The organism is Gilliamella sp. X-60 (assembly GCF_057063585.1).
Window position 1 is genome coordinate 1 of sequence record NZ_JBXSQJ010000010.1, and the last position, 87,014, is coordinate 87,014.

At 35.8% G+C, this 87,014-nt stretch carries 87 protein-coding genes, 2 tRNA genes and 4 pseudogenes; 66 read left to right on the top strand and 27 right to left on the bottom strand.

All coding sequences use genetic code 11. The annotated features are described in order from the left end of the window. The 18 genes and pseudogenes from ACYIAM_RS06430 to ACYIAM_RS06515 all read left to right on the top strand — a co-directional run. Positions 1-197 (top strand): LexA family protein (locus tag ACYIAM_RS06430; protein ID WP_483747617.1); only part of this gene is annotated, 197 nt, incomplete at its 5' end. Between the two features lie 92 nt (positions 198-289). After that, a pseudogene (locus tag ACYIAM_RS06435) lies at positions 290-1,434 on the top strand (type I restriction endonuclease). A 720-nt stretch (positions 1,435-2,154) separates the two neighbouring features. Beyond that, positions 2,155-2,439, top strand: coding sequence for a hypothetical protein (locus ACYIAM_RS06440; RefSeq protein ID WP_483747672.1), 285 nt, complete (start codon positions 2,155-2,157; stop codon positions 2,437-2,439). 840 nt (positions 2,440-3,279) lie between these two features. Next, positions 3,280-3,585 (top strand): phage holin, lambda family, encoded by a 306-nt coding sequence (locus ACYIAM_RS06445; protein WP_483747673.1) that lies wholly within the window; start codon positions 3,280-3,282, stop codon positions 3,583-3,585. Beyond that, positions 3,578-4,021 (top strand): D-Ala-D-Ala carboxypeptidase family metallohydrolase, encoded by a 444-nt coding sequence (locus tag ACYIAM_RS06450; RefSeq protein ID WP_483747674.1) that lies wholly within the window; start codon positions 3,578-3,580, stop codon positions 4,019-4,021. The genes ACYIAM_RS06445 and ACYIAM_RS06450 overlap by 8 nt, the downstream gene beginning before the upstream one ends. Before the next feature lie 121 nt (positions 4,022-4,142). Further along, the gene (locus ACYIAM_RS06455; RefSeq protein ID WP_483747729.1) at positions 4,143-4,364 is read left to right on the top strand and encodes a hypothetical protein; all 222 of its coding nucleotides are present in this window, start codon (positions 4,143-4,145) and stop codon (positions 4,362-4,364) included. Next, positions 4,273-4,488, top strand: a complete 216-nt coding sequence (lysC, locus tag ACYIAM_RS06460) for an Rz1-like lysis system protein LysC (RefSeq protein WP_446718873.1) — start codon at positions 4,273-4,275, stop codon at positions 4,486-4,488. The genes ACYIAM_RS06455 and lysC overlap by 92 nt, the downstream gene beginning before the upstream one ends. A gap of 356 nt (positions 4,489-4,844) precedes the next feature. Then, entirely contained in the window at positions 4,845-4,970 is a 126-nt protein-coding gene (locus ACYIAM_RS06465) for a KilA-N domain-containing protein (protein WP_174796384.1), read from the top strand. 169 nt (positions 4,971-5,139) lie between these two features. Beyond that, the gene (locus tag ACYIAM_RS06470; RefSeq protein WP_174796229.1) at positions 5,140-6,675 is read left to right on the top strand and encodes a phage tail tube protein; all 1,536 of its coding nucleotides are present in this window, start codon (positions 5,140-5,142) and stop codon (positions 6,673-6,675) included. 47 nt (positions 6,676-6,722) lie between these two features. Then, complete coding sequence (locus ACYIAM_RS06475) at positions 6,723-7,142, top strand: hypothetical protein (protein WP_065638150.1); 420 nt, start codon at positions 6,723-6,725, stop codon at positions 7,140-7,142. A 26-nt stretch (positions 7,143-7,168) separates the two neighbouring features. Further along, a complete protein-coding gene (locus tag ACYIAM_RS06480) occupies positions 7,169-7,474 on the top strand; it encodes a phage tail assembly chaperone (RefSeq protein WP_174796230.1) in 306 nt (101 codons plus the stop codon). A gap of 390 nt (positions 7,475-7,864) precedes the next feature. Further along, positions 7,865-11,062, top strand: coding sequence for a tape measure protein (locus ACYIAM_RS06485; RefSeq protein WP_483747675.1), 3,198 nt, complete (start codon positions 7,865-7,867; stop codon positions 11,060-11,062). Between the two features lie 143 nt (positions 11,063-11,205). After that, on the top strand, positions 11,206-12,411 hold the full coding sequence (locus ACYIAM_RS06490; protein ID WP_483747676.1) for a hypothetical protein: 1,206 nt from the start codon (positions 11,206-11,208) through the stop codon (positions 12,409-12,411). After that, positions 12,395-13,180, top strand: a complete 786-nt coding sequence (locus ACYIAM_RS06495; RefSeq protein ID WP_483747677.1) for a phage BR0599 family protein — start codon at positions 12,395-12,397, stop codon at positions 13,178-13,180. Before ACYIAM_RS06490 ends, ACYIAM_RS06495 begins: the two co-directional genes overlap by 17 nt. A 12-nt stretch (positions 13,181-13,192) precedes the next feature. Then, positions 13,193-13,432, top strand: a complete 240-nt coding sequence (locus ACYIAM_RS06500; RefSeq protein WP_065638155.1) for a hypothetical protein — start codon at positions 13,193-13,195, stop codon at positions 13,430-13,432. Then, the gene (locus tag ACYIAM_RS06505; protein WP_174796234.1) at positions 13,432-13,650 is read left to right on the top strand and encodes a hypothetical protein; all 219 of its coding nucleotides are present in this window, start codon (positions 13,432-13,434) and stop codon (positions 13,648-13,650) included. The genes ACYIAM_RS06500 and ACYIAM_RS06505 overlap by 1 nt, the downstream gene beginning before the upstream one ends. Beyond that, positions 13,620-16,427, top strand: coding sequence for a phage tail protein (locus ACYIAM_RS06510; protein ID WP_483747678.1), 2,808 nt, complete (start codon positions 13,620-13,622; stop codon positions 16,425-16,427). Before ACYIAM_RS06505 ends, ACYIAM_RS06510 begins: the two co-directional genes overlap by 31 nt. Before the next feature lie 2 nt (positions 16,428-16,429). Further along, positions 16,430-17,296 carry an Ig-like domain-containing protein gene (locus ACYIAM_RS06515; RefSeq protein WP_483747679.1) on the top strand — a complete coding sequence of 289 codons (867 nt, stop codon included), beginning with the start codon at positions 16,430-16,432 and terminating at the stop codon, positions 17,294-17,296. Positions 17,297-17,925: 629 nt separating this feature from the next. Here ACYIAM_RS06515 and ACYIAM_RS06520 read toward each other — a convergent pair. Beyond that, on the bottom strand, positions 17,926-18,156 hold the full coding sequence (locus tag ACYIAM_RS06520) for an HP1242/YdcH family protein (protein ID WP_174796237.1): 231 nt from the start codon (positions 18,154-18,156) through the stop codon (positions 17,926-17,928). Between the two features lie 161 nt (positions 18,157-18,317). Here ACYIAM_RS06520 and ACYIAM_RS06525 point away from each other — a divergent pair, with 161 nt between their 5' ends. Together ACYIAM_RS06525 and ACYIAM_RS06530 are read left to right on the top strand one after the other, a co-directional pair. Further along, the gene (locus ACYIAM_RS06525) at positions 18,318-19,820 is read left to right on the top strand and encodes a helicase HerA-like C-terminal domain-containing protein (protein WP_483747680.1); all 1,503 of its coding nucleotides are present in this window, start codon (positions 18,318-18,320) and stop codon (positions 19,818-19,820) included. 48 nt (positions 19,821-19,868) lie between these two features. Further along, a complete protein-coding gene (locus ACYIAM_RS06530; protein ID WP_483747681.1) occupies positions 19,869-20,951 on the top strand; it encodes an AI-2E family transporter in 1,083 nt (360 codons plus the stop codon). Between the two features lie 23 nt (positions 20,952-20,974). On the opposite strand, the gene bcp is transcribed toward ACYIAM_RS06530, so the two are convergent. Both bcp and hemL read right to left on the bottom strand, forming a co-directional pair. Then, on the bottom strand, positions 20,975-21,451 hold the full coding sequence (bcp, locus tag ACYIAM_RS06535; protein WP_483747682.1) for a thioredoxin-dependent thiol peroxidase: 477 nt from the start codon (positions 21,449-21,451) through the stop codon (positions 20,975-20,977). A gap of 68 nt (positions 21,452-21,519) precedes the next feature. Beyond that, positions 21,520-22,812 carry a glutamate-1-semialdehyde 2,1-aminomutase gene (gene hemL, locus ACYIAM_RS06540; RefSeq protein WP_483747683.1) on the bottom strand — a complete coding sequence of 431 codons (1,293 nt, stop codon included), beginning with the start codon at positions 22,810-22,812 and terminating at the stop codon, positions 21,520-21,522. 159 nt (positions 22,813-22,971) lie between these two features. Here hemL and erpA point away from each other — a divergent pair, with 159 nt between their 5' ends. The 3 genes from erpA (at position 22,972) to ACYIAM_RS06555 (ending at position 23,710) form a co-directional block, all read left to right on the top strand. Then, positions 22,972-23,310 carry an iron-sulfur cluster insertion protein ErpA gene (gene erpA / locus ACYIAM_RS06545; protein ID WP_034914816.1) on the top strand — a complete coding sequence of 113 codons (339 nt, stop codon included), beginning with the start codon at positions 22,972-22,974 and terminating at the stop codon, positions 23,308-23,310. Between the two features lie 217 nt (positions 23,311-23,527). Continuing rightward, positions 23,528-23,615: transfer RNA gene (locus ACYIAM_RS06550), tRNA-Leu, on the top strand. Positions 23,616-23,634: 19 nt separating this feature from the next. Further along, positions 23,635-23,710 (top strand) — tRNA-Gly (locus ACYIAM_RS06555). A gap of 762 nt (positions 23,711-24,472) precedes the next feature. On the opposite strand, the pseudogene ACYIAM_RS06560 reads toward ACYIAM_RS06555, so the two are convergent. Next, positions 24,473-24,610: pseudogene (locus ACYIAM_RS06560) on the bottom strand (TetR/AcrR family transcriptional regulator); the annotation flags it as partial. A 156-nt stretch (positions 24,611-24,766) separates the two neighbouring features. Here ACYIAM_RS06560 and ACYIAM_RS06565 point away from each other — a divergent pair. Both ACYIAM_RS06565 and ACYIAM_RS06570 read left to right on the top strand, forming a co-directional pair. Further along, positions 24,767-25,258, top strand: a pseudogene (locus ACYIAM_RS06565) (HPP family protein). Positions 25,259-25,834: 576 nt separating this feature from the next. Beyond that, positions 25,835-26,485 carry a DUF421 domain-containing protein gene (locus ACYIAM_RS06570; RefSeq protein WP_160432189.1) on the top strand — a complete coding sequence of 217 codons (651 nt, stop codon included), beginning with the start codon at positions 25,835-25,837 and terminating at the stop codon, positions 26,483-26,485. Positions 26,486-26,552: 67 nt separating this feature from the next. Here ACYIAM_RS06570 and ACYIAM_RS06575 read toward each other — a convergent pair whose 3' ends face one another. Next, entirely contained in the window at positions 26,553-26,825 is a 273-nt protein-coding gene (locus ACYIAM_RS06575; protein WP_483747684.1) for a DksA/TraR family C4-type zinc finger protein, read from the bottom strand. 168 nt (positions 26,826-26,993) lie between these two features. On the opposite strand from ACYIAM_RS06575, the gene msrA reads away from it, so the two are divergent. Genes msrA through msrB form a run of 3 tightly spaced genes read left to right on the top strand, consistent with a single transcriptional unit; the run spans position 26,994 to position 28,557 of the window. After that, positions 26,994-27,533 (top strand): peptide-methionine (S)-S-oxide reductase MsrA, encoded by a 540-nt coding sequence (msrA, locus tag ACYIAM_RS06580; protein WP_483747685.1) that lies wholly within the window; start codon positions 26,994-26,996, stop codon positions 27,531-27,533. Between the two features lie 4 nt (positions 27,534-27,537). Then, the gene (locus ACYIAM_RS06585; protein ID WP_483747686.1) at positions 27,538-28,068 is read left to right on the top strand and encodes a cytochrome b; all 531 of its coding nucleotides are present in this window, start codon (positions 27,538-27,540) and stop codon (positions 28,066-28,068) included. Positions 28,069-28,125: 57 nt separating this feature from the next. Next, positions 28,126-28,557, top strand: coding sequence for a peptide-methionine (R)-S-oxide reductase MsrB (gene msrB, locus ACYIAM_RS06590; RefSeq protein WP_160432199.1), 432 nt, complete (start codon positions 28,126-28,128; stop codon positions 28,555-28,557). 81 nt (positions 28,558-28,638) lie between these two features. On the opposite strand, the gene lptG is transcribed toward msrB, so the two are convergent. Together lptG and lptF are read right to left on the bottom strand one after the other, a co-directional pair. Beyond that, on the bottom strand, positions 28,639-29,703 hold the full coding sequence (lptG, locus tag ACYIAM_RS06595; protein WP_483747687.1) for an LPS export ABC transporter permease LptG: 1,065 nt from the start codon (positions 29,701-29,703) through the stop codon (positions 28,639-28,641). Between the two features lie 10 nt (positions 29,704-29,713). Continuing rightward, the gene (gene lptF / locus ACYIAM_RS06600) at positions 29,714-30,817 is read right to left on the bottom strand and encodes an LPS export ABC transporter permease LptF (protein ID WP_483747688.1); all 1,104 of its coding nucleotides are present in this window, start codon (positions 30,815-30,817) and stop codon (positions 29,714-29,716) included. Positions 30,818-30,954: 137 nt separating this feature from the next. Here lptF and ACYIAM_RS06605 point away from each other — a divergent pair, with 137 nt between their 5' ends. From ACYIAM_RS06605 to ACYIAM_RS06620, 4 genes are all read left to right on the top strand, one after another. Next, complete coding sequence (locus tag ACYIAM_RS06605) at positions 30,955-32,436, top strand: leucyl aminopeptidase (RefSeq protein ID WP_483747689.1); 1,482 nt, start codon at positions 30,955-30,957, stop codon at positions 32,434-32,436. Positions 32,437-32,452: 16 nt separating this feature from the next. After that, positions 32,453-32,908 (top strand): DNA polymerase III subunit chi, encoded by a 456-nt coding sequence (locus tag ACYIAM_RS06610; RefSeq protein ID WP_483747690.1) that lies wholly within the window; start codon positions 32,453-32,455, stop codon positions 32,906-32,908. A gap of 736 nt (positions 32,909-33,644) precedes the next feature. Further along, complete coding sequence (locus ACYIAM_RS06615) at positions 33,645-34,544, top strand: hypothetical protein (protein WP_483747691.1); 900 nt, start codon at positions 33,645-33,647, stop codon at positions 34,542-34,544. Positions 34,545-34,884: 340 nt separating this feature from the next. Continuing rightward, positions 34,885-35,211: a Grx4 family monothiol glutaredoxin gene (locus tag ACYIAM_RS06620; RefSeq protein WP_065638199.1), complete on the top strand. Its 327-nt coding sequence runs from the start codon at positions 34,885-34,887 to the stop codon at positions 35,209-35,211. Positions 35,212-35,315: 104 nt separating this feature from the next. On the opposite strand, the gene rnt is transcribed toward ACYIAM_RS06620, so the two are convergent. After that, on the bottom strand, positions 35,316-35,990 hold the full coding sequence (gene rnt / locus ACYIAM_RS06625; protein WP_483747725.1) for a ribonuclease T: 675 nt from the start codon (positions 35,988-35,990) through the stop codon (positions 35,316-35,318). A 227-nt stretch (positions 35,991-36,217) separates the two neighbouring features. Here rnt and ACYIAM_RS06630 point away from each other — a divergent pair, with 227 nt between their 5' ends. From ACYIAM_RS06630 to cysZ, 7 genes are all read left to right on the top strand, one after another. Further along, on the top strand, positions 36,218-36,976 hold the full coding sequence (locus ACYIAM_RS06630; RefSeq protein ID WP_483747692.1) for a Nif3-like dinuclear metal center hexameric protein: 759 nt from the start codon (positions 36,218-36,220) through the stop codon (positions 36,974-36,976). A 96-nt stretch (positions 36,977-37,072) separates the two neighbouring features. Beyond that, positions 37,073-37,951, top strand: coding sequence for a 4-hydroxy-tetrahydrodipicolinate synthase (dapA, locus tag ACYIAM_RS06635; protein WP_160431397.1), 879 nt, complete (start codon positions 37,073-37,075; stop codon positions 37,949-37,951). 37 nt (positions 37,952-37,988) lie between these two features. Further along, entirely contained in the window at positions 37,989-38,753 is a 765-nt protein-coding gene (gene bamC, locus ACYIAM_RS06640) for an outer membrane protein assembly factor BamC (RefSeq protein WP_160431396.1), read from the top strand. A 66-nt stretch (positions 38,754-38,819) separates the two neighbouring features. Then, the gene (gene purC / locus ACYIAM_RS06645) at positions 38,820-39,530 is read left to right on the top strand and encodes a phosphoribosylaminoimidazolesuccinocarboxamide synthase (protein ID WP_483747693.1); all 711 of its coding nucleotides are present in this window, start codon (positions 38,820-38,822) and stop codon (positions 39,528-39,530) included. Further along, positions 39,530-39,985 (top strand): DUF441 domain-containing protein, encoded by a 456-nt coding sequence (locus tag ACYIAM_RS06650; RefSeq protein ID WP_483747694.1) that lies wholly within the window; start codon positions 39,530-39,532, stop codon positions 39,983-39,985. The genes purC and ACYIAM_RS06650 overlap by 1 nt, the downstream gene beginning before the upstream one ends. Positions 39,986-39,988: 3 nt before the next feature. After that, on the top strand, positions 39,989-42,013 hold the full coding sequence (locus ACYIAM_RS06655; RefSeq protein WP_483747695.1) for a tRNA(Met) cytidine acetyltransferase TmcA: 2,025 nt from the start codon (positions 39,989-39,991) through the stop codon (positions 42,011-42,013). Between the two features lie 102 nt (positions 42,014-42,115). Next, positions 42,116-42,961 (top strand): sulfate transporter CysZ, encoded by an 846-nt coding sequence (gene cysZ, locus ACYIAM_RS06660; protein ID WP_483747696.1) that lies wholly within the window; start codon positions 42,116-42,118, stop codon positions 42,959-42,961. 8 nt (positions 42,962-42,969) lie between these two features. Here the strand turns inward: cysZ and ACYIAM_RS06665 are convergent, their stop codons facing one another. From ACYIAM_RS06665 to pdxS, 5 genes are all read right to left on the bottom strand, one after another. Continuing rightward, the gene (locus tag ACYIAM_RS06665) at positions 42,970-43,161 is read right to left on the bottom strand and encodes a YpfN family protein (RefSeq protein WP_160431392.1); all 192 of its coding nucleotides are present in this window, start codon (positions 43,159-43,161) and stop codon (positions 42,970-42,972) included. Between the two features lie 77 nt (positions 43,162-43,238). Then, a complete protein-coding gene (dapE, locus tag ACYIAM_RS06670; RefSeq protein WP_483747697.1) occupies positions 43,239-44,378 on the bottom strand; it encodes a succinyl-diaminopimelate desuccinylase in 1,140 nt (379 codons plus the stop codon). Between the two features lie 13 nt (positions 44,379-44,391). Next, positions 44,392-44,751 carry an ArsC family reductase gene (locus ACYIAM_RS06675; RefSeq protein ID WP_483747726.1) on the bottom strand — a complete coding sequence of 120 codons (360 nt, stop codon included), beginning with the start codon at positions 44,749-44,751 and terminating at the stop codon, positions 44,392-44,394. A 335-nt stretch (positions 44,752-45,086) separates the two neighbouring features. Beyond that, positions 45,087-45,680, bottom strand: a complete 594-nt coding sequence (pdxT, locus tag ACYIAM_RS06680; RefSeq protein ID WP_483747698.1) for a pyridoxal 5'-phosphate synthase glutaminase subunit PdxT — start codon at positions 45,678-45,680, stop codon at positions 45,087-45,089. Further along, complete coding sequence (gene pdxS / locus ACYIAM_RS06685) at positions 45,680-46,567, bottom strand: pyridoxal 5'-phosphate synthase lyase subunit PdxS (protein WP_483747699.1); 888 nt, start codon at positions 46,565-46,567, stop codon at positions 45,680-45,682. Before pdxS ends, pdxT begins: the two co-directional genes overlap by 1 nt. A gap of 173 nt (positions 46,568-46,740) precedes the next feature. Between pdxS and ACYIAM_RS06690 the strand changes: the two genes are divergently transcribed. Then, positions 46,741-48,144, top strand: coding sequence for an aminotransferase-like domain-containing protein (locus ACYIAM_RS06690; RefSeq protein ID WP_483747700.1), 1,404 nt, complete (start codon positions 46,741-46,743; stop codon positions 48,142-48,144). A gap of 27 nt (positions 48,145-48,171) precedes the next feature. Here ACYIAM_RS06690 and ACYIAM_RS06695 read toward each other — a convergent pair whose 3' ends face one another. Then, entirely contained in the window at positions 48,172-48,930 is a 759-nt protein-coding gene (locus ACYIAM_RS06695) for an IclR family transcriptional regulator (RefSeq protein ID WP_065638187.1), read from the bottom strand. 218 nt (positions 48,931-49,148) lie between these two features. Between ACYIAM_RS06695 and ACYIAM_RS06700 the strand changes: the two genes are divergently transcribed. The 6 genes from ACYIAM_RS06700 to ACYIAM_RS06725 all read left to right on the top strand — a co-directional run bounded on the left by ACYIAM_RS06700 (position 49,149) and on the right by ACYIAM_RS06725 (position 53,937). After that, positions 49,149-49,838, top strand: coding sequence for a dihydrodipicolinate synthase family protein (locus tag ACYIAM_RS06700; RefSeq protein ID WP_483747701.1), 690 nt, complete (start codon positions 49,149-49,151; stop codon positions 49,836-49,838). Between the two features lie 45 nt (positions 49,839-49,883). Next, the gene (locus ACYIAM_RS06705; protein WP_483747702.1) at positions 49,884-50,042 is read left to right on the top strand and encodes a hypothetical protein; all 159 of its coding nucleotides are present in this window, start codon (positions 49,884-49,886) and stop codon (positions 50,040-50,042) included. Positions 50,043-50,054: 12 nt separating this feature from the next. Beyond that, complete coding sequence (gene kdgT, locus ACYIAM_RS06710) at positions 50,055-51,023, top strand: 2-keto-3-deoxygluconate transporter (protein ID WP_483747703.1); 969 nt, start codon at positions 50,055-50,057, stop codon at positions 51,021-51,023. A 4-nt stretch (positions 51,024-51,027) separates the two neighbouring features. Continuing rightward, a complete protein-coding gene (gene fucO / locus ACYIAM_RS06715; RefSeq protein ID WP_483747704.1) occupies positions 51,028-52,179 on the top strand; it encodes a lactaldehyde reductase in 1,152 nt (383 codons plus the stop codon). 734 nt (positions 52,180-52,913) lie between these two features. Continuing rightward, the gene (locus ACYIAM_RS06720) at positions 52,914-53,177 is read left to right on the top strand and encodes a SemiSWEET family transporter (RefSeq protein WP_081303094.1); all 264 of its coding nucleotides are present in this window, start codon (positions 52,914-52,916) and stop codon (positions 53,175-53,177) included. A gap of 370 nt (positions 53,178-53,547) precedes the next feature. Continuing rightward, entirely contained in the window at positions 53,548-53,937 is a 390-nt protein-coding gene (locus ACYIAM_RS06725) for a DUF1161 domain-containing protein (RefSeq protein ID WP_483747705.1), read from the top strand. A 73-nt stretch (positions 53,938-54,010) separates the two neighbouring features. Here the strand turns inward: ACYIAM_RS06725 and asnA are convergent, their stop codons facing one another. Beyond that, on the bottom strand, positions 54,011-55,003 hold the full coding sequence (gene asnA, locus ACYIAM_RS06730; RefSeq protein WP_483747706.1) for an aspartate--ammonia ligase: 993 nt from the start codon (positions 55,001-55,003) through the stop codon (positions 54,011-54,013). Between the two features lie 976 nt (positions 55,004-55,979). Here asnA and gapA point away from each other — a divergent pair. Continuing rightward, positions 55,980-56,975, top strand: coding sequence for a glyceraldehyde-3-phosphate dehydrogenase (gapA, locus tag ACYIAM_RS06735; RefSeq protein ID WP_174796268.1), 996 nt, complete (start codon positions 55,980-55,982; stop codon positions 56,973-56,975). Positions 56,976-57,132: 157 nt separating this feature from the next. On the opposite strand, the gene cspE is transcribed toward gapA, so the two are convergent. From cspE to yjgA, 3 genes are all read right to left on the bottom strand, one after another. Beyond that, a complete protein-coding gene (gene cspE, locus ACYIAM_RS06740; RefSeq protein ID WP_025315032.1) occupies positions 57,133-57,342 on the bottom strand; it encodes a transcription antiterminator/RNA stability regulator CspE in 210 nt (69 codons plus the stop codon). A 390-nt stretch (positions 57,343-57,732) separates the two neighbouring features. After that, positions 57,733-58,263, bottom strand: coding sequence for an inorganic diphosphatase (ppa, locus tag ACYIAM_RS06745; protein ID WP_483747707.1), 531 nt, complete (start codon positions 58,261-58,263; stop codon positions 57,733-57,735). A 64-nt stretch (positions 58,264-58,327) separates the two neighbouring features. Beyond that, on the bottom strand, positions 58,328-58,864 hold the full coding sequence (yjgA, locus tag ACYIAM_RS06750; protein ID WP_483747708.1) for a ribosome biogenesis factor YjgA: 537 nt from the start codon (positions 58,862-58,864) through the stop codon (positions 58,328-58,330). Positions 58,865-58,941: 77 nt separating this feature from the next. Between yjgA and pmbA the strand changes: the two genes are divergently transcribed. From pmbA to recG, 5 genes are all read left to right on the top strand, one after another. After that, positions 58,942-60,294: a metalloprotease PmbA gene (gene pmbA, locus ACYIAM_RS06755; protein ID WP_483747709.1), complete on the top strand. Its 1,353-nt coding sequence runs from the start codon at positions 58,942-58,944 to the stop codon at positions 60,292-60,294. Between the two features lie 9 nt (positions 60,295-60,303). Beyond that, positions 60,304-62,046, top strand: a complete 1,743-nt coding sequence (locus ACYIAM_RS06760) for a SulP family inorganic anion transporter (RefSeq protein ID WP_483747710.1) — start codon at positions 60,304-60,306, stop codon at positions 62,044-62,046. A 154-nt stretch (positions 62,047-62,200) separates the two neighbouring features. Continuing rightward, positions 62,201-62,491, top strand: a complete 291-nt coding sequence (rpoZ, locus tag ACYIAM_RS06765) for a DNA-directed RNA polymerase subunit omega (RefSeq protein WP_160431732.1) — start codon at positions 62,201-62,203, stop codon at positions 62,489-62,491. An 18-nt stretch (positions 62,492-62,509) separates the two neighbouring features. Then, on the top strand, positions 62,510-64,615 hold the full coding sequence (gene spoT, locus ACYIAM_RS06770; protein WP_483747711.1) for a bifunctional GTP diphosphokinase/guanosine-3',5'-bis pyrophosphate 3'-pyrophosphohydrolase: 2,106 nt from the start codon (positions 62,510-62,512) through the stop codon (positions 64,613-64,615). A 5-nt stretch (positions 64,616-64,620) separates the two neighbouring features. Next, complete coding sequence (gene recG, locus ACYIAM_RS06775) at positions 64,621-66,714, top strand: ATP-dependent DNA helicase RecG (protein ID WP_483747712.1); 2,094 nt, start codon at positions 64,621-64,623, stop codon at positions 66,712-66,714. 138 nt (positions 66,715-66,852) lie between these two features. Here the strand turns inward: recG and ulaG are convergent, their stop codons facing one another. Both ulaG and ulaR read right to left on the bottom strand, forming a co-directional pair. Then, positions 66,853-67,920 (bottom strand): L-ascorbate 6-phosphate lactonase, encoded by a 1,068-nt coding sequence (gene ulaG, locus ACYIAM_RS06780; protein ID WP_483747713.1) that lies wholly within the window; start codon positions 67,918-67,920, stop codon positions 66,853-66,855. Between the two features lie 25 nt (positions 67,921-67,945). Continuing rightward, complete coding sequence (gene ulaR / locus ACYIAM_RS06785) at positions 67,946-68,707, bottom strand: HTH-type transcriptional regulator UlaR (RefSeq protein ID WP_174796274.1); 762 nt, start codon at positions 68,705-68,707, stop codon at positions 67,946-67,948. 394 nt (positions 68,708-69,101) lie between these two features. Here ulaR and ACYIAM_RS06790 point away from each other — a divergent pair, with 394 nt between their 5' ends. The 12 genes from ACYIAM_RS06790 to uvrD all read left to right on the top strand — a co-directional run bounded on the left by ACYIAM_RS06790 (position 69,102) and on the right by uvrD (position 81,272). Beyond that, positions 69,102-70,823 carry a PTS ascorbate-specific subunit IIBC gene (locus tag ACYIAM_RS06790; protein ID WP_483747727.1) on the top strand — a complete coding sequence of 574 codons (1,722 nt, stop codon included), beginning with the start codon at positions 69,102-69,104 and terminating at the stop codon, positions 70,821-70,823. A gap of 27 nt (positions 70,824-70,850) precedes the next feature. After that, positions 70,851-71,342, top strand: a complete 492-nt coding sequence (locus ACYIAM_RS06795) for a PTS sugar transporter subunit IIA (protein WP_483747714.1) — start codon at positions 70,851-70,853, stop codon at positions 71,340-71,342. Further along, complete coding sequence (locus ACYIAM_RS06800; RefSeq protein ID WP_483747715.1) at positions 71,327-72,019, top strand: L-ribulose-5-phosphate 4-epimerase; 693 nt, start codon at positions 71,327-71,329, stop codon at positions 72,017-72,019. The genes ACYIAM_RS06795 and ACYIAM_RS06800 overlap by 16 nt, the downstream gene beginning before the upstream one ends. 19 nt (positions 72,020-72,038) lie before the next feature. After that, the gene (locus ACYIAM_RS06805; RefSeq protein WP_483747716.1) at positions 72,039-72,683 is read left to right on the top strand and encodes a 3-keto-L-gulonate-6-phosphate decarboxylase UlaD; all 645 of its coding nucleotides are present in this window, start codon (positions 72,039-72,041) and stop codon (positions 72,681-72,683) included. A 96-nt stretch (positions 72,684-72,779) separates the two neighbouring features. Beyond that, entirely contained in the window at positions 72,780-73,655 is an 876-nt protein-coding gene (locus ACYIAM_RS06810) for an L-ribulose-5-phosphate 3-epimerase (protein WP_483747728.1), read from the top strand. Positions 73,656-73,962: 307 nt separating this feature from the next. Then, on the top strand, positions 73,963-74,130 hold the full coding sequence (lptM, locus tag ACYIAM_RS06815) for an LPS translocon maturation chaperone LptM (RefSeq protein WP_174796279.1): 168 nt from the start codon (positions 73,963-73,965) through the stop codon (positions 74,128-74,130). Between the two features lie 12 nt (positions 74,131-74,142). Beyond that, on the top strand, positions 74,143-75,396 hold the full coding sequence (lysA, locus tag ACYIAM_RS06820; protein ID WP_483747717.1) for a diaminopimelate decarboxylase: 1,254 nt from the start codon (positions 74,143-74,145) through the stop codon (positions 75,394-75,396). 121 nt (positions 75,397-75,517) lie between these two features. Next, positions 75,518-76,342 (top strand): diaminopimelate epimerase, encoded by an 825-nt coding sequence (dapF, locus tag ACYIAM_RS06825; protein ID WP_174796281.1) that lies wholly within the window; start codon positions 75,518-75,520, stop codon positions 76,340-76,342. Between the two features lie 163 nt (positions 76,343-76,505). Next, positions 76,506-77,240: a DUF484 family protein gene (locus ACYIAM_RS06830; RefSeq protein ID WP_174796282.1), complete on the top strand. Its 735-nt coding sequence runs from the start codon at positions 76,506-76,508 to the stop codon at positions 77,238-77,240. A 9-nt stretch (positions 77,241-77,249) separates the two neighbouring features. Next, positions 77,250-78,170, top strand: a complete 921-nt coding sequence (gene xerC / locus ACYIAM_RS06835) for a tyrosine recombinase XerC (RefSeq protein ID WP_174796283.1) — start codon at positions 77,250-77,252, stop codon at positions 78,168-78,170. Between the two features lie 2 nt (positions 78,171-78,172). Next, positions 78,173-78,886 (top strand): 5-amino-6-(5-phospho-D-ribitylamino)uracil phosphatase YigB, encoded by a 714-nt coding sequence (gene yigB, locus ACYIAM_RS06840; RefSeq protein ID WP_174796284.1) that lies wholly within the window; start codon positions 78,173-78,175, stop codon positions 78,884-78,886. Positions 78,887-79,088: 202 nt separating this feature from the next. After that, positions 79,089-81,272 (top strand): DNA helicase II, encoded by a 2,184-nt coding sequence (uvrD, locus tag ACYIAM_RS06845; protein WP_483747718.1) that lies wholly within the window; start codon positions 79,089-79,091, stop codon positions 81,270-81,272. A gap of 80 nt (positions 81,273-81,352) precedes the next feature. Here the strand turns inward: uvrD and cyaY are convergent, their stop codons facing one another. From cyaY to ACYIAM_RS06875, 6 genes are all read right to left on the bottom strand, one after another. After that, complete coding sequence (gene cyaY, locus ACYIAM_RS06850) at positions 81,353-81,664, bottom strand: iron donor protein CyaY (protein WP_483747719.1); 312 nt, start codon at positions 81,662-81,664, stop codon at positions 81,353-81,355. A gap of 99 nt (positions 81,665-81,763) precedes the next feature. Next, the gene (locus ACYIAM_RS06855; RefSeq protein WP_483747720.1) at positions 81,764-82,279 is read right to left on the bottom strand and encodes a surface-adhesin E family protein; all 516 of its coding nucleotides are present in this window, start codon (positions 82,277-82,279) and stop codon (positions 81,764-81,766) included. After that, positions 82,279-83,064, bottom strand: a complete 786-nt coding sequence (locus tag ACYIAM_RS06860; protein WP_483747721.1) for a hypothetical protein — start codon at positions 83,062-83,064, stop codon at positions 82,279-82,281. Before ACYIAM_RS06860 ends, ACYIAM_RS06855 begins: the two co-directional genes overlap by 1 nt. Positions 83,065-83,148: 84 nt before the next feature. Further along, entirely contained in the window at positions 83,149-83,772 is a 624-nt protein-coding gene (locus ACYIAM_RS06865; RefSeq protein WP_483747722.1) for a thiamine diphosphokinase, read from the bottom strand. Between the two features lie 34 nt (positions 83,773-83,806). Next, on the bottom strand, positions 83,807-84,268 hold the full coding sequence (gene rimI, locus ACYIAM_RS06870; RefSeq protein ID WP_174796290.1) for a ribosomal protein S18-alanine N-acetyltransferase: 462 nt from the start codon (positions 84,266-84,268) through the stop codon (positions 83,807-83,809). Beyond that, the gene (locus ACYIAM_RS06875) at positions 84,237-84,644 is read right to left on the bottom strand and encodes a DNA polymerase III subunit psi (RefSeq protein WP_174796291.1); all 408 of its coding nucleotides are present in this window, start codon (positions 84,642-84,644) and stop codon (positions 84,237-84,239) included. The genes rimI and ACYIAM_RS06875 overlap by 32 nt, the downstream gene beginning before the upstream one ends. A gap of 88 nt (positions 84,645-84,732) precedes the next feature. On the opposite strand from ACYIAM_RS06875, the gene rsmC reads away from it, so the two are divergent. After that, complete coding sequence (gene rsmC / locus ACYIAM_RS06880) at positions 84,733-85,776, top strand: 16S rRNA (guanine(1207)-N(2))-methyltransferase RsmC (RefSeq protein WP_483747723.1); 1,044 nt, start codon at positions 84,733-84,735, stop codon at positions 85,774-85,776. Positions 85,777-85,867: 91 nt separating this feature from the next. On the opposite strand, the gene ACYIAM_RS06885 is transcribed toward rsmC, so the two are convergent. Next, on the bottom strand, positions 85,868-86,713 hold the full coding sequence (locus tag ACYIAM_RS06885; protein ID WP_483747724.1) for a hypothetical protein: 846 nt from the start codon (positions 86,711-86,713) through the stop codon (positions 85,868-85,870). Between the two features lie 188 nt (positions 86,714-86,901). On the opposite strand from ACYIAM_RS06885, the pseudogene ACYIAM_RS06890 reads away from it, so the two are divergent. Then, positions 86,902-87,014, top strand: a pseudogene (locus ACYIAM_RS06890) (IS5/IS1182 family transposase); the annotation flags it as partial.

The following is an 87,014-nucleotide window of genomic DNA, read 5'->3' on the forward strand; positions in this document are numbered from 1 at the left end:
AATTTGTGGTCGCTATGAACGGTGAATCAGAAGCCACTTTTAAAAAATACCGAGAGTTGGGATATGATGAGCATGAAAGAATGCAATTTGAGCTTATCCCTCTTAATCCCGATTACACAACAATGAGTACCTTAAATCAACAAATCAGAATTGTTGGCACAATGGTCGAGCATAGGATATTTAGACGAAAGAGATAATAATTACAATTTATTAGCATTATAAGATTAGTTAAGGTTTTAGTATTTTATTAATATAAAACAGATGATTGAAATAATATAATATTATAAATATGAATAATTTCAAAAACAAGCTAGATAATCACTCGGAGCACGTGAAAAAGGTTGGGAGTCACTGTGCCACAGAAGAAACAACCAAACAAGCTTTAATATTACTACTGCTTGATATATTAGGTTTTATACCTTATGAACCGACCAAAGTTAAAGCTGAATTTAAAGCAGACTTTCCTGGAGAAAAAGCTAATGAACGCGTTGATTATGCCCTTTTCTGCCAAGATTTACCAGTAATGTTTATAGAAGCAAAATCGTGGAGTGAAGAATTAACAAATCACTGCCCTCAACTTTCAAGATATTTTAATGCAACACCAGAAGTGGCTGTAGCAGCGATAACAAACGGTAGAGAATGGAGATTTTTCACCGATTTAGAACAAAAAAATATCATGGATTCAACTCCTTTCTTAAAAATAAATATTGAAGAATTACAAAATAATGATTATGAACAACTATATTAATTTAGATATGATCAATTCAAACCCGAAGCGTTAAGAACCTCAGCAGAAGAAAGTATTTACTTTTTATTATTTACTAAAACGATAACTTCAACGTTGAGAGAGGCACCGATTGATTTTGTTAAATATGTAGCAAACAAATCAAACATATCAAGACAACTAAATCAAAAATTTCTTGATAGCATTACTCCCATTGTGAAAAATGCAATTGAAAGAGCTGTAAGTAATATGGTTGTTGTAGGCTTAACAGGGAAAAAAGAAATATCAGATGACTTATCAAACGATAATGAAGAAAAAACAATAATTGATGAAAAAGCCGATATTATAGATCCTGAAAATGATAAAATTATTACCACTTATTCTGAAAGAGTTTTATTTGAATATGTAAATTCAATTATAGATGATAACGAATTAACATATAAGAACACTGAATCATATTTTAGTGTTCTTTATCAAAATAAATCAAATAGGTGGGTGGTTTTATACGACGATAATAAACAACGCCCATCAATTCAACTGCCAATTGAGCTAACCGACAAGATAAAAAATGAGGTTAAGAGAGCCGGATTAGAAATAGGTGCTAGAGATCAAATTATTATTGATAAACCAGAAAATATGTTAAGAATATGGAACTAATTGTTGATGCATATGAATACACAAAAAATGATGAAAATTTCAAAAGAAAATAAATATTTCGTTTAGTTTATATTTTAAAGCCCATATGGGGCTTTTTTATACCCCAATTCAAAATTTTAAATCCACGATTTATGATTGAAAAACACCCAATCAAATTAATTGCAGTTAAAAATACAGTTTTCACTGTTTACTTTTAACAGTTTTGGCTGTATTATCTTCACATCAAAACAAATCAACTTAACAAAACAATTAAGCAATACCACGAGTTACTTAATTAGTTAAGCGAGATTCAAGTAGCTAGCTGGGGCATATGAAAGTACAGCGGTTTTGATAGCAATCACAGCAGTACGCATCGGGTGAGCGACTTAATCACTCCTAGCCTCGACAGAGATCGACTAGCCATCAAGTTCTTTAATAAAGAGATTGCTATTTTAAGTTCAAACCAAAGCGCATTCATAGAGTGCGCTTGAGTTTGAAATTAACAATCAGCGAGGACTTCAAATGAATCGCCAAATAGAGTTAAAAGATTAGATAAAAAAGAATTCACTGATATTCCACTAGTCGATTGTAATGTTAAGGTTGACGATCGGGTGATTTTTACAAATGGTTCCGAATTTAAATTTGAGTACACTGTAATCGGTTTTTTAAAATGTGAGCTTTTTTAATTTGGTAAATTTATTTATACCGCCGAGTGAGATAATTCAGTTGATTCCTATTGGATGACAAAATACTCTGATAGCTTAAAAAATATTTAGTTACTGGTGAGGTTAGTTATGCAGTTACATAGTGTAGTAGCAAATGCTCATGAAAGAGCATATTGCAAAATGATGAGCAATATCGAAATGAGAGATGACAAAGAAGCGACAATTGACGCGCTGTCAACTAAACTTTATGACGAGCTCAGCGATGATGATTATCTAGAAATTGAAGAAATAATAAGGATGGCATTGGGCTGGGAAAACATCAATCCTGATTCAGTCCAAACCGCTTTAAGAGCTATATGCTATGTAGAAGCGGAATATCGTTTTAACGAAAAAAATAAACTATTATTTTATTAAGTTAACGATTTCTGACAGTTCGAAAAGATGATCGCATAGTATACCCATTTGCTCTCTTCTGAGGGCTGTTTTTGAGACGATTATGACTAATAAAGATTTTGTGAATATGAAAGCTACAGACAGATTTAATAATGAATATAAACTAACAGATAGTGAAATCAAGTTTGCATTATTATGTACTTTTCTTTTGTCATCCGGTTGTCTATTTGGAGTGTTTTATTGGATGTTTGAAATCGGTACAAAGTGAATTATGTAGGTTGAATAGATTGTTTGAAAATAATTATAATTTCAAATATTACAAAATGATGAATAATATAACAATGCAAAAAGCTAAAGATGATTGGATTGAAAGTCGGGCTGATAATCTAATGAAGAATCTCAGTCATGGAAAATGACTAGCAGATAATAGAAAAATTGTAGTAACTGAAATTTAATATGACAGATACTAATTATACATCGGATTTCATTTTAGCAAAATATGTGCCCGATGAATAAAATAAGTTCTCTAATTAATTTTTGTCGAATTACTTAAATGCTTGACTATTTAAACATATAATATGTATAAGATGGGATTTCTAAGAATAAAATTAAGCTTTAGATAAAGTTTCTATCTAACAACAGAAATGTGAATACAATAAGCTGATAGGAAAATTAAGGGTAATGATAACAAGATCATTATATTCATAATGTAATTAATTCTAGCCGACGAAAGTCGGTTTTTTTATACCAAAATTTTGAGTAATTCACTCAACATCGAATCGACAGCAATGCTAGACACACACATATCTACACAATAGCTAGTACGCTGTCACATCATTAACTCATATGAAGAATAATAACATGTATAAATCATCAATCATGGAATGGTTGCAATCGAATGCGCCATTAATTTATGGTGTCATTCTATCTATCATCATAGCCTACGGTCGTTTAACATATGATGGGGTAGGTGGACGTCGTAAATGGATCGAAGCATTATTGTGTGGTGCGTTATCATTAGCCGCTAGCAGTGGGCTGGATTATTTTGGCTTGCCCGTTAGCATGAATCCTTTTATTGGTGGTGCAATTGGATTTTTAGGGGTTGATAAATTACGTCAAATATCAAATTCAATGTTAAGAAAAAAGGGGGATAACAACGATGACTAAGCTAACTGAACATTTTACGCTAGAAGAGTTTACTCGCTCGACAACAGCCAACAAATTAAAAATCGATAACTCTGTGCCTGCTGATTTAATGCCCAACGTGCAATTAACTGCTATCAAGTTGGAGCTAGTAAGAAAAGCTTTGGGTAAGCCGATTATTATCACGTCTGGATATCGTTGTTCGGCATTGAATTCAAGAGTTGGAGGGGTATCTACTAGTGCTCACACAAAAGGATTAGCGGTAGATTTTAAATCATCATTTGGAACACCCAAAGAGATTTGTCAACGATTAACCGATTCTGGTGTGCAGTTCGATAAATTAATTCAAGAGCATAATCAATGGGTGCACATTGGGTTTAGTCCAACACATAATCGCCAAATAGTGTTAACAGCAGTCAAGCAGGACGGTAAAACGCTTTATTTGAGTGGTTTAAAATGAATAAAACATACACGACAATAGCGATTATTTTTGCATTTATGATTTATGTTATTGTTAATTTGTGTAAAGACAAAGAAGCAATTCAAAAAACAAACAATGAACTGTTCGGAAAATCGAACAGTTGAACCAGAACATCGCTAAAAACAATCAAGTCATAGCAGATAATGAGCAAAGCAAACGCGAGCTAGAAAACCAATCACTAGAACGTCAGGAGCGAATCAATGAGCAACTTAAAAATAATCATTGTGCTAATGAACGTATTCCCAGTTCTGTTGTTGACCGCCTGTACAACAGAGCGAAAAGTTTACGTCAATCGACCGATACCAGCAAATTTACTCAGTGACTGTCTGCCAAATTTACCAGCAAAATCAATGACATTTAGTGATAGTCTCAAATACAATGAGTATTTGTTAAATGTTATCGAGAAGTGTAATAGCGATAAACAAGCAATAAAGAAGATAAAATAAAGAAATCTGTGACAGCCCCACAAGGAATGAACAAAGAGGGGCGTGATAATAACAAAAATAAATATAATTAAACAGATAGCGAAATAGTATTGCAAGCTATATTCCATCAAGTTAAATAATTCTAAAACAATGTAACAATCCGCTTGGTTGCGGTTTTTTTGTACTTATTTTCTGTGAGGTTCCACAAACTAAATTCATTTCTAATGGAGAAAACCATGAATTTAATAAATTTGATTTCAACGATCATCAAGTTTGTTCGATAGTGACGATTGGATGTCAGGTGGAAATCTAACGAAATGCAAGAATGTATTGCCATGTTCATGGAATATTTAAATACTTCCAGACGGTAGGAATTAATAAAAACTAGTCGAGGTAAATTTGGTGAAATATGGTTTCACCCGAAATTAGCAGTTAACTTTGTTATATGGATATCAGCTAATTTTGTAGTTTGGTGTAATTTACAAATCGATAAATTAATTTGATCGCAAAAAGTTACATACACAGATGAGCAGGTATTAGCAATTCTAACCCATAATTAATCTTAAACTTGGAAAAAGTGATTCCAGCAACCTAATGGCGCAGGTTTTGTGCCAAAACCATATCGAACCAACACAATAGTAGATATTTCTTATGATAGGAGAGTTTAAAAATATGACATGTAAAAATAAAACAATTGATAGTAATGTAGCGGGGCTGTATATCGCAAATGAAGATTGTCTCAAGATTTTGCCGGATAATCCAGTTTGGCATGGTATAGAAGTTAATAGCTATAGTGATTTGGGAGGATCTACAACTTTATTACAACGAGAAACTATTAATCCATCGCGGCAGAATCAAAAGGGTAAAATTGTTGATCTTGATGCTAACGCAGGTTTTTCGTTAGATTTCACAAAAAATATTCTAACTTGGTTAATGCAAGGTTTTATGTTTGCCGATGCTAGAGAAAAGTTTACCACTAAACCACTAGATGGTATCCAAAATAAGATAATGAGCATTGACAGTGATGGTTATAATTTGGAAACACCTTGTGTTAATCCACCAATTAAAGGTATGTTGATTTCTGCTTCTGGCTTCGATAAACATAAAAACAATGGAATCAAAGTTATTAAAAGTGCAACAGCTAGTAAAATCATTGTTAATGGCGGTTTGGCTGAAAATACTTTAGTTAATGACAATGCAAAACTAACCGCGGTTGGTTTTAAATTCCAAGCAGGGGAATGTTCAATAGTAGCCAATGGTGGTGGATTCCCGTCATTAGTCACAACAAAAACAAAAGTGACAAGCTTAAATTTAACACTGGGTGAGTGGATTTTTTTAGGTGGTGATACCAGTAATTCATCATTTAAAAAGAATAAGGGATGGGCTCGTATAACAGCTATTTCTGATTATTCGTTAACTTTTGATGATACTGATTTTACCCCAATCGATGAAAACAATAATAATCTTGAATTGGAACTGTATTTTGGAACAGTTATTAAAAATGAGAGTCGTCAAGATTTAATCAAAAAACGATCTTACTGTATTGAACGTACGCTTGGTGATGATGGCAATGGTTTGCAAGCACAATATGTTACAGGTGCAGTAGCGAATGAAATTAAGTTTAATTTATCGACAGCTCAGTATATTACCTGTGATTTGAGTTATGTTGCTTGTGGTTCATTAACCAAAAAAGGCGGGGAACGATTGGATGGTGTACGGTTAGTGGCTGATAAAAGTGAAGCGTACAACACAACATCTAATATTTATCGCCAAAAATTGAGCGTTATCGATAAAACATCATCAATTCCGCAGACTTTATTTGCATACGTAACAGATTCAAATTTATCTATTAGTAATGGTGTTACGGGGATTAAAGCGCTAGGTATTTTAGGTAGCTTTGATGTTTCGGTTGGTAACTTTAATGTAACAGGATCACTAACGGCTTTCTTCTCATCAGTTGCCGCTATAGAGGCAATTAAAAATAATGCTGATGTTGGTTTTTCAACTATTTTAGCATCAAATAATGCCGGTGCTATTTTTGATATTCCATTGCTTGCACTTAGTGGTGGAATGCCTAACGTTGAAAAAGATCAGAAAATAACTATTCCACTTGAAAAAACAGGGGCAGAAAATAAACATGGTTATACAATGATGTATCAGTCTTTTGAATATTTACCAGATATAGCAATGCCTGTTGCTAATGATTAATAATTTAACCTAGCCTCATAATTGAGGCTTTTTTATAGGAGAAAAAAATGAGTTTATTTGAACAATTTGAAACTGATAAAACTAAAGAAAAAGATGGTGTACCTATTGAGTATGCAGCAAACGCAAACGGAACGATTCCAACATTTTATATTGCAAGGATTGGTGGTGCGAACTCTAAATATTCATTACTGATTAAAAAAATGACGAAACAATATAAACGACAGATCCAAATGGATACACTTCCAGAAGAAAAACTAATTGAGATTTCAATTAAGGCGTTTTCTGAAGGGGCATTACGTGGATGGGATAATATTCAAGATCGAAAAGGAAAAAATATTCCTTTTTCTATTGAAAATGCCTGTAATTTGTTTAAACAGCTTCCCGATTTATTTACTGACTTGATATCACAAGCGAATGATATTGAACTATATAAATCAGTGCAAATAGAGGAAGATATAAAAAACTAATCGCAGTCCTTGAATATCAGCTAGACATGAGTGGTAAGGATAGCGATTTAATCAGAATGGCAAAGCAAATGGGGCATCCCATTCCTGATAAAATAAAAAATAAACCAGTGCTTAATGATGATTTGATTTTTTATTATCAATCTTTTCTTGATTTAGATACAACGCGTACTCACAATATGGCACCTACAGCAATATCATGGTTATCAATTATTGAGTATGCGCGTTTTTATCAGCTTGATGATGAAGATACACACGATCTAATTCAAATTATTCGAGCAATGGATCAAGTTAACCTAAAACATGTCGAGAAAGCCTTCAAGGACAAAAAATGATACGGACTGAAATTTTATAATCTGTCAATAGATAGATCAAAGTTCGCACTCACAACAAAGTAATAAAAGCATCATTGGCTGTAGTTGAAGATCTACCAGATATTACGCAAATTAAGTAACCGCATGTGATAACTGGTTGGTCAGCGTCTATAAATAGCCAGATTATTGAATTAAATAATGCTTTTTATCAGATGACAAGCGGATAATTAAAAAACCATTCGCAAAATGGTGATTGTTAACTCAGCATTAATCGTACTTAAAGTGCGGAAATCTGGCGGCACAAATTCTATAGAATATAGAAGGGCAGGACGACGGTAACTCTCAGCAGTTTTCTGATGGTTTTATTTCAAAAGCACTTATTATTTTTCAGAAGTGAATTAAGGAGTTAATATGCCACGTGAAGCAACTGTTATCACGGTATCTGATAACATAGCAAATTCAATAGCAAAAAAATTAGATAGCATTGCTTCTTCATCAGAAAGGGCTCAAAAAAATCTTGAGTTGATGAAGAAAATGCTAAAAAGCTTTAATAATGATCCATTTAAAAAATATTTTAATTCGATCCATACGTTTACTGAATCCATAAAATTAGCAGTAAGCGAAACAACAACATTCAAAAACGCATTTAATGAAATAAATAATACACTTGAACGAGCTTTAACGATTAATATTGCTTATGCTAACCAATTGAAAGATGCTATAAACAATTATCAAAACTTTACAGTGCAACTTGAAACAGCGACAGTTGTTGCACAAAATTTTGGTTTTATACTGAAAACATTATCCAGTTTTATAAGTATGGAGACAATTGCAGTTGCCATTTCATTATTAAGTGATTTTAAAACGTGTTTAGATGATACGATAGATTCCGCTAAAGAAACTTATTCAAGTTTCGAAATAACGACAGAAGGCTTTTTAATTAATGCAACTGCGCTGAAGGAACTTGGTTGTAACATAACTCAACAGTTAACATACACTGAAGCATTAAATAATGCTTTAGTTACATTAGCAATAACTGGAGCTTTTGCAGCATCTGAGATAAATACTTTTCAAAGCGCCTTAATGTTAGCAATGTTGTCAGGACAGGAGTTAAACTCTGTTATAAATAATAGTAATCAAGAAACAGGCGATTTAGCCGAACAACTCAATGTTACAACAGATAAGCTTGTAGATGCTGGTGAAAAAGGGAAAATTACAACTGATGTGATTTTTCAGTCCTTATCGAATTGCTTTGATATGTTCACGCAGAAAGCTGATGATATACCTAACCGGCTACTAGGTGCTTTTACAAACCTAACAGCAGGTATTCAGCAATACATTTTTGAAACGGATAACGCAATTGGTGCTAACAATAAAATAGCTCAAGCAATTCAATGGTTTTCTGATAATGTAAAAAATACCTCAGCGGCGCTGGCTGTTCTTGATGCTGGATATATTGCTGCAACTGTATATCACGCCTTATTTGTAAAATCTGTTGAAATGGGAGGGAAAAGTGTATCAAAAGCTACTGCAACAATAATGCGATTAAATCTTGCATTAATTGCCAATCCTATTGGTGCAATAATTTTGGCGATCACAGCCGTTATTGCTGCCTTAACATTATTTTCGGATGAAATTAAGCTTACAGAAGATGGCACAATATCGTTAAAGGACGTCGCTATAACGGTGTGGGGTAATATTAAAGAGGCGGCTTCAGCAGCGATCGAATGGATCGGCGGTATGTGGGATGGGTTCGTAAACTCGGTGAATAATGCTTTCAAAGGCATACAGGTCACGGTTAACGACGTATTTAAAGCAATTATTGACGTATCGAAAATGTACTTTAATACGATTGTTAGATTGATAATGTCGGTAGCAACAATAGGATCATTTGCTTTTAATAATCTTGGTGATGCATGGGAGATTGTCTGGAAAGGCATCGCAAATTTTACTGGGGATATTATTGCTGGCATTCTCAATTTATGGCAACCTCTCTTTCGTGAATTTGCATCAGTACTGTCGTATTTTGATAAAGATGCAGGAAAGGCACTCCTCGAAAAGATTGATTCAATGACGATAAAATTTAACAAATTTGAATTAGATCCATCGGCTGAAAGAGGGTTAAACAAGCTTAAAGATGAGCTCGAAAAAGTGTCTAAAACAGATTATTTATTTAGAATTGGTGGTTTTTTAAAAGAAGGATACAACAGCATCATCGAACAAACAAAAAAAAGAAAATCTGCTGAAGAAACCACAATGAATCCGTTGCCACCAGAGAATGATACCTCAAAGATTGCAAAAGGAGTGACCCCGTTAACACAAGAGCACAATAAACTGCTTAACTCATTAAAACCAATACAAGGTGCACTGCAAGAGTACAGCAAGAGCTTAAGTGCATTAACCGCTATGTATAAGGAGGGAGCAATTACAGCTAGCCAATATAATGAATACACCACTTTGCTTACCAATAAATATGAAGAATCAATAGATCCGCTTGGCCATTATAACAAAGAGTTAGATAAGCAGTGGAATTTAATGAAACTTTCATCAGAGCAGCGAGGCATAGAAAACGAACTCTATCGCGTTAGTCAAGATATGATGAGCAAAGGCTTGGTGCTTTCTGAAGCACAAAATGATGAGTTAAGAAAGAAAATAGCTCTTAATGAAAATTATGTAAGAATTCTTTCTATTAAAGATTCTCTTGAAAGTAATTCTCAGTTCAGAAAAGATCAAAATTTTTCTGATTTAGTTAGAGCACTGATTGAGTTAAAAGATAGTGAAAATTATGGATATAATGATTTAATTAATGCGCTCAATTCTGAGAGTGCAAGCCCATTTGCTGGTATGTTCGAAGGCTCATGGGTTCTAATGAGTGAGCAAATCTCACAATTCCAAAAGATGTATGAGCAAATAAATGAGTTAACAGAGAAGTTTAACTTGGATCAATCAATGGCGGCATCGTTAAGAGCGCAAGTTTGGGCTAAACAAAATGAATTTATTTTGAATCAGGCTAATAAATTTTTCGAACAACTGGCGCAGATGCAAAACTCCAACAATGTGGCAATGGCAAGAATAGGTAAAGCTGCAGCGATTGCACAAGCAGTTATTAACACGTATCAAGCAGCTAACGCTGCATATGCTGCTATGGCAGGAATTCCGTATGTCGGACCAGCGTTAGGTGCGGCGGCGGCGGCAATGGCAATTGCTACAGGGATGGCTAATGTTTCAGCGATGCGTTCTCAGTCAACCGGGTTTATGACAGGTGGATACACCGGCAATATAGCACGAAATCAGATTGCAGGCGTCGTTCATGGTCAAGAGTTTGTGATGAATGCAGCAGCAACTCAGCGGATTGGTGTCGATAATCTGGAGGCATTGCAACGAGGCGATATGAATGGTTTACAGCGTCCACAAGTAGTTAATAATTATTCACAATCACCAACACAAGAAAACGCACCTCAGACGGTGTCACCAACCATTAATATTGCACTTGTGAGTGATTACGAGTCAGCGGAGCAATGGTTAGCAACACAAGAGGGTGTTAAGCGAGTTATGCAAATAAATAGAGATAATGGGGAGGAGTTAGCGATGATTGTTAATGCATCCTAAATAACTAAGATATCTAACTAGTTCTTGATGTGTGTAATATTACAAAAATATGTTGATTGTTGTTAACTGAGTATAAAAAATCTAATGTAGATATACATACAATAGAAAATTGATTCTAAGGCTCGCAATTGCGGGCTTTTTTTATGTCTAAAATTGAGGTGGAAATGCCAAATATTATTGCTGAACAGCCAATCGAAGGAATAACAGAGAGTTTTGAATGGCTCACTGATATTATCGAGTCAAGAGACGGTCGAGAACATAGAATAATGTTGCGTTCTTTACCTAGAGTAATGTTAGATTATTCATTTATAGCGCACCCGCACAATAGAAATCGTTATCTTAATTTGCTACGTAATAATTTAACCGAGACTTGGTTGATTCCAGAATGGTTAAGGGCTGTTTACATTGGTCGAATTAATCAGGGAACAACCTTAATCAGAAATTATTTTGACAATCATGTTGATGATAACTTACTGATTTATCAGGATAGCCAAAAAAATGAAGTTGTTACATGGTTAAAATCATCAGAAATTAAATCATTAGAGTTTGTGTTCCATGCAGAGCGTCAATTAAAACCTGATTTTGTTTTTGAAAAACCGCCGAATGAGAAAAAGGAAGCGATCAGCCCTGTAATCAATAATTATAAAGCTGCCTATTTATTGCCATTAAGAGAATGTTACTTAAATAGCTCTAAGTATAAAACATCGGGTTTTGATGCTCAGTTTGATGTAGCTATCGAGTTGATTGAACAACCAAACTATCATAGCAAAATAATTAAAAAACAGACTTATCTTGGCATCGAGGTACTTCATAATAATTATGGCACTAACGAATCAATATTAAATAAAGATATTGATATTGTTGATTATGATGTTGGTAAAATCACTAGAATTGAACGATGGGAGCGCACAAAATTATCAAGAACTATTAAATTTTATCTTGATGGGTTTGATGAGATAAAAAAATTTAAGGAGTTTATTTATCGAAGGGAGGGTAGAGTTAAACCATTTTGGTTATGTGATGGCGATGTAAATATATATGGTGGAAAGGTTCGTGGCAATCAGATTGTTATTCGTAACGGTCATTACAATGATTTACCATCATTTAAATATTTATCATTATTTCACGATAACGCTGTCTCTTATGCAAAAATAATTAGCATAAGCAATGACTTACGTGATAAAACAATAATCGTTATCGACAAAATTATCGAACAGCCAGTCAATAAAATTAGTTGCCTAACGCTTTGTAGGTTTGATACAGACCGAGTGCAAATTGAATACGGTACAAATCAACAAGCACAATCAGATATTCAAGTAATAGAGGTTTTTGATGATCAATATTTTTAAACAATCGGAATTGTATGTTTTTAATGATGGTTTAAACACTTATCGTTATACGAGTGGTATGCGTGAGTTAAATATCGACAACAATATTTATATTAAAGAATCAATTAATCGAAGTGCAATAAAGCGTGATGCATCGTTATCTAAAAACAAAATCACTATAACCATGCCAATTACTAATGAGATTGTGCAGCAATGGATAACACCAGACATAACAAAATACCTACTAGTTGATATTTATACATTAGATAAAAAAAATTTGGTCACGATGGCTTGGAGTGGTCGGTTAACTCAAACCTCCACATCAGATAAAGAAATGACAATGACGTTCGAGTTGCTAATTACAAGGGCTGGACAAACGGGAGTAAATGATAAGGTTCAACGAAACTGTCGGTATTCCCTATATGGTGAACGATGTGGGTTAAATCGTGATGATTTTAAAATAACAGGTAATGTCACGTCTTATAAAAATGATGTGATAACTGTTGTATTTGAAAAAGAGGTTCCGAATGGATATTTCACTGGCGGAATAGTACAAACACCACAAGGAGAACAAACATTTATTAAAGAACATGGTGAAACTTCAATCACTTTATTTAGAAAAAATCAACAGCTTATAGATAATCTAAGTAAAGGTATTGCATCAGTCATTCTCTATAAGGGATGTTTAAGAACCCTTGATTCTTGCAATACGTTTAATAACACACTTAATTACGGTGGATTTCCATACCTTCCTTTGGAGCCGCTAAATAGTGGCAATTCCATTGTTTAAAAAGGAGGTTTTATGTTTGCATTAGTTGCAGCATTGGTTGCTGTTGTTGTTGGTTTAATTGTTGGTGTGGTTGGATCGCACGGTAAAAAAAACCAACAAAAAATAGAAGCGGATGAGTTTAAAACTGGCACTTCAACCGAAGGGACAGAAATACCAATTGTTTTTGGCACAGTTAAAATAACAAATCCAATTTACACTTGGGTAGGTGATAAATCGCTTAAAGCTATTAGAAAGAAAGGCGGTAAAAAATAATGAAGTTAATTGTTAAGCGTGAAGATCTAATTGCAGCACGACAATGTAGTTCAGGTGGAAGAGCTTTTTTTAAACGTCATGGATTAGATTGGTCCGATTTTTTGAAAAATGGTATTGATGCTGAAATTTTAATAAAAATTAATGATGTAATGGCAAATCAAGTAATAGAACAAGCTAGGCGGAGAATATGGGTGGAAGCAAAAAGAAACAAACAGTAGGTTACAAATATTACGCTGGTACTAGTATGATCTTTTGCCAAGGTACGATTGATAAATTGATTAATATCAGCGTAGCAGACAGAATTGCATGGAAAGGATCGCTGCAAGATGGGACGTTATTTATTGATAAACCATCTCTTTTCGGTGGAGAATCTAGAGAGGGTGGCTTATCTGGAAGCGTTGATGTTTATTCAGGTCACGATAAACATAGCCGGAATAGCTATCTAGCTAGCAAGATTTCGCAAATTGTACCGGCGTATCGTTATGTTGCTGGCGCAGTTTTCAAGCATTTTTACTGGGGAAATAATCCATATTTAAAAGATATAGCGGTTGTTGTACAACGCATACATTATCAAGATGCAAAAAAAACACCTCAATGGTATAACGAAAAAGCTGAAATTAGATCTGAAGGCGGACTAGGTAACACCGCGATACATTTTATTTTAGACACATCTAATAGTATGAGTGGGTCACGCATCACTGCACTAAAAACAGCAATGAAACGAGCAATTAATAATCTTGAAACTTCTATGGATCTAGCTTCGTCAAGATTAGATATACTGATCACAACATATCAAGGTGGTTCACCGCAAACTAAATTAATTAGAAAGGTATCAGAAAATGATATTTCACCTCTTTTATCATTTATTGATGACTTGAAGATTGTGGGGGGAGAGAATCTTGAGTCTGTTTTGAGTGCATCTGTCTCTTTTTTTAAAGAAGTGGTTAATTTTGATATGAACCGTTGTTGTATCTTCGTGAGTGACGGCGAACTAGAGAATGTCGATTCTATTAAAAATAATGATATTCATGATCTAATTAATAAATCGGGCAGATTTAATATAGCTAACGGTCGAGATGTTGATATTTATTGCATTAATGTTGGCAATCATAATGTATCTTTAAGTGCAAAGATCGACAACACACCCGAGGATGGTATCCCCGTTATTGTTGGTTCTGATTCTAGCCTAATTTATGACACAATGATGTATGCTATTCATGGTTCAAATTCAGATATGAATCCAGCACATATACTGAGAGAATTGGTATTAAGCCAGTATACAGGATTTAATTCGCAGTCAGTGCAGAATATTATTAATGAGGAATCATTCAAGCAAGCTGCAGATATATTTTATCAAGAAAAACTTGGGTTATCTTATCTTTGGAACAATCAGAGTAAATTTGAAGATTTAAAGAAGAATATTGAAAAAACGGTTGATTGTGTGCTTGATCAAAATGCGCAAACAAATCAGTTTGAAATAAAATTGATCAGAAATAATTACAATGTTGATGAACTACCAATATTTGATAAAACAAATATTGTTAAAATTTCGGATATTAAAAAAAATATTGTCACTGAGATGATTAATTCTGTTACAGTCAATTTTATTGATAGAACAAATGATTATAAACAAGGTTCGGTCACAGTTCGTGACGATGCACTAATCACAATGGCTGGTCGAGAAAATAATACAACAGTCACGTACGATACTGTATACAGTCGTTCTTTGGCTTCTCGATTGGCTATGAGGGACTTAGCGTATTTATCTTCAGATCTTGCTTCTGTTACACTAACGCTTAATTTAGACGGTAGAATGTTGAGTCGAGGAGATGTGTTTCTATTAAATATGCCACAATTGGGATTGGGCAATGTGGTAATGCGAATAATATCTGTTGACTATGGCACACAAAAAAGTAATCAGGTAACGATTGAATGTTCCCGAGATGTGTTTTCATTGCCTACTTCATCTGTTGTTAGTACTCAACCACCTATTTCTTTACCTGCTGATAATGGTGTAGCAAAACCTGTCAAAAACTTTATTATCGTTGAATCGCCTTATTATGAACTAGTTTATAACTACGGACAAAAAGCAGTAGATCGGTTATTAGAGGGTGACAATGATTTGGCAGGACAAATTGCTTCTGCTGTTATTGATTTACCTAATGATGTGATTTTGGCGGAATTGGTCACATCGCTGTCTAATAACTTTGATAATGCAGAAAGCCTCACTGAATGTGAAATGCGAACATTAGTACAGCAAATTAACAAAATGGAATCTGTTATTACGCTGGATAATGCGCCGAGAAACAGTGAATATACGTGGATTTTAATTGATGATGAGATTCTATTTGTTGAATCATGTAATGGTAATCAATTAACTGTAAAACGAGGTTGTCTTGACACAATACCTGAAATACACAATCAAAATAGTCGAGTCTATTTTTGCGGAGGACAGTTAACGATAAAAACAGAAGACTATTACGAGGGTGACAAGGTTGATTGTCGTATCATTACAAGCACCTCAACTGGTTCACTCGATCCCAAAGATGCAACGGGGCGCGTTATTGATATTAATGGACGGGCAATACGGCCTTATCCTCCTGCTAACGTTACTATCAATGGTTGCTATTATCCTTCATCAATACTCGATAAAACAATAGACATTAACTGGGCATCAAGAAATAGGTTGCAGCAGACATCTGGCATCATGATCGGGTGGTATGAAGGGAATGTAACTGTTGAACCTGATGTAAAATATCGCATTGTATTACGACATTTCACAAATACGCTTATTGATACAATAACCGAAGAACCAAGTTTTTCGTTTGATATTAGCCATCTAAAAAAAGGCGATTTATCTATTGAATTATCTAGCATCAAAAATGATTTAGAATCAAGTCAGAAATTTAGACATAGTATTATTGTGGGTAAAGATATTGAGTTTATTTTCAATAAAGAAAGACAAAACGAATTAGAATTTAAATTTGAGGATTAAAAATGGCAAAAATAGTTATTTGCAGTGATAAAGAAGATTATGTTAAAGCGATGATTACTGCGCTTAGTGAAGATCATCAGGTGTTTTTTTGTGATACGACATCACGCGATTACACTGAAAGTTATTTATCAACATTTGATCTAATTATGGATTATAAAAATACATGTGAACAACGAGCAGGAAATCCAATCAAAAAATGCTTCGAGAAAGGTATCCTTGTGATAGCTGGTGGTACCAGCGGGATTGGTGGATCTATAACGTCGATAGGCATTTCAAAACGATTAGATTATTCGTCCACTCAGCACCACACAAAAGTTATAAATAACCAAGATGTTATTCCAATAGATTATCGTAAAAAAGATATTGTAGTCTATCCAAGTTCTAACAAATCCTCTTGGTTTTATTATATCTATGATGATAACAAAACAACACCAAAAGATATGACTCCATTGACAATTTATCGCTTTCAAAGTAATGTGTACTTGCCATCTGTTACTTGTGCTGTATTTCGTAAAGGTGATTTAGATTTAAACGGTAACCCTTTTGCGGCAGATTGTGCTTTTATTGGCTACCCTTTTAATGTTGAATTAACTAATGACGCGATGAATATTGTCAACGATGTTATTCATTGGTTATTAAATAAAACATACATCACCGCTAAAGTTAAAGATCAGGATGGAACTCCGCTACCAAACCAAGATGTTTATTTACATTCCAGATTAAATGGCGACTTAATAGCAAAACACCAAAGTGATGAAAATGGAGATGTTGTCTTTAGAATCAGACATAAATTTGATTATTACGCTATTGCGTTTGACAAAAAAGGAGGCGTAAAAAACGCAGTCGCTATTGATAATATCATTGCATAATTCATATTCACATAGATCATATCACACTATCAATTTTCAACTTACAATAATCAATTGCATCATATAATATCACAAAATCAGTAATATCATGTTGTGCTTTTGTGTTTGATGTATGTAAATTGATAGTGTATTATTTATCATGATCAGCGAACATAAATTTTTTCAGAAAATTTTAGTTAATCCCATACAAAGGAAGCAACGGTAGGCTAGGTTAATCTGAATTTGCTGAACAAGTTGTTGCTTACAGTAGATATCTAAAAGATGAATAACCATTTGATTTTAAATTATTTTACAACATATATCATGGGAAATTATCTTCTCTACAATAACTGAAGCGACAGATTCTCGAAGCAATATCAATCGCTTTCGCTATTTTTTGGATAAGGTGATTGGCAGGGATCAGCATTTCAAGTAAGATTTGCACTATTTTTTTCTTGTATTGCTGTTATTGGTTTTCTAGGCATAGGAGAAAACCTCTGTTGATTAAATATTCTTCTAATCTATTAGTTCAAAGTACTCGCTAAAGAGCGAGTACTTTGACAGCAATTTAAAAAAATGATTGTTTTTTTGTTTAATCTTTTTGATATATTAAGATTTTCTTAATTAAAATATTTATAAGCTGTACTTATTTATAAATTTAAATGAGTATCAGACGCTTTTCTTAAAATTTCGTAAATTTCGTCTTTAATTTTAAGTTTTTGTTTTTTTAATGCCTCTATTGTGTCGGTCGTATTGACAATAATGCCTGATTCAATGTTTTTAATCTTTTGATCAAGCTCATTATGTTGATCAAACAATTTTTGAAAACGTAAATCAGTATTCTTTAATTTAGAAATTATTTCTCGATATTCTGGAAACATAGCGCCTCCTTATATTAGGCTAAATAGAATAATAACAATAGCACCTATTACCAATTCAGAATACAATATTATTTGTCGCATTAATAGAAAAATTGTTTTAATAGCGAAATTATTTTTATAACAAAACTGTTTTAATCACAAATTTACTAAGGGGTTAATCCATGAGTGAATCGATTGTAATTGCCAAAAGCCATAACAAAGATTTATCTATTATAGCTTCATTAGCTAATCGTCATGGTTTAATTACTGGGGCAACGGGTACCGGCAAGACAGTTACATTACAAAAAATGGCTGAAGGTTTTTCAAAAATAGGTGTACCTGTTTTTCTTGCTGATGTTAAAGGTGATCTAACAGGAATTGGTGAAAAGGGCATATTATCTGAAAAACTACAAGCTCGCTTAGCTAGCATTGGAGTCGATAACTGGCAACCAGATTCGTCACCCATTGAATTATGGGATGTCTTTGCTGAAAAAGGGATACCTGTTCGCAGTACCATGTCAGATATAGGACCGATTTTACTTGGTCGATTACTTGATTTAAATGACGTTCAAGCTGGTGTGTTACAGTTAGCATTTAAAATTGCGGATGATAACGGCTTATTATTAATTGATTTCAAAGATCTTCGAGCATTAATTCAATTTGTGGGTGATAATGCTAAAAAATTCACCACACAATACGGGAATATTTCGTTATCGTCAATTGGTGCAATCCAACGCGGATTGCTAACGCTCGAGCAACAAGGTGCCGAATTTTTTCTGGGCGAACCGATGCTCGATATTCAAGATTTAATGCAAGTTAATCCTGAAGGTCATGGTATAGTTAACATATTGTTGGCCGACAAATTATATAACTCGCCTAAATTATATTCAGTCTTTTTATTATGGCTATTATCAGAACTTTTTGAGCATTTGCCAGAAGTTGGTGATCTTGATAAACCTAAACTTGTCTTCTTTTTTGACGAGGCTCACTTACTTTTTAATGACATTTCGCCTGCATTATTAGAAAAAATAGAGCAAGTTGTGCGCTTAATTCGCTCTAAGGGAATTGGAATTTATTTTGCCTCGCAAAACCCAAGTGATATTCCTGATACAGTTTTAGGGCAATTAGGTAATCGTGTGCAGCATGCTTTACGCGCATTTACCCCTAAAGACCAAAAAGCGGTAAAAACAGCCGCCCAAACCATGCGCGCAAATCCAAGTTTTGACACTGAAAAAGCAATCATGGAACTTGGTGTTGGTGAAGCACTCATTTCATTCTTAGATGAAAAGGGTCGTCCAAACATGGTTGAGCGTGGTTATATTATTGCGCCAGGTTCAAAAATGGGATCAATGTCGCCAGACAATCAATCATCTATTATTCATCAATCCCATTTTTACAATAAATATGTGCAAACCTTAGATCGACAATCGGCTTATGAAATATTAAAAAATGGATTTCCATTAGATAACTTGTCTAACAAAAATATGAATAACGATGTAAGCAATAAGCAAAATAATGGTGGATTGCTTAATTTTTTAAGCACTGTCCTTTTTGGTAAAAAAGGACCAAAAGGAGGTCAACATGATGGTATTACTCAACAAATAGCCAAAAGTGCAACAAGGCAAGTTGTTAATCAAATTGGTAAACAAATCACCCGTGGCATATTAGGTGGTTTTAAAAAATAATAAAACTGAGCTTATTACCCCAAAAGTTAGCAAAATAGGAGTATTTTAATGTTAAAAATGTTTATGGAATGGTATAAAAAGCGTTTTAGTGACCCGCATGTTGTATCGCTAATGGCTGTTATTGTTGGCTTATTTATTATCATCTATTTTTTTAATAAAATTTTACTGCCTGTTTTAATTGCTATTGTGCTTGCTTATTTACTGGATAGACCAGTTAACTTTTTACATAAAAAAAATATTCCAAGAACTCTCGCTGTTGTGATGGTATTACTACTTTTTTTAATGGTGGTATTCGTTGGATTTATGATTTTATTACCATTAATTTGGCAACAAAGTGTTAGCTTAATTACCAATATCCCAAACATGCTCAATTTTGCTAATAATTTCCTCACCAACTTGCCTGAACACTATCCAGAATTAATCGATGTTGGTTTATTCGATTCGGTCATCCAAGGTATTACCAACAAAGTCGTGCAAACTGGTAATTCGTTGTTACAATTTTCAATTGTTTCTTTGTTAGGGATGGTATCTATTGCGATTAATGCGGTATTAGTGCCAATAATGATGTTCTTTTTACTAAAAGATAAAGCAAAGATATGGGGATACTGCTCCAAAATCTTACCCAAAAACCGCACAATTTTAAACAAAGTTGCCGCTGAAATGGATATGCAAATATCCAATTATATTGTTGGCAATGTACTACATATTATTATTTTAACGGTTTGTGTTTATATTCCTTTTTGGTATTTTGGGTTAGATTATGGACTTTTATTAGCTGTGCTTGTCGGATTATCTGTTTTAGTGCCCTATGTTGGTATTATTATTTCAACGATTCCCGTTGTATTAATTGCACTATTTCAATGGGGTTTAACCGCGCAATTTGGTTATTTATTATTTTTCTATATTCTGATTCAAACATTAGACGGCAACTTACTCGTACCTTGCTTATTCTCTGAAAAGCTCAACTTACATCCACTTGTTATTATTTTAGCGGTAATTGTTTTTGGTGGTCTATGGGGATTTTGGGGGATATTTTTTGCAATACCTTTGGCTACATTGGTCAAAGCAATTATAAATGCTTGGCCAAAAACAGATGAGTTAAATAATAATAGTGAAGTAAAAGCAGATTAATGGTTAATCTGCTTTTGTATAAATTATTTACAGTGGTTTTTTAGATAATCTAAAATTACTTCGTGGTGATTGGATGTTTTAAAATCATTAAACACTTTTTCGATTGTACCGTCTTTGCTGATTAAAAAGCTAATACGGTGAATCCCATCATAGGTTTTACCCATAAACTCTTTTTCACCCCAAGTACCAAATGCTTGGGCGACTTCATGATTCTCATCAGAAAGCAACGTGAAATTTAATAACTCTTTTTCAACAAATCGAGATAACTTTTCTGGCTTATCGGTACTAATTCCAAGGATTGCCACATTGCATTTTTTAAACTCATCAGAACAATCGCGCAAATTACATGCTTGCACAGTGCAACCTGGCGTCATTGCTTTTGGGTAAAAATAAATTAAAACACGTTGACCTTTAAAGTCATTCAAGCCTACAAGCTCTCCATCTTGGTCTGGCAACGAAAACAGTGGTGCTTTTTCACCTTCTTTAAGTGGATTAACCATATAATTATTACCTATTTTAATAGTTTAAATTTGATCTGTTTAGGTATATTAAAAGTATTGTCATACTTTTAAATTAAGTTACTAAAAAAACGATTTGCTGCATCAATGGTGTGATTGATCTCTTTGTCTGTGTGTTTAAGTGACATGAAACCAGCTTCAAAAGCTGACGGTGCAAAATAAACACCTTCAGTTAGCATATGATGATAGAATTTTTTGAATAATTCAATATCACACTGCATAACATCTTGATAACTGGTTACTTCAGAAGCAGTTGTAAAAAACAACCCAAACATAGCGCCTACATAATTCACCACTAATGGCACATTATGTTTTTTAGCGACCGATAATAATCCATCAGCAAGCGATGCAGTTTTATCTGCTAACTCTTGATAGATCCCAACTTCCATTAGCTTGGTTAAAGTTGTATAACCTGCTGACATTGCAACGGGATTACCTGAAAGAGTTCCAGCTTGGTATATTGGACCAGTTGGTGCTAATTGCATCATAATATTCGCACGACCACCAAAAGCTCCAACAGGCATACCACCACCAATAATCTTGCCTAAACAAGTTAAATCGGGCACCACATCATAATAATCTTGAGCACCACCAAGCGCCACTCTAAAACCCGTCATTACTTCGTCAATAATCAATAACGCACCGTATTGATCACAAAGTTCACGCAGTCCTTGTAAAAACTCTTTTTTGGCTGGTACACAATTCATATTGCCAGCAACAGGCTCAATAATAATGGCAGCTATTTCATTAGGGTATTGCTGAAATTGCTTTTTGACTGACTCTAAATTATTATAATCACAAACTAATGTATGCTTAACGAAATCATTAGGTACACCGGGAGATGTCGGATGTCCAAAAGTAAGCGCACCAGAACCGGCTTTAACTAACAAATAGTCGGCATGTCCGTGATAGCAACCCTCAAACTTAATAATCTTATCGCGTCCTGTAAAACCACGTGCAACACGAATGGCGCTCATGGTTGCCTCAGTTCCCGAATTCACCATTCGCACCATTTCAATAGAAGGCATTAATTGCGTCACTAAATTGGCAACTTTGGTTTCAATTTCGGTTGGTGCTCCATAACTTAAACCATTATGCACCGCATTAATTACCGCATTGGCTACATCAGGATCATTATGCCCAAGGATCATTGGTCCCCAAGAACCGACATAATCGATATAGGCCTTGTCGTCTACATCATAAATATATGCACCATTTGCGCGTTCAATAAATAAAGGCGTGCCACCTACGCCATTAAATGCGCGAACCGGTGAATTAACACCGCCAGGCATAACGGATAAGGCCTGATGATAAAGCTTTTCTGATTTAAATGTATTTCGCATAATTGAGATGCTCTCTCTATAAAATTTTGTGGTATTTATTCATAAAATCAAAATAAATTCAAGCTGGCTATTAGAAATTTATTTAATAGAAGTTTTCTATTTTGTATTTTCATTTAGCAAGGGTATATAATGCTAAGATAAATATATTAGGAGAAGAATATGAGCGATGCTTTACCAATCAACTTTACTGATGCAGCAGCAAATAAAGTAAAATCATTAGTGACAGAAGAGGAAAACCCAAACCTTAAACTAAGAGTTTACATTACTGGTGGTGGCTGTAGTGGATTTCAGTACGGGTTTACTTTCGATGAAAAAGTCAATGAAGATGATCTAGCCATCGAAAAAAATGGCGTATCACTAGTTATCGATCCCATGAGCTTACAATATCTTGTTGGTGGCACAATCGATTATGTAGAAGGCTTACAAGGTTCTCGCTTTGTGGTTGACAATCCTAATGCAACAACGACTTGTGGTTGTGGTTCATCTTTTAGTGTTTAAGTCGTATTTAAGCTTTTTTTAAATACTAATAACGCATATTGCTAAACAATAAATCCGAATTTTTTATTTTTTAAGCGGGATAGATGAATAAACCCACAAAATGTGACAAACATTGAGCAGTTAGATAATAATTTGAATTTTTTTGTTGACGGAAAATTTAAGATGGGTAAAATGCACAGCATTCAAAACGCAATTACCTTTCGGTAATAAGTTTTGAGCCCGGGTGGTGAAATCGGTAGACACAAGGGATTTAAAATCCCTCGGCCTTTTTGGCCGTGCGAGTTCAAGTCTCGCCCCGGGCACCATTAAACAAACACCTCTTACGCGGGAATAGCTCAGTTGGTAGAGCACGACCTTGCCAAGGTCGGGGTCGCGAGTTCGAACCTCGTTTCCCGCTCCAATAAAATTTTATAACATTAGTGTAGAAAAATTTATCAATATTATTGAGTTTTTATCAATATTCATAATGGTAGAACTTGTCATTATAAACAGTAGACTAATCATCTGGACAAAAATACGATCAAGACTTGATCAATCTGAAATGGGTACGGTTAATTATGATTATCCCATTGCTTTACTGAATCAGTATTATAGACTCGAATTGCATGCTCTATAATATACATTTGTTTTACATAGGGATAGTTTATCTTATTGAGGCTTATTTCTTTAAAAACATCAATATTATGTCGACAAAATTGAATACGACAATCCCCATCTACTTAGCGACGCATACAATGATAGATATGAACCATCTTTTAAAATCATCAAAAAGCGTTATATCCAAGTTATTTAAAAAAATCTAATACTTGCTTTTAATTAATCTTCCTTATTTACCGATTTATTATTTAGCAAATCTAGCATAAGATTAAGAGCATCTTGTTAAATTTGTTTATGCAGACGTTGATTATTTTTGTATATCATACTAATATTAAGCAGTCTTTCAAGTAGTACCAGTACCATTAGCTTATTGGTTAAAGATGCTTTATCAGGATGATCTTCAAGCTTTGAAGAAATAAGATTTCGAATGAATTCTTTCTGTTCGGTAATGATATCCTATATGCAGGGCTAATCTTCATACATTTTTTCCGTTGCTCGCATAAATAAACAGCCGTTAAAATTCTCTTCGCAAGGCCATTTTTAATTCCATCCATTGCACTGAGGCTTAGGACAGCTTCATTAAGCTTTTCTTTGAATCTCTATATTTAAATACTTCAATTATCAGTTTGTCTTTACTACCAAAGTTATTATATAAGGTGGTTTTAGAGCATCCAGATTTATCTTTTATTTCATCGACGCCAACTTTAGCAAAACCACTTTAATAAAAGAGTTTTTCAGCTGTTTTGATGATTCGTTTGTACATTTTTTCAAAATTAAGTTGCCTAAATAAATTGCAAGATGAACAGAAATGTACGATTTTATTGAATTATCCATTATAACGAAACAGGACAAATAACTAATGAAACTCTTCTTTTTGGTTAGCGAAAAATTACCTAGTAGACCCAAATTACTTTATTTAGTACAAGGATTGTTAGGTGGTTTTTTGGCAATTTTTAACGTTAGAGTATTTGACAACATACTCTGCTAGCTATTTTATCATGGCTCTGTTTGGAACTTCGTGTGTTATTTTATTTGCAGTTTCTCAGTCTCCTTTGGCGCAGCCTAGAATATAATCTTTGGGTATTTAATATCAGCGCTTATCGGCTTATTATTTTTAAAGTTACTCGGTGACTCAGCATTAGTTATCGCCTTGGCTGTGGGATGTGCCATTGCAGCAATGCAGTTCTTTCGATATGTGCATCCGCCTGCAGCCGCTAATCCGTTAGTGATATTGTTAACACCAAGTCAAATTCATTATGATTTTAGCTTCTTACTGTTTCCGGTGTTATCGGGCTCTATCGCTTTAGCCATCATTGCGTACATTGTTAATAATCATACTGGAAAAAACTAGTGGCCACTCTATTGGTTAATAGTAAAAGCACATAAATAAGAATAAACGAATAACATCATATTTTAATTGAAATAAATAGTTAACTTTATCGAACCAGATCGCAATTCGATGTAAACAAAGGCCATCATAAATGGTGCAGGTAATTCAACAATTAGTATCCTAAGGAGTGGAAGACAATGCATTATAGCCGCTGTTGCTTTGAATAATTTGCAAATAATAGCCCGTATAATGCGAGCGAGTTTTTAAGTAATAATTAATCGTATTTTATCCATTACAATCGCTTAATATTTCATTATGCCAAAATCACATTACATAATAGAAATTAGTTATTGCAATCAAAGCAATAATCTTATAATTTATTCAAATTTTAGAGTACAATACAATTAATAACATGTCATAATAATCATGCAGTGTTTTAGGTTTTCTTATAAAAAATAGACATGGATTGATTGTCAATTAAACAAAAGTTACACCGATTTTTACATAAATTATTACCCGTTTCGATACAGAAGTTTCTATTTAATTCTGCATTTGGAATTGTAGTTCAACATATAATGTTTAGCTTGGAGAAAGGAAATGTATTTATTAGAAATGGCACCAAAATTTTTGTTAGCTTTAATTATTTTACTTGTTTATGTGAAGTTGTCAGGAAAAAGCCAAATTGCGCCAATGTCGCAGCTCGATCAGGTGGGTAGTATGGTCATTGGTGCGCTAGTTGGGGGGGCATTACTTAGCCCGACAGTATCGCCTTGGGAAGCTGCTGGGTTAGTGGCTATTTGGGCGGGTCTACTTGTTTTAATTCGTTTTATCAAATCTAAAAACTCACGCCTACGCGATGCCATAGATGGCGAACCAATCCAATTAGTTAAAAATGGAAATTTAATAACGGATAATTTTATTAAAGCCAACTTACCGGTAAGAGATTTTGAAACTTTAGTGAACATACAAGGTATAGCTTCATTTGATGAATTAAAAGAAGTTTGGTATGAACTCAATGGTTCTTTAACCATTATCAAAAAAGGCGATAAAGACATCGCTGTACTTATCATTGAAAATGGTGGCATTAGCCATGATAATCTTGAGCAGCTTAAAAAAGATGAAGAGTGGGTTAAACACGAGCTATCAAAGCAAGGTTATGAAAAAATAGAAGATGTTTTTTGTGCTGAATGGTTTGATAATAAGTTGATTATTTACCCTTATGATGCAGTGCGTGAAGGTAAAAAATAGTTAGTTTTTAGGGTGGCTTTCAAATCCACCCTTCTTTCAGCTTGGTTAAGCTATAACTATCTTCTAACTAGCGCAATTGGCTGTCTTTACTGCCTCGGCGATTATATAGGCTTGATACTTTAGCCAATTGTTTATCGATTTCTTGTTGGCAAGGCAGACAATATTGCACTCCGGATAATGCTGCTTTTCTTGCTTCTGCAATAGGTTCCCCACATGCAATACAAAAATCAGCGCTAGTAGTACCGTGATTAAGTTGCCTTCTTGCGTTTTCGATAGCATCGGCAATTGTTCCTTCGATTTGTTGATTAACGGCATCGTCAGATGCCCATCCACTCGCCATAAAAGGAAGCTCCTATAACTGAAATAGTATGTTGATGACATAGTGTTTTTTTTAATTATTTCAAGTAATATAGCTAATAAATAATCAAAAAATGACGTTATTGATTATATTGTTACAGGGTAAGCATTCGTGTATTTAATTTAACATTATCAAAATACGGAGGTTTTTATGCAGCAATATGAACAAGCAACATTTGCCGGCGGTTGTTTTTGGTGTATGGTAAAACCCTTTGATCAGTATGAGGGGGTGATCAATGTTATTTCAGGGTATACTGGTGGACATGTTGCAAACCCAACCTACCAACAAGTCTGTTCGGGCACAACAGGACATACCGAAGCGGTTCAAATCACGTTTGATCCCAAACTAATTAGTTATAAAAAGCTTTTAGATATCTTTTGGCAACAAATTGATCCAACCGATTCTCAAGGTCAATTTGCTGATCGGGGCAGTTCTTATCGTCCAGCGATTTTTTACCATAACGAATTTCAGCATAAACAAGCATTAGTGTCTAAACAAACCTTGCAAGAAAGTGGACGATTTAATAAGCCAATTGGTGTTGCGATAGAGCCTGCGGTGGCTTTTTATCCAGCTGAGGGTTATCACCAAAGTTATTACACCAAACAGCCTCAACACTATAATCAATATTACCAATTATCAGGGCGATCTGACTTTTTGGCTAGACATTGGCAAAAATCAAATAAAGGATGAACGAATGATGCAAAACTACCCACAATACAGTATCAAACAAAAATGGATCCATTGGCTAACAATGATACTTATTGTATTAGCATTTTTATTGGTGACATTTAACGTGACATTATCACACTATGTGGGGGGCATGTTTACCCTTTATATATTGCACAAATCTTTTGGCTTAGTGATTTTTGTAATCACATTATGGCGCTTTGCTGTGATTAAAAAAGAAGGTGTACCTGATGTCTTACCAAAAGAGCAAAAGTTACAACGCGCATTATCAAAATCGGTACAAGGATTTATTTATATTTTATTACTGGTAGTACCGACCTCTGGATATTTAATGAGTAGTCATTCTCTAAATGTATTTGGCATCTTATCTATTCCTGCGCTTGATATGCCGAACATGTATTATCATTTTTTTCATACTGTCCATAAAGTTAGCTCATATTTATTAGCTATGTTACTTATTTTACATATAGTTGGTGCCTTATATCATTATTTTTGGATTAAAGATAAAGTATTGCAATCTATGTTAAGCCGTGATTAATCACCATTAATTAAAACAAACAACATTAAATAACGAAGGTGACTTATGAATAAAACAATGAAAGAAAAAGCACTGTCCATATTAACACCTATGCAATATCATGTTACCCAAAAAAATGGGACAGAACCTCCATTTGAAAACGAATTTTATGCCAATCAGCAAGAAGGGCTATATGTTGATATCGTATCTGGCGAACCACTATTTACTTCGTTAGATAAATTTGATTCGGGCTGTGGCTGGCCTAGCTTTTCCAAACCAATAGAAAAGGGCAATATTATTGAAAAAAAGGATACCAGTTTTGGTATGCGACGTACCGAGGTGCGATCTGCAAATGCTGACTCTCATCTTGGCCATGTTTTTAATGATGGACCAAAAGCCTTAGGGGGATTGCGTTATTGCATCAACTCAGCATCTTTACGGTTTATACCAAAAGATGAACTTGAAGATGCCGGTTATGGTCAGTATTTAAAACTATTTGATAAAGAATAAATACGGACAGAATAAAAGTAACAAAATAAAAAAACCTATCATCTATATGGATGATAGGATCTATATACTAACCCGCTTATCTCAGTTCTTTCGTTTAAACAAGATATAACTAATCAACAAAAACACAAAACTGGTGATAAGTGATCCAATAATAGGGTAAATACCCATGACAATACTTACTTGAGCAAATAAATTATCGGCAATATAAAACAAAAAGCCAAAGCTGATGCCTATCACCACGCGAATCCCCATTGACACGCTACGTAACGGACCAAAGATAAATGACAAAGCTAACAACATCATCACCGCCACCGAAACTGGCTTGATAATCTTTTTCCAAAATAGTAAATCGTAATACTTGGTATCTTGCCCTGAGCTTTTAAGGTATTGTGAATATTGATAAAGCCCAGAGGCCGATAATGAATCCGGGTCAAATGCTACAATACTTAATTTATCGGGGGTAATATTCGTTTTCCAAGGGATGGAGACCATATTGACTCCCACAACTTTGTTTTGTACCGTTAGCTCATTTTTTTCGACTTGCGACAAAGTCCAACTATCGTTTTCATAAACACCATAGGCGGCGTGGGTAATGGATAGTAGCTTATTGTCATCGACCGAATAGATAGAAATATTTGAAATCGAATTATCGTTATTTACATGTCCAATAAATACATAATCATTACCATCTTTAGCCCAAAGGCTACCTTGTTCGGCCATTAACGAATTACCATAAAGTTTTTCAGAACGCATATTGCGTGCAGTTTGTTCGCTAACTGGCGCAACCCATTCACCAATCGCCATGGTAATTAACACCAGCGGTAAGGCTGTTTTCATCACTGCAAATGCAATTTTAAAACGGCTAAAGCCGGAAGTTTCCATTATAATGAGCTCACTGCGTGATGCCAGCAAACCCAAACCAATTAACGCACCTAACAATGCGGCCATAGGAAAGAACACTTCCAAATCTTTTGGCACCATTAACAGGGTATAAATACCCACAGAAAACGCATCATAATCAACTTTAATTTTTCGCAGTTGATCAATAAAACGGATAATACCTGACAAACTAATAAGTAAAAAAAGGCTAATACCGATGGTACTTAATATAGTTTTTCCAATATAACGATCTAAAATCGAAAACACGCTTTTCTCCTTAAGATGCCGCATATTTTAAGCGAAGTTTACGCATAAATAAGTTATCCCAACAATTCAAAATTAGCGCTAACACAAAATACCCTAAATTCAAAATATAAAACCATAATTCGGGATCTAAGCGGCTTTTACCTGCATTGGCTTTAATCGAACTGGCCGACAAAAAGTAAACCAAATACAGCAGTAAAGCCGGTAAAACTTGTGCAAGTCGTCCTTGGCGTGGGTTAGATACGCTCAGTGGAATCACTAAAAATGCCATTAATGGCACTGAAATAATCAAGGTTATTCGCCAATAAAATTCAGCATTGGCTTTAGGTGTATTGGTGCTTGCCAGCTCAAATAATCCTAATTGTTGAACATCAGTTTTATCTGTATCCTCATCGGTCGACAACACTTTGGGTTTTATTATGCCTAAATAATTATTAAAGTGTGAAATTCGAAAATCCTTTAATTGTGCTGTGCCTTCATAACGATTGGCCTTTTCAAGGGTGATGATTTGATTACCTTCATCATCATGTCCAGTCTTTCCCTTATTAGCAATAATAATGGAAGGGCGTTGATTGGTTTTTGGATTGATTTGAGCAATAAACACATTTTCTAAATTATTATTATCCACATTACCAATATAAATCACCGAATTACCATCAGGTGTTTGTTGAAATTGCCCAGCTAACAATCCCGCTAAACTAGGGTTTATTTTCGCATTGGCAAGTAGCTGATCTTGCTTAACGCTAGTCCAAGGACCAAACCAAAGCGAATTGAGTGCCGTTAGTATGCAAGTTAAAATACAAAGAAAAAGCACCACTTGATACGTCAAATTCTTCTTAACCCCGCAAGCATGCATTGCCACCATTTCGCTGTCAGAATAAAGGCGCCCAAAGGTAACTAATATACCAAGAAAAAGGCTCAGCGGTAAAATGAGATCAGCCATATTCGACACACCCAAAACTAACAACGGCATAATTAAATCACGGGGGATCGAACCATCAATGGCGCTCGACAAAATTCGAATTAATTTTTGAGAAAAGAAAATTAGCAACAAAATAAACAATATTGCCCCTTGAGTTTTCAATGTCTCTTTAACTAAATATCGACGAATTATCACATTTTACCTATATATGTTGGCACAAAATCAGACTATTATAATCTGATTTGTTTAGTTTTAGTTATCTTTTTGTTGCTATCCAACAATGAACCGATAGAATATTAATAATCTCTACCCATTCACAAACGAGAAGCATTATGGAATTTCAAATAAAAAACAGCGCTATTATAACCAAACAAAAAACAGAGTGTTTAGTTATTTCAATTGATTCAGGAAAAAACCAGTCTGATTTTGTTAAAGATATCGATAAATCAACCAATGGCTTAGTTAGTGAGCTTATCAAATCAGGCGACATAAGTGGTGAACTAGGCCAAACCACTTTGTTATATCCAAACAGTAACAGCTTAAAACAAAAGATCTTATTTGTTGGATGTGGCAGAGCCAAAGCGTTTGACTTAACTCAAGCCAAAAAAGTCATTCAAGCGGTAGTTAAAGAACTGCTTGCTAAAAAAATTAACAATATCGTATGGGATTTATTTGCGTTCAATGAAGTAAATAGCCTTGAATTTGCCAAACAACTACCGAAAATTGTGAGCGACATAACTTATCGATTTGATGAATTTAAAACCACGAAAACCCCAGCACCAAGTCTAACTAAAATCACATTATTAACTCACGACAAAAAAGCATTATCAGCAATAACTGATAACTTGTTTCAAGGCCAAATTATTGCAAATGCTATTGCGACAACAAAAACAATTGCCAATATGCCATCAAATGTTTGTAATGCCAAATACTTAGCCGAGCAAGGCAAACAGCTTGGCAAATTACACTCATCATTAAAAGTCACCTGCCTTGGCGAAAACGAACTAGCAAAATTAAACATGAACGCCTATTTAGCCGTCGGACGTGGATCGCAAAATGAATCAATCATGACCGTGATGGAATATCAAGGCGCTAAAGATAAAAAAGCCCAGCCCTATGTCTTAGTTGGCAAAGGGCTAACGTTTGATTCAGGGGGCATATCTATTAAACCATCTGCCGGTATGGACGAAATGAAATACGACATGTGTGGCGCTGCAACTGTTTATGGCGTTATGCAGGCTGTCGCTGAACTTAAATTACCTATTAACGTGGTTGGTATCATGGCCGGCTGTGAAAACATGCCTGATGGCAACAGCTATCGCCCCGGAGACATACTCACCACCATGTCAGGCACTACGGTTGAAGTGATTAACACCGATGCTGAAGGGCGCTTAGTATTGTGTGATGCGTTAACTTATGTTGAACGTTACAATCCAAAAATCGTTATTGATATTGCCACCTTAACAGGTGCTTGTATCGTTGCGTTGGGACATCACTATACAGGGATAATGGGTAACAACGACAAGCTAATTGCGCAATTGGTAGCATCATCCAACAAAGCGGGCGACAAGGCATGGGCACTACCTATTGATAGTGAGTTCCAAGAACAGATCAAATCAACTTGTGCTGATATTGTCAATGCAGGTGGACGTGATGGTGGCACCATTACCGCTGCTTGCTTCTTATCACGCTTTACTGAAAAATATCAATGGGCACATTTAGATATTGCCGGCACTGCATGGAAGTCTGGTGGGCAAAAAGGTGCAACAGGTCGCCCAGTTGCCATGTTGATTCAATATCTACAAGATCAATAAATTGAGCTAAGATTTTATGAAAAAAGTGATCTTCTATTTACTTGAAAATAAAACAGAAGCCAACGAATTGGGCATGCTATTTTATGAAAAGCTAGCATGCCAAAAGATAGTTGAAGCTTGGCACGCCAAACAGCGCGTGCTAGTTGCTTGCCAAGATCAGGCTCAAGCTGAGCGAATAGATGAATACCTTTGGCAACTTGACACCACCAATTTTGTACCACACAATTTAGCTGGTGAAGGTATGAAAGGAGGATCCCCTATTGAAATCTGCTGGCCAGAAAAACGCAGCAGTGGTTCTCGCCAGTTGCTGATTAATTTGCAAGAGCAATTTCCCGAATTTGCTGGTGTTTATCGTGATATTATCGATTTTGTGCCAGTTGATGAACAGCTAAAGCCACTTGCAAGGGCAAGGTATAAGTTATATAAAGAGGCTGGATTTAATCTTAAAACTATTCCAATCACTTGCGAATAAATAGGGCGAAGATCTTACTGATTTTCTTAATGGTTTTTTCTAAACATCACAAATAAAAAAATCAACATGCTAACTGACTTTTTACGACCAAATTGACGCATTATTCGAAAACTTAAAACAGCGCTAACCATTTTTTTATCAATAAATAGAAACAATAAATTAAAAACAACTTATAAAAAAAGGTTTTTAATATCAAAATCTTGTTTGTCTTTTTTCCAACAAGTTTTATAGTATGTTGGCTTTTAGTTTACTACCGTATAGGTGGTTTAGAAAGTTACAAGATTATTAGATAAAAATTCGCAATCCATCTCGGATGTTGCTACAGATGCTATTTATTCCACCAAAAAGTTAAAACGATCAAAATACAATCGATTATTTTGATTGAATAATCTCTACCATTCCAAGGCCGAACCGTTCAGTTATTTACATTTCCTTACTAAAAATCCGCAAAAAAACTAGCCAAGCACTTTTTTGTGGCTATAATTTAATTAATCAGTTTATTTAATAAGTGATCTAGTTAAAAATATCAAATAAATCAAGAAAATACTTGACAAAGGAGAAGTAATGCATTATCATTTTAAACACCAAACACTGGCAAACCTATGTCTTAAACTTATCAAATGAACCTATTAGACAAGTTTTAAAATTCGCCTCGTTTACATTCTCAACGTTATTTCCAAAATTATCATCAAAAATATTTCCAAAATTTTCATTATTGCTGGCACTGTTGTTGCTATTGCCGTATTCATTACGATTACCGGCATTAACCTATAAAAATGGTCGAGGGGATAATCGTAGTGATGCCATAATATTGCCATCGGAACCACCGGTAGCCATCAGCTTCGCAAGGCCGAATAAGGATTGGGGCACAGATGAATACGCCGGTCCTGCTGACATATGGAACCCAAATGGAGGATTTCTCATCACTCAATCAGATCCCACATCATACGCTCTTAATTTCCCAACCACGGGTGCTGATGGATTATATTTTGATTTAGAAATAGAGGGGGTTGATCCAGATCAATTGACATGGGAGCCAGTCACACATGAGGGAATAACTGTTACCGTAAAAAGGACAAGATCAAACGATAGATGGTTTCGTGGCATGGTAACGCGTGTTTCTCTGAAGGGGCCAGAGGCTAGAGCTCAATGGTACAATCCTCATCCAAGTCGGATCTCTGTGCCAAGGTTACCGCAGACATTCGAATTAGTGGGGAGAGATAGTGGCGGTAATGAGATAGTAAAATATGGATTTGTATTACAAAAGTGGTTCGTTCACCGTGGAGATAAAGGGGATTACTCTTTTTACCAAGCAGATTGGTGTAATGGTTTAGGGTATCGTATGCCACAGGTAAAGGACCTGACTAATGCGGTATGCTTGGGTTTGAACTCAGGCCGACAATGTGAAGGAGCCGTCGGCGCTACGCCATCATCAACAGGTAATCATTACCAGCGTCGAATTGGGGGAGGATTCTTCGCAGAATGGGGGTTGCTGGCTAATTACGTTGGTGCAAGCTTTAACAGCTTCGGAAACTACTGGACAGGTGAAGCTTCATTCGGTGTAAACTCAATTAACGGCGCCGTGCGTAGTACTTATCCAAGTTTCGTCTCGAGTGGAATTTGTATAGTTCCTTAGCATTTAGGACTTAATCCTTGAGGCGTAGGTGAATTTGAGGATAACGAATTAAAAAAAGCGCCTTCTGCGTAAGCAGGGGGCAGAGCCGACAAAGAAGTACCTCGCAAAGGTAAATCCAATAAACCCCACTTATTTCAGCAACAAAACGTCAGGAATTAGATTGATTTTATTATTTTTTTATTTTAATTATTTTTTACAAAAACAACGCCTCCACAATTCGCTCTAAAAACCACCATTAAGCAAATTGGTTATAAGATAGCAGTAGGAACAAACCCTATTGTGCGTTAAAATAGCTTCTATTATTACAATGAATGACCAAGGAAATCGCATGACAGTCGAAATGACAACACTCGATAAAATCAAAAAACAAATTGCCGAAAACCCGATTATTTTATATATGAAAGGGTCGCCAAAATTACCAAGTTGTGGTTTTTCGGCTCAAGCGGTACAGGTTTTATCGCAATGTGGTGAGCCGTTTGCTTATGTTGATATTTTGCAAAATCCTGATATTCGTGCTGAATTGCCTAAATTTGCAAATTGGCCTACGTTTCCACAATTATGGGTGGAAGGCGAATTAGTAGGTGGCTGTGATATTATGTTAGAAATGTTTCAAGCTGGTGAACTGCAAACGCTTATTAAGCAAACTGCCGAAAAGCATAAGTCTTAATTAAACGATGAATTAAGCGCGCAAGTTGAGCGCGCTTTTTTATGGTAGTTATATAACGAGTAAATTAATTTTCAATTGTTTTTGTATGTTTATTCGTTTTTAGTTTATTGAATATTGTTATCGTATTGTTGTGTTTCTGTTTCACTATTCATAGGCGCTAAAGGCCACCCCCCAAGCGATTTAAGTCGATTAACAATTTTACAAAAGAGTATGGCGGTTTTTTGTGTATCATATAGTGCACTGTGGGCTTGTTTGTGATCGAATGTAATTTGTGCCACTTGACAGGCTTTTGCTAGCACTGTTTGCCCAAAAACCAGACCACTGAGCGATGCTGTATCAAAGGTGGCAAAAGGATGGAAAGGGTTACGCTTGATGCCTGAGCGTTCAGCCGCTGCCATTAAAAAACTATGATCAAAGTGCGCATTATGTGCAACTATCACTGCGCGCGTGCAGTCGCTGGCTTTTATGCCTGATCTAACCATTTTGAAAATTTCGTCTAAGGCGTGCTTTTCGTCCACGGCAGCGCGCAGTGGATTATCAGGGTCAATACCGTTAAAAGCAAGTGCGGTGGGTTCTAAAATTGCATCATTAAACGGATTGACATTAAATTGTAAGGATTGATCAGGTTCTAACCAGCCATCAGGCGTCATTTTTAAGGTGATAGCGGCGATTTCTAAAATAGCGTTGAGTTTTGGATCGAATCCTGATGTTTCAATATCAATTACAACCGGATAAAATCCACGAAAGCGTTCACATAATTTGGCGTTTGGCACGTTAATTTATCTTATCTATCAAAAAAGGGCTATTATGCCAGCTTTTAAGCGGTTCGCCTAGCATTGGTGTTGAGAGTTTGCATTCCATGCGTTTATTTTTATTAGGTGTCATTCTAGCAAGCTTTGCGCCAATCACATTTAAGCTACATTAAAGCGAACGATTAGATGCCATTATTGATTAAAATGATTATAATTATCAATCATCATTAAACAATATTAAAACAGAGTAATCAATGCAAAACTTTGAGTTAGAAAAGATTATTAACAACGAACTGCAAATTACCCGCTATCGTGATTATGCACCAAATGGATTGCAAGTGCAGGGGCGTGCGCATATCAATAAAATTGTGACAGGCGTTACCGCTTGCCAGTTATTGTTAGATAAAGCGGTCGAACTGCAAGCCGATGCGGTGCTTGTACATCATGGCTATTTTTGGAAGAACGAAGTACAAACCATCACCGGCATTAAATACCAACGGCTAAAAACGCTATTAACTAACGATATTAATTTATATGGTTATCACTTGCCATTAGATGGTCATCCCATTTTTGGCAATAATATCGAACTGGCTAATTTGTTAGGTATTTCGGTCGATAAACGCAACGATATCACCGATCTGCTTTTTACTGGTACATTACGCTCGCCACTGACTGCTTTGCAATTTAAACTTCAGCTTGAACAAGTGTTACACAATAACAAACGGCAAGTACTATTTTGTGGTGATAATGCGCCTGAAATGATTAATCATATTGCGTGGTGTAGTGGCGGTGGGCAAGATTATATTGAACAAGCGGCACAAATGGGCGCAGATGCATTTTTTACGGGTGAAGTGTCGGAACGTACTATCCACCTTGCACGCGAATATGGCATTAATTTTTATGCCGCTGGGCATCATGCCACCGAGCGTTATGGTATTAGAAAATTGGGCGAATGGTTAGCGAGTTGTTATGGTATTGAGGTTATTTTTGTTGATATTGATAATCCTGCATAACAAAAGTTGAATTTACCTTAGAAATATCGCATACTTATTCGCAGATTTTTTATTCTTTACCTAATGTTATAAACCGATTATATGAGAGGTCATTTTATGTTTACAGGAAGTCTGGTCGCACTTGTTACTCCCATGGATACGAAAGGAAACGTTGACCACGTAAGCTTAAAAAAATTGGTCGAATATCATATTGCCAATGGAACATCGGGTATCGTTTCGGTGGGAACAACGGGCGAATCGGCTACGCTTGATCACCATGAGCATATTGATGTGATTAAACGAACTATCGACTATGCCGATGGACGTATTGCCATTATTGCCGGCACTGGTGCAAACGCAACAAAAGAGGCCATTGAATTAACCAGCCGAGTTGAACATATCGGTGTTGCAGGTTGTTTAACGGTTGCTCCTTATTATAACAAACCAACTCAAGAAGGTATTTATCAACACTTTAAAGCCATTGCCGAAAGCACTGCGCTACCGCAGATTTTATATAACGTGCCGGGGCGCACTAGTAGTGATATTAAACCCGAAACCGTGGGTCGTTTAGCTAAAATCAAAAATATTGTCGCTCTAAAAGATGCAACTGGCGACCTTTCAAGAGTTTACCCAACGCGCAAACTGGTTGGTTCTGATTTTAAATTATTGAGTGGCGATGATTCAACCTTTTTAGACTTTATGATTTTAGGGGGTGATGGTGTAATTTCGGTGACAGCTAATGTTGCGGCTAAAGCCGTTGCTACTGTGTGTCAGCTTGCTGCTAATAACCAAATTCAAGAAGCCCGCACCTTAAACGACACTTTAATGGCTTTACACCATAATTTATTTATCGAACCCAACCCAACGCCAGCCAAATGGGCGTGCGCAAGATTAGGTTTAATGCAAAGCGCAACTATTCGATTGCCATTGGTTGAGCTAAGTACCTCGTCGATTCCTGCCGTTGAGCAAGCATTAAAAGAGGCAAATTTACTGTAATTATTTTTTATAACCTTTAATTAAAAAGCAGATATCTATGTTAAATAATACATTGAATAAAACATTGAACAAAACCATATTTAAAAGCAATGTTATTAAAAAAACGGCTGTTTTAACCGTTTTGGCTTCTTTATTTCTTGTCGGTTGTGGTAGCGATCAAAATTTTAAGCGCGAAGTCGAAGGTAATGAAGATTACCTTAAATCACCCACTTTAAAACCGTTAGTCATTCCTAAAGGCGTTAAGGTGCCGGCTGAAAGTGGTGACTTTTATATTGATAAATCCGAATTTCATGGTGATTTAGGCAAACAGCTAGATATTAGGCCGCCAAGTTTACCAATTCCAACTATTCAAGACGCATTTGCGATTTATAACAATGGTGCGGTCACTTTTAATGTGCCATTAAGTAGCCATGTGTGGGAGCGAATCCCTGATAGCTTAAGCAAGAAAAATATCTCTATTGTTAACCGTGACAATAATTCTATTAAAACAGGTAATGCCTTTATGCCACGTGCTGACGAAGATCAAGCAGTTCAAGCTACTTATTCAATTAAGCGACAATTATTAGGCGATACCGAAACTATCGCCATTTCAATAACTTCGTTAAATCGTGGTTCTGATGATTTGATGTCGCAACCGATCGAAGTCCAACGTTATGTTGTTGGTTTGTTTAATGACATAATGGATGATGTTGCGCCTGATTCAGTGCGAGTTGTGCCACCAAAAGCACAAAACAATGATGCTGAAAAAGACAATGAAAGTAAGAAACCTGCAACAGCCGTGAGCGGTACAAATCAAGAATAAGTTTGGAATTTAAGGAGCGCAGAGCTCCTTAATTATTTATTGGCAATTGATATTAAGGTTATAAACATGAAAAAGTTGGCTGAGCTTTATCGTGGTAAAGCAAAAACGGTATATACCACCGAAAATCCCGATTTATTAATTCTTGAGTTTCGCAATGATACCTCGGCATTTGATGGTTTACGCATTGAGCAGTTAGATCGTAAAGGCATGGTGAATAATAAATTTAACTATTTTATTATGACTAAATTGCACGAAGCGGGTATTCCAACTCAGGTTGAAGCCTTATTATCTGACAATGAAGTGCTTGTCAAAAAGCTGCAAATGATTCCTGTTGAATGCGTAGTGCGCAATCGCGCAGCGGGATCTTTAGTTAAACGTCTAGGGGTTGAAGAAGGTCAAGTCTTAAATCCTCCTACGTTTGAATTATTTCTAAAAAATGATGCATTGCACGATCCAATGGTTAACGATTCGCACTGTAAAGCTTTTGGTTGGGCTAGCGATGATCAACTAGCCAAAATGAAAGAACTCAGCTTTAAAATCAATGCCATTTTGACGGATCTATTTGATAAAGCAGGGCTGATATTAGTCGATTACAAACTCGAATTTGGTTTATTTAAAGGTGAAATCACTTTAGGCGACGAGTTTTCGCCTGATGGTTGTCGCCTGTGGGAAAAGTCCACACTTAAAAAAATGGATAAAGATCGCTTTCGCCAAGGTTTAGGTGGTGTGATTGAAGCTTATGAAGAAGTGGCAAAACGCATTGGTGTTTGTTTGTAATGTTTGCGCAGTTTGATATCTCTTTTTTCCTTCTTTTGGGGTTAGCAGCACTGTGTTATTTAACCCATAATAACACAGTGACATTTGCCGTATTGTTATTGTTGCTGTTTAAATTAACGCCACTTGACACTTATTTCCCGTTTTTAAATAAATATGGCTTAACTATCGGCATTGTTATTTTAACTGCCGCGATGATGGTGCCGTTGGCGGATGGGTCGTTAAAATTTAGTGATATAGTCAAATCGTTTACCACTTGGCAATCTATATTGGCTATTTTTGTAGGTATTTTAGTCTCGTGGCTTGGCACGCGTGGTATATCGCTCATTGGTGCACATCCTACCATTATTAATGGCTTAATTATTGGCACGCTCATTGGTGTTGCATTTTTCAAAGGCATTCCAGTTGGTCCTCTGATTGCTGCAGGTATATTATCGCTATTAATTGGAAAAAGTTAGTTTATGCAAAATCCCAACAGCAACCGAATGCTATTTGTGTTACAGGGTGAAAGTGCGCAATTATTTGAACAATTGCGCTCCATCCTTGAGCAGAATGTTGGCGATTGGGTAACTGTTACGTATCAGCCTGACTATTTGCCTTGTTCGTTAATTACCAATGCACTCAAGCCCCATCAAACCAAACAATTATTGGGCCAGCAGTATCGGCATGCTATTTTTGATGCAACAGCAGGATTTAATCTTGATGCTTTTGCTATGTTGGTTGGCGCGCTAGTTAAAGGTAGTGTATTGGTTTTGTTATTGCCGGATCTGTCTACTTGGTATGATCAAGATAGCTTGCGCTGGAACGAAAGTCAAAACCCGATTACTGTGCCTAATTTTGTTGCACATTTAACGGAAACTTTGGCTGAATTTGGTGTATCCATTAATTCAATATCTTTGCCAAAAAACGCTATATCCGCCATACCTTCTTTGCAAGTGATGACCGATGACACTCGGGACTTAGCCGAACAGCAAGCCACGTTAAAACAGTTATTAAACAGCAGTAAGCCCATAAATGTATTAGTTGCTAAACGGGGACGGGGTAAATCGGCACTAGCTGGGCGGTTTAGTCATTATCAACGTTGTATTGTGACTGCGCCCAATAAATCAGCATTGACGACTTTTTTTACTTTTGCTAAGCCCGATACGCCATTTTTTGCACCTGATGAATTAATTGCGCAGTCAAAGATTGATGTTGCTGATTATTTAATTATCGACGAAGCAGCCATGATTCCGTTACCTATGCTCGAAAAACTGCTACAACTGGCCATTGCCAATAACTGTCGGGTATTGCTGACCACCACCGTTGACGGATATGAAGGTACTGGACAGGGCTTTTTGTTGAAATTACTATCAGGTAAAGCATGCCAATATTTTCATCTACACACACCCATTCGTTGGCAGGCAGATGATATGCTAGAGCAATTTAGCGATCGGCTATTACTTAATGGTTTATTAACGCCGGACGATAACCCTGTTACAGGCCTATCATCAACCCAATATTCAATGGTTGAACAAAATGATGTTGATTCCTTAAGGTCGATCTTTTATCTATTAAAAATTGCTCACTATCAAACCACATTAATCGATTTAAGGCGTTTGTTTGATGCGCAAAACTTGTCGGTTTGGCAGGCAACAATAGATAATAAACAAATTGCGGCAGCTCTTACAATTACCGAGGGAAACTTGCCCGATAATCTAATAACCCAAGTGTGGCAAGGAACACGCCGTCCTAAAGGCAATTTAGTGGCGCAATCGCTTGTTGCTCATGCCGGCGAACGGTTAGCGGCTAAGTTGCGCTCAGTTCGCATTAACCGTATTGCGGTTATGAGTGCTTATCGACGGAAACATATTGCAAAACAACTGGTGCAGACGATTTGTGATCATGCCAAAGTACAAAATAACGATTTTGTGTCAGTCAGTTTTTCTTATAGCCCGTCTAATTATCAATTTTGGGCTGCTTGTGGTTTTGTTTTGGTTCATGTTAGTAGCCATAAACAGGCAAGTAGTTGCAGTTATTCGGTTATGGCGCTTAAACCAATCACCCGATCTGGGGATCTGTTAACCTATAAATTAAAACAAAAATTACAGCGTAACGCCTATTGGTTAAAGGATATCATTGATTTACCGTTTAACGATATGATTATCAGCGATGGCGGTTGGCTATCATCATCAGATTTAGATGTAAATGATTTAGATGAACTTACTGGATTTGCTCACTATCATCGGCCATTCGAAGCCAGTTATGCTGCATTATGTCGATTAAACAGGTATATACAAATACGCCAACAATCATCTCAAGTATCCTCTTTTCCTGTTTTATCCGCACTGTTAAAAAGCAAAAATAATCAGGCTTTGGTTATTGATTCATGCCAACTTGCAGGTAAAAAAGCATTAATGCAAGCTATTAAACATGAAGTTAAAACGTGGTTAGCAAAGCAAGCTAGTAATGCAATATTTTCCGAAATAGTCAGTAAAGATAACTGATCACCATTGCAGGTTATCAAGCGGTATGTTTACAATAGTCAGCATGTTTTGACTGAATTTGTTTTAACTCAATTCGTTTTAATTTAAAAGGAACTGAATGTGATGCATAATAAATTAGAAAATCAGATGCAACATCGCTATTCGCAAAATCAAACATACAACCAATCAAGCAACCACAATCCAAAACGTCAACCCACAACAGGAATTGAATACTTTTTTAAAGGTTGGTCGTTGGCGTTTAGTCCAGGGATTAAGCGATTTGTTTTTTTACCATTAATTGCTAATATTGTAGTTATGTCGGCACTATTTTATTGGTTTTTTACCGCTATATCGGGTATGGTCGATTGGGGGGTATCGTATATGCCAAGTTGGCTGCACTGGCTAGGATATATCATTGCTTTTATGGTTATTTTAATGTTGACTGTTTTGTTTTGTTATTTTTTTAGTACGGTAACCAATATCATTGCCGCCCCCTTTAATGGCTTATTAGCCGAACAAGTTGAAGCAAAGTTAACGGGCATTCCCGCAGAAGATCTGTCATGGATTAGCATCATTAAAGATCTTCCTCGAATTTTTGGTCGCGAATTTCAAAAATTGATTAATTATTTATTATGGGCCATTCCTATACTGTTGACCTATTTTATTCCTGTTATTGGGCAATCGGTAACGCCTGTGATTTGGTTTTTATTTACGGCTTGGCAAATTAATATCCAATATGCCGATTATGCTTTTGATAACCACAAAATCACCTTTCAACGTATGCGTGAATTACTTAAACAAGATAAAGCCGATAATTTAATTTTTGGCATATTGGTTAGTTTTTTTACCATGATACCCTTGTTTAACTTAATTATTATGCCTATTGCCGTGTGTGGCGCAACGGCAATGTGGGTTGACCGCTACCGTCATCAAGCACTATTTGACAGCGGTAGCCAAGATTTTCGTTAAGGTGAGTGCTACTTTTTTTTCGTTGAATTTGTTGATGGCCAATCATCGTCGTCGTCATCTTGATAAGGGATAGGTTTTATCCCTTTCTTTTTTTCAAGATACGATTTATAACTCAATCGATTCAGTGCTTTAATGGTATTAATAAAAATACCAATTAAAATAACAACAATTATCCACCAATAATCTTTGAGCCACTCCATCGTATTCCCCTTTAAGTTAAAATCGGAATAATCCAATTATAGCAATCATCCATGCCAATAACGCAATGCTAACAATGCTATACTAACAGCAGTTTCTCTAAAATGCGGTGATAAATTGCGGTTAAGGTAATAATATCTTGGCAATTGGCATTTTCGTTCACTTTATGGATGGTTTTATTAAGTACCCCAAGCTCGATCACTTGGCATCCCATTTTTGCAATAAAGCGTCCGTCAGATGTGCCGCCACTGGTGGATAGTTTGGTATCAATGTCGGTAAATTCCTTAATAGCGCTAGCAGCAGCGTTGGTTAAATCGCCTTGTGGTGTTAAAAATGGATGGCCTGATAACCGCCAAGTTAAGGTGTAGTTTACGTTATATTTTTGTAAAATCTGCTCAACGCGTGTTTTAATATCTGCGTCTGTCAATTCGCTACTATAACGGAAGTTAAATTGTACGCGAAGCTCACCCGGCACGACGTTTTCAGCTCCTGTGCCGCCATTAATATTGGCTATTTGCATTGTTGTTTGTGGGAAGTATTGATTGCCTTCATCCCAAACGGTGCTAACCAGTTCATTTAACGCAGGTGCAAAACGATGCACAGGGTTATCAGCAAGATGAGGGTAAGCCACATGACCTTGAATGCCATGCACAACTAAATTGGCAGTTAGTGAACCGCGGCGTCCATTTTTAATCTGGTCGCCAAGTACCACATCGCTTGATGGTTCGCCCACAATGCAATAATCAACACGCTCTTGGCGTTTGATAAGCAAATCAACCACCTTAACCGTGCCATCGCTTGCATCGGCTTCTTCATCTGATGTGATTAAAAAGGCGACGCGCCCAGTGTGATTAGGATGTTGTTTAACAAAATCCTCTGCCGCACAAACCATGGCAGCAACGCCACTTTTCATATCCGATGCACCACGACCATAAAGTATGCCATTTTCATCAATCGTTGGTGAAAATGGCGGATAAAGCCATTTGCTTTCATCACCTGCTGGTACGACATCAGTATGGCCAGCAAACATCAAAGTTTTGCCGGTAGCATCGCCATGATAGGCCCATAAGTTCTTGGTTTGCCCAATATTGACTTCTTCAATAATAAAACCGAGTGGTTTTAATCGCTCAATAATTATTTTTTGACAATTTTTATCGTCAGGACTTATCGATTTCTCAGCAATGAGCGCTTTGGTTAGCGCAATAACAGGTTCAGTCATAATGGTCTCGATTTTATTTAGATTGTGAAATAAATTGGGAATAAAGTTCGTCTGAATAACCTAACAAAGCACGCTTACCATCAATAAGTAAAGGACGTTTTAAAATGGAAGGATTGGCTAACATGATCTGTTTTGCTGCTTGCTCATTATCAACCCGTGCACGGACAGCCTCATCTAACTTACGCCATGTGGTACCGCGAGTATTAAGCAAACTTTGCCAATCTACCAATTTTAAAAAAGTATCTAAAACATCTGCCGACAGACCATGGGTTTTATAATTATAAAATTGATAAGCTATATGATGATCATCAAGCCAAGTAAAGGCTTTTTTCATCGTATTGCAGTTTTTTATACCGTAGATGATGTACATAATCAGTGATCCAAATCTAAAAAAGAGAGGGAGATTATAACAGTTATCAGTATACGCCAGCAAATCGTAGGATTCATCTAAATAAAATCTTTTTTGTAGTTGGTTTGATGCGTTTGTGTTTCCTCAAAAGAAACAAAACAAAAAATAAAAAACAATCAATAACTGGCTGAAAAAAGTTTTTTTGAAAACAAAAATCCTATTTGTCTTGTGAAAACAAGCTTTATAGTATATCAGCTTCTAGTTTACCTTCGTATAAGCGATTTAAACGAAACGGTATAGAATCCTGAATATTTTTTACAAGTTTATCTCCGTATAGACGATTTAAACAATCCTTTATTCTAACATCTATCAATAAAGTAACGCATAATACGATTATCGGTTGTTAGTTCAGGATGAAAGGCACAAACTAAGATGTTATTTTGCTGTGCCATAATACAGTGCTGATCGACAAATGCCAGTTGCTCAATGCCTTTTCCTGCTTTGGCAATATAAGGTGCGCGAATAAATATAGCAGGGATTTGGTCACCAATCGTTGGTATCTCTAAAGTGGTCTCAAAGCTGTTAATTTGCCGTCCAAAACCGTTGCGTTCAACACAAATATCCATTAAGCCCAACAATTCGACCTCGTTATGAGTTGTGCTGTTACCGCAAAGCACCAGTCCCGCGCAAGTACCCAAAATGCCTTTTCCTTGTTTGGCAAATTGTTTTATCGGTTCGACAAGTCCATTTTGTTTAATTAAACGGCTAATGGTTGTCGATTCGCCTCCGGGGATGATTAAACCATTTAGTTTAGTTAATTGTTCGGGTTTTTGCACTAAAGTCGCTTGTACATTGTCGATACTTTTTAGCATAGTGATATGTTCACTCACCGCACCTTGTAAGTTGAGTACGCCAATATTTTTAATATGACTTTGTTTGGATGCTTTTATCATTACCAGCCTCGATCTTGCATTCTTTCTGATTGAGCCAGCGTGCTAATTTCAATGCCTTTCATTGCTTCGCCTAAGCCCTTTGAAAGCTGCGCTAAACGTGGATAATCATTAAAATAAGTGGTAGCCTGTACGATGGCTTTCGCAAATTTTTCTGGGTTTTGGGATTTAAAAATACCCGATCCAACAAACACACCATCGGCACCAAGTTGCATCATTAATGCTGCATCGGCAGGAGTAGCCACGCCACCGGCAGCAAAGTTAACTACGGGTAATTTTCCTAACTGTTTGATTTGTAAAACCAGTTCATATGGTGCGCCAATTGCTTTGGCAAATGCCATTAATTCATCTTTTGATTTGCTTGTTACCAGGCGGATTTGTTCGTTTACTTTACGTATATGGCGCACTGCTTCAACAATGTTGCCGGTACCGGGTTCACCTTTGGTGCGTAGCATTGATGCTCCTTCGCCAATTCGACGTAATGCTTCGCCCAAATCACGACAACCACATACAAAAGGTACGGTAAATTCATCCTTAAGTAAGTGATATTGTTCATCAGCCGGAGTTAATACCTCGCTTTCATCAATATAATCAACGCCCATTGATTCTAAAATACGGGCTTCAACAACGTGCCCAATGCGTGCTTTGGCCATCACCGGTATGGTAACAGCATTCATGACTTGTTCAACAATAGTTGGGTCAGCCATTCGGGCAACCCCACCAGCGGCACGAATATCTGAAGGAACTCGCTCTAAAGCCATTACTGCAACCGCACCGGCTTGCTCGGCAATTTTTGCTTGCTCTGCATTAACAACGTCCATAATGACGCCACCTTTTTGCATTTTTGCCATGCCACGTTTAACTGTTTGTGTGCCTATGACTTGGTTCATTTTTTGCTCCTGATTAAATCAATAATGATAATATTGTTAAATTTGCAATATTATTCAAAAATAAAGCTCAGCAAAAAACAGCCAATTGGACTATAATTAAACCATCCAATTTTTGGAACGAATTTGTCGTAGCAAAATGCTTAAAGCGACCAACACATTAAAGTAAAATAACCATGTGGAATAGACAAACACTAGTACAATTTACCGGATCACTTTTTAAAAAAGTCACGCAACTTATCGAGCACTATATTGAGCAGGGCGTATTGATTGCGGGAGAGAGGTTACCTTCAGAACGCGAACTAGCAAAAAAATTGGGTATCAATCGCTCAACGGTTGTGCATGCGTTAGAGCTGTTAACTGAACGTGGTGTGCTGATCCGGCGACAAGGAAGTGGTACTTATGTCAATCATCAAAAGTGGGGCGTTCAAGCGTATTCATCAATTAATTGGCGGTTACCTGCGCATTTTTATCAAAATAAACAATCGTTTTATCAACAAAAAGTAGCGCAAGTTCGAGCGCAGCAACCATACATTTGCGATCTAGCTAATGGCGATTTGCCAACCAATTTGATTCCTAAACTACAGCTACCAAATACTTCGTTAAATGAACTGATTATGCACGAAAAGAACAGCGATACACTACAATTAGGTTTGCCATCGCTTAAAATCCAAATTGCGCTTTATATGCAAGCGCAGTTTTCCATGCAAGTTGATATTAATGAAATTTTAATTACATCGGGCACACAGCAATCGTTATTTCTCATTACGCAGGGGTTACTTAAACCTGGTGATGCGGTTGGAATTGAGTCTCCCTCTTATTTTTACTCATTGCCTTTGTTTCAAGCGGCGGGCTTACGTTTGTACGGTATTGCGTGCGATAATGAGGGGATTATGCTTGAAAGTTTATCCAACTGCGTGCAGCAACATCAAATTAAGTGGTTGTTTTTGAATCCCATTTTTCAAAATCCGAGCGGTTTTGTTATGAGCGACAAGCGAAAACAAACGATACTGGCATTTTGCCGTTCACAAAGTATTGGAATTGTTGAAGATGATGCTTACAGTAGTTTAGCATTTCAACCTGATTTGGCGGTATCGCCCATTAAGAAATGGGATCAGCATAATCAAGTTATCTATTTAGGATCGCTATCAAAATATATTGGACGAAATATTCGTGTTGGGTGGATGATCGCTCCGCGTAGCATCATCGAAAATCTGGCCAAAATTCGGCAACATATTGATTCTGGTCTAAGTATATTGCCACAATTATTAGCCCAAGAATATTTGCAACATCATCATTTAGTCCATCAACAACAATTACGGCAAGCACTGCAAATCAAAGCCGAGCAATTAATGCAATGGTTAGATAGCTATTTTTGTGGTGATATTACATACCAAGCACCATTAGGGGGCTTTCATTTATATGCTCATTTACCGGTGAGCACGGTAGCGCAAGAATTAGCGCTACTTAATCAACTGTTATTAAATGGTGTGATTGTGTCACAAGGTGCCGATTTTGGCGATAGCCTTGGGACAACAAGATTTAGCTTTGGTCATTTTGTACCGCCATTGGTTAGGTAACAAACAAATTGTCACAAAAATAAACCACTAGCTTCTTATTTTATCGGATAGCATTTTTGTAGCTGCTAGCAAATATTGAACAAATTCGTTTATTCTTTCGTTTGGCATTTGAAATCGAACCCCCGATGTACTAATTGCGGCAATGACTTTGCCATTCTTATCATAAACGGGCGCAGCTAAACAGGTTACTTCGTCAAAGTCTTCAGCATTATCAAATGCCCAACCTTGTTCACGTATCTTTTTCAACTCATTTTTGTACGCAGTTTTTGTGGTGATAGTGTTTTGCGTTTTTATGGGTAAGTTTTCGTTTGGGAACAAGTCATCAACTCGTTGCTCGGGTTCCCATGCTAAAAGTGTTTTACCCAGTGCAGAGCTGTGTAAGGAAAGCTTACGGCCTAACCAGCTTTTAACTTGAATAGCGCTTGGGCTTTCGACTTTAGCCAAATAAATAGCAGAATTGCCATCTAATACACCTAAATGACACGCAAGTTGTGTTTTATCGCGCAAAAACAAAAGCGGTTCAGTTGCCAAATCTTTAATATTAAATTGTTTAATGGCATTATTACCAAATTCATAAAAGACAAGGCCCAAAAAATACTTACCCTCGTTTTGCCGTAATAAGCCATTAGTAACCAAGCTGGCAAGTAATGCTGATGTTGAACTTTGAGGTAACGATAATCCTTGATAGATTTGGGTATAAGTGGCGCCATCGTGTTTTGCAATAAAGTGAAATATTCGGGTTGCTTTATCGATGGCAGGCGCTTGCGTTGTTATTTCTGTTGTCACAAATTAAACTCATGTATTGAAGTTGTTGTAAGTATAAATATTTTTTTTAGTTTCAACAATAGCCGTTCTTTCTTGATGATTCTGCCTAATATTTGATCGCCGTCACATTTTTAATAAATAGTGAGCTATTTCCCCCTAATTAAGTTGAGTTGATTTATCAACAACATTATATTGAAATTAATTTCAATATAATGTTGTTAATTTAATTAGGAGTTATTATGAGTAATTCAAATCCATACTTTGGTGCTATCTGTCCTGCAATTACCCCGTTTAACCGTCAAAATAAAATCGATTTTGGTGCGATGGAACAGCACTACAAAATGTTAACTGATTCAAAAATTAATGGAATTTTGGTTATGGGCACTATTGGTGAGTTTGTCACCATGACCATACAAGAGCGGTTAGAAATCATTAAGCAAGCTCATCAATTTACTGATTTACCTTTAATTGTTAACGTATCAACCACCGTTGTTGACGATATGGTAAAGCTTGCTGATGCAGCATTTGATGCTGGCTATGGCGCCGTAATGGCATTACCACATTTCTATTTTGCACAAACACCGAATCAATTATATGAATATTACAAATATTTAGATTCAAAATTTGTAGGTAACTGGTTTATATATAATTTTCCTGCTAGAACTGGGTGCGATGTTGATTCACAACTAGTCACTCGATTAATATCTGACTTTCCAAAATTTATTGGTATTAAAGATACCGTTGATTGTGCATCTCACACTCGATCAATCATTTTGGCCTCACAAAAAATTCGCAAAGACTTCTCTGTATTTTCTGGTTTTGATGAGTATTTCGTGCCGAATTTAATGAATGGTGGTGCAGGCGTTTTATCGGGTCTTAACAATGTTGTTCCTGAAATTTTTGCCAGTGTAATGGCAGCCTTTAAGTAAAACGATTTTAATGAATTGACTCGATTACATAAAGAAATCAGCCGATTGTCTAATATTTACAGCATTGGCGATGATTTTGTAACAACCATTAAAGTTGCGGTAGAACAAAAACAACATTATTTAGAACCAAGATCGCGGAATTTTGGTGGAACATTAAGTGGTGAACAAATTGAAAAAATAAAAAAACTTTTTAACTGTCAATAAAAGGGCTTATTTATGAAAATCAAAAAGTTTATCGATAAAGTGCCTGGTGGCATGATGCTGGTACCTCTTTTTTTAGGTGCGCTTTTGCATACTTTTGCACCTGGAACTGCTAAATACTTTGGTTCTTTTACTAACGGTATTATAAATGGTGTGGTGCCTATTTTGGCGGTTTGGCTATTTTGCATGGGCGCTTCAATTAAAGTGAGCGCAACTGGTACAGTACTGAAAAAATCAGGCACATTAGTTGCCACTAAATTAGCGGTAGCATGGGCATGCGCTTTTATTTTTACACAAATACTGCCTGATGATGGCCTAGTTAAAACGGGATTTTTTGCGGGCTTATCGGTTTTAGCCATCGTGGCGTCGCTCGATATGACCAATGCCGGATTGTATGCCTCTTTAATGCAAGAATATGGCACTAAAGAAGAAGCTGGTGCATCAGTATTAATTTCCATGGAGTCAGGGCCTTTAATGACTATGGTTATTTTAGGTTCTGCTGGTTTGGCATCCTTTCAACCAGAGCATTTAATGGGTGTCTTAATGCCATTTATTGTTGGGTTTATTTTAGGCAACTTAGATGAAGAATTAAGAAGCTTATTTAGTGTTGGCACAAAAACACTCATCCCTTTTTTTGCTTTTGCTTTAGGTAACACAATTGATTTGACCGTTATTTTTAAAACAGGATTCTTAGGCGTATTTTTGGCTGTTTTTGTTATTGTTGTTTCAGGTATACCGCTTATATTGGCTGATATATTTGTAGGTGGCGGTCGAGGCGTTGCAGGAATTGCTGCATCAGGTACTGCCGGCGCTGCTGTGGCAACCCCTTTTTTAGTAGCTGAAGTTGCCCCAACTTTTGCCGAAGCGGCACCTGCCGCAACCGCACTTGTTGCAGCATCGGTGGTAATTACCTCGATTGTTGTTCCAATCATCACCTCTTTATTTAGCAAGTATATTGCAAAAAATATTCAAATTAAGGAGTAATAGTATGACTTATCGTATGATATTAAATGAGACCTCGTACTTTGGTGCCGGATCAATTAGCCATTTGATTGATGAAGTAAAAAAACGCCATTTTAAAAAGGCACTTATCGTTACAGATAAAGATCTTATTAAATTTAAAATCGCTACTAAAGTTACCGATTTATTAGATAAATTTGGGCTTAATTATGATGTTTTTGACGAAGTAATTCCAAACCCAACTATTGGTATTGTTAAAAATGGGGTAGAAAGGTTTAAAAAGTCAGAGGCTGATTATCTAATTGCTATCGGTGGCGGTTCGCCACAAGATACGGCTAAAGCGATTGGTATTATCATTAATAATCCGCAGCATGCTGATGTGCGTAGCTTAGAAGGGACAGTTAATACGCAAAAAGCGGCTGTGCCAATTATTGCGATTCCAACCACAGCTGGAACAGCAGCCGAAGTCACCATTAACTATGTTATTACCGATGAACAAAACAAACGTAAGTTTGTGTGTGTCGATCCACATGATATTCCTGTTGTTGCTATTGTTGATAGCGAAATGATGGCTTCGATGCCCGCTAGTTTAAAAGCAGCAACGGGGATTGATGCATTAACGCATGCTATCGAAGGTTTTATCACCAAAGGTGCATGGGAGCTATCAGACATGATGCATTTAAAAGCGATAGAAATTATTAGCCGTGCATTACGCGAATCGGTTAAAGGCGATCCTAAAGGCGTAGAAGATATGGCGCTGGGGCAATATATAGCCGGTATGGGGTTTTCAAATGTAGGCCTTGGGCTTGTTCATGGTATGGCACATCCTTTGGGTGCTTTTTATAATATCCCTCATGGTGTTGCTAATGCTGTTTTATTACCTTATATCATGGAATTTAATGCTGAATCAACTGGTGACAAATACCGTGATATTGCCAAAGCAATGGGATTAAAGGATATTTTAAATCAGCCAATACAAGAGGTTCGCAAATATGTCGTTGAAGCGGTTAAACAGCTAAATAAAGATGTCGGCATTCCGGCTAAATTGCGTGATATTGGCGTTCAAGAGCAAGATATTCCCGAGCTTGCTCAGGCTGCATTTGCCGACGTTTGTACTAGTGGCAATCCACGAGAGGTTAATGTAAAGGATATTGAAATGTTATATCACTATGTTTATTAACTTTTGATAAAAATTCTCCATAACTTGAATTTTACAAGGATGATTGTGTTGATGAATAGGTTATGTTGAATTTGTAATAAATCATTACATAAAATAAATATTTGGCCTATTGCGATAGTTCATTTGTTGTGGCTTATGGCTATCGCCTTTTTGTTAGTATTTAACTATTCGATTTACTCTTTAAACTATTATTTATGTCATTATGTAATGTCAGCAAAACACATGAGTTTATTTGCTTAGCAAGTGAGTTCAAAAAGCGGGCTGGGTAGTCAGAATAAAACCATTATTAGGATAGTTTAATATTTAACCTTTTTAAAAATTAATAAGTAATCATTATATTATTGAGTTATCAACAGGCTTATTCAGTACTTATCAAATCATATGGTGAATAAATATTTCAAATCCGTTTTGCGTTATCAGTAACATAATTGACTAAAATAGTTGAAGGCGAGATTAAGTAACATTAACCGTTTAACCAATTATTGAAATTAGTTACGCCGTGTTAGTTGTTATCACGCTGCATTACAAATGATTGGAACGTTTTTATAACCTGATGATTAAATGTCAATCCCTTATAAATAATATGAGTTCATAAGTCAAACTAGGGTAATTGTTCGACTTATTTTAACCTAATTTACACCGCTTTTCCCAGTTTATGGTTTACTGACAATACTCTAACTAGCTATAATCATTGGTATTAGATGATAAATCATAAACGATATTAGGAGGCAATTTTGCATCTTTCACCAAAGGCTTTTCGTATTTTAGGGATTATAGCTACGATAGCATCATTAGGGATGTATGTTTCTTATGTGCCGCAAATCATTGATAATTTACATGGGTTTAAATCAAATCCTACTCAACCGTTAGCAGCAGCTATTAACTGCTCGCTTTGGGTTAGCTATGGCTTATTGAGAGAAAAGAAAGACTGGCCAATTGCAATTGCTAATTCTCCTGGCGTATTTTTCGGTTTAATCGCTTTTTTTACCGCGCTATGATTGTTATTAAACTATTGATTACTAATTACTTTTTTACTTTTTTTTATGGCTATTTTACTTATTAAGGTTAATTTTTTTCAACAAAATAAAATCACAAACAGGATTGGTTAAGATTTAATCTTTTAAAAAAATAATTAATAATCATTGTATTACTAAGTTATCAACAGGTTTGTTAAACACTTATCAAATTTTATAGTGAATAAATTGAGTTAGGCGGTTCGCATTAACATTATCCGACAAAATGACAAGTTTGTTAGATGTGTAACTATGTTGGCAATTGTTTTAATCACACATTAAAACAAGATAGACAGATTGACTAATCGTTTTATAATGCATACGATAATTTCATCATATATGAAAGGAATAGAAAATGAAAAAATTAATTGGTTTGTTTTTACTTGGTTTACCTATGTTAGCTGCGGCATCAAATTGTGAAGAAATTAGCAATAATATTGCCGAAAAAATCAAAAATAATGGCGTTGCTCCATCTCTGTTTCAACTCAAACTTGAACCAGCTGATAAGTCCGAACAACAAATTGAAGGTAAAATAGTAGGATCATGTGATCGTGGTCAGCAACATATTGTTTATATTCGTTTAGACGGATTAGCAACTGAGTCGCAAGATAAGACAAGCAATGCAAAAGATGAACCAATGCAAAGCGGTGCTGATAAAGCATCACAGCCATCAAAAATAAATCCAACTGAACAGCAGCAACCAGTGTTACAAAATACCGAATCTACTCCAACACAAAGTCAATAATTTACGGCAACCGAACTAGTGTTTTTAAAGCAAAAACATGGGGCGTAAAGCCCTATGTTTGTATGGTGTGTTGTTATAGTAATTGACTATAATTTGCTTTGACATCATCGCTCCATACACTTGCTTGTACTTGACCAATATGTTTTTGTTGTAACAGCAACATTATCAAACGCGATTGGCCAATGCCGCCGCCAATAGTTTGTAATAAGTCACCATTAATTAATGAATTATGCCAAGTTAGTTGTAGACGATCTTCATCATTAGTTAATTTTAATTGACGTTTTAATGTCTCTGGGTCGACTCGAATGCCCATTGATGAAATTTCAATTGCGCTATTTAAAATCGGATTCCACACTAAAATATCGCCATTTAATCCTTTAGAGCCTAAATCGTTATCACTACTCCAATCATCATAATCGGGTGCACGCACGTCGTGTTTTTCATTATTTGACAACTTACCACCAATACCAATTAAAAACACCGCGCCCAGTTCTTTTGTTATGGCGTTTTCACGCTCTTTTGGGGATAAATTAGGATAACGTTTTAATAGCTGTTCACTATCGATAAAAGTGATTGATTCGGGTAAAAATCGCGAAAGATGATACTGCTGTGAAACTGTCTTTTCGGTCGCCTTAATCGCAGTATAAATATTGTTAACCGTTTGTTTGAGATAAGTTAAATTGCGATCTTCTGGGCGAATCACTTTTTCCCAATCCCACTGATCGACATAAACGGAATGAATGGGCGAAAGTTGATCCTCGTCTGGGCGTAGCGCTTTCATATTGGTGTAAATGCCTTCGCCAACTTTAAAATTGTGCTCACTTAGAATCTTGCGCTTCCATTTAGCCAGTGAATGTACCACTTCATATTGTACATCAGGTATTGCTTTTACCTTAACTTGGACTGCGTGCTCAGTGCCTGATAAATTATCTTGAATACCATCGCCAACTTTACTTAGTAACGGGGCTTGCACTTCGATCAGTGATAGACTCTCGGCAAGTTGATTGGCAAAAAATTGCTTAACAAAACTAATTCGCTGTTGTTGCTCTTTGAATGATATCATCATGCTTACACTCTAGTTATTTAGTTTTATCTGAATAGGTAAAGTAAACTAGATGGATAAATTTTGCAAGATGTAGATAAAAAGGTTATAGCTTGGATTTGTTCGACGGTATATAAATTATTGGATTTATTTAATGATATTTTAGTGCAATATTAACGAAATCAACTCATTAACTTGTTTCTTTTTATAAGAAAATACTGAATTTTTCACAACATGATTTAAATCAAAAAAACTAAAAATTTAAATCTTATCAATGCTATATCTGAAAAAATGAAGTTTTTTTAGGTTTTCTATAAGCTATTGGGGGGGGCGGTTAGGTTTTGGAAATGTTCATGGTAGCTATTTTGAACATCTAAACTGTAGACGTTCAAAAGCACTGCACCTAATCCATTCCAACCACCAAAAAAGTTTTATTTTTCGCAAAGAACGCTCGAAAATACAATTGATTATATTAGTATTTTTTGTTGTTAACCAAAAACAATAGTTTGTTTTGTTTATCTTATTTCTGCATCAGAATATGCCGACAACTGAGCGAAGTGTAACTATCACTAATGTATTTATTCAATTATCGGTAACAACCCGAACGGTTGAATAAAATCTTAAACTGTTACAGCAACACTTATTAAAGTGTTTAGCTCATACAACTGAGTTGGGTTATTAGCATGTAATATAGTTTTGGAGTAGTTTTAATAGATATTTAAAGCGAAATATTTCAATTCGCTTTTTATTCGGTTGAATCGATAGCGCATATAAACTTTTGGGAGTAATGTATGACTATAGTATGCTTTATCATGCTGAGCGGTTAATTTAAATAACACAATGATTTTATTTGCGATAATTTATCTAACCTGCACTTGGTCTAATCTATTTAATCAATTCGTGTTTAATTATTAGGAATCTTCTTGAATAAATCTTTAAAATTTGATAGCTTACAAGAAATATTTTTAACATTAAAAACACAAAAAAGAAGGTAATTGTTATGACAATCAAAGTAGGTATTAATGGATTTGGCCGTATTGGTCGTATTGTTTTCCGTGCTGCTCAAAAACGTTCAGACATTGAAATTGTTGCAATCAACGATTTATTAGATGTTGAATATATGGCTTATATGCTTAAATATGATTCAACTCACGGTCGTTTTGACGGTACAGTTGAAGTTAAAGACGGTAAATTGGTTGTTAACGGTAAAGCAATCCGTGTTACTGCTGAACGCGATCCTGCTAATTTAAAATGGGACGAAGTCGGTGTTGATGTTGTTGCTGAAGCAACAGGGCTATTCTTAACTGACGAAACTGCGCGTAAGCATATTCAAGCAGGTGCTAAAAAAGTTGTCTTAACCGGTCCATCAAAAGATAGCACGCCAATGTTTGTTATCGGCGTTAATGATAAAGATTATGCAGGTCAAGATATCGTTTCAAATGCATCATGTACAACTAATTGTTTAGCGCCTTTAGCTAAAGTTATCAACGACAACTTTGGTATCGTTGAAGCATTAATGACTACTGTTCACGCAACTACTGCAACTCAAAAAACGGTTGACGGTCCATCTCATAAAGATTGGCGTGGTGGTCGTGGTGCTGCGCAAAACATTATCCCTTCATCAACAGGTGCTGCTAAAGCAGTAGGTAAAGTGATTCCTGAGTTAAATGGTAAATTAACTGGTATGGCTTTCCGTGTTCCAACTCCAGATGTTTCTGTTGTTGACTTAACTGCTCGTTTGGAAAAACCTGCTAAATACGAAGATATCTGTAAAGCTATCAAAGCAGCTGCTGAAGGTCCGATGAAAGGCGTTCTTGGCTATACAGAAGATGATGTTGTTTCTACTGATTTCTTAGGTGAAGTTTGTACATCTGTATTTGATGCTAAAGCTGGTATTCAATTAAGTGATAACTTTGTGAAACTTGTTTCTTGGTATGACAACGAAGTGGGTTATTCAAACAAAGTATTAGATTTAATTGCTGTTATTTCTAAGTAAAAATTAGCCTTTATCCTAGTTTTGTTAAAATGGCGACCTTAGGGTCGCTTTTTTTCTATGCTAAATTACGTGTAATTTTTTAGCTTTTTGATATAAAAAACGCTCTCCTTGTAGGCGAGCGTTTTGCTAGTATGGAAATAAATTATTTAAAGTTGAACTAGATTACAACAACTTCAGCTGCTGCTGGTCCACGAGGGCTATCTTGGATCGCAAATTCAACCTGTTGTCCTTCAGCTAAGGTTTTAAAACCATCTCCTGAAATAGCAGAAAAGTGAACAAATACATCTTTACTTCCATCCGCAGGTGTGATAAAACCAAAACCTTTACTTTCATTAAACCATTTTACTTGGCCTGTTTTCTTATTCATTTACTAGACATCCTAACAATAATTAATAATTAGCCTTTTAGGCTGGTATGAGTTTTAACATTGTCTTCATTATGTAACTCACAACCATGATAAACGTTCAAAACCACATTACCAAAGTTAGTCGTTTTCATAATTTCAACTTTGTTGTTTACCCAGTGCTATTACCGCATAAATTATAACCAAAAGCAAGATATTAATAATAATTTTTTTTGCTTAGAATTTAGTTTTTCTTAATTTTTTAGATAATTACTTATAAATTGATAAAAGGCAAATTATTGTATAGTTAAAACTTTTAATTAATTTTGAATGTTAATAAATTAATCAAAAACAAAAAAGCCATAAAATAGTATTTATGGCTTTAATCAACGATTATTTTTTTATCACTCCATTTTATTTATTTTTTGCTCGTTCAAATGACTCAATAATTTCTTTACGAGCTGCCTCAGCATTGTCCCAACCGTCAACTTTAACCCATTTACCTTTTTCTAATGCTTTGTATTGTTCAAAAAAGTGTTTGATTTGTGATTTTAGTAATTCAGGCAAATCATCAACATCTTTAATATGATCATATTCTTTTGATAGTTTACTGTGAGGTACTGCAACTAGTTTTGCATCTTGACCTGCTTCATCAGTCATTTTTAATACCCCAACTGGGCGACAACGGATAACAGAACCCGGTTGTAATGGGTATGGTGCTGGGACTAATACATCAACTGGATCACCATCCAATGATAATGTGTGATTAATATAACCATAGTTACATGGATAAAACATTGCTGTTGCCATAAAGCGGTCAACGAATACAGCACCCGTATCTTTATCGACTTCGTATTTTATTGGATCAGCATTAGCTGGAATTTCTATCACAACATAAATATCATCTGGTAATTCTTTACCTGCTGGTACATTTAAAAGTCCCATTTTTGTATCCTCTATCTAAGTTTATATAGTGTTTGTTAATAACAATAAGCGCACATTATAAAGATTATTCTGTATCGCTCAATTCTTTTAAATATTGAAAAATTTGCTTTGCCGATTTGACGGGTTTATTGGATTCTTGCTCTTTTTTAGCTAAACGGGCTAAGGTGCGCAGTTGCTGGCGATCGGCTGTTGGATATAAGTCCATAATGGTTTCAGCATCACCAGTTGCAATCAGATCATCGCGTAGCTTTTCAAGTTTGTGAAATAAGGCAATTTGCTGATTGTGGCGATTTTTGAGCTTATCAAGCGCTTGGCTAATAGGTTCAATATCTCGGCTACGTAAAAGCTTGCCAATATATTGAATTTGTCTGCGATACCCTTCTTTTTTTATCTTTTGCGCAAGTTCAATAGCATAAATAAGATCCTCATCAAGAGGGATTTTTTCCAGTTCGTTCTTGCTTAAATTGATAAGTTCAATACCCAATTTTTTTAGGGCTTCGGCATCGCGTTTGATTTCACTTTTGCTAACGTAAATGATTTCTTCGTCTTCATTGTCAATAATAAAGTTGGGTTCTAGATTTGTCTCTTGATTGTGATTCATGTTATTTCTTTTGTTAACTAATATTCAATTCTGGCTTATTATAACGTATCACTAGCAGAATTGTAGAAAATAATAAAATGAGTATTGAACAGATTAAAAAAGAAGCTTTAAATCAAAAAGTGAATTTATCAGAAATTGTCGCTAATGCCATTAATCAAGCAAAGTCGCGAGTTGATGAAGTTGAGGTGTCGATTAACAAGTCAACAGGTATTAGTGTCAGTACGCGCCTTGGCGAAACCGAAAATGTTGAATTTAATAGTGATGGGGCATTATCCATTACGGTTTATCAAAATCAATGTAAAGGCTGTGCATCAACCAATGATTTATCCGAACAGGCTATTTTGCACACGGTGGATATGGCAATTAATATTATGCAATACACCTCGCCCGATCCTTGTTCTGGTTTGGGCGATGTAAGCCAAATGGCATTTAATCCACCCGATTTAGATTTATTTTACCCAAGTGATTTGAATGTTGATAATGCTATTGAGCTGGCCAAACAAGCCGAGTTAACCGCGCTCAATCATTCAAAATTAATTAATACTGATGGAGGTCATTTTAGTAGTCGCTATGGTGTTTATGTGTATGGCAATAGTTTGGGGATGTTACAAGGTTATTGTGCAAGTTCACATTCACTTTCATGTTCTGTCATTGCTGAACAAGCAGGGCAGATGGAAAGTAATTATGCTTATACTTCATCACGCGATTTTAGTGAATTAAAATCACCAAATTGGGTTGGCATGCAGGCGGCTGATAGAGCGATTTCAAATTTAGGCGCTAAACAAATCGCAACCATGCAAACGCCAGTGCTATTTAGTGCTGAAGTTGCCGTTGGGCTAATTAGGCATTTAGTAGGCGCTATAAGTGGCGGTGCAATCTATCGGAAATCTTCGTTTTTATTAAATAGTGTTGGGCAAGCTGTCTTTCCTAAGTGGCTAACCATTTATGAAGATCCTCATATTCTAAAAGGCGTTGGGTCGTCACCTTTTGATAATGAAGGTAGCAAAACAGTTCAACGTAATATTGTTGAACAAGGCGTGTTGCAAACTTATTTGTTAGGTAACTATTCTGCGCGTAAATTGGGCTTAACATCGACTGGGCATGCAGGTGGTATTCATAATTGGCGGGTTTCACCAAGCCAAACTAATGTTGATTTTAATGATATGATTAAAAAAATGGATAAAGGTATTGTGGTGACTTCATTAATGGGGCAAGGTGTTAATGGTGTGACAGGCGATTATTCACGCGGAGCCACTGGGTTTTGGGTTGAAAACGGACAAATTCAATATCCGGTTAGCGAAATTACTATTGCTGGCAATCTTAAAGATATGTATAAAAATATTGTGGCAATTGGTAATGATGTCGAAACAAGAACGAATATTCAATGTGGTTCGATTTTGATTGATAATATGAGTATAGCCGGAAAATAAAGGAGTAGTATGGGCAGGTTTTTAAACAGTACTTTTTTCCAGAAAATAACTTCATGGATGCCAGGATTAAGTAGTTTATTACAGTATAAACGCGAATATTTTACTTTTGACCTTAAGGCTGGCTTGTCGGTTGCGGCTGTTTCGTTACCTGTATCAATTGCTTATGCTGAATTGACTGGCGTTGGCGCTATAGCAGGATTGTATTCGACCATTTTGCCTTTAATTGTGTATGCGTTTTTTGGTTCTTCTAAGCAACTGATTGTTGGGCCTGATACGGCTACTTGTGCTGTGGTTGCGGCTGTTGTATTACCGTTAGCGGCAAATGATCCAATATTGCGTTGGCAATTAGTTGTAATATTAACAATCATGATCGGTATTTGGTGTATCATCGCAGGAAAGTTGCATCTGGGTGCCTTGGCCGACTTGCTTAGTCAGCCTATTTTAATTGGTTTACTAAATGGTATTTCAATCACCATTATGGTTGATCAGTTAGCCAAAACATTGGGCTTTAGTTATGATTATTCTTATTTGATTGAGCGAATTATGTATTTCCCTTTTAAAATACTACAAATCCATATAGGTACTGCACTGGTTTCATTTTTTACGTTATTAATTTTAATTGTTTTAAAGCGTTTAAAGCCTCAATATCCAGCACCGCTGTTAGCCGTTATTGTGATGACGTTTTTTTCATGGTTGTTTAATTTTGAATATTTTAATATTCGTATTATTGGTAATGTGAGCGGTGATTTTATTCCTGTCGAATCATGGCTTGATTTCGATAAAGGTTTAATGCGTGATTTAGTTGTGCCTTCGCTTAATATTGCCATCATCTGTTTTGTGAGTATGATGATAACCGTGCGCAGTTTTGCATCCAAAAATAACTATGAAACCAATGCTGATGTTGAATTTAAAGCGTTAGGTATCGCCAATATTGTAGCAGGGTTATCACAAGGCTTTGTGGTTAGTGGCACATCATCAAGAACCGCTGTGAATGATGCCAATGGGGGGAAAACTCAACTCGTTTCGATTATTGCTGCAATGTTAATTGGTATAGTTGTGTTGTTTTTTCTTTCACCTTTGCAATTTATTCCAACTTGCGTATTAGGAGTGATTTTAATTTATTCTTCAATTTCGTTAATCAATTTTCAAACAATTATCCGCTTTTTTAAATTTGATCGAGATGCGTTTTATTTAAGTTTGACAACACTCGTTTCAGTGCTCGTAATTGGCATTATTCCTGGTATGGCGTTAGCAGTACTCCTTGGCCTATTTTTATTTTTACGCCGTGTATTTAGGCCAAAAGATCAGCTGCTAGGTATTGATGAAAGTGGTCGAATTCATTCAATAGGTCAGGATGTACGACCAGTCAATAATACGATGATTTATCGATTTAATTCTCCGTTAACTTATTTCAATATTGCTTATTTTAAACGAAGAATTATTAGTTATATTGACGAAGCACAAGAAACTATAAATTATGTGATTGTCGATGCGATTCCTTGTTTTACCTATAAAGATGTGAGTGTTTTGTCGGGCATTGATGAATTAGTAAAGTCTTTAAAAGTAAGAAACGTGACTTTAATCTTATCTGGCCGACGCAAAACGCTCAAAAACTGGTTTAAACAAATGAATATTAAGCTTGATGATAATTATATTGATTTTGCTTATGATCTTTATTTTGCGGTTAAATTAGTCCAAAGCAAGGAACATATAAATAATAAAGTTGATGATGAATCTGTCCAGTTATCGTGACCGTTAATAAAATCGGAAAGATTGTTTTTATTTATCTCACATCCTTTGATTTCGATAGATGAAGCAATATTAATATAGACAATCGCCTATAAATTTAAGTACAATGTCAGATCTTTCATATGAAGCATTTTAGTAAACAATTTTAGAGGTAAAAATGGCACGTGTAACTGTTCAAGATGCAGTAGAAAAAATTGGTAATCGCTTTGATCTCGTTATTGTAGCAGCAAGACGCGCTCGTCAACTACAGGTTGAAAATAAATCTCCACTGGTTCCGGAAGAAAACGACAAAGAAACTGTTGTTGCTTTACGTGAAATAGAAGATGGTCTTGTCAATAAACAAATTCTTGATATTGCTGATTTCCAAGCGCGTCAAGATGAAGAAGCAGAAGTGCGCGCAACACTTCATGAGTCGATTCTTCTCGAAAATACACCATCGTACGAATAAGCTTCACAGGAATTGCTTATGCAATATTTCGATAGCTTAAAAGAGGTTGTAGCATCTTATCTTCCGCCTAAACAAGTCAAATTGATTCAAGATGCTTATCTTTTTGCTAAAAATGCACATGATGGGCAATTCCGATGTAGTGGTGAACCTTATATCACTCACCCAGTTGCAGTCGCAACAAATTTAGCTGAGATGCGGCTTGACTATGAAACCATTATTGCTGCACTTTTGCATGACACTATCGAAGATACTCCAGTTACCTTTCAAGATATTACGAATAAATTTGGTAAACATGTTGCCATTTTAGTTGAAGGTGTTTCTAAACTTGATAAATTAAAATTCCGTAACAGACAAGAGGCTCAAGCTGAAAATTTTCGGAAAATGGTGCTTGCCATGACCGAAGATGTGCGTGTTATTTTAATTAAACTAGCTGACCGCACTCATAACATGCGCACACTCTGTGCCTTAAGACCCGACAAGCGCCGTCGCATTGCCAAAGAAACTCTCGAAATTTATGCTCCTTTGGCTCATCGTTTAGGTATTCATCATATTAAAACTGAACTCGAGATTTTAGGCTTTACAGCAATGCATCCCAATCGCGCTAAAGTGATTGAAAAAGTAATTAAAACAGCGCGAAATAAACGAAAAGAACTGATTCAACGAATTTTGTCTGAAATAAAGCAGCGATTACGTGACGCACATATTGATGCCAATGTGACAGGTATCGAAAAAAATATTTATGTGATTTATCAAAAGATGAAACTGCGTGAACAGCAGTTTCATTCCATTATGGATATTTACACTTTTAGAATTGTGGTTAAAGATGTCGATGCTTGTTATCGTGCGCTTGGGCTGGTACATAATTTATATAAACCACGGCTAAATCGTTTTAAAGACTATATAGCGATTCCTAAAGCGAATGGGTATCAGTCATTACATTCATCATTAATTGGACCACACGGTACTCCAGTTGAAGTACAAATCCGTACTGAAGACATGGATCAAATGGCTGAAATGGGGGTTGCTGCACATTGGGCATATAACGAAAAAGATGAGTTGAATACTACCACGCAAATTAAAGCGCAACGCTGGATGCAAAGCTTGTTAGAACTACAACAAAGTGTAGGTAATTCTTTTGAGTTTATCGAAAATGTAAAATCAGATTTGTTTCCTAAAGAAATTTATGTTTTTACCCCTAAAGGGCGTATTGTTCAGTTACCAGAGGGGGCGACTGCTGTTGATCTTGCTTACGCGGTTCATTCAGATATTGGTTATCAATGTATTGGAGCGATTGTTGATCGTAAACCTTATCCTCTATCACAACCACTAAGTAGCGGGCAAACCGTGGAAATTATTACCTCTCCAGAAGGACGACCTAACGCGAATTGGTTGAATTTTGTAGTTAGTGCTAAAGCAAAATCTCGTATTCGTCATGCGCTTAAAACGCTTAAACGTGAGGATGCAATTGAATTAGGATGGCGTTTACTTAACCTTTCGTTAGTTAAATCTGGAGGTATTAGTGGGCTATCATCGAGCCAAAAAGATCGAGTGGTTGAATTAACAAAGTTGTCCAATTTTGAAGATGTCTTGGCCGAAATTGGATTAGGCAATATTATGAGTCATTTTATTGTCAAAGGTTTAGAACATAAATCGCTGTTACCAAATAAAGCAGAGCCAAATAAAACACTTGTTATTACCGGCAGTGAAGGCGTTTTGGTTACGTTTGCTAAGTGTTGTCATCCTATCCCTAATGATCCTATTGTTGGCCATGTTAGCCCTGAAAAAGGACTGACAGTACATCATGAATCTTGCCGAAATATTACAGGCTATCAACATAACCCAGAAAAATATATTGCGCTTAAATGGGCTCCTAATATTTCTCAATCCTTTGTTGCTGAAATTTGGGTCGATATTTTAAATACTCAAGGTTCTTTAGCACATATTCTTTCAATTATTAATGATGAAAATGCCCACTTGCAATGGTTAAATACTGAAGAAAAAGATAGACAAATTTATACAATCATCTTGCAGATAGAAGTGAAAGATACTCAGCAACTTAATGAGTTAATTCGTAAAATGTCACTACAACCGGATGTAGTGAGTGTTACACGAAATATAAATTAGTAATTATGATAAATCGTTTTTTGGACCATTTACCGTTGATAAAATTAACAGGAGTTGGTGCAAGTTTAGAAAAAAAATTCAATATATTAGGTATCTATAGCGTCAAAGATCTATTATTGCATTTTCCTTTGCGTTATGAAGATCGCACTTCGACTTGTGCCATTGGTGATGTGGCTATCGGTGGGTATACTACGATTGAAGGGTGTATCATAAAAACTGAAGTCATCTTTAGGCGTAAGCAAATGTTAGTTTGTTATATTCAAGATGAGTCAGGAATAGCAATATTAAGATTTATAAATTTTAATGCTGGGATGAAAGCAAGTTTAATGCAAGGTAAGTGGATAAGTGCTTATGGTGAGGTAAAAAGAGGAAAAAACTATCCTGAAATAATTCATCCACAATATAAAGTTAAAGGTAATCTTGAGAATAATTTGTTAGCTTCTGATTGCAATGAAGAAAGATATACGCCTATCTATTCAACGACTTACGGACTTACTCAAAATATTATTCGTAAACTGATTCAAGCTGCACTGCTATTATTAAACCGTAACCCGCCAAAAGAAATTTTACCGGCATCGCTAGCGAGTCGCTATTTCACTGTTTTCGATTCGTTAAATATTATTCATAACCCACCAATAGATACTGATATAAATCAATTGTCGAATGGGGAACACCCTGCAATTAAACGGTTTATTTTTGAAGAATTGCTCGCTTATCATTTAAGCATGTTGATGTTGAAAACAGATAATCAAAAGCAGCAAGCTTATGCAATGAATGTCAGTCAAAAGTTTATAAAACCGTTTTTATCTTCATTATCTTTTTACCCCACTCATGCTCAGAAACGAGTGGTTCAAGATATTTATCTAGATATGGCAAAACCAACTCCAATGATGCGATTAATTCAGGGAGATGTTGGTTCTGGCAAAACGTTAGTTGCAGCACTAGCGGCACTCAATGCAATAGAAAATAATCGACAAGTGGTATTAATGGCGCCGACTGAAATATTAGCAGAACAACATTATAACAATTTTAAACAATGGTTTGATCCTCTTGGCATTTCTGTGGATTGGTTATCAGGGACATTAACCGCTAAAAATAAGCGTCAGCGTTATGAGCGTATTTTAAATGGTGAACTTACCATGTTAATTGGAACGCATGCGGTATTTGTTGATAAAGTGCAATTTAATTCATTAGGTTTAGTGATTATTGATGAGCAGCACCGTTTTGGTGTTAATCAGCGCTTAAGTCTTTGGGAAAAAGGCATTAAAGATCATATTTATCCTCACCAATTAATTATGACCGCAACGCCTATCCCCAGAACATTAGCCATGACTGTTTATGCCGATCTCGATGTTTCAGTCATTGATGAATTGCCACCAGGAAGAACGCCTATCACCACAGTTGTTATACCTAATACTCGCCGAGATGAGATCATTGAACGTGTAAATCAAGCCTGTTTAGACAATCGCCAAGTATATTGGGTATGTACTTTGGTTGAAGAGTCCGAAACGCTTGATGCACAAGCGGCTGAAATGTTGGTTGCTGAATTACAAGCGCGTTTGCCTCATTTAAGTATTGCGTTAGTGCATGGCAAAATGAAATCTGATTTAAAGCAGTCGGTGATGCAAGACTTTAAAGCCGGAAAAATTCAATTGCTTGTCGCCACAACGGTTATTGAAGTTGGCGTTGATGTACCTAATGCTAGTTTAATGATTATCGAAAATGCAGAACGATTAGGTTTAGCACAATTGCATCAGTTACGTGGACGAGTTGGACGAGGTTCGGCAGTGTCTCATTGTGTACTGATGTATCAAGCGCCTTTAAGCAAAATTGCCCAAGCACGCATGAAGGTAATGCGTGAAAGTAATGATGGTTTTATTATTGCCCAAAAAGATCTTGAACTTCGTGGTAGTGGCGAAATTTTAGGAACTCGGCAAATGGGTATGGCTAATTTTAAAGTGGTTGATTTGATTCGCGATCAGCATTTGATTAGTGAAGTGCAACAAGCATCTTATGATTTCCAAAACAACTATCCACAAAACGCCATACAATTAATTGATTGCTGGCTGCCAAATCGTGAAAAATACATTAATGTATAATTGTGCTGTATTTTTTTACTAAAATTAAATGTTGTACTTATTTATGGATAATAAATTTATGTGTGAGCTGAAGCATTGTTGTTTTCAGTCCACACATGGTGAAGTTAATATCTAAAAAGTTAAGATAACATTGCAGAGTTATAAGAATGAGCGATAAGGTAATTCTGGCTCATCAATAAAAATATCTCTAAAACCACGATAATGTTGATAATGCATTTTATGTTGATCGGTTGGATAAGTATATCTTCCGCCCACTTGCCAAAAGAATGGCGTAAATTGATAATTTAGGCGATCTTTTTTCATTTGCCATAATACTTCGATTTCACGAGGGTCGCTTTGGAAGTTTGCCCAAATATCATGATGGAATGGAATAACAACTTTAGTATTGAGTGATTCAGCCGCACGCAAAATATCGGCTGACGTCATTTTATCTGTTACACCACGAGGGTTTTCGCCGTAAGATAGCAATGCAACATCGATTTTATAATCGTTACCATGTTTTGCATAATAATTAGAATAGTGTGAATCACCAGAATGATAAAGCGATCCGCCCGATGTTTCAAATAGATAGTTAACAGCTCTGTCGTTCATGCCATCTAAAATAGATTTATCAGTTGATGATACGCCTTTGGGGAGAGTAACTAGTGATGTTCTATCAAAAGAATCCAATACCCGAATGGTGATATCGCCGACTTGGATTGTTTCGCCCACTTTGGCAACAATGCAACGATCTTCTGGTACCCCCCAACTTTTCCATAATTCTACACAGGCTTTAGGGCCGATAAATTTAACACTAGATGAACAGTTTTGAATAACAGCAGCAGCAACATTGACATCAATATGATCAGCATGATCGTGAGTTGCCATTACTGCATCAATTTGTTTAATTGCAAAAGGGTCAAGAACAAATGGGCTCGTTCTTAAATTTGGTTGTAATTCACGCACGCCCCCCATACGCATCATTTGATGTTGTTTATTCATTAATGGATTTGCGTGTGTCTTTTTTCCAGTTCCACACCAAAAATCGACAGATATATTTGTATTGCCAGCTGATTTTAACCAGATACCAGTACAAGCAAGCCACCACATCGTAAATGTGTTGGGTTTAACTTCTGTCGTTTCTATTTCTTCATTGAGCCATGTTCCCCATTCAGGAAATGTATTTAATATCCATGATTCACGGGTAATCTCGTTCACTTTACTCATACTTTGTTCCTTTTACAATTAATTGTTAAACTAAAATAACTTCAACACCTTGCTCCTTAATACATTCAATCACATCCTTATTTGCTTGTTTTCCTGTAATTAAAATATCGATTTTATTAACAGGACAAAAAAGCATGCCTGAATTGGCTTTTTTATCAATTTTTGAACTATCGACAACAACAACTAAATTCTCAACTTTTTCCAATATTTGTTGTTCAGCAACCGCACCTAATATTTCGTTTTTATAAAGACCAGTTGGTGTTAATGTTTTGCCACTAGTAAACATCCATTTGCCTGCATAGGAATCGGTTATGCTAATAATAGGATTAATAATTATATTTTGTGTTTTATTGTATAATCCGCCCATAATAATGACGTTTTCATGGTCATGTTCAATTAGGTAACACGCTAATGGAAAGTAGTTCGTAATAATCGAGACATTTTTACCACACAGTTCGCGTCCGAGTAAAAATGCCGTTGATCCGCAGTTTATAACAATGTTTTCTTCATTGTTGCACAGTTTGGCAGCACGAATGGCAATGCGCGCTTTTTCGTGATAGTGGTCGGTATTATGATTATCAATTGGAGCCCAAATTGGTTTTACTTCTTCTAATCGTGTAATGCCATTGCGAACTTTTTTTACTCGCCCTTCTTGATCCAGTTTTGTGATATCTCTGCGAGCAGTTGCGGGAGAAATAGCGAAATACGAAATTAACTCGGAGACTTTAACCATACCTTTTTCATTAACTAAAGCCACCATTTCGTTATGCCGAGATAACTCACTCATTACAACCCCTTTATTCTTATTGATTAAATATGATTTAAAATGATGATAATTTTCATTTGTATGAATGTCAATTATTTTAAATTTAAATTTATTGGTTAATTATTTATTGTATTGATAATATTTAATTTAATTTTTGTTTTCTTTCTTTTTTATTAAAGTGTGATGCATGTCACAGGTATGGTTATTAATTATTTGAAAAAGTGATCCTTGTCAAAATAATCATAAATAATCATTGAGTGATTTGTTTTGATTGGGGAATATGTTGCTAGTATTTAATTTTGATAAAACTTGATCTCCGAGATGTATTGTTGAAGCAATGAAAAATGTCGATAACTGATGAGAGGAACATATGGAAGTAATGTATAACGTATTTTATATTTTTTATAGTCAAGTTATGACAAAGGCACCTTTGTTACTTGGCTTAGTGACAATGCTAGGTTATTGTCTGTTACGTAAAGATATATCAACGGTGTTAAAAGGTACCATTAAGACCATTGTTGGTTTTATGCTATTGCAAGTTGGATCTGGCGTGTTAGTTTCAACTTTCAAACCAGTTATTGCCAAACTGGCTGAGTATCATGGTATTAAAGGATCTATTATTGATACTTATGCATCAATGGTGGCCGTTGAAAATGGCATGCATGAAAACTATTCATGGGTTGGTTATGCGGTATTGTTAGCATTGGCTATTAATATCGTGCTGGTTATTTTTCGCCGTATAACAGGTATTCGAACCATCATGTTAACTGGCCATATTATGTTTCAGCAGGTTGGTTTAATTGCATTATTTTACTTTCTTTTTGGCTACAGTATGTGGGAAACCATTATCTATTCGGCCGTTATTATCGCGCTTTATTGGGGTATCTTTTCGAATATGATGTTCAAACCTACTGAAGCTGTCACCGGTGGTGCTGGATTCTCAATTGGTCACCAACAACAACTTGGTTCATGGATTGCCGTTAAATTAGCGCCTAAATTGGGTGATAAAAACGATTCTGTTGATAATTTGAAACTGCCTAAATGGTTGCATATTTTTCATGATAGTATCGCTGCAACCACCATTGTTATGACTTTTTTCTTTGGAATTATTTTACTTTCGTTTGGCTTAGATAATTTGCAAACCATGGCTGGGTCAACTCATTGGGCAATCTATATTTTTGAAACTGGTCTTAAATTCGCTGTGGCTATCCAAGTGATTGTAAGTGGTGTACGAATGTTTGTTGCTGAGCTGTCTGAAGCCTTTAAAGGCATTTCTGAAAAATTAATCCCTAATGCTGTATTGGCTATTGATTGTGCTGCTATTTATGCATTTTCCCCTAATGCCATGGTATTTGGTTTTATTTGGGGGGCGTTAGGACAATTTTTTGCTATTGCTTTATTACTCGTCTTTAAATCACCTATTATGATTATTCCTGGTTTTATTCCGATGTTTTTTTCGAACGCAACTATTGGTGTTTTTGCTAACCACTTTGGTGGTTGGAAAGCCGTTATGAAAATTTGTTTTGTGATGGGCATGATAGAGGTATTTGGTTCGGCTTGGGTCATTTATATTTTTGCACAAAATGGGACACCGATTGACTCTTGGATGGGAATGGCTGATTGGGCAATATTATTTCCACCTATTTTACAAGGTTTATCTATTTCGCATTTATTTATCTATGTGCTTATAGCATTAGCAGTGCTTTATATGTTCTTTGCTGCTAAACAGTTACGTTTAGATGAGGCCATGCAAACAAAACAATCAGAAATAAATGACGAATATCAAGATATGAATATAGCTGTAGTTGAAAAAATGGATGAGATCGCAACCAGAGATGGTCGCACAGTTCGAATTTTGGCTGTTTGTGGTAGTGGCCAAGGTTCCTCAATGATGATGAAAATGAAAATTGCCAACTACTTAAATAAAAAAGGTATTCCGAATGAAATGGACTCTTGTGCGGTGACTGATTACAAATCACGTCTTCCTAATGTCGATATTATTGTCGCATCAAAGCATCTTATTCATGAAATTGAAGTCAATGACGGTCAGTATGCGTTAGGTGTTAAAAATATGCTTAATCCACAAACCTTTGGCGATGAGCTTATTAAGCTGATTAATCAAGTAGTTTCTAGATAGTTTTTCCAATTAAAAAAGGAGTACAACATGGTCTTAAAAGAATCACTGATTGAGAATAACTCGATTTTACTCAAAGCAGATGTTGCAACTTGGCAAGAAGCTATTAAGTTAGGCACGGATATGTTAGTTGCATCAAAAGCGATAGAGCCTTCGTATTACGATGCCATTATTAGCTGTGTTAAGACAATGGGGCCCTACATTATTATTGCTCCAAACTTTGCCATGCCCCATGCTAGACCTGAAGACGGAGTGAATAGAACCGCGTTTGCTTTAGTTACCTTAAAAAATCCCGTCTATTTTGAAGGTGAAGACGAACCAGTTGATGTTTTAGTTACGCTTGCTGGCAGTACGTCTGATCAGCATATGGAAGGATTAATGGAAGTAACCCAAATCTTAGATGATGAAAATAGCGAAACGGGTATTGATCTTGACAAATTAAGGCGATGTAACTCAAAAGAAGATGTTTATGCCGTTATTGAACAAGCTATAAGTGGGAGGGAGTTATGTATCAAGCTTTAAAAGAAAGTGTCTTGCAAGCCAACTTATTGCTACCAAAATATAATTTAGTCACTTTTACGTGGGGAAATGTCTCTGAAATTGATCGCACTAGAGACGTTATTGCCATTAAGCCTTCTGGCGTTGAGTATAGCAATATGACCGTTGACGATATCGTGGTGGTTTCATTAACGGGCGACATTGTTGAAGGGAAGTTAAATCCTTCAAGCGATACAGCAACGCATATCGAACTGTATAAAGCATTTCCTGCTATTGGTGGTATTGTGCATACGCATTCACGTTATGCAACCATTTGGGCTCAGGCTGAATTAGATATTCCTGCTTTAGGCACCACTCATGCAGATTACTTTTATGGCGATGTGCCCTGCACACGTAAATTAACCGATAGCGAAATTGCGACTGATTACGAAAAAAACACCGGCTTAGTTATTGTTGAAGAATTTAAATACCGTGGGCTTGATCCTGTCGCAATGCCGGGAGCGGTGATTTCGGGGCATGCGCCATTTTGTTGGGGTAAAAGCGCCTTTGATGCTGTGCATAACGCCGTTGTACTTGAAGAAGTCGCCATGATGGCATTGGCAACCCGTCAATTGAATCAAACAATTAAAATTCAACAAACTTTATCCGATAAGCACTACTTTCGCAAACATGGTGCGAATGCTTACTACGGTCAAAAATAAAAGAGATAAGGAGAAAAGCATGTCAACACCTAAATTACAAATCGCGTTAGATCAAACCGAGTTAACTCTGGCATTAGACGTTGCTCAAAATGTAGCTGGGTTTGTCGATATCATCGAGATTGGTACTATTTTGGCATTTGGAGCAGGAATGCAAAGTGTTAAACGTTTAAGACAACTCTATCCAAATCATATTTTGGTGTGTGATTTAAAAACGACTGATGGTGGAGCTATTTTGGCTAAAATGGCTTTTTCTGCTGGTGCAAATTGGTTAACCGTGTCGGCAGCAGCGCATATTGCAACTGTTGAGGCATGTAAAAAAGTTGCCGATGAATTTAAAGGTGAAATTCAAATTGAATTATATGGCCATTGGACTTTAGATGATGCAAAAGCGTGGCGAAAATTAGGCATTAAGCAAGCAATATATCATAGGTCACGTGATGCTGAACTTGCTGGTATCGGCTGGGGTGAAGATGACCTAACTAAAATGCGTCAACTTTCCGATTTAGGGCTAGAACTGTCAATTACAGGAGGCATTGTACCTGAAGATATACATCTATTTGCAGGTATTAAAACTAAAGCGTTTATTGCGGGGCGTGCTTTGGCTAATGAAAACGGCAAAAAAACCGCTCAAGCATTAAAAGAACAAATAACTCAATATTGGTAATTACCATCATGTGGCCGTTAATTGGGCCATTTTTCTTTTTTGTTTAATTATTATTAGGTGGTCACTATGCCGCAAAGTACAGATATATCAAGAACAATGTATCAATCTAAAACGACTCCTCGTATAGGGATTTATGAAAAAGCATTGCCTACCGAACTATCATGGCAAAATAAATTAAATGAAGCTAAAACATTAGGATTTGATTTTGTCGAAATTTCAGTCGATGAGTCGCATGCGCGTCGTGCAAGGTTAGATTGGTCTGATGATGAGATATATTCGCTTAGACATTTATGCGAAAAGACTGGTATACCACTTCATTCTATGTGTCTTAGTGCTCATCGTAAATATCCGTTTGGATCAGCAAATAGCGATATTAGAAAAGAAGCCAAAGCCATAATGGATAAAGCAATTACGTTTGCTTATAAATTGGGTATAAGGGTGATTCAGCTTGCTGGATATGATGTGTATTATGAACCGTCTGATTTGCAAACACATCAACGTTTTATTGAAGGAATGAAATGGGCAGCAAAACAGGCCGAGCGAGTTGGCATAATGTTGGCGGTTGAAATTATGGATACGCAATATCTTAACTGCTTAAGTAAATTTGAAATTCTAAAAAAAGAAATTAACTCGCCTTATTTTATGGCTTATCCAGACGTTGGAAACATCGCAGGATGGAATTACGATACTTGCACCGAATTAATGTTAAGTTGTGAGCATATTGTACAGATTCACTTAAAGGACACTCATAAAGTTAAACCCAATTATCCAGGTCAGTTTAGAGATCTTATCATAGGTGAAGGAGAAGTTGATTTTACTGCTATATTCAAAACGCTTAATGCCATGAATTATGTAGCACCCCTAGTTATCGAAATGTGGGCAAATGATGATAACTGGAAATCCAATATTATCACCGCTCAAAAACGATTAAAAGCAATAGGTGACAAAACAGATTTTCCGCTTTTTTTCTAACATTTTAATCATTTTTATTCCTTAAAGGATTAATACCATTGCTGTGATTGGGGGTGTTAAGCTCCTCGCAAGCCATTTAATGGTGGAGATTAACATGAAATAGTTTAACGTGTATTAAGTTTTGTGGTTAATGACGAAAACCAAGCTTTAACTCGCAGTTTATATTTTTATTTATCTTTTTATCTGCACGAGTTACAAATTTTATATATGTGTTTGCTTAGACATGATTATTTACTCTTTGCACTGCCATGTCTATCGTGTAATATAGATAGAATTATAAAAAAATGGAAAGAATTGCGGATATTGTATGAAATCAACGATAAAATCACTCTCTATCTTTTTTGTTACTTTGGCATTAGTGGGATGTGGATTAAAGGGCCCACTTTATCAGCCAGTTGAAAAGGCACAAACGCAACAAACCAAACTAACAACAACTGCCTCAATTCAATCTAATCTATTGATTAAAAATGCATAGTGGAGTAAGGTAATGGACTTTTTAAATTATCGACATGCTCGCTTATTTGCCAATCAAATAGCGATAGCCGCTCTTGCTAAGCACTATGGAACCCCGTTATATGTTTATTCGGCTGCTCACATAAGTAAACAGTTTTTAGCCTATGAACAAGCTTTGATCAATAATAAGCATTTAGTTTGTTATGCGGTTAAAGCTAATAGTAATTTAGCTGTTTTAAGTTTACTGGTAAAACTGGGGGCTGGTTTTGATATTGTTTCACAAGGTGAGTTAGAGCGAGTATTACAAGCGGGTGCCGATCCTAAAAAAATCGTTTTTTCTGGTGTTGCTAAATCAATCGTTGAAATTGAACGTGCGCTTGAAGTTGGCATTAAATGCTTTAATGTTGAATCTGAAGCCGAATTGTACCGAATTGATGAAGTTGCCAAACGATTAAATAAAACTGCACCGATTTCATTAAGAATCAATCCCGATGTAGACGCTAAAACACATCCTTATATCTCAACAGGTCTACGCGAAAATAAATTTGGGATTAGCTATGAGTTAGCTTTAGATGTTTACCGAAAGGCACGATCATTGGTTAATATTAATATTGTTGGTATTGATTGCCATATTGGTTCACAGTTAACTCAACTATCGCCATTTCTTGATGCTGCCGATCGCATACTCGCCTTAGTAGATAAACTACAATCGGATAATATTGTTATTAAACATATCGATTTAGGCGGTGGTTTAGGCGTGTGTTATAATAATGAGCAACCTCCTGCAGCATCACAACTTGTTACTGAGTTAAAAAACAAATTAGCTAATTATCCCGATATTGAAATTTTGTTTGAGCCAGGACGATCTATTGTTGCTAATTCAGGTGTGTTAATTACTAAAGTAGAATATACCAAACACCAAGATGGTAACCATTTTGCGATTGTTGATGCGGGGATGAATGACTTGATCCGTCCAGCACTTTACGATGCTTGGATGAACATATTGCCCGAAAAACAACCACAAGCTGGCGATGAATCTTTGGTATACAATGTTGTTGGGCCAATATGTGAATCAAGCGATGTACTGGCTTATCAGCGCCAGCTTTCGGTTAACCAAGATGATCTATTGGTCATTTGTGGCGCTGGTGCTTATGGCTTTAGTATGGCATCGAATTACAATAGTCATCCAAGGCCTGCCGAAGTGATGCTCATTGATGAACAACAACATAAATTAATCCGTGAGCGTGAATCTTTTGAAGATTTATGGCGCGGTGAAGTGGTTTTATAATATTTACATTATATCGAAATGCTCAATCACAATAGCATTTCCTTTTGAAGTTGCTGCTGGTTAACAGCCTAAACAGAAGAATAACAAACTAACATGTTTGACAATAGAAGGTAAACTAACGATGAACTTTTCAAAAATGCATGGACTCGGAAATGATTTTATGGTTATTGATGCAGTGACGCAAAATGTTCATCTTTCGACAGAAATGATTAAACGCATGGCAGATAGGTATACGGGGGTCGGGTTTGATCAGCTTCTTATTGTTGAGCCTCCTTATGTACCCGATAGTGATTTTCATTATCGTATTTTTAATTCCGATGGTTCTGAAGTTGAGCAGTGTGGTAATGGTGCTCGTTGTTTTGCACGTTTTGTTCGTTTAAAAGGATTAAGCCGAAAACGCGTGTTAAAAGTCAGCACCATGAGAGGTAATATTGTATTAACCGTCAATGATGATGATACAGTACGTGTGAATATGGGGGAGCCCATTTTCGAACCCAATAAAATCCCTTTCAAGGCTATTAAAGAAGAAAAAACTTATATCATTCGCGTACAAGAACAGACCATATTATGTGGTGTTGCATCTATGGGTAATCCTCACTGTGTGATTCAAGTTGATGATATTGTAACCGCAGAAGTTGCAACACTCGGATCACTATTAGAGCAACATGAGCGCTTTCCTGAACGCGCCAATATTGGGTTTATGCATATTATTGATCGCGAAAACATTAATTTGCGTGTATTTGAACGTGGGGTTGGCGAAACGCAAGCTTGTGGTACCGGGGCTTGTGCTGCGGTAGCAGTTGGTATTAATCAAGGGTTATTAAACCAACGCGTTAATGTTAATTTGCCAGGTGGCAAATTATTAATTGAATGGAAAGGTGGCAAGCATTCCCTTTATATGACTGGACCTGCTACGCATGTGTATGATGGCTTTATTGCCATTTAATTTTGATATTTTTACTGTATGGCTCTAACATTTGTTGATAGAAAACTTCATAAAATAAACTGATAATGGTGTTGATTTTATTTTATTTTATTTTTATGTTTGGCGTGATTCAATCAAAAGTAGAAAGCATTAGAAATATAAGATAATACGATAGACGTTAATTATGGTTGCTAAAAATACACGAAAGTTGAGAGCAAAACAAATACAACAACAGCCCTCATCGGAAAAATTAAATGACGACATTGTGAGTCAATATCTTATTGATAACCCTGATTTTTTTATGCGAAATGCGCGGTATGTTGAGTACATGCGAGTGCCCCACCCCGTTCGGGGGATTATTTCGTTACCTGAATGGAATATGGCTCGTCAGCGTAACAAAATTAAGCAATTAGAGTGTGAAATATCATTATTAATGGAACATGCCAGTGCTAACGAATTGCTGTTTAGACAACTGATGGATTTACAAATTGAATTGATTAAAGCGCAGGATCTCAATCAATTGATTGTATTATTAAATACATGGGCAAAATCGTTAGGCCTTAGCGGAGCTTATTTATATCTCTTTGACGATAAATGGCTGCTTAGTGCACCGTCAAATTACCATCACTTAGCTTTAAATTCATCACAATTTGATTTTATTCGTGTTAGACATTTACAGTATACTCAACAATATTTAGGCACTTTAAATTCAACTGAACTTGATTTTTTATTACCTGAACATGGTTATGTTGGGTCGGTGGCTTTATCTTTATTAGGGCAATTTGGAGATTTAGGGCTTTTAATGTTTACTAGCACTAATCCAGAACATTATCAAGCTGGGCAAGGTACATTGTTACTTGAGAAAATGAGTGAAATTTTGCCTATTTTAATTAGCCGATGGATTATGCGAAAAAAATAAGGAAATATCATGGTTCAGCTTAACGAAAATGCTAATGCTTCCTTAACATTGCCTGTCGATCAGTTTTTGAATTATTTAAAGTCAGAAAAGCAGCTCAGTTTAAATACTCAAATCAATTATCGACGTCAGCTTTATGCGCTTATTTCGCTGGCAAAAGAAAGTGAAATTTCAAATTGGCAGGATTTAGATTCATCAGCAGTAAGAGTGTTAATTAGTCGCAGTAAACAAAAAGGATTACAAGCAAGAAGCTTGTCATTAAGGCTATCGGCTTTGCGTAGTTTTTGTGATTGGATGGTAAAAAATGAACGTCTTACAGCTAACCCTGCTCGAGGAGTATTAAATCCAAAATTAGGTCAGCATCTGCCTAAAAATATTGATATTGACGAAATTAATCAATTGCTTGATATCGAAGCTAACGATCCGCTTTCAGTCCGCGACAGAGCAATGCTTGAAGTCATGTATGGTTCGGGGTTGCGTCTGTCCGAATTAGTTAGTCTTAATTGTCGAGAATTAAATCTTATCGATGGTGAAATTCGCGTAATGGGGAAGGGTAGTAAAGAACGGAAACTGCCATTAGGTCGGGAGTCTATCAAATGGATTAAACACTGGTTATCCATGCGAGATTTTTTTGTACCGCAAGATGATGCACTATTTATTTCAAAGTTAGGCAAACGAATTTCACCTCGTAATGTTGAAAAACGATTTGCACAATGGGGTGTTAAACAAGGGTTAAGTAGTCACGTTCATCCACATAAATTACGCCATTCATTTGCCACCCATATGCTTGAATCAAGTCGGGACTTGCGTGCAGTTCAGGAATTGCTTGGTCATGCCGATTTATCAACGACCCAAGTTTATACCCATTTAGATTTTTCACACCTGTCAGAAGTTTATGACTCAGCCCATCCGCGAGCCAAAAGGGGAAAATAACGATGCACTTTTATCGGTCTATTCATCGTATTAAAGCATTCACATTCGATCTTGATGATACGTTATATGATAACAGTATGATTGTTGAAAAAGCGGAAGAAGAAATGGTTAAAATGCTTCAACGTCATGAACAATTATGCACTTTAACGATATCCGACTTTTTTGCTGAAAAGTATGCAGTACTGGCATCCTATCCTGAAATTTATCATGATGTCATAGTTTGGCGAATTCAAACTATTAAATCGCTATTAAGTAAAACTAATATGCCAGTATCAAAATTTGCTGATGTGATTGATGAATCTGTTACCTGTTTTAATTTTTGGCGACACAAGATAAACGTTCCTGAATCAACTCATTTGCTATTAACCAAATTGGCAACTAAATATCCTTTAGCGGTGATTACTAATGGTAACGTTGATATTCATCAAATTGGTTTGGGTAACTATTTTCAGTTTTCATTACGTGGTGGTGAACACGGGCGTTCCAAACCTTTTCCCGAGGTTTTTGATTTGGCCTCTGATAAGCTAGCTATTCCATCACATCATATTTTACATGTGGGTGATAATCTATTGACTGATGTCAATGGTGCAATTAATAACGGCTTTTTGGCTTGCTTTATCAATATTTATCATCGTGATATTTTACACCTTGATAATGCAATATGTTTGCCCCACATAGAAATAACTCAATTGTCAGAATTGGAGAATCTGTTATAATTATTTCTTTTTCTGTATAAATAGACAGTAAATTTACATAAAGATAGATTAAATTCTGATAAATTTCACTTAAAGAAACTTATCATTAGATTCTGTTCGATTACAGTCGTCAAAATATCTCGGAATATGATAAAAATATTAATAATACACTCAATATTAATGCTGGTTAATGTTTTCTATTATCAAAATAGGTTTGAATTTAATGGAAATTAATAAAACATTATTAGATGGACTGAATGCAGAGCAACAAAATGCTGTCACCACTGATAACCAATATACCATTGTTCTTGCCGGTGCTGGGAGCGGTAAAACTCGCGTTTTAGTTCATCGTATTGCTTGGCTTTGTCTTGAAAAGTATTATTCGCCTAGTTCTATTTTTGCCGTTACATTTACCAATAAAGCTGCTGCTGAAATGCAAGAACGGATTCAAGCATTAGTCGGTGAGGGTTATTTCAATGGTATGTGGGTGGGTACGTTTCATGGATTGACCCATCGTTTATTACGCATGTTCTCTGAGCAAGCTAATTTGCCACCTAATTTTCAACTTATTGATACAGAAGATCAAATTCGGCTTATCAAGCGAATTTTTCGTGAACTAAAAATCGACGAAAAACAGTGGTCAGCCAAACAGTGTGCTGGTTTTATTTCCACTCAAAAAGAAAAGGGACTTCGTGCGGATGATATTGTTCCTGAAGATCCTAAACAAGTCATGTGGCAAACGATTTATCGCGATTATCAAGCCATTTGTGATAGAGTCGGTTATGTTGATTTTTCTGAATTAATTCTAAGATCTTATGAACTGCTTTGCCGTGATAACGAAGTTTTAGCTTATTGTCATCATCGCTTTAGTAATATATTAATTGATGAATTTCAAGATACTAATAAAATTCAATATCGGTTGGTGCAAAAAATAGCGGGTAATACAGCTAATGTGATGATTGTTGGTGATGATGACCAGTCTATCTATAGTTGGCGCGGTGCTAATGCGGATAATCTTCAATTATTTAGCAATGATTATCCTGAAACAGAAATTATTCGTTTAGAGCAAAATTACCGTTCAACAGGTAATATTTTAGATGTAGCGAATAGCTTGATAGCGCAAAACCGAAATCGATTGGGTAAGAATCTATGGACTGATAGAGGCGAGGGTGAAAAAATTTCGCTTTATATTGGTTTTAATGATATCGACGAAGCAAGATTTGTTGTGAGTCAAATAAAAAAATGCCATCAAGAAGGTGAAAAGTTTGCAGATTGCGCTATTTTGTACCGCAATAATCTACAATCGCGCCTACTTGAAGATACATTATTACAAGCAGGATTACCTTACCAAATTTATGGCTCCATTCGTTTTTATGAAAGACAAGAAGTTAAATTAGCGCTTGCCTATTTGCGACTATTGCATGATCACAATAATGACATGGCGTTTGAAGCTACAATCAATACTCCAACTCGAGGTGTTGGTAATATCACGCTAGATAAAGTTAGGTTGACAGCAAAGCAACATAATATTTCGTTATGGAATGCATGCTTAATGCTAATTCAAAGCAATGCATTGACTGAAAGACAGTGCTCAGGTATTAGTCGCTTTTTGGAATTGATGGAATCTATCTATAATGAAGTTGGGGAGCAACCATTTTACAAGCAGCTTGATGCCATTATTAAATTATCTGGTGTATTGCAGATGTATGAGCAAGAACCTGGTATTAAAGGGCAAGCAAGGTTAGAGAATCTTGAAGAATTAGTATCAGCCGCTGAGCAGTTCTATCGTGCTAATGAAAACACAGTTATTCAAGATAGTATAACAGGTAAAACTTTGACAGTTTTAGAATCATTTTTGGCTTATACTTCACTAGAAAGCCGAGATGTGATTAATGAACAAGATTCAGTTCAGTTAATGACACTGCATTCAGCTAAAGGTCTTGAATTTGATAATGTATTTATTGTTGGGTTAGAAGAGGGCATATTTCCAGACTTACGATCGTCTCAAGAATTCGATAAAATGGAAGAAGAAAGGCGTCTTGCTTATGTTGGTATTACTAGAGCACGTAAATGCCTAACATTGTCATTAGCTCAGATAAGGCGTCTATATGGCCGTGAGGAGCGAAATTTACCGTCACGTTTTCTAGCAGAATTACCTGTTGATAAATTAAATGAAATTAGTTATCAAGGTAATATCACGCTATCTAAGAAAAAAGAACCTTATCCTAAGAAAAAGCCTCAATGTGATGGTTATAAATTAGGTCGTAAAGTATTACATAACCGTTTTGGTGAAGGAACTATAGTCAACCTTGATGGCGAAGGCGATCACAAACGAGCACAAATTGCTTTTGTTAATGAAGGCATTAAATGGTTGGTAGTTAAACTGGCAAACCTAACTTTATTGTAGGTTTTTCTTTTGAATAAGATTGGTTAATTATGTGATTAAATGGGAATTAAGTGTTAAATTAATTCCCGCTTTTGTATATATTATTGATCAGCTTGTTCTTTTACAGCCTCAGAAAAAATTTGGTCGAACGACTTGTTGGTTCGATTGCAAATCCAATTATTATTCGCATAATCAAAATGATACCCTTGATTGCGAGTGGCTAGCCAAACTTGAAATAGTGGTTCTTGGGTATTAACAATAATCTTACTGCTATTGGGAAAACTAACTGTGATGACATTGCCGTTTGTTTCATAATCTAAATCGATGTCATGCTCATCTGCATAACCATCCAAAAACAGCTCGATTTTATTAAATAACTGATCAGCAAGCGTATGGAATTGTTTGATATTCATAAAGGTGTAATCATTCAGGTAAATAATGGCGTGATATTAGCATAAATGGATATACTCTGCCACAGCAAGGTGGCAAGAGTTAAATAAGTATTGACTTAATTATTCATTTGCAAGAGGCAAAGAACAAGCAATAACAAGTAGCTTATATTGTTCTTGGTCTTGGCTCACCGCTAACCAGCGGTTTGGCATTTGAATGGTATTAACTAATTTTCCATCACCAAAGTTGTTTTCGATTGTTCTAAGTACACCTTTCGCTAACTCCATTTTGTCACAATTGGCATAATAATCAATTTCAATGGCGTGATAGGGCGTTACAGTACTATCATCATTTTTTTGCACTAATGCTGGGCTATAATTTGTCACTTCTTTAAACATACGAATTTTGGCATTGAAAGGATGAAGCTTAATTGAATTCCTATCTAAAAAAGAATAACCAACAGTATTATCTTCTTTTGATTTAGACGTTGGAATAAATTGTTCACCTACTCTAGGATCTTTTAAACTCTCTACTGCTGTATTGGTATTCGTTTTAGCGTCAACATTAGCTTGTTCTACAACTGCATGACTAAATGTTGCAAAAGAAAAAAGGATTAAGAATAAACTAAGTTTTTTCATTAAATATTATCTCCATGTGTTAAAGCCGCTTCTGTAGGGTTAGCTTGTGGTTGAGATTGTTGTACTTGTTTTTCTTTTTGCTTTTTCTCTTTGTAGGCTTTAATCTGTTCTTGACGTTCGGCTTCTTGTTTTTCAATGATTGGTTTTAGATCAGGGCGAGTTGCAAGAAGCGTCTCTTTATCCAAATCACCTTGAATAGAACAAAAAACACTACTTTTATTATTGGTAGAAAGTTCTAAATAAAGTGACTTATTCATCGTGCCGAGTCTTGGAATAACACCATCAATAGCATAAGGATCATTTTGCCATTCTGGCGATTTCAATTGGCGATCATAAATTTTTGCGTTTGCTATATAAATATCAGTGTTGTATGGCAACCAATTAATATTATTTAAAGTGGCTTTAATTTCATCTTCAGTATTATTAAAGATGAACCCCCAGTATAAAAAGTGACCAGATAATGAAGTTGGAATATAGATATTTTGATAACCAGTAATTTCTAAGCCACGATACTTAAGTGGTTTTTTAAACAGGACTTTATTCTTATCATTTTGTTGAATAGATTCAACAGGAATATAAGTTACGTTATCGGGTGTTGTCATTAAGTCAACATATTGACTTATTGATTCTTGATGGATAGCAAGTTGCTCAAAAAACTGATTGTTACATTGAAAAAATGTATCGATTACCTTATCAGTTTCACTCTTCTTATTGTTGGTTTGTGCAAAAGTTATACAAGAAAATAAAGCTGCACACAAAAGCACAGAAAGTTTTTTTAGAAGCATGTGAAAATCCTTTGTTCAATAATTATACTTATTGTTTTGTAAACCTATTGTAAAGTAATGTAAACGCTCGTGTCAATTAACATCCTATAAATTTTCAATAAAAATCATTAAATCTCCGTTTTTAAAAGATATTTTAACCAAATTGCTAATTGCTTTGTTTCTTAAACTAACACTGCCACCTAAGAATAGAGTTTTGTCAATCAAAGGATACTGGAAGCCGGTGATGGTTAACCCCGTTACTTTGGAAAGCGGCATGAGTGAAATGATATGATCTTTTACATTAGTAATTTCTAAATAAGGCTTGGAAAAAAAGAAATGGCAATAATTATCGTAAAAAGTGATTCGATATTGATGATAATATTTCATTGCAACAGAAATATTTCCCAAAAAGTGATCGCTAGCACGACCACAAGCACCATAAACATCAAATTCTGTTATTCCTTTACTGGCTAAAAATAAAATAGCCTTTTCAAAATCAGTCTTATTTTGGTCTGGAGTGTGAATGATTTCGGTTTCAGGCGGAATTGTTTTGTTAACCTGATAGCTGTCTAAATCTCCAATAATAAAATCAGGCTCGATTGACAATGCTGACAGATAATTATGGTAAGCGCCATCTGTACAAGCGATATAGGTGTACTTTTCTAAATTGCAAAAGTCATGCAATGGCGGCTCACCATTGACAAAGAGTAAGGCTTTATTTTGTGACATTGGCTTTCCTTTTTTGGTTTACCTGATTGGTTAATTACAATGCTAACGTATAAGCCATGATAATCGCATCTTCTTGTTTACCTTCAGTTGTTGGATAATAATTTTTTCGAACCGTTATTTGATTAAACCCCAGCGCATGGTATAACTCGATTGCAGGGCTATTTGATTGTCTGACTTCGAGCCAAAGTGTTGAAATCGGGCAGGGCGATTTTATGGTTATTAATTTATCTATCAAATGGTTGAGCAAAGCTTTTGCTAGTCCCTGTTTTCTAAAATGGGGGTGTATTACAATATTAAATAGATTTGCTTCATCAAAGGCATGTTGGCAAATGCAAAATCCGATGATTTGGTTATCAACGGCTATTTTAAAATTTAAATAACGATCGCCTTGGTTTGAAAAGAATGTCTGTTTTGACCAAGGAATAGCATGACAGATCTGTTCTAATTCAAAGGCTTTTGTTAAATCATGTTCGGTCAGGGTGGAAATAGTTTTCATATTGACATAATTGTTGCCACAGTAAGCGTTTTTGTTTTGGTGTTTTTGCAAGTTGATCTAAGCTAGTTGTTTGAATGGTTAATGGATTTTGCCAAGATTCTTCGGGCTTAACATCAATAAACCAAATCACAGTCCTAATATCATTTGCTGGTACGATGAGTTGGGATGGTGTTAATACTAACACCTGATCTTGAGTAAGGCTAATTGCATTTAATATATCCCAATAGATTTTTTGGGTTGGTTGCGCTTTGGCAACAACAATTAATCGGATCTTATCACTGATATGGGGTGCGATTTCACCTTTAAAGACATGCGTGTTACGCAAAACATATTGCGTTATATTGCATTGTTTTAGATACCAATCTTGTTGCGCCATTATTGACTTACTGTTTTTTATTAGAGATTAAGGGTAGTTAATTGTATAATCATCTCATCAAATTATAAAGTTTTTTCATTGAGGAAATATGGCAACATCTGCTTTTACTCCAGCAAGTCAAGTAATTGAGCGTCATCAAACATTATTTAACGATAAAAATGTGATCATCGCTGGTGATATTCAAGACAGTTATCCCGCTATCATGGAAGCAAATCAAGTTAAGATTCATTGCACACAATTTCATACTTATTTGCGTTTAAAAAATAGTGTTCGTGGCAAGTATACCTATTTTTCATTGTTGCCAGAAGCAGAACTCTATGCCGGTATGGATACGCTAATTTACTATTGGCCAAAAACAAAAAGCGAAGCGCAATTTCAACTTTCTTATTTATTGCATAATATGCCAAAAGGCAGTGATATTTTTATCATCGGTGAAAATAGAACAGGTGTAAAAAGCGTGGAAGCTTTATTGAGTGATTTTGGTACAATTCAAAAAATCGATAGTGCAAGGCGTTGTGGTTTATATCATTTTCAGGCGGATAGCCGTTTAGCCTTTAATCTTGATGAATGGTGGTTAAGTTATCATTTAACTATTGAAAATCAAAATATTGAAATCAAAAGTTTACCCGGTGTTTTTAGCCAAAAAGGGTTAGATGCTGGCAGCGAATTACTCTTAAATGCATTGATGGATCATGCTGATATTATTAAGGGTAATGTATTAGATGTGGGATGTGGTTCAGGCATCTTATCCACGGTGCTAGGTAAATTATACCCTGATATTACTACATTAACGTTATCTGATGTAAGCAGTTCAGCAATTGAATCAAGTAAAGCCACGTTAAACCGTAATCATGTTAATGCCACAGTTGTGGCGAGTGACGTTTTTTCAAATCTAAATGATAAATATCATCTTATTGTTTCGAATCCACCTTTTCATGATGGCAAAGAGACAAATTACACAGCCGTTAATGCGTTAATTAAAGAGGCGAAAAAACACCTAAAATTAAATGGTTATTTGTGCATTGTGGCAAATTCATTTTTACCGTATCAAACTATTTTAGATGAAACATTTAAAAGCGTTGAAGTGATTGCCCAAACGACAAAATTTAAGGTTTATCTAGCAAGCCATTAATAAGTGCAGTTTGTTTATTTTGTCTTAAAAGAGAAATAAGTTGCAATACATATCATAAGCCCTAAAAAATAGGGCGATGCTATCGCTCTATTTATAACATGTGAATATTTAGACTTAACCTGAATTCACTACTATTGATAAGAACTGTTTTTAATGCTTGAATTTCATTATCAGTAAAATCACAACGCGTAAAGTTTTGATCAAGAATAATAGGAACAGGATTATTTTTCCCGATTATGGCCAAGACATTACATTTATTTTTAGTCATATCACCTATAATAATTGGTCCACCGTTTGAGTCTTTATTAAAAACGGCTACACATTTAACATCTACACCTTGTGCATTTTTTGCATGATATATAGCAGTTATTGTTTTACCATAAGATGTTAATTTAATCGGAACAATAGCAAGAGTTAATCTTTGTCCATTGATTTCATTGATAACTTTTCTCATTTTATGTATTCTTAAGATAGTTACTAAACCCATCCATACAGGCAACATAAATAAAAGAGTAAGAACAGTCGTAATCACAAATACCCTCAGCATATTATCAATAGCTAAATTGATTGTTACTAGTGAAGGATCATCGGCAGAAGCCACAGTTACAACTTGATTATTTTTGCTTATTCCACCAGGGAGAGCTCGCTTAATAACTTGTCCTGTATTAGTGGTAATTTTCACTGAACAATTCTCAATAATACGTCTTGTATTACATTTTACTTCTGCATGATAGTCAACCACAACTGGATTCCGTGATATTTTATAATCATCAATTAATCCAGGATAATGATTCAGGGCCATAAACATAGCTAATGCAAAGCAAAATATTATCGCAAATATTGTTTTTATTTGATGTAATATGCCTTCTTGCTTTAGTTTCATAACTTTTAAAGGGCGAGTTGGAAATACTTCCACTACTTTATTCATCAATCCCATTTTATCGTTTCCTTATTAAAAATAAAAATTTCATGCTTAAAGGCTGAAATTGTGAATTTAAAAGCTAACCTTTAATCACAATAAAATAAATAAGTTATTAGGGCGTGTTGATCTTTCGTGATTATTTTTTAGACGGCATGATGTGAGTTATAATAATTCTGCAAAAAACAACCCTAACTCGATTCATCATGCCAAGAACAATGCTAACAGATAAACGGTGGGAAAAGCTACTACAAATAATGAAAAATACCGGCCGAGTTTATAATAAATCCGAGCATCGGATGACGTTTGAAGGGATCCT

Coding starts and splice junctions, on each gene's coding strand:
- ACYIAM_RS06440 (WP_483747672.1), top strand. CDS start 2,155: ATGCAGTTACATAGTGTAGTAGCAAATGCTCATGAAAGAGCATATTGC.
- ACYIAM_RS06445 (WP_483747673.1), top strand. CDS start 3,280: ATGTATAAATCATCAATCATGGAATGGTTGCAATCGAATGCGCCATTA.
- ACYIAM_RS06450 (WP_483747674.1), top strand. CDS start 3,578: ATGACTAAGCTAACTGAACATTTTACGCTAGAAGAGTTTACTCGCTCG.
- lysC (WP_446718873.1), top strand. CDS start 4,273: ATGAACGTATTCCCAGTTCTGTTGTTGACCGCCTGTACAACAGAGCGA.
- ACYIAM_RS06470 (WP_174796229.1), top strand. CDS start 5,140: ATGACATGTAAAAATAAAACAATTGATAGTAATGTAGCGGGGCTGTAT.
- ACYIAM_RS06475 (WP_065638150.1), top strand. CDS start 6,723: ATGAGTTTATTTGAACAATTTGAAACTGATAAAACTAAAGAAAAAGAT.
- ACYIAM_RS06480 (WP_174796230.1), top strand. CDS start 7,169: ATGAGTGGTAAGGATAGCGATTTAATCAGAATGGCAAAGCAAATGGGG.
- ACYIAM_RS06485 (WP_483747675.1), top strand. CDS start 7,865: ATGCCACGTGAAGCAACTGTTATCACGGTATCTGATAACATAGCAAAT.
- ACYIAM_RS06490 (WP_483747676.1), top strand. CDS start 11,206: ATGTCTAAAATTGAGGTGGAAATGCCAAATATTATTGCTGAACAGCCA.
- ACYIAM_RS06495 (WP_483747677.1), top strand. CDS start 12,395: ATGATCAATATTTTTAAACAATCGGAATTGTATGTTTTTAATGATGGT.
- ACYIAM_RS06500 (WP_065638155.1), top strand. CDS start 13,193: ATGTTTGCATTAGTTGCAGCATTGGTTGCTGTTGTTGTTGGTTTAATT.
- ACYIAM_RS06505 (WP_174796234.1), top strand. CDS start 13,432: ATGAAGTTAATTGTTAAGCGTGAAGATCTAATTGCAGCACGACAATGT.
- ACYIAM_RS06510 (WP_483747678.1), top strand. CDS start 13,620: ATGGGTGGAAGCAAAAAGAAACAAACAGTAGGTTACAAATATTACGCT.
- ACYIAM_RS06515 (WP_483747679.1), top strand. CDS start 16,430: ATGGCAAAAATAGTTATTTGCAGTGATAAAGAAGATTATGTTAAAGCG.
- ACYIAM_RS06520 (WP_174796237.1), bottom strand. CDS start 18,156: ATGTTTCCAGAATATCGAGAAATAATTTCTAAATTAAAGAATACTGAT.
- ACYIAM_RS06525 (WP_483747680.1), top strand. CDS start 18,318: ATGAGTGAATCGATTGTAATTGCCAAAAGCCATAACAAAGATTTATCT.
- ACYIAM_RS06530 (WP_483747681.1), top strand. CDS start 19,869: ATGTTAAAAATGTTTATGGAATGGTATAAAAAGCGTTTTAGTGACCCG.
- bcp (WP_483747682.1), bottom strand. CDS start 21,451: ATGGTTAATCCACTTAAAGAAGGTGAAAAAGCACCACTGTTTTCGTTG.
- hemL (WP_483747683.1), bottom strand. CDS start 22,812: ATGCGAAATACATTTAAATCAGAAAAGCTTTATCATCAGGCCTTATCC.
- erpA (WP_034914816.1), top strand. CDS start 22,972: ATGAGCGATGCTTTACCAATCAACTTTACTGATGCAGCAGCAAATAAA.
- ACYIAM_RS06570 (WP_160432189.1), top strand. CDS start 25,835: ATGTATTTATTAGAAATGGCACCAAAATTTTTGTTAGCTTTAATTATT.
- ACYIAM_RS06575 (WP_483747684.1), bottom strand. CDS start 26,825: ATGGCGAGTGGATGGGCATCTGACGATGCCGTTAATCAACAAATCGAA.
- msrA (WP_483747685.1), top strand. CDS start 26,994: ATGCAGCAATATGAACAAGCAACATTTGCCGGCGGTTGTTTTTGGTGT.
- ACYIAM_RS06585 (WP_483747686.1), top strand. CDS start 27,538: ATGATGCAAAACTACCCACAATACAGTATCAAACAAAAATGGATCCAT.
- msrB (WP_160432199.1), top strand. CDS start 28,126: ATGAAAGAAAAAGCACTGTCCATATTAACACCTATGCAATATCATGTT.
- ACYIAM_RS06605 (WP_483747689.1), top strand. CDS start 30,955: ATGGAATTTCAAATAAAAAACAGCGCTATTATAACCAAACAAAAAACA.
- ACYIAM_RS06610 (WP_483747690.1), top strand. CDS start 32,453: ATGAAAAAAGTGATCTTCTATTTACTTGAAAATAAAACAGAAGCCAAC.
- ACYIAM_RS06620 (WP_065638199.1), top strand. CDS start 34,885: ATGACAACACTCGATAAAATCAAAAAACAAATTGCCGAAAACCCGATT.
- ACYIAM_RS06630 (WP_483747692.1), top strand. CDS start 36,218: ATGCAAAACTTTGAGTTAGAAAAGATTATTAACAACGAACTGCAAATT.
- dapA (WP_160431397.1), top strand. CDS start 37,073: ATGTTTACAGGAAGTCTGGTCGCACTTGTTACTCCCATGGATACGAAA.
- bamC (WP_160431396.1), top strand. CDS start 37,989: ATGTTAAATAATACATTGAATAAAACATTGAACAAAACCATATTTAAA.
- purC (WP_483747693.1), top strand. CDS start 38,820: ATGAAAAAGTTGGCTGAGCTTTATCGTGGTAAAGCAAAAACGGTATAT.
- ACYIAM_RS06650 (WP_483747694.1), top strand. CDS start 39,530: ATGTTTGCGCAGTTTGATATCTCTTTTTTCCTTCTTTTGGGGTTAGCA.
- ACYIAM_RS06655 (WP_483747695.1), top strand. CDS start 39,989: ATGCAAAATCCCAACAGCAACCGAATGCTATTTGTGTTACAGGGTGAA.
- cysZ (WP_483747696.1), top strand. CDS start 42,116: ATGCATAATAAATTAGAAAATCAGATGCAACATCGCTATTCGCAAAAT.
- ACYIAM_RS06665 (WP_160431392.1), bottom strand. CDS start 43,161: ATGGAGTGGCTCAAAGATTATTGGTGGATAATTGTTGTTATTTTAATT.
- dapE (WP_483747697.1), bottom strand. CDS start 44,378: ATGACTGAACCTGTTATTGCGCTAACCAAAGCGCTCATTGCTGAGAAA.
- pdxT (WP_483747698.1), bottom strand. CDS start 45,680: ATGATAAAAGCATCCAAACAAAGTCATATTAAAAATATTGGCGTACTC.
- pdxS (WP_483747699.1), bottom strand. CDS start 46,567: ATGAACCAAGTCATAGGCACACAAACAGTTAAACGTGGCATGGCAAAA.
- ACYIAM_RS06690 (WP_483747700.1), top strand. CDS start 46,741: ATGTGGAATAGACAAACACTAGTACAATTTACCGGATCACTTTTTAAA.
- ACYIAM_RS06700 (WP_483747701.1), top strand. CDS start 49,149: ATGAGTAATTCAAATCCATACTTTGGTGCTATCTGTCCTGCAATTACC.
- kdgT (WP_483747703.1), top strand. CDS start 50,055: ATGAAAATCAAAAAGTTTATCGATAAAGTGCCTGGTGGCATGATGCTG.
- fucO (WP_483747704.1), top strand. CDS start 51,028: ATGACTTATCGTATGATATTAAATGAGACCTCGTACTTTGGTGCCGGA.
- ACYIAM_RS06725 (WP_483747705.1), top strand. CDS start 53,548: ATGAAAAAATTAATTGGTTTGTTTTTACTTGGTTTACCTATGTTAGCT.
- asnA (WP_483747706.1), bottom strand. CDS start 55,003: ATGATGATATCATTCAAAGAGCAACAACAGCGAATTAGTTTTGTTAAG.
- gapA (WP_174796268.1), top strand. CDS start 55,980: ATGACAATCAAAGTAGGTATTAATGGATTTGGCCGTATTGGTCGTATT.
- cspE (WP_025315032.1), bottom strand. CDS start 57,342: ATGAATAAGAAAACAGGCCAAGTAAAATGGTTTAATGAAAGTAAAGGT.
- ppa (WP_483747707.1), bottom strand. CDS start 58,263: ATGGGACTTTTAAATGTACCAGCAGGTAAAGAATTACCAGATGATATT.
- yjgA (WP_483747708.1), bottom strand. CDS start 58,864: ATGAATCACAATCAAGAGACAAATCTAGAACCCAACTTTATTATTGAC.
- pmbA (WP_483747709.1), top strand. CDS start 58,942: ATGAGTATTGAACAGATTAAAAAAGAAGCTTTAAATCAAAAAGTGAAT.
- ACYIAM_RS06760 (WP_483747710.1), top strand. CDS start 60,304: ATGGGCAGGTTTTTAAACAGTACTTTTTTCCAGAAAATAACTTCATGG.
- rpoZ (WP_160431732.1), top strand. CDS start 62,201: ATGGCACGTGTAACTGTTCAAGATGCAGTAGAAAAAATTGGTAATCGC.
- spoT (WP_483747711.1), top strand. CDS start 62,510: ATGCAATATTTCGATAGCTTAAAAGAGGTTGTAGCATCTTATCTTCCG.
- recG (WP_483747712.1), top strand. CDS start 64,621: ATGATAAATCGTTTTTTGGACCATTTACCGTTGATAAAATTAACAGGA.
- ulaG (WP_483747713.1), bottom strand. CDS start 67,920: ATGAGTAAAGTGAACGAGATTACCCGTGAATCATGGATATTAAATACA.
- ulaR (WP_174796274.1), bottom strand. CDS start 68,707: ATGAGTGAGTTATCTCGGCATAACGAAATGGTGGCTTTAGTTAATGAA.
- ACYIAM_RS06790 (WP_483747727.1), top strand. CDS start 69,102: ATGACAAAGGCACCTTTGTTACTTGGCTTAGTGACAATGCTAGGTTAT.
- ACYIAM_RS06795 (WP_483747714.1), top strand. CDS start 70,851: ATGGTCTTAAAAGAATCACTGATTGAGAATAACTCGATTTTACTCAAA.
- ACYIAM_RS06800 (WP_483747715.1), top strand. CDS start 71,327: ATGTATCAAGCTTTAAAAGAAAGTGTCTTGCAAGCCAACTTATTGCTA.
- ACYIAM_RS06805 (WP_483747716.1), top strand. CDS start 72,039: ATGTCAACACCTAAATTACAAATCGCGTTAGATCAAACCGAGTTAACT.
- ACYIAM_RS06810 (WP_483747728.1), top strand. CDS start 72,780: ATGTATCAATCTAAAACGACTCCTCGTATAGGGATTTATGAAAAAGCA.
- lptM (WP_174796279.1), top strand. CDS start 73,963: ATGAAATCAACGATAAAATCACTCTCTATCTTTTTTGTTACTTTGGCA.
- lysA (WP_483747717.1), top strand. CDS start 74,143: ATGGACTTTTTAAATTATCGACATGCTCGCTTATTTGCCAATCAAATA.
- dapF (WP_174796281.1), top strand. CDS start 75,518: ATGAACTTTTCAAAAATGCATGGACTCGGAAATGATTTTATGGTTATT.
- ACYIAM_RS06830 (WP_174796282.1), top strand. CDS start 76,506: ATGGTTGCTAAAAATACACGAAAGTTGAGAGCAAAACAAATACAACAA.
- xerC (WP_174796283.1), top strand. CDS start 77,250: ATGGTTCAGCTTAACGAAAATGCTAATGCTTCCTTAACATTGCCTGTC.
- yigB (WP_174796284.1), top strand. CDS start 78,173: ATGCACTTTTATCGGTCTATTCATCGTATTAAAGCATTCACATTCGAT.
- uvrD (WP_483747718.1), top strand. CDS start 79,089: ATGGAAATTAATAAAACATTATTAGATGGACTGAATGCAGAGCAACAA.
- cyaY (WP_483747719.1), bottom strand. CDS start 81,664: ATGAATATCAAACAATTCCATACGCTTGCTGATCAGTTATTTAATAAA.
- ACYIAM_RS06855 (WP_483747720.1), bottom strand. CDS start 82,279: ATGAAAAAACTTAGTTTATTCTTAATCCTTTTTTCTTTTGCAACATTT.
- ACYIAM_RS06860 (WP_483747721.1), bottom strand. CDS start 83,064: ATGCTTCTAAAAAAACTTTCTGTGCTTTTGTGTGCAGCTTTATTTTCT.
- ACYIAM_RS06865 (WP_483747722.1), bottom strand. CDS start 83,772: ATGTCACAAAATAAAGCCTTACTCTTTGTCAATGGTGAGCCGCCATTG.
- rimI (WP_174796290.1), bottom strand. CDS start 84,268: ATGAAAACTATTTCCACCCTGACCGAACATGATTTAACAAAAGCCTTT.
- ACYIAM_RS06875 (WP_174796291.1), bottom strand. CDS start 84,644: ATGGCGCAACAAGATTGGTATCTAAAACAATGCAATATAACGCAATAT.
- rsmC (WP_483747723.1), top strand. CDS start 84,733: ATGGCAACATCTGCTTTTACTCCAGCAAGTCAAGTAATTGAGCGTCAT.
- ACYIAM_RS06885 (WP_483747724.1), bottom strand. CDS start 86,713: ATGGGATTGATGAATAAAGTAGTGGAAGTATTTCCAACTCGCCCTTTA.